The organism is Arthrobacter sp. ZGTC412 (assembly GCF_002929215.1).
Classification (GTDB): domain Bacteria; phylum Actinomycetota; class Actinomycetes; order Actinomycetales; family Micrococcaceae; genus Arthrobacter.
This window is the reverse complement of record NZ_PJII01000001.1, coordinates 114689-230031: the sequence shown is the minus strand read 5'-3', so window position 1 is coordinate 230031 and position 115343 is coordinate 114689. Positions and strand designations below refer to the sequence as shown.

General features: G+C 64.2%; 109 protein-coding genes, 1 tRNA gene, 1 other RNA gene and 1 riboswitch (1 of these 112 cut by a window edge). Of the genes, 78 read left to right on the top strand and 33 right to left on the bottom strand.

From position 1 onward, the window contains the following. The 8 genes from CXQ88_RS01070 to CXQ88_RS01035 form a co-directional block, all read left to right on the top strand. On the top strand, positions 1-645 hold the 3' portion of the coding sequence (locus CXQ88_RS01070; protein WP_219816297.1) for an N-acetylneuraminate synthase family protein. Its footprint begins 408 nt before the window's first position; the window shows 645 of its 1053 coding nt (coding positions 409-1053); its start codon lies off the left edge, out of view; it ends in the stop codon at positions 643-645. A gap of 1 nt (position 646) precedes the next feature. Continuing rightward, a complete protein-coding gene (gene neuC / locus CXQ88_RS01065) occupies positions 647-1807 on the top strand; it encodes a UDP-N-acetylglucosamine 2-epimerase (RefSeq protein WP_104042324.1) in 1161 nt (386 codons plus the stop codon). A 3-nt stretch (positions 1808-1810) separates the two neighbouring features. Then, on the top strand, positions 1811-2869 hold the full coding sequence (locus CXQ88_RS01060; protein ID WP_104042323.1) for a sugar phosphate nucleotidyltransferase: 1059 nt from the start codon (positions 1811-1813) through the stop codon (positions 2867-2869). A 5-nt stretch (positions 2870-2874) separates the two neighbouring features. Further along, positions 2875-3882 carry an SDR family NAD(P)-dependent oxidoreductase gene (locus CXQ88_RS01055; RefSeq protein WP_258061639.1) on the top strand — a complete coding sequence of 336 codons (1008 nt, stop codon included), beginning with the start codon at positions 2875-2877 and terminating at the stop codon, positions 3880-3882. A gap of 22 nt (positions 3883-3904) precedes the next feature. Beyond that, positions 3905-5056, top strand: coding sequence for an aminotransferase class I/II-fold pyridoxal phosphate-dependent enzyme (locus CXQ88_RS01050; protein WP_258061638.1), 1152 nt, complete (start codon positions 3905-3907; stop codon positions 5054-5056). Continuing rightward, complete coding sequence (locus CXQ88_RS01045; RefSeq protein WP_104042321.1) at positions 5049-6506, top strand: lipopolysaccharide biosynthesis protein; 1458 nt, start codon at positions 5049-5051, stop codon at positions 6504-6506. Before CXQ88_RS01050 ends, CXQ88_RS01045 begins: the two co-directional genes overlap by 8 nt. A gap of 141 nt (positions 6507-6647) precedes the next feature. Further along, a complete protein-coding gene (locus CXQ88_RS01040; protein WP_146069157.1) occupies positions 6648-7901 on the top strand; it encodes a hypothetical protein in 1254 nt (417 codons plus the stop codon). Between the two features lie 548 nt (positions 7902-8449). Next, on the top strand, positions 8450-9550 hold the full coding sequence (locus CXQ88_RS01035) for an acyltransferase family protein (RefSeq protein ID WP_104042319.1): 1101 nt from the start codon (positions 8450-8452) through the stop codon (positions 9548-9550). A gap of 1512 nt (positions 9551-11062) precedes the next feature. Here the strand turns inward: CXQ88_RS01035 and CXQ88_RS21690 are convergent. Next, positions 11063-13156, bottom strand: coding sequence for a GH25 family lysozyme (locus CXQ88_RS21690; protein WP_258061637.1), 2094 nt, complete (start codon positions 13154-13156; stop codon positions 11063-11065). Between the two features lie 542 nt (positions 13157-13698). Between CXQ88_RS21690 and CXQ88_RS01020 the strand changes: the two genes are divergently transcribed. The 14 genes from CXQ88_RS01020 (at position 13699) to CXQ88_RS00955 (ending at position 25356) form a co-directional block, all read left to right on the top strand. Further along, positions 13699-14922 carry a CpaF family protein gene (locus CXQ88_RS01020; RefSeq protein WP_104042317.1) on the top strand — a complete coding sequence of 408 codons (1224 nt, stop codon included), beginning with the start codon at positions 13699-13701 and terminating at the stop codon, positions 14920-14922. Beyond that, positions 14919-15776, top strand: coding sequence for a type II secretion system F family protein (locus CXQ88_RS01015; RefSeq protein WP_373637681.1), 858 nt, complete (start codon positions 14919-14921; stop codon positions 15774-15776). The genes CXQ88_RS01020 and CXQ88_RS01015 overlap by 4 nt, the downstream gene beginning before the upstream one ends. Positions 15777-15814: 38 nt before the next feature. Further along, positions 15815-16714, top strand: a complete 900-nt coding sequence (locus CXQ88_RS01010; protein WP_258061636.1) for a type II secretion system F family protein — start codon at positions 15815-15817, stop codon at positions 16712-16714. 74 nt (positions 16715-16788) lie between these two features. Then, positions 16789-17070: a hypothetical protein gene (locus CXQ88_RS01005; RefSeq protein WP_373637680.1), complete on the top strand. Its 282-nt coding sequence runs from the start codon at positions 16789-16791 to the stop codon at positions 17068-17070. A 153-nt stretch (positions 17071-17223) separates the two neighbouring features. Beyond that, positions 17224-17571, top strand: coding sequence for a TadE/TadG family type IV pilus assembly protein (locus tag CXQ88_RS01000; RefSeq protein ID WP_373637679.1), 348 nt, complete (start codon positions 17224-17226; stop codon positions 17569-17571). Positions 17572-17695: 124 nt separating this feature from the next. Beyond that, positions 17696-18085, top strand: a complete 390-nt coding sequence (locus CXQ88_RS00995; RefSeq protein WP_306736096.1) for a hypothetical protein — start codon at positions 17696-17698, stop codon at positions 18083-18085. 29 nt (positions 18086-18114) lie between these two features. Next, on the top strand, positions 18115-18528 hold the full coding sequence (locus CXQ88_RS00990) for a pilus assembly protein TadG-related protein (RefSeq protein WP_104042702.1): 414 nt from the start codon (positions 18115-18117) through the stop codon (positions 18526-18528). A 96-nt stretch (positions 18529-18624) separates the two neighbouring features. Further along, positions 18625-19740, top strand: coding sequence for a peptide chain release factor 2 (gene prfB, locus CXQ88_RS00985; protein ID WP_104042313.1), 1116 nt, complete (start codon positions 18625-18627; stop codon positions 19738-19740). Positions 19741-19926: 186 nt separating this feature from the next. Further along, a complete protein-coding gene (gene ftsE, locus CXQ88_RS00980) occupies positions 19927-20706 on the top strand; it encodes a cell division ATP-binding protein FtsE (RefSeq protein WP_104042312.1) in 780 nt (259 codons plus the stop codon). Continuing rightward, a complete protein-coding gene (gene ftsX, locus CXQ88_RS00975; protein ID WP_104042311.1) occupies positions 20703-21617 on the top strand; it encodes a permease-like cell division protein FtsX in 915 nt (304 codons plus the stop codon). Before ftsE ends, ftsX begins: the two co-directional genes overlap by 4 nt. 25 nt (positions 21618-21642) lie before the next feature. Then, positions 21643-23121 carry a M23 family metallopeptidase gene (locus CXQ88_RS00970; protein ID WP_181037368.1) on the top strand — a complete coding sequence of 493 codons (1479 nt, stop codon included), beginning with the start codon at positions 21643-21645 and terminating at the stop codon, positions 23119-23121. 84 nt (positions 23122-23205) lie between these two features. After that, positions 23206-23679: an SsrA-binding protein SmpB gene (gene smpB / locus CXQ88_RS00965; RefSeq protein WP_050054575.1), complete on the top strand. Its 474-nt coding sequence runs from the start codon at positions 23206-23208 to the stop codon at positions 23677-23679. Between the two features lie 77 nt (positions 23680-23756). Further along, positions 23757-24125, top strand: a transfer-messenger RNA (tmRNA) gene (ssrA, locus tag CXQ88_RS00960). A 247-nt stretch (positions 24126-24372) separates the two neighbouring features. Beyond that, entirely contained in the window at positions 24373-25356 is a 984-nt protein-coding gene (locus tag CXQ88_RS00955; RefSeq protein WP_104042310.1) for a S1C family serine protease, read from the top strand. 1 nt (position 25357) lies between these two features. On the opposite strand, the gene CXQ88_RS22215 is transcribed toward CXQ88_RS00955, so the two are convergent. The 11 genes from CXQ88_RS22215 to CXQ88_RS00905 all read right to left on the bottom strand — a co-directional run bounded on the left by CXQ88_RS22215 (position 25358) and on the right by CXQ88_RS00905 (position 34109). Next, positions 25358-25492, bottom strand: coding sequence for a hypothetical protein (locus CXQ88_RS22215; RefSeq protein ID WP_258061635.1), 135 nt, complete (start codon positions 25490-25492; stop codon positions 25358-25360). A gap of 92 nt (positions 25493-25584) precedes the next feature. Beyond that, complete coding sequence (locus CXQ88_RS00950; protein WP_104042309.1) at positions 25585-25953, bottom strand: hypothetical protein; 369 nt, start codon at positions 25951-25953, stop codon at positions 25585-25587. A gap of 44 nt (positions 25954-25997) precedes the next feature. Further along, a complete protein-coding gene (locus CXQ88_RS00945) occupies positions 25998-26417 on the bottom strand; it encodes a fluoride efflux transporter FluC (protein ID WP_104042308.1) in 420 nt (139 codons plus the stop codon). Then, the gene (locus tag CXQ88_RS00940; RefSeq protein WP_104042307.1) at positions 26414-26848 is read right to left on the bottom strand and encodes a fluoride efflux transporter FluC; all 435 of its coding nucleotides are present in this window, start codon (positions 26846-26848) and stop codon (positions 26414-26416) included. Before CXQ88_RS00940 ends, CXQ88_RS00945 begins: the two co-directional genes overlap by 4 nt. Next, entirely contained in the window at positions 26849-27562 is a 714-nt protein-coding gene (locus CXQ88_RS00935) for a metal-dependent transcriptional regulator (RefSeq protein WP_104042306.1), read from the bottom strand. It abuts the gene before it with no gap. Positions 27563-27592: 30 nt separating this feature from the next. Continuing rightward, on the bottom strand, positions 27593-28351 hold the full coding sequence (locus CXQ88_RS00930; RefSeq protein WP_104042305.1) for a class I SAM-dependent methyltransferase: 759 nt from the start codon (positions 28349-28351) through the stop codon (positions 27593-27595). A gap of 102 nt (positions 28352-28453) precedes the next feature. Further along, positions 28454-29893: an aminotransferase class V-fold PLP-dependent enzyme gene (locus CXQ88_RS00925; RefSeq protein WP_104042304.1), complete on the bottom strand. Its 1440-nt coding sequence runs from the start codon at positions 29891-29893 to the stop codon at positions 28454-28456. 35 nt (positions 29894-29928) lie between these two features. Beyond that, positions 29929-30042: riboswitch (SAM riboswitch) on the bottom strand. Between the two features lie 159 nt (positions 30043-30201). After that, on the bottom strand, positions 30202-31014 hold the full coding sequence (gene hisN, locus CXQ88_RS00920) for a histidinol-phosphatase (protein WP_104042303.1): 813 nt from the start codon (positions 31012-31014) through the stop codon (positions 30202-30204). A gap of 48 nt (positions 31015-31062) precedes the next feature. Then, entirely contained in the window at positions 31063-32178 is a 1116-nt protein-coding gene (gene rsgA, locus CXQ88_RS00915) for a ribosome small subunit-dependent GTPase A (RefSeq protein ID WP_104042700.1), read from the bottom strand. Continuing rightward, positions 32162-33553, bottom strand: a complete 1392-nt coding sequence (gene aroA / locus CXQ88_RS00910; RefSeq protein ID WP_104042302.1) for a 3-phosphoshikimate 1-carboxyvinyltransferase — start codon at positions 33551-33553, stop codon at positions 32162-32164. The genes rsgA and aroA overlap by 17 nt, the downstream gene beginning before the upstream one ends. Before the next feature lie 7 nt (positions 33554-33560). Next, entirely contained in the window at positions 33561-34109 is a 549-nt protein-coding gene (locus tag CXQ88_RS00905) for a DoxX family protein (protein WP_104042301.1), read from the bottom strand. Between the two features lie 280 nt (positions 34110-34389). On the opposite strand from CXQ88_RS00905, the gene CXQ88_RS00900 reads away from it, so the two are divergent. Beyond that, positions 34390-35160 carry a sigma-70 family RNA polymerase sigma factor gene (locus CXQ88_RS00900; RefSeq protein ID WP_181037367.1) on the top strand — a complete coding sequence of 257 codons (771 nt, stop codon included), beginning with the start codon at positions 34390-34392 and terminating at the stop codon, positions 35158-35160. Then, on the top strand, positions 35157-35417 hold the full coding sequence (gene rsrA / locus CXQ88_RS00895) for a mycothiol system anti-sigma-R factor (RefSeq protein WP_104042300.1): 261 nt from the start codon (positions 35157-35159) through the stop codon (positions 35415-35417). The genes CXQ88_RS00900 and rsrA overlap by 4 nt, the downstream gene beginning before the upstream one ends. Positions 35418-35531: 114 nt before the next feature. Here rsrA and CXQ88_RS22655 read toward each other — a convergent pair whose 3' ends face one another. From CXQ88_RS22655 to CXQ88_RS00875, 5 genes are all read right to left on the bottom strand, one after another. Next, on the bottom strand, positions 35532-35606 hold the full coding sequence (locus CXQ88_RS22655; protein ID WP_369299106.1) for a 50S ribosomal protein bL37: 75 nt from the start codon (positions 35604-35606) through the stop codon (positions 35532-35534). 124 nt (positions 35607-35730) lie between these two features. After that, positions 35731-36348, bottom strand: a complete 618-nt coding sequence (locus CXQ88_RS00890; protein WP_104042299.1) for a PadR family transcriptional regulator — start codon at positions 36346-36348, stop codon at positions 35731-35733. Continuing rightward, on the bottom strand, positions 36348-37175 hold the full coding sequence (locus CXQ88_RS00885) for a DUF4097 family beta strand repeat-containing protein (protein ID WP_104042298.1): 828 nt from the start codon (positions 37173-37175) through the stop codon (positions 36348-36350). Before CXQ88_RS00885 ends, CXQ88_RS00890 begins: the two co-directional genes overlap by 1 nt. An 83-nt stretch (positions 37176-37258) precedes the next feature. After that, positions 37259-37858, bottom strand: coding sequence for a GDSL-type esterase/lipase family protein (locus CXQ88_RS00880; protein WP_104042297.1), 600 nt, complete (start codon positions 37856-37858; stop codon positions 37259-37261). 140 nt (positions 37859-37998) lie between these two features. Further along, positions 37999-41814, bottom strand: coding sequence for a multifunctional oxoglutarate decarboxylase/oxoglutarate dehydrogenase thiamine pyrophosphate-binding subunit/dihydrolipoyllysine-residue succinyltransferase subunit (locus tag CXQ88_RS00875; protein WP_104042296.1), 3816 nt, complete (start codon positions 41812-41814; stop codon positions 37999-38001). 536 nt (positions 41815-42350) lie between these two features. On the opposite strand from CXQ88_RS00875, the gene CXQ88_RS00870 reads away from it, so the two are divergent. The 5 genes from CXQ88_RS00870 (at position 42351) to CXQ88_RS00850 (ending at position 47583) form a co-directional block, all read left to right on the top strand. After that, a complete protein-coding gene (locus CXQ88_RS00870) occupies positions 42351-43688 on the top strand; it encodes a hemolysin family protein (RefSeq protein ID WP_104042295.1) in 1338 nt (445 codons plus the stop codon). Next, on the top strand, positions 43685-44755 hold the full coding sequence (locus CXQ88_RS00865) for a hemolysin family protein (RefSeq protein WP_104042294.1): 1071 nt from the start codon (positions 43685-43687) through the stop codon (positions 44753-44755). The genes CXQ88_RS00870 and CXQ88_RS00865 overlap by 4 nt, the downstream gene beginning before the upstream one ends. Positions 44756-44909: 154 nt before the next feature. Further along, the gene (locus CXQ88_RS00860; protein ID WP_104042293.1) at positions 44910-45896 is read left to right on the top strand and encodes a metal ABC transporter solute-binding protein, Zn/Mn family; all 987 of its coding nucleotides are present in this window, start codon (positions 44910-44912) and stop codon (positions 45894-45896) included. Continuing rightward, entirely contained in the window at positions 45893-46708 is an 816-nt protein-coding gene (locus tag CXQ88_RS00855; RefSeq protein WP_104042292.1) for a metal ABC transporter ATP-binding protein, read from the top strand. The genes CXQ88_RS00860 and CXQ88_RS00855 overlap by 4 nt, the downstream gene beginning before the upstream one ends. Next, entirely contained in the window at positions 46708-47583 is an 876-nt protein-coding gene (locus CXQ88_RS00850; protein ID WP_104042291.1) for a metal ABC transporter permease, read from the top strand. Before CXQ88_RS00855 ends, CXQ88_RS00850 begins: the two co-directional genes overlap by 1 nt. 12 nt (positions 47584-47595) lie before the next feature. On the opposite strand, the gene CXQ88_RS00845 is transcribed toward CXQ88_RS00850, so the two are convergent. Continuing rightward, complete coding sequence (locus tag CXQ88_RS00845) at positions 47596-48114, bottom strand: Fur family transcriptional regulator (protein ID WP_181037390.1); 519 nt, start codon at positions 48112-48114, stop codon at positions 47596-47598. A 95-nt stretch (positions 48115-48209) separates the two neighbouring features. Here CXQ88_RS00845 and CXQ88_RS00840 point away from each other — a divergent pair, with 95 nt between their 5' ends. Further along, positions 48210-48866: an MBL fold metallo-hydrolase gene (locus tag CXQ88_RS00840; RefSeq protein WP_104042290.1), complete on the top strand. Its 657-nt coding sequence runs from the start codon at positions 48210-48212 to the stop codon at positions 48864-48866. Here CXQ88_RS00840 and CXQ88_RS00835 read toward each other — a convergent pair. Further along, complete coding sequence (locus tag CXQ88_RS00835; RefSeq protein WP_104042289.1) at positions 48863-49954, bottom strand: PLP-dependent cysteine synthase family protein; 1092 nt, start codon at positions 49952-49954, stop codon at positions 48863-48865. The two genes, CXQ88_RS00840 and CXQ88_RS00835, sit on opposite strands and share 4 nt — an antisense overlap. Before the next feature lie 73 nt (positions 49955-50027). On the opposite strand from CXQ88_RS00835, the gene CXQ88_RS00830 reads away from it, so the two are divergent. Genes CXQ88_RS00830 through CXQ88_RS00820 form a run of 3 tightly spaced genes read left to right on the top strand, consistent with a single transcriptional unit; the run spans position 50028 to position 52579 of the window. Next, on the top strand, positions 50028-50957 hold the full coding sequence (locus tag CXQ88_RS00830; RefSeq protein ID WP_104042288.1) for a sulfurtransferase: 930 nt from the start codon (positions 50028-50030) through the stop codon (positions 50955-50957). A gap of 9 nt (positions 50958-50966) precedes the next feature. After that, positions 50967-52157 (top strand): NAD(P)-dependent alcohol dehydrogenase, encoded by a 1191-nt coding sequence (locus tag CXQ88_RS00825; protein WP_104042287.1) that lies wholly within the window; start codon positions 50967-50969, stop codon positions 52155-52157. Then, the gene (locus CXQ88_RS00820) at positions 52154-52579 is read left to right on the top strand and encodes an HIT family protein (RefSeq protein ID WP_104042286.1); all 426 of its coding nucleotides are present in this window, start codon (positions 52154-52156) and stop codon (positions 52577-52579) included. The genes CXQ88_RS00825 and CXQ88_RS00820 overlap by 4 nt, the downstream gene beginning before the upstream one ends. Before the next feature lie 10 nt (positions 52580-52589). Here the strand turns inward: CXQ88_RS00820 and hrpA are convergent, their stop codons facing one another. Continuing rightward, the gene (hrpA, locus tag CXQ88_RS00815) at positions 52590-56555 is read right to left on the bottom strand and encodes an ATP-dependent RNA helicase HrpA (RefSeq protein ID WP_104042285.1); all 3966 of its coding nucleotides are present in this window, start codon (positions 56553-56555) and stop codon (positions 52590-52592) included. 82 nt (positions 56556-56637) lie between these two features. After that, the gene (locus tag CXQ88_RS21685) at positions 56638-56805 is read right to left on the bottom strand and encodes a hypothetical protein (RefSeq protein WP_181037366.1); all 168 of its coding nucleotides are present in this window, start codon (positions 56803-56805) and stop codon (positions 56638-56640) included. A gap of 81 nt (positions 56806-56886) precedes the next feature. Here CXQ88_RS21685 and CXQ88_RS00810 point away from each other — a divergent pair, with 81 nt between their 5' ends. Next, positions 56887-57855 carry a GlxA family transcriptional regulator gene (locus CXQ88_RS00810; protein ID WP_104042284.1) on the top strand — a complete coding sequence of 323 codons (969 nt, stop codon included), beginning with the start codon at positions 56887-56889 and terminating at the stop codon, positions 57853-57855. A 9-nt stretch (positions 57856-57864) separates the two neighbouring features. Here CXQ88_RS00810 and CXQ88_RS00805 read toward each other — a convergent pair whose 3' ends face one another. Both CXQ88_RS00805 and CXQ88_RS00800 read right to left on the bottom strand, forming a co-directional pair. Further along, on the bottom strand, positions 57865-58185 hold the full coding sequence (locus CXQ88_RS00805) for a protealysin inhibitor emfourin (RefSeq protein ID WP_104042283.1): 321 nt from the start codon (positions 58183-58185) through the stop codon (positions 57865-57867). Positions 58186-58247: 62 nt separating this feature from the next. Then, positions 58248-59291 carry a M4 family metallopeptidase gene (locus CXQ88_RS00800; protein WP_104042282.1) on the bottom strand — a complete coding sequence of 348 codons (1044 nt, stop codon included), beginning with the start codon at positions 59289-59291 and terminating at the stop codon, positions 58248-58250. 295 nt (positions 59292-59586) lie between these two features. On the opposite strand from CXQ88_RS00800, the gene CXQ88_RS00795 reads away from it, so the two are divergent. Continuing rightward, the gene (locus CXQ88_RS00795) at positions 59587-61323 is read left to right on the top strand and encodes an HNH endonuclease signature motif containing protein (RefSeq protein ID WP_104042281.1); all 1737 of its coding nucleotides are present in this window, start codon (positions 59587-59589) and stop codon (positions 61321-61323) included. Between the two features lie 58 nt (positions 61324-61381). Here the strand turns inward: CXQ88_RS00795 and CXQ88_RS00790 are convergent. The 4 genes from CXQ88_RS00790 to CXQ88_RS00775 form a co-directional block, all read right to left on the bottom strand. Continuing rightward, positions 61382-61457, bottom strand: a tRNA-Arg gene (locus CXQ88_RS00790). Between the two features lie 113 nt (positions 61458-61570). Beyond that, entirely contained in the window at positions 61571-63115 is a 1545-nt protein-coding gene (locus tag CXQ88_RS00785) for a ferredoxin--NADP reductase (protein ID WP_104042280.1), read from the bottom strand. After that, complete coding sequence (locus CXQ88_RS00780; RefSeq protein WP_104042279.1) at positions 63112-63984, bottom strand: FAD:protein FMN transferase; 873 nt, start codon at positions 63982-63984, stop codon at positions 63112-63114. The genes CXQ88_RS00785 and CXQ88_RS00780 overlap by 4 nt, the downstream gene beginning before the upstream one ends. Before the next feature lie 3 nt (positions 63985-63987). Further along, a complete protein-coding gene (locus CXQ88_RS00775; protein ID WP_104042278.1) occupies positions 63988-64464 on the bottom strand; it encodes an FMN-binding protein in 477 nt (158 codons plus the stop codon). Between the two features lie 170 nt (positions 64465-64634). Here CXQ88_RS00775 and argS point away from each other — a divergent pair, with 170 nt between their 5' ends. From argS to CXQ88_RS00640, 26 genes are all read left to right on the top strand, one after another. After that, complete coding sequence (gene argS / locus CXQ88_RS00770; protein ID WP_104042277.1) at positions 64635-66299, top strand: arginine--tRNA ligase; 1665 nt, start codon at positions 64635-64637, stop codon at positions 66297-66299. A gap of 5 nt (positions 66300-66304) precedes the next feature. Then, positions 66305-67792 (top strand): diaminopimelate decarboxylase, encoded by a 1488-nt coding sequence (gene lysA, locus CXQ88_RS00765; protein WP_181037365.1) that lies wholly within the window; start codon positions 66305-66307, stop codon positions 67790-67792. Next, the gene (locus CXQ88_RS00760; protein ID WP_104042276.1) at positions 67793-69115 is read left to right on the top strand and encodes a homoserine dehydrogenase; all 1323 of its coding nucleotides are present in this window, start codon (positions 67793-67795) and stop codon (positions 69113-69115) included. After that, positions 69116-70222 (top strand): threonine synthase, encoded by a 1107-nt coding sequence (gene thrC, locus CXQ88_RS00755; RefSeq protein WP_104042275.1) that lies wholly within the window; start codon positions 69116-69118, stop codon positions 70220-70222. It begins immediately after the preceding gene. Between the two features lie 2 nt (positions 70223-70224). Beyond that, positions 70225-71199 carry a homoserine kinase gene (gene thrB, locus CXQ88_RS00750; protein WP_104042274.1) on the top strand — a complete coding sequence of 325 codons (975 nt, stop codon included), beginning with the start codon at positions 70225-70227 and terminating at the stop codon, positions 71197-71199. A gap of 294 nt (positions 71200-71493) precedes the next feature. Beyond that, a complete protein-coding gene (rho, locus tag CXQ88_RS00740) occupies positions 71494-73683 on the top strand; it encodes a transcription termination factor Rho (RefSeq protein ID WP_104042272.1) in 2190 nt (729 codons plus the stop codon). Positions 73684-73929: 246 nt separating this feature from the next. After that, positions 73930-75003, top strand: a complete 1074-nt coding sequence (gene prfA / locus CXQ88_RS00735; RefSeq protein ID WP_104042271.1) for a peptide chain release factor 1 — start codon at positions 73930-73932, stop codon at positions 75001-75003. 12 nt (positions 75004-75015) lie between these two features. Next, positions 75016-75888, top strand: coding sequence for a peptide chain release factor N(5)-glutamine methyltransferase (gene prmC, locus CXQ88_RS00730; protein ID WP_104042270.1), 873 nt, complete (start codon positions 75016-75018; stop codon positions 75886-75888). Between the two features lie 12 nt (positions 75889-75900). After that, complete coding sequence (locus CXQ88_RS00725) at positions 75901-76662, top strand: L-threonylcarbamoyladenylate synthase (RefSeq protein ID WP_104042269.1); 762 nt, start codon at positions 75901-75903, stop codon at positions 76660-76662. Between the two features lies 1 nt (position 76663). Then, complete coding sequence (locus tag CXQ88_RS00720) at positions 76664-77575, top strand: glycosyltransferase (RefSeq protein ID WP_104042268.1); 912 nt, start codon at positions 76664-76666, stop codon at positions 77573-77575. Positions 77576-77581: 6 nt separating this feature from the next. Then, a complete protein-coding gene (locus CXQ88_RS00715) occupies positions 77582-78544 on the top strand; it encodes a glycosyltransferase (RefSeq protein ID WP_104042267.1) in 963 nt (320 codons plus the stop codon). A 99-nt stretch (positions 78545-78643) separates the two neighbouring features. Continuing rightward, positions 78644-80512: a polysaccharide biosynthesis protein gene (locus CXQ88_RS00710; RefSeq protein ID WP_104042266.1), complete on the top strand. Its 1869-nt coding sequence runs from the start codon at positions 78644-78646 to the stop codon at positions 80510-80512. After that, positions 80512-81534: an MraY family glycosyltransferase gene (locus CXQ88_RS00705; RefSeq protein ID WP_258061634.1), complete on the top strand. Its 1023-nt coding sequence runs from the start codon at positions 80512-80514 to the stop codon at positions 81532-81534. The genes CXQ88_RS00710 and CXQ88_RS00705 overlap by 1 nt, the downstream gene beginning before the upstream one ends. A 97-nt stretch (positions 81535-81631) precedes the next feature. Beyond that, complete coding sequence (locus CXQ88_RS00700) at positions 81632-82114, top strand: hypothetical protein (protein WP_104042264.1); 483 nt, start codon at positions 81632-81634, stop codon at positions 82112-82114. Then, entirely contained in the window at positions 82107-82445 is a 339-nt protein-coding gene (locus CXQ88_RS00695) for an AtpZ/AtpI family protein (protein ID WP_104042263.1), read from the top strand. The genes CXQ88_RS00700 and CXQ88_RS00695 overlap by 8 nt, the downstream gene beginning before the upstream one ends. An 81-nt stretch (positions 82446-82526) precedes the next feature. Further along, complete coding sequence (gene atpB, locus CXQ88_RS00690; RefSeq protein ID WP_104042262.1) at positions 82527-83327, top strand: F0F1 ATP synthase subunit A; 801 nt, start codon at positions 82527-82529, stop codon at positions 83325-83327. An 80-nt stretch (positions 83328-83407) separates the two neighbouring features. After that, positions 83408-83626: an ATP synthase F0 subunit C gene (gene atpE, locus CXQ88_RS00685; RefSeq protein WP_011775261.1), complete on the top strand. Its 219-nt coding sequence runs from the start codon at positions 83408-83410 to the stop codon at positions 83624-83626. Between the two features lie 54 nt (positions 83627-83680). Next, complete coding sequence (locus CXQ88_RS00680; RefSeq protein ID WP_104042261.1) at positions 83681-84232, top strand: F0F1 ATP synthase subunit B; 552 nt, start codon at positions 83681-83683, stop codon at positions 84230-84232. After that, on the top strand, positions 84232-85059 hold the full coding sequence (locus CXQ88_RS00675; RefSeq protein WP_104042260.1) for a F0F1 ATP synthase subunit delta: 828 nt from the start codon (positions 84232-84234) through the stop codon (positions 85057-85059). Before CXQ88_RS00680 ends, CXQ88_RS00675 begins: the two co-directional genes overlap by 1 nt. Before the next feature lie 83 nt (positions 85060-85142). After that, positions 85143-86780 carry a F0F1 ATP synthase subunit alpha gene (gene atpA / locus CXQ88_RS00670; protein ID WP_104042696.1) on the top strand — a complete coding sequence of 546 codons (1638 nt, stop codon included), beginning with the start codon at positions 85143-85145 and terminating at the stop codon, positions 86778-86780. Between the two features lie 76 nt (positions 86781-86856). Beyond that, positions 86857-87750: a F0F1 ATP synthase subunit gamma gene (locus CXQ88_RS00665; protein ID WP_104042259.1), complete on the top strand. Its 894-nt coding sequence runs from the start codon at positions 86857-86859 to the stop codon at positions 87748-87750. Between the two features lie 80 nt (positions 87751-87830). Beyond that, complete coding sequence (atpD, locus tag CXQ88_RS00660) at positions 87831-89285, top strand: F0F1 ATP synthase subunit beta (RefSeq protein ID WP_104042258.1); 1455 nt, start codon at positions 87831-87833, stop codon at positions 89283-89285. 1 nt (position 89286) lies between these two features. After that, positions 89287-89571 carry a F0F1 ATP synthase subunit epsilon gene (locus CXQ88_RS00655; protein WP_013601509.1) on the top strand — a complete coding sequence of 95 codons (285 nt, stop codon included), beginning with the start codon at positions 89287-89289 and terminating at the stop codon, positions 89569-89571. A 10-nt stretch (positions 89572-89581) separates the two neighbouring features. After that, positions 89582-90013, top strand: a complete 432-nt coding sequence (locus tag CXQ88_RS00650) for a DUF2550 domain-containing protein (protein WP_104042257.1) — start codon at positions 89582-89584, stop codon at positions 90011-90013. 5 nt (positions 90014-90018) lie between these two features. Then, positions 90019-91329 carry an alpha/beta hydrolase gene (locus tag CXQ88_RS00645; RefSeq protein WP_104042256.1) on the top strand — a complete coding sequence of 437 codons (1311 nt, stop codon included), beginning with the start codon at positions 90019-90021 and terminating at the stop codon, positions 91327-91329. Next, entirely contained in the window at positions 91326-93866 is a 2541-nt protein-coding gene (locus tag CXQ88_RS00640; RefSeq protein ID WP_258061633.1) for a bifunctional lysylphosphatidylglycerol flippase/synthetase MprF, read from the top strand. Before CXQ88_RS00645 ends, CXQ88_RS00640 begins: the two co-directional genes overlap by 4 nt. Positions 93867-94020: 154 nt before the next feature. Here the strand turns inward: CXQ88_RS00640 and CXQ88_RS00635 are convergent, their stop codons facing one another. Then, on the bottom strand, positions 94021-94224 hold the full coding sequence (locus CXQ88_RS00635) for a cold-shock protein (protein WP_011692441.1): 204 nt from the start codon (positions 94222-94224) through the stop codon (positions 94021-94023). Between the two features lie 326 nt (positions 94225-94550). Further along, the gene (gene nucS / locus CXQ88_RS00630) at positions 94551-95246 is read right to left on the bottom strand and encodes an endonuclease NucS (RefSeq protein ID WP_104042255.1); all 696 of its coding nucleotides are present in this window, start codon (positions 95244-95246) and stop codon (positions 94551-94553) included. 112 nt (positions 95247-95358) lie between these two features. Here nucS and CXQ88_RS00625 point away from each other — a divergent pair, with 112 nt between their 5' ends. Both CXQ88_RS00625 and CXQ88_RS00620 read left to right on the top strand, forming a co-directional pair. Then, positions 95359-95715 (top strand): ATP/GTP-binding protein, encoded by a 357-nt coding sequence (locus CXQ88_RS00625; RefSeq protein ID WP_104042254.1) that lies wholly within the window; start codon positions 95359-95361, stop codon positions 95713-95715. Between the two features lie 34 nt (positions 95716-95749). Next, positions 95750-96550 carry an alpha/beta hydrolase gene (locus tag CXQ88_RS00620; protein WP_104042253.1) on the top strand — a complete coding sequence of 267 codons (801 nt, stop codon included), beginning with the start codon at positions 95750-95752 and terminating at the stop codon, positions 96548-96550. A gap of 46 nt (positions 96551-96596) precedes the next feature. Here CXQ88_RS00620 and CXQ88_RS00615 read toward each other — a convergent pair whose 3' ends face one another. Beyond that, positions 96597-97907 (bottom strand): AI-2E family transporter, encoded by a 1311-nt coding sequence (locus tag CXQ88_RS00615; protein ID WP_373637678.1) that lies wholly within the window; start codon positions 97905-97907, stop codon positions 96597-96599. A gap of 190 nt (positions 97908-98097) precedes the next feature. On the opposite strand from CXQ88_RS00615, the gene CXQ88_RS00610 reads away from it, so the two are divergent. From CXQ88_RS00610 to CXQ88_RS00570, 9 genes are all read left to right on the top strand, one after another. Further along, positions 98098-99804, top strand: a complete 1707-nt coding sequence (locus CXQ88_RS00610; protein WP_181037388.1) for a hypothetical protein — start codon at positions 98098-98100, stop codon at positions 99802-99804. Positions 99805-99857: 53 nt separating this feature from the next. After that, positions 99858-100850 (top strand): tetratricopeptide repeat protein, encoded by a 993-nt coding sequence (locus CXQ88_RS00605; protein ID WP_104042692.1) that lies wholly within the window; start codon positions 99858-99860, stop codon positions 100848-100850. After that, the gene (locus tag CXQ88_RS00600) at positions 100850-101947 is read left to right on the top strand and encodes an NADH:flavin oxidoreductase/NADH oxidase (protein WP_104042252.1); all 1098 of its coding nucleotides are present in this window, start codon (positions 100850-100852) and stop codon (positions 101945-101947) included. The genes CXQ88_RS00605 and CXQ88_RS00600 overlap by 1 nt, the downstream gene beginning before the upstream one ends. Then, complete coding sequence (locus CXQ88_RS00595; protein WP_258061632.1) at positions 101902-102249, top strand: DUF3253 domain-containing protein; 348 nt, start codon at positions 101902-101904, stop codon at positions 102247-102249. Before CXQ88_RS00600 ends, CXQ88_RS00595 begins: the two co-directional genes overlap by 46 nt. A gap of 92 nt (positions 102250-102341) precedes the next feature. Beyond that, positions 102342-103136, top strand: a complete 795-nt coding sequence (locus CXQ88_RS00590; RefSeq protein ID WP_104042251.1) for an ABC transporter ATP-binding protein — start codon at positions 102342-102344, stop codon at positions 103134-103136. Beyond that, positions 103118-104689 carry a transporter gene (locus tag CXQ88_RS00585; RefSeq protein WP_104042250.1) on the top strand — a complete coding sequence of 524 codons (1572 nt, stop codon included), beginning with the start codon at positions 103118-103120 and terminating at the stop codon, positions 104687-104689. Before CXQ88_RS00590 ends, CXQ88_RS00585 begins: the two co-directional genes overlap by 19 nt. A 65-nt stretch (positions 104690-104754) precedes the next feature. Next, positions 104755-105537, top strand: coding sequence for a glucosamine-6-phosphate deaminase (nagB, locus tag CXQ88_RS00580; protein WP_104042249.1), 783 nt, complete (start codon positions 104755-104757; stop codon positions 105535-105537). Between the two features lie 120 nt (positions 105538-105657). Next, the gene (locus CXQ88_RS00575; protein ID WP_104042248.1) at positions 105658-105999 is read left to right on the top strand and encodes a DUF3039 domain-containing protein; all 342 of its coding nucleotides are present in this window, start codon (positions 105658-105660) and stop codon (positions 105997-105999) included. Then, a complete protein-coding gene (locus tag CXQ88_RS00570; protein ID WP_104042247.1) occupies positions 105999-107780 on the top strand; it encodes a DEAD/DEAH box helicase in 1782 nt (593 codons plus the stop codon). The genes CXQ88_RS00575 and CXQ88_RS00570 overlap by 1 nt, the downstream gene beginning before the upstream one ends. Positions 107781-107877: 97 nt before the next feature. Here the strand turns inward: CXQ88_RS00570 and CXQ88_RS00565 are convergent, their stop codons facing one another. Both CXQ88_RS00565 and CXQ88_RS00560 read right to left on the bottom strand, forming a co-directional pair. After that, positions 107878-108516 carry an isochorismatase family protein gene (locus CXQ88_RS00565; protein ID WP_104042246.1) on the bottom strand — a complete coding sequence of 213 codons (639 nt, stop codon included), beginning with the start codon at positions 108514-108516 and terminating at the stop codon, positions 107878-107880. After that, on the bottom strand, positions 108516-109844 hold the full coding sequence (locus tag CXQ88_RS00560; RefSeq protein WP_104042690.1) for a nicotinate phosphoribosyltransferase: 1329 nt from the start codon (positions 109842-109844) through the stop codon (positions 108516-108518). Before CXQ88_RS00560 ends, CXQ88_RS00565 begins: the two co-directional genes overlap by 1 nt. Positions 109845-110058: 214 nt before the next feature. On the opposite strand from CXQ88_RS00560, the gene clpS reads away from it, so the two are divergent. The 6 genes from clpS to rdgB all read left to right on the top strand — a co-directional run bounded on the left by clpS (position 110059) and on the right by rdgB (position 114394). Further along, entirely contained in the window at positions 110059-110442 is a 384-nt protein-coding gene (gene clpS / locus CXQ88_RS00555) for an ATP-dependent Clp protease adapter ClpS (RefSeq protein ID WP_104042245.1), read from the top strand. Next, a complete protein-coding gene (locus tag CXQ88_RS00550) occupies positions 110435-111001 on the top strand; it encodes a DUF2017 domain-containing protein (RefSeq protein ID WP_104042244.1) in 567 nt (188 codons plus the stop codon). Before clpS ends, CXQ88_RS00550 begins: the two co-directional genes overlap by 8 nt. A gap of 120 nt (positions 111002-111121) precedes the next feature. Beyond that, entirely contained in the window at positions 111122-112120 is a 999-nt protein-coding gene (gene murI, locus CXQ88_RS00545; RefSeq protein WP_104042243.1) for a glutamate racemase, read from the top strand. After that, a complete protein-coding gene (locus tag CXQ88_RS00540; RefSeq protein ID WP_104042242.1) occupies positions 112117-112914 on the top strand; it encodes an MBL fold metallo-hydrolase in 798 nt (265 codons plus the stop codon). Before murI ends, CXQ88_RS00540 begins: the two co-directional genes overlap by 4 nt. Positions 112915-112988: 74 nt before the next feature. Continuing rightward, positions 112989-113747: a ribonuclease PH gene (gene rph, locus CXQ88_RS00535; RefSeq protein WP_104042241.1), complete on the top strand. Its 759-nt coding sequence runs from the start codon at positions 112989-112991 to the stop codon at positions 113745-113747. After that, complete coding sequence (gene rdgB, locus CXQ88_RS00530; protein WP_104042240.1) at positions 113744-114394, top strand: RdgB/HAM1 family non-canonical purine NTP pyrophosphatase; 651 nt, start codon at positions 113744-113746, stop codon at positions 114392-114394. The genes rph and rdgB overlap by 4 nt, the downstream gene beginning before the upstream one ends. A gap of 101 nt (positions 114395-114495) precedes the next feature. Here the strand turns inward: rdgB and CXQ88_RS00525 are convergent, their stop codons facing one another. Beyond that, positions 114496-115290, bottom strand: a complete 795-nt coding sequence (locus CXQ88_RS00525; RefSeq protein ID WP_104042689.1) for a DedA family protein — start codon at positions 115288-115290, stop codon at positions 114496-114498. Between the last annotated feature and the right edge of the window lie 53 nt (positions 115291-115343).

Genomic DNA, 115343 nt, shown 5'->3' with positions numbered 1-115343 from the left:
GGCTCCGGCGAACTCACAAACACCCCGTATCTCTCCGCCATCGCAGAGTTTGGCATCCCCATGATCGTGTCCACCGGCATGGGCACCCGCCCAGAGATCGCAGCAGCCCTGGAGGCGACAGCCAAAGCTCCCGCCACAGTCCTGCTGCACTGTGTGTCGGCCTACCCTGCGCCATTGGACGAAGCCAACCTTCGGGCGATTCCCGCTCTGCGGGAGGAATTCGGAGTGGAGGTGGGGTGGTCGGATCACACCCCGGGTTCCGTCACGGCCATCGCAGCCACGGCGCTGGGGTCCACCCTGCTGGAGAAGCACATCACCACCGACAAGACCCGGAACGGTCCGGACCACTCCGCTTCCCTGGAACGGGCAGAATTCACGGCGTATGTTGATTCAGTCCGCGCCGCTCATGCGGCTCTGGGAGATGGAAACAAACGGCGGATGCCCAGTGAAGAGGCGAATGCCTCGTTGGTGCGGCGCTCCTATCATGCCGCGCGTGACATTGCCGCTGGCGCCGTCATTACACTTGACGATGTTGCAATCCTCCGCCCAGAGGGCGGACTTCCGCCTTCAGCACGCGTCGTCGGCGCGAAGGCGGTCCGCCCAATCACATCCGGCGCAGCGCTGACGAGTGAAGACCTCGCCTAGCATGAAGGTTCTTGCCTTTGCCGGCACCAGGGCGGACCTGTTTCCCTTGGGCCCTGTCCTGGCGGCTTTGGCGGCCGACCCGAGCATAGAGCTCCACATCGCTACCGCAATAGGTTTCCCCCAAAGCACAGCCCAGGACAGGCTGCTGGAAGCCGGGCTGCGGCAAGGAACCTTCACCCATCACGAGCTTGCGCTCTACCTCGCCGAACCGTCGCCGGTTCTTCAGGCGCAATACGGGGCCCGGCTCAGCGCCGCCGTCGCCGACCTGTTGCCTGACGTGGTGCCGGACGCCGTCGTCGTCCTCGGGGACAGATGGGAACTTCTCTACGTACTGCCCCCAGTTGTCATCAGTGGCATCCGGCTGATCCATCTGCACGGCGGTGAGGTCACCGAGGGTGCGCTCGATGAGCGAGTGCGGCACGCGGTGACCAAACTCGCGGACCAGCACTGTGTCAGCACGGCGCAGGCCGCTCGCCGCGTCGCCCAACTCGGTGAGGCCGTGGAGCGGATTCATCAAACGGGTGCACCGGGACTGGACCGCTTCGCGAATCAGACGCCGTTGACGGACGACGAGTTCCTGGCCGAATTCGGGGTACCCCTGGTTCAGCCTCTCGTGATGGCCACATATCACCCGGCGACGGCGGAGATGGCACAGAACGCAGGGGAGCTGGCACGCCAGGTCTTCGAAGAGGTGATCGGCCAGGCAGGAACAACGATCCTCACATACCCGGGCTTTGACGCCGGCCGGGAACACATCATCGCCGTGCTAAAGGACATTGAGTCGAGCGAAATCCCGGGCGTGGTGGTGCGGGAAAGCCTGGGTCCCCACTACCCGCGGGTGATGGCCACGGTGCGCGCCCTGGTGGGCAATTCGTCGTCGGGCATTTTGGAAGCGGCATCCTTCCATGTGCCGGTGGTAAACATCGGCGAACGGCAGCGGGGCCGGGAGTCAGGGGCCAATGTCCTTCACTGCCGGGATGACCGTAACGAGATTCGCGCTACTATTGAAAAGGCCCTGAGCGCGCAGTTCCGTCTGGTGAGCAGCAGTGTGGTCAATCCGTACGGGAATTCACATTCCGCCGAGCCGATCAAACGTGTAATTTTGGGAAGCCCTGCAGAAGGCCTGACCAAGGCCTTTATTGACTTACCGCTGGAGAGTTGAAGTATGACCATTGACGGAACGCTGGGAAACGTCTGCATTGGACCCGGGGCCACCGTGCGCCAGGCCCTTCAAGCCATCGACCGCGGCGCCTCGGCCATAGCCCTGCTGACCGGGGAGGACGGCCGCCTCCTGGGCGTAGTCACCGACGGCGATATTCGCCGAGGCCTCCTGCGCGGAGCCGATCTTGAATCGCCTGTGCTTGACTTCGCCAATGCCGATCCGCACGTTGTCGGCCCCGCGGCAACCCGCCCGTCAGTTCTGGACCTCATGCGCAGCCTCAGGATCAGCGAAGTTCCGGTGGTCGATGATCACGGAGTGCTCGTGGGCCTGCATACCCTCAACGACATCGTCGGCCGCAAGCCACTGAACAACATCGCCGTGATCATGGCCGGAGGCAGGGGCACGAGACTTGGCGCCCTGACGAAGGACACGCCCAAGCCCCTCATGACGGTAGCGGACCGGACCATCATCGAATGGATCATCCTTGGCCTGGTTGAGTCAGGGATAACGAGGATCTACGTGTCAGTGGCGTATCTCGCCGACAAAATCGAAGCCCACCTGGGGGACGGCTCCAGGCTCGGCTGCAGGATCGCCTACCTGCATGAGGATCCTGCAACCCCGTTGAACACCGCGGGCGCCCTCGGACTCCTCTATCATCAGGTGGAAAACATCACCGAACCGGTAATTGTGACCAACGCGGATCTCATGGTCCGCTACAACGCAGCCGATTTGCTGGCCTTCCACGACGCGAAGCAGGCCGCTGTTACAGTTGCAGCCCGGCCCTACACACACCAGGTGCCGTTCGGCGTGCTCGAGATTGGTGCGGACCGGTCAATCAGCTCGGTAGTCGAGAAACCTACAGTTGAGTTTGAAATCAGCACCGGGATCTATGCCGTGTCGCCCGAGGCGCTGGCGATGGTTCCCTACATGGAGCCTTTCTCAATGCCCGACCTGGTGAAAGCCTGCATCGACAGTTCAAAGAACGTGGCCGCCTGGCCCATCGAATCCGACTGGATTGACGTCGGAACACCCAAAGACCTAGCAACAGCGAAAGGCCAGTGATAGCCGTGAACTACCAGGACATTAAAGGCAAGACAGTGGTCGTTACCGGCGCCGACGGTTTTATCGGCAGCCACGTCACGCAGCGCCTCATTGCAGAGGGCGCGAATGTGAAGGCCTTGTGCGTGTACAACTCCAACGGATCGTACGGCTGGCTCGATGACCTCAGCCCCGACGAGCGCGACGCGGTGGACCTGCAGCTGGGCGACATTCGGGACTCAGAGTTTGTGTCGGACCTGGTAAAGGGCGCCGATGTGGTCCTGCACCTCGCCGCGCTGATTGCGATCCCGTACTCATACCAGGCACCCCGGTCCTATGTGGAGACCAACGTCGTGGGCACGCTCAACGTGCTGGAGGGCGTGCGCCGTCACGGTGTCGGCCGCCTCGTCAACACCTCGACGTCCGAGGTCTACGGAACCCCGAAGACCGTTCCCATCACGATCGAGAACGAACTTCGAGGCCAGTCCCCGTACAGCGCCACAAAGATTGCAGCTGACAAGCTTTGTGAAGCGTGGGCGAGTTCCTTCGAGACGCCGGTGGTGGTCTTGAGGCCGTTCAACACCTACGGCCCCCGCCAGTCTGCACGTGCAGTTATTCCTACCGTCCTCCAGCAGATGGTTGGTGGAGCCGAAAGGATTCACCTCGGCTCCCTCACGCCTCGCCGTGACTTCACCTTTGTCACGGATACAGCGGACGGTTTCTTCCGTGCCGCAACCGCGGATATTCCCCTGGCGGGACAGGTCATTCAGCTGGGTACCGGTTACGACGTCACCATCGGTGAGCTCGTCGAGATGGCCGCCAAGGTGACCGGGTCGACGGCGGAAATCACCACTCAGGACGAGCGCGTCCGGCCGGAAGCCAGCGAAGTCATGCACCTGCTCTCCGATCCTTCGCAGGCTTTGGCAGAGCTGGGCTGGGCTCCCCAGGTCAGCCTGGAAGAAGGACTCCGCCAGACCGCGGAGTGGATCAAGGCCCGCGGCGTGGACGCCACGGCAGCAGCAAAGTACGCCCGCTAGATTTCCGCAAGAAAGGCATTACGTGTCGCGAATTCCCTTAGCAATACCCAACATCGGTGCACGCGAAGCTGAACTGATGAACGAAGCGATCAGCAGCGGTTTCGTTTCGTCCGTTGGGCGCTTTGTCAACGAGTTTGAGACCCGTTTTGCCGAGTATGTCGGGGCCAAGTACGCCGTTGCCTGTTCCTCCGGTACCGCGGCCCTTCACATTGCGATGCGGTTGGCCGGCGTTCAGCCGGGCGATCTGGTTGCAGTCTCAGACTTCACGTTCATGGCCAGTTCCAACGCTGCTTCCTACCAGTTCGCGGAACTGCTCCTTGTGGATTCCCGTGAAGATTCATGGTGCATGGATGTTGACAAGCTCCGGACAGAGCTCGTACGTCGGCGTGGAGCGGGGGAGAAGCTGCCGAAGGCCATCGAAATCGTACATATCCTGGGCCAGCCGGCAGACACGGCAGCCGTTATGGAGCTTGCCGGCGAGTTCGGGATCATTGTCATTGAGGACGCAGCTGAGGCACTCGGTGCCACGTGGACCAGCGGGCCCCTGAAGGGCAGGCACGTCGGAACGGTGGGGCACATGGGTGCCTACTCCTTCAACGGGAACAAGATCATGACTACCGGTGGCGGTGGAATGTTCACCACTGACAATGAGGATCTGGCCATACGCGCGAAGCACCTTTCCACGCAGGCGCGCACCCCGGACAGAGGCTACCTGCACGACGAAATTGGCTTCAACTACCGCCTTACCAATATTGCCGCCGCACTGGGTGTCGCCCAGCTTGAGCGCCTTGACGGCTTCGTCGCGGCCAAGCGGGAAATCGCCATGCGCTACAACGAGGCTTTCGCCGGGACAGCAATCCAGACGCCGCCGACTTTGCCTGGGCAGGAGTCCACGTACTGGCTGTATTCGATTCAGGTGCCCGCCGGCCGAGGCACTGAAGCACGCGACGAGCTTCAGGACTTTCTTGCTGCGGTGGATATTGAGTCCCGGTCACTGTGGCGCCCGCTTCACATGCAGCCGCCATTAAAAGATGAGGCCCTGATCGGCGGCAGCGTCGGAGAGGATCTGTTCCACCGGGGGCTCTCCCTGCCCTGCTCAACGGAGTTGACCGCAGTGGAGCAGAAACGCGTCATCGATCGTGTCCTGGAATGGCTTCAGCTTAACGGTGGCTAGCACGGATCAGAGCGCTGTTCCCGGAACCCCTGCCGCGGTGGCGGCGGGTACCGGACGCAACTCTTTGCTCTACCTGTTGGGCGCTCTGATGCAGGGACTGGGCGTTTTCCTGGTCCAGCCATTTGTGCTGCACCTGTTGAACAGCGATTCCGAGTGGCAGGAGCTGTTCCTGTCCGTATCGATCATCCAAGTCGGTGTGGTGCTGGCGGCGGCAGGACTGCCGCTGGCTATCACGAAGGTCTGGTTCGAGCCTGCCGGTCCTGCCAGGGCACGGGCCGTGAGTGGGTTCATGACGACAGGCGGCGCCGTCCTGGGGGTCTTGGCCGCAGGGGTCGCCTGGTTCTTGTTCCGGAGCGACGGCGGTTCGCCGAGTTTCGCCATCGCGTTTTTTGCCATGGGGCTGCAGTCCAGTGTGCTCGCCGGGCAGGCAATCCTGCGCGCACAGGGCCGTCCCGTCGCCTTCGTGATGCTCAGCCTGGTCTCGTCAATGGCCGCCTATGGCGGCGGTCTCTTTGCGATGCTCCTGTTCGGCGCCAAGGCCGGCACCTTCATGCTCGGATACGGAGTGCTGGTGCTCATCGGTGCCGTCGTCGCCGTGATGATCACGAAACCCTCCTGGCCGCTGGCTCACCGAGGAGCCGTCCGGGAGAGCCTGGCCATCGGCCTGCCTGTCCTGCCCCACACCGGCGCGCTGATGCTGCTCACCCAGGGGGCCGTCTTCCTGCTTGCCGTTACGGCTGCCGACGGTGTCTCCGGAGACTATGGAAAAGTCCAGGTCTTTGTGCTGGGTACTATCACTCTTCTGGGTGCGCTCAACAATGCCTGGGTTCCGGCCCTGCTGGCGGTCAGCGGGGCAGAGCGCGTTGAACGGCTTCGCTCCACGATGCGTACTGCCAGTTTCGCGGCCCTCGGCATAGTCATCGTTGCTTCAGCGGGGGCGAACGTCGTCACGCACGTGATGGCAGGGGGCAAGGAAAGCCTGATACCGGTCGCCCAGATAATGCCCCTCATAGCGATGGGATACGTTCTCTACCTGAACGCCACCACTTTGTTGTTTGCTGAAAATGCAACATGGTGGCTGTCAGTGGTAACGCCGGGCGTGCTGGTTCTGGGCACGTTGGCGGCGCTCGTCCCGGCCTTCGCCGGAGACCTTGTGGGAATGGCTGTTACCTCCGCGCTTACCTTCCTGGTGCTGGGTCTCGCCTATTATCTGATCGTCCGACGGCGGGCGGCCGGGGGATGGGAACTGCGGACCTACCTTGCATGTTGCGCGTCTGCGGTGGTCTACGTGGGAGTGCTGTTGGTTCTTCCGCGGGACGTTTCCACCGGAGTTTTTACGGTGGTGATCGTTGGTGTGTTCCTGATCGCTGCTGCAGCCGTCTGGCGCATTCGTTCGCGTCGTCGCTCGATGGGCGCCACAAATTTAGAGGGTGAGTCGACCAATGGCTGAGGCAAAATCTTTATCGCCGGCGGCGGCAGGTCGGCCGCAAACCAGAAAGTTCATCTACATGCGCCCCGTGGTCTGATAAGGGCCTGATAGCGAAGTGATGTGAAGTGTCTCCGTCGGGGGCGTAAGACTTAGGAGATCATCTTGGCAATTTCTGGAGCAAGAGAAAAACCCAGAATGCGGAACGTCCTGGTTCCGGCGGGCATTGCATGCTTGTTCGTCGCGGTGGCGGCAGCCATCGGTCCTGGTGTGGTATGGGGCGACACCGTGCAATACCTGCGCATTGCCTACATGCTTCAGGGTGTGTCGGAAAATAAAGCGTGGCTGGATGCCTACACGTTGTGGTGCAAGCATCCGTCTTTCGATTACAAAGGCACCTTGGAAAACTGCATCAGTACAACCATGGCCGGCCACGGGCCCTTTATTGGATACATCGACAGAAACGTGCCGTACCAGGAGATCTTCACACCTCGAATCGGCTACCCCATGCTGTCCATACCCCTCATGCATGCATTCGGGGATCGCATTGGGCTTTGGATTGTTGCCGTTGCCGCGACCACCATTGGTGGACTGGTGTTGGTGCGCATCCTCCGAATAGCTGGTCTCGGCGTCGTTTCCTCGACTGTTGCTCAGTTTTCCTTTTATGCCCTGCCTGTGAGTCTCCCCCACGGGGTCGCCATGCTGGCGGAAGCTACCACGCTTACGTCTGCATTAGTCATGGCATTGGGCTTGGCCTACGTCATTAGGGGGTCAAATAAGCGGGGTCTGACATGGGTGACGCTCGGGCTCGGGCTAGTCTTTTTCTTCAAGTACTCCTCCACGCTTCTACTGTGTCTCAGTTTCCTCGTCGTTTGCCTCGGCTTACTGCTGTTGCGCCAATATCGGCGGAACAGACAGATTCGCTTCGCAGCATTCTTGAGTGGAGTCGCACTGATACTCAGCTCCACAGTGAACTCGCTCCTCGGCTTTCCCGGATTGAGCCACAGCCTTCAAGACACCTTCACAGATCATTTCCGGCTTCCTCCGGTGGATGACCCGGTTGTGCGACTCCTGCAGCTGGAATGGCATTTTCTGGGCAGGTTCGTTGCTGGACTGCCAGCGAATGCAACCTATTTGGCAGTCTTCCTTGCCGGCGTCGCCGGGTTCGTCCTCGCACTGCGGTCGCGCCGATTCCGCCCTGAAATTGTTGTGACCGTGGCGTTGTCCCTTTACGGCGTTCTGAGCGTCGTAGGCCACCCCGTCCACAGTCAGGCTCCGAGATTGGGATCAAGCTTATGGGTCGGAATCGCAGTGGGGCTGGGGCTGCTTCTCTTCGAACTCTGGCAACGAAGAAGACCCTCCCCATTCGCTCTTTCGGAGTCTACTGACAATAGCGTACCGCCCTCCAAAGATGGGTGAAGCCTGCGCGAGCTGGCGATCGACCGGTAGTGTTTTCGGGGCGATTGAGCCGCATATCTCGCCTGATCCAATTATTAGGAGCTCGCACGTGACAGCAGAATCCCTGACGGTGGGCCGAGCGGATCCTCCCGCACGATAAACGCTTCACAGCGCGGCTGGTCCGCCGGGAACGTCGTCTTCTATTCACCGCCGCCATGGCGGTTTTCATGGGCACCGAGTGGGACTACTTGGCCAAACGGCAAAGGGCCACTGGGCAGGACGCGGGTACGGGCTGTGTAGCAGCTCGAAGAACTGTGCCCCAGCGTCTACCTGGAAGCCCGAGCCCAAGCCGGGTATGACCAGAGAGAGGCCACAACTTTTGCGTCAGGCGTACGACACTGCCACGCATGAGGAGGTCCATGTCATGGATCCACCCTGGATGTAGCAGTTCCGTAGCCAGCACACCAAAAACGTTGCGTACTTGCCCGAGATCGAGGAGTGGGTGGAGGCGTCCAAGGGCCGGACCCCTATCGAGCCGCTCGCTCTGTTAGAGTTGGCAGGCGAATAGTTTGCTCGCGGCCGAGTCGGTCGCGCATTTTTTTTGGGGGAGTTCCATGGGTCCTGCGCTGTTCACGCTCGGCAAACGTCCGTCGCTTGACGGCCTGCGGGCGTTGTCAGTGCTGCTGGTGCTCGCTGGTCATTCGAACTGGAAGCTAGTACTGGATGATGGTGGCCTCGTTGGGGTTGCCGTGTTCTTCACCATCTCCGGGTTCCTGATCACCACGCTGATCATGGAGGAATGGGCGCAGCGGGGCCGACTCGATTTGCCAGCTTTCTACGCGAGACGGGCCATCCGGCTGTTTCCGGCGCTGCTGGCCGTTGTCGCCGTTTGCGTGGCGCGGGGCTTTTCCCCAGTTGAGGGGGCAATGGTTCTGCTCTACCTCTCGAACTTTATGGTCGCCTCGGAAAACTTCATAGTCCCGCTGACCCATACATGGTCGCTCGCTGTCGAGGAACAGTTCTATCTCCTCGCACCGCTGACCATGGTGCTCGCCCGAGGCCGCTGGCGTAGATGGGCAATGGGGGCCGCCGCTGTCATCGTCGCGATCTGGGCGTGGCGGTTTGCGTATTGGACCAGCGTTGAAGAATCAATCCGTTGGATTTACAACGGACCCACTCGGATCGACGGGATCCTCGTCGGCTGCATCTTGGCCGTATGGTTCCGCTTCCGTGGGGAATGGCGGCCCAAGTGGTGGGTTACGCTCCCGGCCTGGGCTTTCCTTCTTTGGTATGGGTCCAGCTTCTGGAAGTACAGTTGGTCCTACTTCACCGTCGGTATGATCGGGCTGCAGATTGCCTGCGTCATCGTGGTGGCTTGGGCAGTTACATTCACAGGCAGATGGCTCACGTGGCAGCCTCTACTTTACGTCGCGAAAATCAGCTACGGGCTATACCTGTGGCACTACTTGGTGTTCCTTACGCCTCAGATCGATGTGTTGCCGCAGCCCATCCGTTCCTGGGTGGAATGGACTTTGTCGTTCGCCCTCGCAGTCGTTTCCTGGTACTGGCTGGAGCGTCCTATAGCTCGCAAGTTCAGGGGCCGTTTCGTTAGGAAGGGCGACCCGGCGCTGGTACAGACTCCGGCCCCTGCTTCGGTGCCCGGACGATAGCCACGAGAAGCAGGCATGCCACTCCTTGAGGACGCAAAGCTGCGCCCGGAAATGGACGCGCAGCTGGAGGGCTCAGCGTTAGCCGGACAAGCGTTCGCCACGGTGTAGGTGAGGGTCGCAGCGGCATCGACGGCCGCCGCAATCAGCCGTCCTCCTCTCAGGGGTGGGGGACCCTGGTGCCTGGCAGCCACGGCACGCTGTCAAGCTTCAATGCCATGACGCCAGCCCCCATCGTCAAGCCCGCCTCTCGCGATACTCGTCGAGGACGACTTCGCCCCCGCGCGAATGAGAGATTACCCCGGTTTGAGTTGTCGGGGATGATCCGCGGGACCGTGCCGCCGAAGAATGCAAATATCGCCGCATGCGCGCGCAGCCACGACTCCTGCCGCATATTCAGCGTTGCCTCCACCAACGCACACCTGCTGTACGGCAGGACAGGACATCCAGCGTGTGCCAGGCCAGCCAGACAAGAGTACAAACAACGGCAACGATGACCGCCGAGACGCCCGGCCGACGCTGCGGCCGGCTTACGGCCGACCCCAGACAATGCCGCCGGTGACGTTGCCATAATCGCCGTAGAGCCGGTCATAGCTAATCGCCGCTTGGCCGGTCCGACTGCACCGTCGAGATACTCCTGGCGCAGCAGCTCCAATGTCACCCCAACCCTTGCCAGCTCGCGGTTGCACCTGGACCCAGCCCGGCTGCGCGAACACGCTCTGCCGCACCCCGCGAGCGGGAAACAGCGCCAGATACACCTCGCCGTCAGATTTCTCAGCAACGTCGTCCCAACCGAGCCCGAGCTGTTTCGCAGCATAAATCCCCGACTGAACGCTGTGCCTGGACATACCCTGAGCAAGCGAGCTGGCTCTGCCGGACAGGCCTTGGTTGGGCAACTGCAAGAGGAGCCTCGCCTTGATCTTCCGTACCTTTACCGGTACTCCTTCTACTACGTGGCCGTCACGCGGTGGAAGGAGCTTCAGGTGACGCAACGGCGGTAAGGTAACCGTGGAACCCACTGTCAACGGCCAGCTGGATTCCCATAGTGGCAGGCGGTATGACCAAGGACCTCTGACGAATTGATGCCAGTCCCAGGGAGCTTATGGCTCTCTTGCTGGCCGCCGCGGGCACAAACTGTTGGCCATTGAACCAGCATCCCAGGGTTTCCGGTTCGTGGCCGACATCGTTATCGCCGAGACCGGGCGGATATACGTCTTCGCCACCCCCAGCAACTTTCATCCTGGGGCGGGACTGCTCCTAGAGTCAACGTAGTCGCTGGGCGGTTCAAGTTAGCCAAGACACGGTCCGGGAACTGTAGCTCAAACAGGAGCTGGTCACCGCCGCCATGGCGGTTTCCGTGGGCACCGAGTGGGACTACTTGGCCAAACGGGAAATGGCCACTGGCCAGGACCCGGGTACGGGCTGTGCAGCAGCTCGAAGAACTGTGCCCCAGCGTCTACCTGGAAGCCCGAACCCAAGCCGGGGTACGACTAGAGAGAGGCCACAACTTTTGCGTCAGGAGTACGACACTGCCACGCCTGAGGAGGTCCATGTCATGGATCCACCCTGGAACGTAGCGGTTCCGTAGCCAGCAGCTGCAACGGCCGCGGAGGTGGGATACCCTAACTTGCCTGCCTGCCAACCTTGCGCACGCCAGGCGTCCCGGTAGGGCTCGGTGACGGCGTGGGCTCCGGTGGTCGCGGTCCAGTAGATGTTGCCTTTGGTAAATTCCTGGTAGCAGCCGTTGCCGTAGAGGCCGCAGGTAACTGGACCGGTGGGGTAGCCGATGCCGGGTTGGAAGCCGGCTTTCTGCCAGGCGGTCCAGTAGGCTCCGGTGACGGCGTGGGCTCCGGTGGTGGCGGTCCAGTAGATGTTGCCTTTGGCGAAGGGCTGGTAGCAGCCGTTGCCGTAGAGGCCGCAGGTAACTGGACCGGTGGGGTAGCCGATGCCGGGTTGGAAGCCGGCTTTCTGCCAGGCGGTCCAGTAGGCTCCGGTGACGGCGTGGGCTCCGGTGGTGGCGGTCCAGTAGATGTTGCCTTTGGCGAAGGGCTGGTAGCAGCCGTTGCCGTAGAGGCCGCAGGTAACTGGACCGGTGGGGTAGCCGATGCCGGGTTGGAAGCCGGCTTTCTGCCAGGCGGTCCAGTAGGCTCCGGTGACGGCGTGGGCTCCGGTGGTGGCGGTCCAGTAGATGTTGCCTTTGGTAAATTCCTGGTAGCAGCCGTTGCCGTAGAGGCCGCAGGTAACTGGACCGGTGGGGTAGCCGATGCCGGGTTGGAAGCCGGCTTTCTGCCAGGCGGTCCAGTAGGCTCCGGTGACGGCGTGGGCTCCGGTGGTGGCGGTCCAGTAGATGTTGCCTTTGGTAAATTCCTGGTAGCAGCCGCCGCCGTAAAGGCCGCAGGTCTCCATGGACTTTGGGTACCCGATGCCGTTCTGCCAACCGGCGGTCTTCCATGCCGACATGTAGGAATTCTTCACCACAAACGTCCCCACGCCGGGTGTGTTGTAGGCATTTCCGCCCTGGAACGTCTGGTGGCACGTGGAGGTCGTTGTGGGGCAGGTCGCGTCGCTGGTGGGGTAGCCGATGCCTTTTTGCCATCCGGCCTTGTCCCATGCGGTCCAGTAGGGTCCGGTGACCGGGTGCGCGCCCGTTGCGGCAGTCCAGTAGATATTTCCGTTGGCGTAGGCCCGATAGCACCCGTTATTCACGAGGCCGCAGACGTCCGCGGTCGACCTGGCTGCTCCCAGCGGCCCCGTAGCGCCGCCGGTCGCCCGCCATTTGGCGTCAATAGCACCGTTGGAGCCGACGGTTCCCCGCGCGAAAGCCTGCAACTGGGCGAGCGTGCCGTTCCAGACATTCGAGTCCCCGGCGAACGGCCCGGTGCTGCTGTACTGCCATATGCTGTACGTGCTCCAGCTCGCCGTCGGAACCGGGCCTGCATTGTTGGTGGCGGATTTAGGGTACGCGGCAACCCACAGGGGGTAGTCTCCAAACCCGGCAGGATTGCCTAAGCAACTGTTCCACCAGCTTGTGTTGGTGTAGATGACAGGGAGTCTTCCCGTGAGGGACCGCATGGTGTTCCCGAAATCCCGAACCCAGGACTGAAGCTGTGCTGGAGACATGTTGTAGCAGGTGTTGCCAAAGTAAAAACCGTTGATGGTGCGACCCTCATACGGATTGAATTCAAAGTCCAGCACCGGCGGCATGGTGTAACCGTCCGCAGACCAGCCCCCGCCGTTCTGCACGAAGTACCGTGCCTGATCTGCTCCTGAGGACCAGTTGGGAATAGCGAAGTGGTAAGCGCCTCGAAGCATCCCTACACTTCGGGAGCCCTGGTACTGCGAGCTGAAGAGTTCATTGGTGAAGTAGTTTCCTTCAGAAGCTTTTACATAGGCGAACCGTGCCCCCATATTCCACTGCTGCCGCCAGTCCACGCTCGCCTGGTGACCGCTCACGTCCAATCCCTGAAGGCCGAAAGTGGGCATCCAAGTGCCTTCTGTGGACAATGACTCCGTACTAAGCCGCTTGACGGAACTGGAGGGATCCGAGGCGGTGACGCGAGCGGAGCGCTGTCCCATTTCGGCTCCGCCCGCCCCAACGGCTTCAGCCATCGAGCGTGTAGCCTCCTCCGAAGGCAGGGCAGCCCGCGTCTGCGCTGGAACTGCTTCTTCCGTGGGAGCCGCCGGAGCAGGCGCCGCAGTCTGCGAGGTACCACCTGCCGGCGAAGAGACTACCGGTGTCGGAGAGGGTTCGACGGCGGAAGCAACGCCCGCCAGACCCGGGCCGGCTACCAGAGAGGCAGCCAAGAGCGCTATGCCCAAGGACTTGAACGGGGGGCGACGGGACTGAGACAGGTTCCGCTTCATTTTTGCTCCGGAGACAATGTGGCGCTCTGTCGAACGCTCATTTGGTTACTGCTGGGTGATTTCCCCCAGGGAAGGCACCTGACATGTGGTATTTCGACGATGAACGCGCTCACCATAGCACTGGTGTTACCTGCGGAACTAGTGGTTCTGGTGTTGCTGATGTGATTCCGGGCAGTCATGTGTTATCCACACGTGCTTCACGATGACTTGTTGCCAAGCTTCACGCTCCCTAGGCTTTACCCAGTTGCACTGCCTCCGCCGGGGGCGGCAGTTGTATTGGGGAACCTATGGACGCGTTGGGAATTGTCGAGGACGAAGTCCGCGAGCTTATCCGCCGCCGCGGGCTTGATCCGCTTCACCAGGTCGGGGAGGTCCGTCGCTTAGTGGAGGCGGCGGTGTCAGACTACGACGAACGTGCGCTGATGGGTCCGCTGCCTCCGATCGGCCCCTTGGATGCTGCACGCAGGTTTCTTTTTGATGCCGTCGCCGGATTCGGTGTTCTTCAGCCGCTCTTGGACGATCCGACAATCGAAGAGGTCTGGATCAATGCGCCCAATGAAATCTACGTAGCAAGGAACGGTGAGTCGGAGCTAACCTCCCTCAGCCTGACCGATCAACAGGTGCGGGACCTGGTCGAGCGGATGCTCAAGAGCTCCGGCCGCCGGTTGGATATGTCGTCGCCCTTTGTGGATGCAGCCCTGCCGGACGGGTCGAGGTTGCATGTGGTCATCCCGGACGTGACGCGAAGGCACTGGGCCGTCAACATCAGGAAGTTCGTGGTCAAAGCCAGTCGGCTTGAACATCTGGTGGAGCTTGGCACCCTTACCCCGCAGTCGGCGCGCTTCCTCGGCGCTGCAGTTTCCAGTGGGCTGAACATCCTGGTTTCAGGCGCGACTCAGGCAGGCAAGACCACGATGCTGAACTGCCTCGCAGCCAGCATCGGGAGCAGGGAACGCGTCATCACTGTCGAGGAAATTTTCGAGCTGCAGTTTCCCCTTCGGGACGTTGTAGGGTTGCAATGCCGGCAGCCCAACCTTGAAGGTGAGGGTGCGATACCACTGCGACGCCTGGTCAAGGAAGCGCTCCGGATGCGTCCGGACCGGCTGGTGGTGGGCGAAGTCCGGGAAGCCGAGAGCCTCGACATGCTCATCGCCTTGAATTCCGGGCTCCCCGGGATGTGCACTGTCCACGCAAATTCTGCGCATGACGCCGTCACCAAGATCTGCACGCTTCCTTTGCTGGCTGGCGAGAATATCTCCAGCGCTTTCGTTGTGCCCACCGTCGCGTCCTGCATTGACCTAGTGGTGCACTGCACCCGCCGAGCTGACGGTCGCAGGGAAGTGACAGAAATCCTGGCCCTCGGCCGACGGGTTGAAAACGGCATCATCGAATCATCGCCGGTGTTTGCCACAATCGACGGGTTGCTGCAGCCACGGCCCAACTCCATGCCGGCGCAGGAGAAATTTGCCAGGGCAGGATATGACGTTTTCGCGCTGCTGGATCCGCGATGATGTCGGCTCTTCTGGGAGTAACGGCGGGGGCAGGGTTCTTCCTGATCTGGTGGTCTTTCTGGGAGTCACCGAAACCTGAGTTTCCCAAGGAAAGGACCAGCCGCCTCGCGGACCTCCTTGCAGGGGCGGGGATAGAAAAAGTGTCTGCATCAGGGCTGGTGGGTACCTGCCTTGGGCTCGGGCTTTTCGTAGCCCTTGTCTTTTTTGCTGTGACCCGCTCGTGGCCGATCTCCTTCTGCTTCGGGCTGTTTGGAGCGTGGCTTCCGGTAACCGTCGTCCGCTGGAAGGCTAAGAAGAGGAGCGCATTGCTGCGCACCCTCTGGCCCGACGTCGTCGACCACCTACGTTCTGCCATCCGCGCAGGGCTGCCCCTGCCGGAGGCTCTCATCCAGCTCGGTGACAAAGGCCCCGAGGAACTCCGTTACGTCTTCAGGGATTTCGGTGCAGACTATCGGGCCGGCGGCCAGTTCGAAGCCTCGCTCAACCAGCTCAAGCACCGGCTCGCCGATCCTGTTGCGGACCGAATCGTGGAGGCACTGCGCCTGACAAGGGAAGTTGGAGGCTCAGACCTCGGAAAGCTACTCGGAACCCTGGCTGAGTTTCTCCGGGAAAGCGCCCGCACTCGCAGTGAGCTGGAAGCACGGCAGTCCTGGACAATCAACGCGGCACGGCTCGCCGTTGCTGCGCCCTGGATCGTCATGATGCTCCTTGCGACCAGGCCGGAGGCAGTGCAGGCCTACAATTCGCCAATGGGTGCCGCCGTTCTGCTTGGAGGCCTGGTCGTTTCCTTGTTCTGCTACTCGGTGATGCTTCGGATTGGTGCACTTCCGCAGGACGAGCGGGTGCTCAGGTGATGGAGATATCTCCTCTGGCAGTTGTATGCGGAGTGCTGATGGGCGTGGGACTGTGGCTGGTGATTTTTCGGTCTCCTTTCATGCGTGCCGTCACGTTGTCGCAGCGCATCGACCCGCAGCTGAAGTCACAAAATCTCGAGTCAAGGCTCCTGCATGGAGGTGAACACAATCTGACACCGTTTGGGCCGCTCGAACGGATCCTTCGGCCTATTTTGCGCGACGGCCTGGCAGCTCTCGGCCGGTTCAACCCCGTATCGAAAACTACGGCGCGAAGGTTGGCGCAGGCAGGAACCAGCAAGTCGCCTGTCGATTTTCGGGCTGAACAACTCTTATGGGCAGCTGCTGGGTTCGCTATCTCGATCGTCTTCATCGTTCTAGGTGCGGCTGCTGGAAGGTTCAACCCCCTCCTGGCGGTCGTTGCTGTCCTCGGGAGTGCCATCGGCGGGTTCATGTTCCGGGACTACTGGCTCAGCGCGCAGATCCGCCGCCGGGAATCGAGGATGATGGCGGAATTCCCCAGTTTGGCAGAACTGATGGCGTTGGCAGTCAGCGCAGGGGAGAGCGCTACAGGCGCTCTGGACCGGGTCTGCCGTAGCGCCAAGGGTGAGCTCACCAAAGAGTTTTCGAAGGTCCTCGCCGAAACGAGGGCAGGTAAGCCGCTGATCCGGGCACTGCAGGAGTTTTCAGCGCGGACAGATTTGGCACCACTCGTCCGCTTCGTGGACGGTATCGTGGTCGCGGTCGAGCGGGGGACGCCTTTGGCTGATGTCCTGCGGGCCCAAGCCCAGGACGTACGCGACACAGCCAAGCGTGACCTTATGGAAGCTGCCGGCAAAAAAGAGATTGCCATGATGGTTCCGCTGGTATTCGGAGTGCTCCCTCTGACCGTGGTCTTTGCCGTCTTCCCTGGCATCGCCGCAATCAATCTAGGATTTTGAAGCTCTAAGGCAACTACAACAACACAAACCAATGGTGGAAGCAGAATCAGGAAGAGGACGGAATGATGGAGAAAATGGGGATTCGCTGCTTGGTACTGTTCCTGTCACTCGCGGCTACGCTGCTTCCGGGAGTAGGCGGCGGCAACAGCGTGCGGCGGAAGCGTGGCCAAGGCAGGGCATCGTTTGACCGCCGTTCCAGTAACGGACATGTGAACGACAATCCCGAGAGGGGAGACGTCCCGGGCTGGGTCATGATCACCCTCATGTCCGCGGTTCTCGTGGCAGCGTTGCTGGCCCTCGCCGGTCCGGCGCTGGAAGCCATGTTCAACCAGGCAATGGACAAGGTCGGAAGCTAAACCATGACCAGGTCCACCCGCGGTGGGGTCACTAACCGCGCTCTGGACAGCCGTAGGAATCACGTACTTCCCGCTAATGGCGATGCTGTCGGCAGCAGGCGACCCCCTCAACTCGTCCCACAGGAGACCGCACTCCGTGAGCAGGGCTCGGCTGTGGTCGATTTTGTCCTGGTAGGCAGCCTGCTCACGCTGTTCTTCCTTGCGATCATCCAGCTGACATTGATCCTGCACGTGAGGAACACCTTGATTGACGCTGCAGCATCCGGTGCCCGCTATGGGACTCTCGCTGACCGGGGTGCCGCCGACGCGGAGGAACGGACCCGTGGTCTGATTCAGTCGGCCCTGAATGCGGGATTCGCACAGCACGTTAGCACCAGCGAGGTGACGTACCAGGGCCTGCGGACCTTGGAGGTGACCGTACGTGCCCCAATGCCCGTGATCGGTCTTATCGGCCCCCGGGACCTGCTGGAGGTGAAGGGGCATGCGGCAGTGCAACCGTGACCTGGTGCGGGCTCACACCCGCGCCCGGCTGCTCGCAGCGCTCTGCCGGGAGTCAAGAACCGCTGCACCCGACTGCACAAGGAACCCGGGGACAGCCAATCAGCATGAACGGGGGAGCGCGGTGGTGGAATTCACTTTCCTTGCGCTCCTGCTAATGGTTCCGCTCGTGTACTTCATCATCACCATGAGCCAGATACAGGGCGGCTCCTTTGCAGTCGTCGGCGCGGCTGATCAGGCAGCAAAGGTCTACATAGCGCAGCCCGACGCAGCCACAGCCCAGGCAGCAGCCGAACGGGCGGTAGCGATCGCGCTCGCAGACTTCGGACACCAACCCGAACAGGCGCGAGTAGCAACATCCTGCAGTTCCGCTGACTGCCAGGCGGCCGGCAGCACCATCACCGTAACCGTGAGCCTGACCGTGCCACTTCCGTTCCTGCCGTTCGACGGCGATTTTCGCCTCAGCGCCAGCGAGGTGGAAGCGTCGTCCACGCAACTGGTCGGCAGGTTCCGGTGAAGGCAACGCCGAAAGATGAAGGCGGCCAGATGATGGTGATGATCCTGGGCTACGTCGTTTTGGCCCTGCTTGGTACAACGGTGGTCATCGGCATTTCGTCCGTCTACCTCGAACACAAGCGCCTGCTTTCCCTGGCCGACGGCGCCTCCCTTGCTGGCGCCGCCAGTTACACCCTTGGCGAGGTGGAAACGCAGGGCGGCAGCCCGTCAGCGGTCCTGAGCCCTGCACGGGTGAGGAACGTGGCCGCTGACTTTGTCTCCAGGAGCCCGGCATCACAGCGCTTTGATGCTCTCGCCGTCACAGGGGCAACGGGCAGTCCAGACGGTTCCACCGCCGTCGTCGTGCTGACTGCTACTGTTCACCCGCCAGTGGTGAACTTCCTGGTGCCCAACGGTATCCGGATCGAGGCGACCTCAACCGCCCGCTCGCGTCTCACCCGGTGACAGTCCCCTCGTGCCCCGCCTCCCGGGCGGCCCGTAAGCCGGCCGCTAAGACGCAAGGCCGGGGCTTTCTGCGGGATAGCGTAGGCTTAAACAACCATGGCCAATATTGATTTTTCCGCTGAAATCCGCGCCCTTCGCGCTACCTACGAGTCCATTGAGCGCGTCTCTGACGTAGAGGCATTGAAGGAAGACATCGCCGAACTCAGCGAGCGGGCTGGCGAACCGGACCTGTGGGACGACCCCTCGGCGGCACAGAAAATCACTTCACGGCTGTCGCACCGCCAGACGGAGCTGGAGCGCCTCAACAAACTGGTTTCAAGGATCGATGACCTCGAGGTCCTGGTGGAGCTCGGGCAGGACGAGGACGACGCCGACTCCATGGGGGAGGCCGCCGCCGAACTGGAGTCCGTCAAGAAATCCCTGAAGGAACTTGAAGTCGTCACCCTGCTTTCGGGTGAGTATGACGAGCGCGAGGCCGTAGTCTCAATCCGGGCCGGCGCCGGCGGCGTGGATGCTGCTGACTTCGCCGAGATGCTGATGCGGATGTACCTCCGTTGGGCCGAGCGGCACGGGTACCCGACCACCGTTATGGACACGTCCTACGCAGAAGAGGCCGGTCTGAAGTCCGCAACATTCGAAGTGAAGGCACCTTATGCCTTCGGCACGCTCAGCGTAGAGGCTGGAACCCACCGGCTCGTGAGGATCAGCCCGTTCGACAACCAGGGCCGGCGCCAGACTTCCTTCGCCGCCGTCGAAGTCATCCCGCTGATCGAGCAGACGGACTCCATCGAGATCCCGGACAACGAGATCCGCGTCGACGTCTTCCGCTCCTCGGGCCCGGGCGGCCAGTCTGTCAACACCACCGACTCCGCAGTCCGTCTGACCCACATCCCCACCGGGACCGTGGTATCAATGCAGAACGAAAAGTCGCAGCTGCAGAACCGCGCTGCTGCGATGCGCGTGCTGCAGTCCAGGCTCCTGCTCCTCAAAAAGGAGCAGGAGGATGCCGAAAAGAAGGCGTTCGCCGGTGATGTGAAGGCGTCCTGGGGCGACCAGATGCGCTCCTACGTGCTCAACCCCTACCAGATGGTCAAGGACCTCCGGACCGAGCACGAAGTCGGAAACACCTCGGCAGTCTTCGACGGTGAAATCGACGACTTCATCGATGCCGGCATCAGGTGGCGCACCGACAACCGGAACGCCGAAAAATAAGGCGATAAGGGGTGGCCGGGGAAAACAGGATCCGGCGACACGCCCCCTGAAACCCGCGTGATACACGGGAAGTCCTGCGTATAGTCGAGGGGCCGGGGCCCTACTTCCCCCAAACGAAAACCCGCGCACCGGCTGCAGAACTGGGCTGCATCAGAATCAGCCATGCCCTGCAGGGTACTTAGGGCCATGATTCGATTCGAAAATGTCACCAAGGTCTACGACCAGAAAGCCCGGCCTGCGCTGGACTCCGTCAACCTTGAGATCGACCGCGGCGAATTCGCCTTCCTGGTCGGCGCATCCGGCTCCGGCAAGTCCACCTTCCTCCGGCTGGTCCTCAAGGAGGACCGGGCAAGCTCCGGGGCTGTCTACGTCGCCGGCCAGAACGTAGCCAAGATCTCCAGCTGGCGTGTGCCCCGGCTTCGACGCGGGATCGGCGTCGTCTTCCAGGACTTCCGGCTCCTTCCCCAGAAAAACGTCTTCGCCAACGTAGCGTTCGCCATGCAGGTCATCGGCAAGAGCCGCAGCGTCATCCGGGACACCGTCCCCGAGGTCCTCAAGACAGTGGGCCTGGAGGGCAAAGAACACCGTATGCCGCACGAACTCTCCGGCGGTGAGCAGCAGCGCGTGGCCATCGCCCGTGCCGTCGTTAACAGGCCAGGTATCCTCCTCGCCGACGAGCCCACCGGAAACCTGGACCCCACCACGTCGATGGGCATCATGGGCATCCTGGACAAAATCAACCAAAACGGCACCACCGTGGTGATGGCAACCCACGACGACGACATTGTCAACGAGATGCGCAAGCGCGTGGTCGAGCTCAAGAACGGCGTCATCATCCGCGACGAGGCAAAGGCCCTGTACACGTCGATGATCCCGGTTGTTGGCCAGTCGCGCAGGCTCAAGGACGCCAGCGGCAGGGAAAACCCGGAACCGGGACAGCCGCATGAATGCGAGGGACGGCGATGAGGCTTGCGTTCATCCTCAGCGAGATCGGCAGCGGCCTCCGCCGCAACGTCTCCATGGTGGTCTCGGTCATCCTGGTCACCTTCGTCTCGCTCACCTTCGTTGGCGCAGCAGGAATGCTGCAGATGCAGATCAACCAGATGAAGGGCTACTGGTACGACAAAGTCCAAGTAGCCATCTTCCTGTGCAGTGAAGGGTCGACGGCGGCTGGTTGCGCCGGCGGGCCCGTCACCGCCGAACAGCAGGAAAGCCTCAACGGGCTACTGGAATCTCCTGCCGTGGCGCAATACATCAACGACTTCCAGTTCGAGTCCAAGGAGGAGGCGTACACGCACTTCAAGGACCAGTTCTCGAATTCGCCCATCGTGGACTCGGTGACGCCGGACCAGCTGCCGGCATCCTTCCGAATTAACATGAAGGACCCGGAAAAGTACCAGATCATCAGCGAAACCTTCGCCTCCCAGCCCGGCGTGGAGACGGTTATCGACCAGCGCCAGCTGCTTGAGCGCCTCTTCTCGGTGATGAACGGGGCCTCCCTTGTGGCGGTCAGCATCGCCGGTGTCATGATCGTGTGCGCCATCCTGCTGATCGCAACCACCATCAGGCTCTCCGCCTTCAGCCGCCGCCGCGAAACGGGAATCATGCGCCTGGTGGGCGCCTCGAAAACAGTGATCCAGCTTCCCTTTATTCTGGAAGGCGTCATCGCCGCCGTCATCGGCGCTGCGCTGGCCTCTGCAACACTGTGGGCCGTTGCGCACTTCTTCCTCGGCGAGTTCATGTCTCAGCAGTACCCGGACACGGCCTTCATCTCATCCGGCCAGACGTTGATCCTCGCACCCGCGCTGATAATCCTTGGCGGATCCTTGGCGGGTATTTCGTCCCTCTTGACCTTGCGCAGATACCTTCGCGTCTAGGTATGCAAACCGAACAAGGAATGCCATGAACGTAACGGACCAAACTCCGCCCCGGCACCGACTGAACAGTCGGCGCAAAGCACCTCAGCGCACCAGCGTTATCAGCGCCGTGCTGGCCGTTGTCCTCGCCGCAGGGCTGGCTTCGTCCACCCCGGTGGCTTTCGCCGACGAGCTTGAAGACAAGCAGAAGGCACTTGAGGCAGAGGCAACCAGGGTCCAGCAGTCCTTGGAATTCGTTGATTCCCGCATCGCCAAGGCTGCGAGCGACCTGGTCATCTTCCAGGGCCGGCTGCCGGGCGCCCAGCAGGCCCTCCTGGAAGCCCAGGGCCGGGTGGCCGGAGCCGTCAAGGAAGTCGAAGCGCTCTCCGCCCGCGTGGACATGGCCCAGCAGAACAAGGCCAAAATTAGGCAGCAGATGGAAACCGACAAGAAAAAGATCGCAGACACAAAGAAGCTGATCGGTCAGATCGCAACCCAGGCGTACAAATCCGGGGGCGTACCCTCAAACCTGTCCCTGTTCTTTGGCTCCAACAACGGCGGAAGCTTGACCGAGACCATGGACCTGGCAGACCAGGCCATGCGCAGCCAGAACGCGGCCATGGACAAGCTACAGCAGCAGAACGCCACTAACGTGAACTCGGAAGCCCGTCTGCAAGCGGTGGAAGCCGAGATCAAGGACTTGAAAGCCAAAGCCGACGCTGCCCTCGAGCGGGAGAAGATTGCCCGCGACGAAGCGGCGGAGAAGAAGGAACAGGTAGATAAGCTAATCGCGGATACCAGCCGCCTTGACGCTCAACTGCAGGCAGCCAAGCCTAAGATCCAGTCGCAGTTGGCGGGTGTTCAGGCCAGCCAGAACGCCGTTGCCGCCGAAATCAAGGAACGCGACCGAAAGCTGCGGGAGGCCTGGGAAGCCGAGCAGCGGAGGCTGGCGGAAGCCGCCGCGGCCGAGCATCGCAGGCAGGCGGAGGCCGCAGCCGCTGCTGCTGCTGCGGCGGCAGCAGCACGCAACCAGCCGCCACCGCCCGTGCAACCGTACGTGCCGCCCGCACGGCCCGCGCCCTCAGTCGGTTCGCCGTCGGCCTTTGGCCTGCGGCATCCCTTTGACGGAAGCGTGCCGATCACGTCCGGATTCGGGTGGCGCGCCACCCCGCCAGGCACCATCGACTTCTATGGACAGGGCGGCTACATGCACACGGGGCTGGACTTTGGCGCAGCCTGCGGCACGCCTGTCTACGCCGCCGCAGCGGGCGAGGTCTTCAGCTCCGGCTGGAGCTCAGCCGACGGCGGCGGCTGGAGGGTAAAGATCTCCCACGGCCTGTTGCAGGGCAACACGCTGAACACCATTTACTACCACAACGCCAGCATCGTGGTGTCGAACGGCCAGCGAGTTTCGCAGGGACAGCTGATCGCCTACTCCGGCAACACGGGTAACTCCACAGGCTGCCATGCCCACTTCGAAACCTGGCTCAACGACAACCCGGTGGACCCGATGGGGCTGCTCTAAGGCGCATTACCCTGCCGTACACTGGTATGACTCCGCGCCGGCTGGTCAGGAGGACATCCGATTCTTGAACTGAGGAGCTTTCCCGTGCCTAAAGAAAGTGGCCGTAAAGTGGTGGCCACCAACCGCAAGGCCCGGCACGACTACCACGTGCTGGATACCTACGAGGCTGGAATCGCGCTCATGGGGACCGAAGTTAAGTCCCTGCGCGAAGGCCACGCCTCAATGGTGGACGGATTTTGCACCTTCTACAACGACGAGCTCTGGATGGAAGCCATCCACATCCCGGAATACAATCAGGGCAGCTGGACCAACCACGCAGCCCGGCGCCGCCGCAAGCTCCTGCTGCACCGCGAGGAATTGATCAAGATCTCGCACAAGGTCCGCGAATCGGGCTACACCATCGTCCCCCTGCAGCTGTACTTCGTTGACGGCCGTGCCAAGGTCGAAATCGGTGTGGCCCGAGGCAAGCGCGAGTACGACAAGCGCCAGACCCTCCGTGAGCAGCAGGACAACCGCGAAGCGCAGCGCGAAATGCGGGAGCGCAACCGCCGCCGGTAGGCAGGAATGAATTCTCCGGAGGATGCGTTATAGTGGGTAGTCCGGCGGCCTAGCCCGCCGGTTTGGTAAAAGAATATGGGGATGATCGGTTTCGACGATGTTAGTCGCGACAGGTGAAGCGGGCCGAGGATGCAGAATTATCTCGTAAACGCTTTCTGCAAACCAATAAGTGCCGAATCTAAGCGCACTGACTTCGCTCTTGCTGCTTAACCAGTAAGACAGTCCGTCAGCCCGAGGTTGCTATCGCCCCGGATCCTGGCGTCATTTAGATAGCCACTGCTGTCCACCTCCGTCATCGGGGTGAACGGGACTCTTAGATGACTGGGCCCGGATCAGCCAGCTGTTTGCAGCATGGCTGGGGCCGAAAAAATCCGACGCAAACTGCGCCCGGAGAAGCCCTGACAACACGACATCGGACGGGGGTTCAATTCCCCCCATCTCCACATTTTGTGATCAGTCGCGACATCCTTCACGGATGGGGCGACTTATCAGATAACGCCTCGGTCTTTGGACCGGGGCGTTTTTCTTGGCCCCGAAAAGCCTGGCTGCTTAGGCCACTGGCCTCCCTGGCCTGGCGTCTCGTTCACCCACGGCGTAGCACGGCCGGGACTAGCTGCACGCTGTGGATCGTTGTCTCCGGTAGGACCCGGACGTCCTCGCCTCCGGGATTTGGCTACGACCAGGAGGTGCCCCATGAACCAAGGGAGCGAGCCAGCTGCACAGGTGCCCGACGACGACGCCCTGGACTCGTATTCGCAAACTGTCATGCGGGTGGCTGAGACTGTAACGCCGCACGTCGCGGCCATAGAAATGACCAGCACCCGCCGGAACAGCCGGTTCCGTGTGGGAGCAGGTTCTGCAGTCCTCTTTACCGAGGACGGTTATCTCCTTACGAACTCCCACGTGGTGGCCGGCACGAATAAGGGCCATGCCGCATTTGCCGACGGCAGCCGGACTGATCTCGAACTTGTGGGGGCGGATCCATTGTCCGATCTCGCCGTGGTCCGCGGCAAAGCACCGAGAGTGGCTCCTGCCCAGTTCGGCGACGCCGAGACGTTGCGTGTGGGCCAGTTGGTTATCGCAGTCGGGAATCCGCTGGGGCTGGCAGGATCGGTCACGGCCGGAGTCGTGAGCGGCCTGGGCCGTTCCATCCCGGTCTGGGCGGGCGGCAACCGGCGGGTGATCGAAGACGTTATCCAGACCGACGCGGCCCTTAATCCAGGCAGTTCCGGCGGTGCCCTGGCAGACGCGCGCGGCAGGATCGTGGGCATCAACACGGCAGTCGCCGGCGCCGGGCTGGGCCTTGCCGTGCCGATTAACACAACAACAAGGCGAATCATCTTCGCCCTGCTGACCGACGGACGGGTCAGGCGGGCCTACCTCGGTGTGGTCAGCACCCCGATCCGGTTGAACGCCAGCGCGGTGATCAGGACGGGCCAGCGGGACGGGCTCAGGGTGGTGGAGGTGTTGGCCGGATCACCTGCCGGCCGCTCGGGCCTGCAGGCCGGCGACATCATCCTGACCGCCGGAGGCCGCGCCGTCAGCAACGCCGAAAGCCTGCAGAAGCTGCTGTTCTCCGATGCGATCGGGCAGCCGCTGCAGATCAGGGTGCTGAGGGACGGCACAGAAGTGGACCTGGTTGCTGTACCGGAGGAGATGCAAGCAAACGGACAGTAAGCTACCGGCGTTTCTTCAAGTGCGCCACCGGGTCCTGGGCACCTTCAGGGTTCTTCGACTTCTTCTCGGCGCGTTTTTCCTTGATGGTCTTGACAGGCTTCTTTGCCAGCTTCTGGTGGGGTGTTTTGTCCGGCATGGCGTGCTCCTTACAACAGGGGACAGGCTTCGTCCCTCTTCGTAAAATACGCCTTTTCAACCCCGAATGTAATGGCCTGAGGTGGCTCGCGATCAGTCCGGAACAGGTACGTCCGCGATGCCTACAAAACGCGTGCCGACGCCGTCGAACTCACTGCGGACGTATCCCTCGCGCACGCGCGGAACGTCCTCGGGATTGTGGTGGCCGCACACAACGTACGTAAAGTCAGGCCACCACTTCTTGGGGCGCGCTGCTTCCTCGTATCCGCAGACGGCGCACTCGAGATGGACCCAGACGGGCCGCTTGCCGGTGCGGTTGGCGCGGGACTGGACGAGCCAGGGCGGCGGGTTGTCCAGGATCTCACCCAGTTCGGCCTCCGTCATCCATTTAGGAAGGCCGTGGCGCTGGGCCATTTCCATCGGTACATCAAGGGCAATGGCTGCGTCGCGTCTGCTAATCATCACCATCCACGATACGGGAGCCCGCCAAATCGCCCTCAACCGCGCTAGGTAGCCAGGGCAATCCCGGCAGCGGCAGCCCCAAAGCCGAGGATCAGGTTGGCGGCCACGTTCAACACCGCGGAGCCGAACCGCGCTTCACTCAGCAACCGCACTGTCGCCGTGGTCCACGAGCTGAAGGTGGTGAGTCCGCCTGCCAGCCCGGCGGCCAGCGCGGTCTGCCATTCCGGAGCCAGCCCCAGCTGCACAGTGATGGCGTGGGTGATGCCGATAATGAAGCAGCCCGCTACATTCACCAGCAGCGTGGCCCAGGGCCAGTGAAGCCTCGCCTTGGCCCCGGAACCGCCCGGGGAACCAGCAATCGTGCGCGTCGTCCGGACGGACGCGTGATGGGCGAACCAGCTGTCCACGGCGAAGCGAAGAAGCGCGCCGGCAACACCAAACACTCCCACCAGCACAGCGGTCATGACGGCCTGCTACCAGCGCCGACACCCAAACGCCCGGCCACCAGCTTGCCGAACCGCCACCCCAAACCGGCGGCGGCCAGCCCAACAAACACCGACAGCACCAGATAGGCCACCCACACGAGATGCTCGCCCGCCCGGGCCAACTGGTCCACCGAAAACACCACGGCAGAGAACGTCGTGAAGGACCCCAACAGCCCCGGCCCCAGCCCGGCCCGCAGCCAGAACGCGGTCTGTGGCCGGGCCATCCAGATAGTTGTCAACGCCGCCAGGACGAAGCTGCCGCCGACGTTGATCCACAGCGTGCCCCACGGCATAGAGCCCGGGACATCCGGGAACGCGAGCCCCAGTCCGTACCGCAGTTCCGTGCCGACAAGGCCTCCGGCGGCAACAGCAAGCCAGGCGCAGCCCGCCGGCAAGCTGGCCGGCTTCATTCAGCTGTCCCCAAGCAGGCAGCCCGGATGGGGAAGGTCGCTGTGCACCCACAGGGCCGAGGTGATCTCGTCGGCGAGGTCGTAGTCCCTCGTCCTGCCCGAATTCCTGATCCGCACCACCAGCGCGCCGCCGAACGGCTTTCGGCCCACCACCTCCACTTCGGCGTCGAGGTCAATCTCCTCGGCGGAAAGGTATCGGAGCAGATCCGGGTTCTCGTCGCTGATCCGGGTAATCCTGCCCGTGTGCCCCTGGTCCAGCTCACCCATCAGGTGGGCGCGGGGCATCAGCACTTTCCCGTCAGCGGTGGGGATCGGGTCGCCGTGCGGATCACGCTGCGGGTTTCCGAGTTTCGCCGCGACACGCTCAATAAACGTATCCGAGACGGCGTGCTCCAGCAGTTCGGCTTCGTCGTGGACCTCGTCCCAGCTGTAACCGAGCTGCTGGACAAGGTAGGTCTCAATCAGGCGGTGGCGCCGCACCATGGAAAGCGCCAGCCGGACTCCGGCGTCGGTCAGCGTGATGGCGCTGTAGGGCTTGTGGTCAACCAGGCCCTGGTCCTTAAGCTTGCGGACCATCTCGGACACCGAGGAATTGGCGACACCGAGGCGCTGTGCCAGCTGGGAGGACGTGATGGGCTTGTCCTGCCATTCCGTGAACGAGTAGATGACCTTGACGTAATCCTCAATGGAGGAGGAGGGCGCGCTGGTCTTCACAGCTTCCAGCCTACCCGTGCCCGTTCTCCGTCATGCTTTGAAGGCCCGCCACGTGAGTGTCAGGTAGGGCAGTTCGAGCTCTTCATCCATGCTGTGGCCCAGGTGGTCGTGGAGGTACCAGTCCAAGTTGGCCAACACCTTGGCGCGGGTGGTTTCGCCGGCGCGCAGGTAATAGCTCCGGGACTTGGTGAGTTCCACCAGGTCGGTGGTGGTGACGCGGTCCTGCCAATGGGTGACGTGACCCTGAAGCTCCCTGAACTCCGGTCCCACGAGCGGCCGGAAGTCCGGCTTGTACACGTCCCCGGCGTGCATGATCCGGGACAGCCGGTGGACCCAGGGAACCGATGTGTCCAGCTGGTTCCAGATCAGTCCCAGCGTTCCGTTCGGACGCAGGACGCGTGCCAGCTCTGTGCTTGCTGCCAGGGCGTCGCACCAGTGCCAAGCCTGGGCAACGGTCACGACGTCGAAGGCCGCCGCGGGCAGGCCGGTCGCCTCTGCGGTGGCTTGGACTGCCGTGGCAGCGGGGTAATGCGCCCGTAACTGCTCGAGCATGTCCGCAGAGGGGTCCACCGCTGTGACTGACAATCCGATGCCGAGCAGGAGTTCGGTGAACTTGCCGGTACCGGCACCGGCGTCGAGGGCGTCGCAGGCTCCCGCCGGCACCAGCCACAGGGCAGATTCTTCCGGGTAGCCGGGACGGACCTGCTGGTAGTGCCGGCCGCCGTCCTGGAAGCTCTGCCCGAGCTCCCGGCGCCGTCCGTGATCAAGTTTGGGGCCACCCCGTACCACGTGTGGCCTCCTTCGCCTGATGCCCTTGGGTATCCTTCGAATTTACCGCACCCGCCGTATAGGCGGGATCAGCAGGACAGCGTCAGCAGGCTTTAGCATCCGTCAATCGTCGATGCAGGGGGCAGCCCCGGCGGTTCCCGGAGTGTTGGGTGCCCAATGCGGGTAGGTCCGCGTGTCGTTGGCGGGAACCCAGCGTCCTGCGTCCACCACGTAGTCCCACCCCAGGCCGTTGCGGCGCAGTGACTCGATGCCGGCAAGGAGCCGTTCTGCATCCTCGAGGCGCGAACCGACTCCGAAGCTGGCACGGAGGGAACCGGAAGGGAGCCCGAGCCGTTTCAGCAGCGGGTGCGCGCAAAAGCGGCCGTCCCGCAGGCCAACGCCGTGCTCGGCCGACAGGTAGGCGGCCACCAGTCCGGCGTCGTAGCCTTCAACGGAGAAGTTGACCACGCCGATGGTGTCCGTGTCCGGGTTGGTGTCCTTGAAGATCTGGTGGACGGTCACGCCGGCGATCTTCTGCAGGCCCTCCACCAGGAAGGAACGGATGGCCGACTCGTGGGCGTGCCACTGGTCCTGGTCCAGCCCGGCGATCACTTGCGTGGCGCGTGCCAGGGTGGCTGCGCCAAGGACGTTGGGGGAGCCGCCCTCGTGGCGGGCCGGGCCGGTGGCCCAGCTGACGCCGTCGAGCCGAGCCTCCCTGACGGCGCCGCCGCCGGCAAGGTGGGGTGTTCCGGCGTCGAGCCAGTCCGGGCGGCCCACCAGCACGCCGGCGCCAAACGGTGCGTAGAGCTTGTGGCCGGAGAAGGCGAGGTAGTCCACGCCGTCCCCGGCGATATTGACCCGGCGGTGCGGTGCCAGCTGGGCTGCGTCCACCACAATCCGTGCGCCGTGTTCGTGGGCGAGGGTAGCCAGGGCCCGGATGGGAAGGATCTCACCGGTGACGTTGGAGGCGCCGGTGACGGCCAGCAGGCTCACGCCTCCCTGTTCCAGCTCGGCGCGGACAGACTCGATGGTGCCGGCGATGGTGTCAGCGGCAACGATGCTGCGGTGGGGGACGCCCTGCCACGGCAACAGGTTGGCGTGGTGTTCGATGTCCAGGTACAGGACGTCGCCGTCCGGCCGTCCGTCTGTTGCAGGCAGGCAGCCAGCCAGCAGGTTGAGGGAATCGGTGGTGTTCCGGGTGAAGATCACAGAATCGTCCGGGCGGCCGCCTACGAACTCCCGGACAATGTTGCGGGCGTTCTCGTAGACAGACGTGCTGATCTGGGACGCGTAGCCGGCCCCGCGGTGGACGCTCGCATAGAACGGCAGGATCTCGTTGAGGTAAGCGGAGACCACCGAGAGGGCGGGGGCGGAGGCGCCATAGTCGAGGTTGGCGTACCGGACGTGGCCGCCCGAGATCAGCGGCGCCTGGATCTCAGCGCCGGTGACAGCGGAAAGCGGCCGTCCAGCGACGGCCCGGCGGGCATCAAAGCGGGCAGTGGCGTCAGCCTGGACTGTTTCAGGCTGGGCGGCGGCGTTGGGGGAGACGGTGGCAGTAGTCACAGAGACCTCACTTCGAAAGGACCCCCTGTGCCGGGAATCCGCGCTTGCCGCATCCGTTCCGGACCGGCCTGGTCGTCACCCGGGGCACCCCACCGCGGTTGGAGGGTTGCCGGCCAGCAAACCGGGGTTTCGCGCTGGCACTCGTGACCTGGTTAAGAGCGTAGGACATGGGGCAGGAAGGTTTGAAGCCGGCACGAATGTTAAGCGCTTTGTTACGCGTCAGCTGAAAAGTGCTGCTGTAGCCGAAGAAAACGACGGCGGGCGCCTCCTTTTGGAGGCGCCCGCCGCTGATTGTTCGGTCTGGATGCTTAGAGAAGATCGTCGAGTTCAGGGTTCAGCCTGCGGAGAACCTCTGAGTGCAGGATGGAATTGGTGGCCAGCGCGTTCCCGCCGAAGGGCCCGTCCTCCCCTTCCAGGGAGGTGAAGCGGCCGCCCGCTTCAACCACGATTGGCACCAGTGCAGCCATGTCGTAGAGGTTCAGCTCGGGTTCGCAGGCGATGTCCACGGAGCCTTCCGCCACCATGCAGTAGGACCAGAAATCGCCGTATGCACGGGTCCGCCACACGTCCTCGGTGAGGCCCAGGAAGTTGTCCAGTTTCCCGTGTTCCTTCCAGCCGCCGAGGCTGGAGTAGGACAGCGAAGCGTCGGACAAGTTGGCGACGTTGGAGACGCGGAGCCGGGTGGCAGCAGCCAGCGACCGTCCCATGTAGGCGCCCATGCCCTTGGCCGCCCACCAGCGCTTGCCGAGGGCCGGTGCGCTCACCACTCCAACTACGGGCTCGCCCTCATCCACCAGGGCGATCAAGGTGGCCCAGACGGGGACGCCGCGGACGAAGTTCTTGGTGCCGTCAATGGGGTCGATGATCCAGCGGCGGGACCCGTGGCCTGTGCTGCCGAACTCTTCCCCTAGTACGGCGTCACGCGGACGGGAGCGGGACAGCTGTCCGCGGATGGCTTCTTCTGCGGCCTTGTCCGCGTCCGTAACCGGCGTGAGGTCAGGCTTGGTCTCCACCTTGAGATCCTGGGCCTTGAAGCGGCTCATGGTCTGGTCATCAACAGAGTCTGCCAGCACGTGGGCCAGGCGCAGGTCATCGTTGTAGCTTGAAGCGGGTTGGATCATGGTTCCAAACTACCGTCTGCGCGCGGTTCTGCTGGGAGATCGGCACCGTCAGTTGACGCTGCCGAGTTCCTTCGTCTCCTGCGCCTCCAAGCGGGGGTCGGTGCCCAGCAGGCGCCGTAGGGAAGCCAGCCGGGCTTCTCCGGTAGCGCCGGCATGGCCGCCGCCTACCCAGGCGTCCAGCCCGCAGTTCACGGCTATGGCGGTGTGTTTGCAGCCGCGTTCGCAGTCATCGATGCCCGGGGAGAGGTCCGGGAAGGAGCGCAGGATCCGGTCCGGATCCACGTGAGCCAGGCCGAAGGAGCGGATACCTGGGGTATCGATAATCCAGCTGCCCACAGGAGCGTCCGCCAGCCTCAACGCCAGGGCCGACGACGACGTGTGGCGCCCCCGCCCTGTTACCGCATTGACCCCGCCGGTGGCGCGTTCAGCCCCGGTCAGCGCATTCACCATCGTTGACTTACCCACCCCTGAGTGCCCCAGCATCACCGTGACTTTTTCATCAAGGTAACCCCGCAGCTCCGCGACGGCTTGGCTGTCCAGCCGTGCGGAGAGGCCGTCGTCAGAGCGGGCATCGATGCCGGAAGCGCTGGAATCAGCTGTCCGGCTGATGATCACGGGGAAGTCGAGGTGTGTGTAGTTGGAGAGCAGGCCCGCCGGATCCTTGACGTCCGCCTTGGTGACCAGCAGGATCGGTTCGATCCCGGCGTCGTACGCTGCCACCAGGGCGCGGTCGATGAAGCCCGTGCGCGGCTCGGGGTTGGCGGCGGCCACCACAATCACCAGCTGGTCCGCGTTGGCAACCACGGCCCTCTCCACCGGATCCGTGTCATCAGCGCTGCGCCGCAGCAGGGTCCGGCGGTCCTGGATCTTGACCAGCCGGGCGAGGGTGTCCGGTTCGCCTGAGACATCGCCTACCAGGGAGACGAAATCTCCGGCCACTACTGGGTTGCGGCGCAGTTCGCGTGCCCTCGCGGCGATGACCACGCGTTCCTTGCCGGAGTCCTCACCCACCACTGCCGTGTACCTGCCGCGGTCAACGGTGATGATACGTCCGGTCACGGCGTCGTCATGGCTGGGCCGGTCCTTGGTGCGCGGGCGGGAGCCCTTTTTGCTGGGCCGGATGCGGACATCCGATTCGTCCCAGGAATCAGTGCTGCGCGCCACCGGTGGAACCTTCCGCGCCGGCATTCGCGGGACCTGCCTGGGCCAGCATGTCTTCCCACAGCCGGGGGAAGTCCGGCATGGTTTTCGCGGTAGTGGCGATGTCCTCCACCTGCACCCCGTCCACGGCCAGGCCAAGGATGGCTCCGGCCGTCGCCATGCGGTGGTCGGCGTAACTGCGCACGACGCCGGCGTGCAGCTTGGCGGGCCGGATCACCAGGCCGTCGCTGGTCTCCTCGGCATCCCCGCCGAGGCGGTTGATCTCGGTGACCAGTGCAGCCAGCCTGTCCGTCTCGTGGCCGCGCAGGTGTGCGATGCCGCTGAGCCGGGAGGGTCCGCTGGCCAGGGCACAGAGCGCGGCGACGGTGGGGGCCAGTTCGCTTGTGTCGGCGAACTCGGCGCCCTTGATTTCCGGTCCGCCCGTCACGGTGAGGACGCCGTCGCGAAGAGTGACCTCCGCGCCCATCTCGGCAAGGATGGTCCGCCAGAGGTCCCCCACCTGCTGCGTCTGTTCGGGCCAGCCCGGAATCCGGACCGTTCCGCCGGACGCCAGGGCGGCGGCAAGGAACGGCCCGGCGTTGGACAGGTCCTGCTCGATCCGCTGGTCGAAGGCGCGGATGGGTCCAGGGGCAACAACCCAGTGGTTGGGAACCGAATCGTCAACAACAACACCGGCTCCGCGCAGGACGGCCACAGTCATGTTGATGTGGTCAAGGCTCGGCACCGGATTCCCGACGTGCTCAAGATGAAGGCCTTCGGTGAACCTCGCTCCCACGAGGAGCAGCGCCGAAACAAACTGGGAGGAGGCGCTGGCATCGATGACCAGATGGCCGCCGCGCACCTCTCCGGTGCCGTCAACCACAAACGGCAACGACGACGGCGCGCTGCCGTCTTCGGCGGCAACCGCCACTCCCAGAGCCCTCAGCGCTTCGATGATCGTTCCCATGGGCCGCTTACGGGCGTGGGGGTCGCCGTCGAACACGCTGGCGCCGTTGCGCAGCGCCGCCAGCGGCGGAACGAACCGCATCACCGTGCCGGCAAGGCCGCAGTCGATCCTGGTGGAGGACACCGCCGCGTCCGCCGCGAGCGGGACCACCTCCAGGTCCGGACCGAACGCGCCGTCCCCCGGGACCTCCGTGATGGTGGCGCCGAGCTGGCGGAGCGCATCAACCATCAGCGCGGAATCCCTGGAATGCAGCGGCGCCCGCAGGCGCGATGGGCCATCTGCCAGCGCTGCGAGCACCAGGTACCGGTTGGTCAGCGACTTTGAACCGGGCACCGTAACGGTGGCATCGACGGGGCGGGATGCGAAGGGCGCGGGCCAGTGGGGGAGGGACGCTCCGGGGTTGTCCTGGGTGGCGGCGGCTGCTGCGGTCATGTCCTGCTTATGCCCCCGTGGCCTGTTCGACGGCGCGGCGTACGGCCTTATCGGCCTTGTACAGCTTCTTGTTGGTGGTCTTCCTGGCGTCCGCGGCAAGGTGCGCGGCGCCCTTCCGGGCGTCTGCGGCCAGGTGCTCAGCGCGCCAGGCCAGTCCGGGCTTGCCTTCGGTGTCAACGGAAGCGAGCAGCGCCCCGCCGCTCAGGGAAAGGTTCTTCAGCAGCTGGTTGCGGCGGTTCCCGCGGCCTTCCTTGCTGCTGATGTCCGCACTGCGCCACTCAACGAAGGTGTTGAGAAGGGAAATGACGGTCAGCACTGTGGCTGAAAGCCGGGAAAACTTTCCGAGCCCAAAAAGGACGCCCGCGCCCACCTGAGTACCGCCAATAACCCGTGCCAGCGTCTTCTCGTCAGTACGGAACGGCAGCGCCGCCGTGGCCTTGCTCAGCAGCGGTGACAGCTGTTGCGCGGTGTCATCGGCGTTCTTGAGCTTATCCATTCCGGCAAGAACAAAACTGGAAGCCAGCATGGGCCGTGCGAGTGTGCGGACAAAGGACATGGATTTCCTCCTGGATGGACGAACCGCGTCGGGTGCGGCGAAGTCCGTTCTAGTCTTGCACTTTTGGGGAATATTTGCCCAAGGGCTGAGGTTATGGATGCTGGGTCTGCGAGAGCCGGGCCCCAAGACAAAGCACCGGACAACAGAGCGGAGTTGGCCCTTGAGGCGGGTGTTGGACGGAATTGACGCAGCAGGCCCAGTGGCAATTGACTCGTTGGAGGCCGAACCCCCGGAGTACGGATCACCGCGTGCGCGGAGCCTGACAGTAGACTTGAAGGCAATGAGCACCTTGGATCCGGCCGTTTCGGCCATGTATGAGGCTTCCCAAAGCGAAGCCAAAAGCAGCGCTGATGCACGGCCCGAGCCTGCAGGTCAAACGGCAGAATCACGGCAGCCTGACGCGGAAACCACCGAAGAGGTGGTCAATGTTTCCACGGAATCCCCGGAGGATCGCCGCGCCCGGTTCGAGCGTGACGCAATGCAGTATGTCGATCAGCTTTATTCTGCCGCCATGCGCATGGCCCGGAACCCTGCCGACGCCGAGGACCTCGTCCAGGAGGCCTATACCAAGGCCTTTTCCGCGTTTCACCAGTACAAGCCGGGAACCAACCTCAAGGCCTGGCTGTACCGCATTCTGACGAACACCTATATCAATCTGTACCGCAAACGGCAGCGCGAGCCGCTTCAGTCCAACTCGGACACCATCGAGGACTGGCAACTGGCGCGGGCCGAATCACACACCTCCAGCGGGCTTCGTTCCGCCGAGGCAGAGGCGCTGGATCACCTGCCCGATTCGGACGTCAAGCGCGCGCTCCAGGCCATTCCCGAAGAATTCCGCCTTGCGGTGTACTTCGCGGACGTCGAAGGCTTCGCGTACAAGGAAATTTCAGACATCATGAACACGCCTATCGGCACAGTGATGTCCCGGCTCCACCGCGGCCGGAGAATGTTGCGGGACATGCTCGGGGAGTACGCCGCCGAGCGGGGATTCAAAACGGCCGCACCTCCACAGGACGCGGCGGAAAGCACACAACAGGAGAACAGGAAATGAGCGACTGCCAGGGATTGGGCGACTGCGACGACACCCGGATGCAACGCATCTATGAGTATCTGGACGGCGCCTTAACCCGTGAGGACATCACGGAAATCAAGAACCACCTTGATGACTGCCCGGAATGCACCGAGCAGTACGACCTTGAGTGCGTAATCCGCAACATGGTAAAGCGCTCCTGCACCGAGGCTGCTCCCGATAACCTGAAGAACGCCATCCTGGACCGGATCCACTCGATCCGGCCGGTGGATGCCTAGGTCAGCCATCCAGCAGCCAGGCCAGGGCCGCGATTCCCTGACTAAGACAAAAGACCCCGGAAGCCGAGTGGCTTCCGGGGTCCTTTGCTTTGAACCGTAGTACCTGGCATTTGCCTAGGTGTTGGGGCGCTTCCCGTGGTTCGCGCCGCCACGCTTACGGTCACGACGCTTGCGTGCACGCTTGCTCATAGCTGGCCTCCTTACTGTTGGTACTCAAAAGAGCTGCCCTCAAGTCTCCCACATGATGTGGCGGCCCGCGAACCGGGAACCGCCGCGTGACCTGCGGTTCAATTCGCGCCTTCGAGCGGGGAAGCTATTTTTCGAGGAGGGAGTTGCGGACCGCGATGCGGGCCTGTTCCAGCACCGTTCGAAGGGTTTCCAGGGCCACTGGACTCAACGGCTGCTTGCCCGCCTGCAGCCGCAACTCGGCTCGAAGGTCGTCACGGAACGCCTGGAGCATCGTCTCGGCTTCTTTCAGCGAACGCTTGCCCTCGGGCGCCGCCCTGCCGCCGGCAGCGGTGAAATCCACGGAACCGGCGGCGGCCCGTGCCGCCTCGGCCGTTGCCGCAAGGTCAGCCCGTAGCCCGCGCATGTTGCTGCGGATGTCCTCACGGAGGTTGTCCGCCAGCCGCCGAACAGAGGCGGAGATCTCGTTCTCCACTGCGGCAAGTTCTTCGCGGCGCAGGTTCAGCTCGGCCAGCCCGGCAGGCGTGATGCGGTAGTTGGTGCGGCGCCCGGCCGATTCCGTGGCCACCAGCCCCTCCTCCTCGAGTTTTCCGAGCCGGGGGTAAATGGTGCCGGCGCTGGGGGAATAAGTGCCGCCAAAGCGTTCCTTGAGCGCCTTGATGAGTTCGTAGCCATGCTTTGGGCCCGACTCCAGCAGGGACAGCAGGTAGAGCCGCAGGGCGCCGTGGGCGAAGACGGCGGGCATCAGGGCTGTTCTTCCACGTTCCCGGACGCTCCGCTGTGGATGATGGACGTGGTGCCGGACACTGAATTGGTCCTGACCAGCATTAGTTTGGCGTCCGGACCGGCAATGGTTTCCACCCTGCCGCCGGGCACATGGTACCGCTGGTGGTCAATGACCACGGTTCCGCTGGCAGATTTGGCAACGATGTCCACGCCGACATCGTGCGGTATCCGGATGGTGAGGTCTCCGGACACCGAGTTGGCTCCGAAATCCTGGGTGTAGCCCAGAAGGTCGAAACTCATGCCGCCGCTCACCGTGTTGGCGCGGATGTGGCTGAAGTTTCCGGATGCTGTGACCTCGCCGGAAACAGTCTTGGCTGTGAGGACGCCGCTGTGGTCGCGGGCGCTTACCTCTCCGCTGACGGTGTTGACGTGCAGTTCGCCGTCCGTGCCGTCGGACATCACGGAACCGGAAACAGTGTTCAGGCGCGTCCGGCCGGCCATCCCTGAAACAAGGCCGTCACCGCTGACGGTGCCTGCCTCGACTTCAACCGTGGCTGGAACCGCAATGCTGATGACAGCGTAGTTTTCGCTCTTGTGGTTGACGGTTCCCATAAGGTTCTTGAACCAGCCCTGCGGCCCGTGCAGCTGGTGACGGACCTCAAGGCGGCCGCCTTCCAGCGAAACGGCCACGGGGTCGCCCTTGACCTCGGAAATCTCTATCCGGGTGCCCGGCTCGTGATGCGCCACCACGTCGAAGCGGCCACGCACCATGCCCAGCTTCAGGGACGTCACCGAATCGACGTCGATAGTCTGCGCGCTCGTGACATCCCAGTTCTGATCAGCCATTGGTCCTCCAAGACGATATATCGCGTGATGCATCAAACGTACCGCCGGGGCACGCCGAGGTCAAGATATATCGCGAACTGCGCCTACTCCGGAACGGCCATCCCCAGCCATTGGAACCAGCCGCGGTGCAGTACCAGCCAGGCCATCAGCCCGTATCCGGCCTGCCCTGGCGTGCCGCCATTTGCTGCCAAGTCCTGCCGCCACTGTTCGTGGTTCAGCAGGGGGGAGAAAGTATCCACATAAAGGTGCTTGCGGCGGGTGGTAACGTCAGCAAAGGCGGTGTTCAGCTCATCAAGCCGACGGTTCTGTGCAGGGTCCAGGGTGGGCGGCGGGCCCACCACGAACACCCCAAGGCGGTTCTGCGAGGCCGAGTCCAGGATGTTGGCCAGGTTGAGCCGGCTGCGGGCGGTGGAAAGCCCGAACTCAATGTCGCGGCCGGACAGGCCTATGACCAGGCGGTTCTCGGCCTGGTTGCTGAACCGGCGGCTGGCCTCGTCCATCCACCGGGCAGCCAGGCCTTCCGTTCCTTCCTGTGGACAGGGGAGGGCGTAGCTCTCCAAGAGCACGCCGTCCTGGGGAGTGCGGGCCAAAACGCGGCCCAGCCAGCCGAGTGCCCGGGGATCACCGAGTCCGGCCAGCAGTTCATCGCCTACAGCTGCGATACGCAGCTTCCTGTCTTCCACACGTTCCTCTTAACTTCGTTGCTGACTGCCCGTCGCCACCCGGAGCATTTGGACGGATCGGGCCGGCGCTGTTCATCCCATTAAACAGAACTGCCCGGCCGGAGTCGGTATTTCGACGTCCGGCCGGGCAGCCTTACTGATTACTTCCGCGCAAATGCCTGCTTCAGCAGGGCATCCTGTTCCGCGGCGTGGCGCTTCATGGAGCCGGCAGCCGTGGAGGCCGAGGCCGGTCGCGACACCAGGCGGACGCGCCGGTCAAGGGCGTCCGGCAGGTTCAGGCCGATAAACGGCCACGGTCCCTGGTTGGCAGGCTCGTCCTGCGCCCAGACAACCTCGGCGTTCGGGTACTTGGCCAGCTCCGCCTCGATCTCGGCGGAGGGCAGCGGGTAAAGCTGCTCCACCCGGACGATCGCCGTCGTCTTGTCATCGGTCTTCTGCCGGGTGGACAGGAGATCGTAGTAGAGACGGCCGGAGACCAGCAGGACGCGTTCGACGGCGTCTGCGGCCAGCTGCTCATGGTCACTGATGACAGGCCGGAACGTTCCGTTGGTGAAGTCCTCCACGGAAGACGCGGCACCCTTGAGGCGCAGCAGCTGCTTGGGCGTGAAGATGATCAACGGCTTCCGCGGGCGGCTGTAGGCCTGGCGGCGCAGCAGGTGGAAGTGCGAGGCCGCCGTAGTGGGGTTGGCCACAATCATGTTTTCCTCGGCGCACATCTGCAGGAAGCGCTCGATCCTTGCCGAGGAGTGGTCAGGGCCCTGGCCCTCGTAGCCGTGCGGAAGCATCAGTACCAGCGAGGACCGCTGGCCCCACTTCTGCTCGGCGGAGGAGATGAACTCATCAATGATTGTCTGGGCACCGTTGACGAAGTCGCCGAACTGGGCTTCCCAGAGGACGAGCGCATCGGGGCGTTCCACGGAATAGCCGTATTCGAAGCCCATGGCTGCGTATTCGGACAGCAGCGAATCGTAAATCCACAGTTTGGCCTGGTCATCGGAGAGGTTGCCCAGCGGCAGCCATTCCTTGCCGGTGGCGCGGTCGTGGAAAACAGCGTGGCGCTGCACGAACGTGCCGCGCCGTGAGTCCTGGCCGGCCAGGCGTACAGGGACGCCTTCCATGATGAGCGAGCCGAAGGCCGCGATCTCGCCGAAGCCCCAGTCGATGCCGCCTTCGCGGGACATCTGTTCGCGCTTCTCCAGCAGCTGCTTGAGCTTCGCGTGGACGGTGAAGCCCTCCGGAATCTCCAGGTGCGCCTTGCCAATCCGGGCCAGCGTGTCCGCGGAGATGGCGGTGGGCGCGGGGGAGTTCGTGCTGGAGTCGGACTGCTGGGCGATGGGCCGCTCAATGTCGGACACAGCTGCCGAGTCCGCGGTGATGATCGGAATCGGAGACGTCTGCGCTGCATGGGTTTCAGCGAAGACCCGCTCCAGCCGCTCCTGGTAGTCGCGGAGCAGCTGCTCGGCTTCTTCCTCGGTGATGTCACCGCGGCCGATGAGCGACTCGGTGTAGAGCTTGCGGACTGAACGCTTGGCTTCGATCAGGTTGTACATCAGCGGCTGGGTCATCGAGGGGTCATCGCCCTCGTTGTGCCCGCGGCGGCGGTAGCAAACCATGTCGATCACAACGTCCTTGTGGAACCGCTGGCGGAACTCGTAGGCTAGCTGGCCGATGCGGACTACAGCCTCGGGATCGTCGCCGTTCACGTGGAACACCGGTGCCTGGATCATCTTGGCAACGTCGGTGGAGTACGTGGAGGACCGGGACGATGACGGGGCGGTGGTGAAGCCCACCTGGTTGTTGACCACGATGTGGATGGTTCCGCCGGTGCGGTAGCCGCGGAGCTGGGACAGGTTGAGTGTTTCTGCAACCACGCCCTGGCCGGCGAAAGCGGCGTCGCCGTGGACGACGATGGGCAGGACCGGGAACGACTGGCCCTGGTCCAGGCGGTCCTGCTTGGCGCGCACGATGCCCTCGACTACCGGGTCAACCGCTTCAAGGTGGGACGGGTTGGCGGCCAGGTAGACCTTGGTCTCCTTGCCGTTGTCGGAGGTGAAGGTTCCCTCCGTGCCCAGGTGGTACTTTACGTCCCCGGATCCCTGGACCGAACGCGGATCCTGCGTTCCCTCGAATTCGCGGAACACCTGGGCGTAGGTCTTGCCGGCGATGTTGGTGAGTACGTTCAGGCGGCCGCGGTGCGCCATGCCAATGGCAACCTCATCCAGGCCGTCATCGGCGGCGTCGGACATGATGGCGTCCAGCAGCGGAATCAGGGATTCTCCACCTTCAAGGGAGAAGCGCTTCTGGCCAACGAACTTCGTCTGCAGGAAGGTCTCAAACGCCTCGGCCGCGTTCAGCTTGGAGACGATGCGGAGCTGCTCTTCACGGCTCGGCTTCGAGTATGCGTGCTCCAGCTGGTCCTGGAACCACTTGCGCTCTTCCGGTTCCTGGATGTGCATGTACTCGATGCCGGTGGTGCGGCAGTAGGCATCGCGGAGGACGCCGAGGATGTCGCGGAACTTGAGCATCGGCTTGCCGCCGAAACCACCGGTGGGCCACTCGCGGTCCAGGTCCCACAGCGTCAGGCCGTAGGTGAGTACGTCAAGGTCCGGGTGCTTGCGCTGGACGTATTCGAGGGGATCGGTGTCCGCCATCAGGTGTCCGCGGACGCGGTAGGAGTGGATCAGCTGCTGGATCCGGGCGACCTTGTTGATTTCGTCGGCCGGGTCCACCTGCTTGTCCGCGCTCCACCGTACGGGTTCGTACGGGATGCGCAGGGACTCAAAGATTTCGTCGTAAAAGTTTTGCGCACCCAGCAGCAGCTGGTGGACCAGCTTCAGGAACTCGCCGGAGCCGGCGCCCTGGATCACACGATGATCGTAGGTGGAGGTCAGGGTAAGGACCTTGCTGATGGCATTCTGGGCGATGATTTTCTCGCTGGCGCCCTGGAACTCGGCGGGGTAGTCGAGCGCACCGACGCCAATGATGGCCGCCTGGCCCTTGGAAAGGCGCGGCACGGAGTGCACGGTACCGATGCCGCCCGGGTTGGTCAGCGACACGGTGGTGCCCTGGTGGTCATCAGCGGTCAGCTTGCCGCTGCGGGCGCGCTTGATGAGGTCCTCGTACGTGTGCCAGAACTCGGAGAAGTTGAGGGTCTCGGCCTTCTTGATGTTCGGCACCATCAGCAGGCGGGTTCCATCAGGCTTCGGCATGTCAATGGCGATGCCGAAGTTGACGTGTGCCGGCTGGACGGCAACAGGCTTGCCGTCCACTTCGTCGTAGTAGACGTTCATGGAAGGGAACTGGGAAAGCGCGCGGATGACCGCGTAGCCGATGAGGTGCGTAAAGGAGACCTTGCCGCCACGGGCGCGGGCGAGGTTGGAGTTGATGACAACGCGGTTGTCGATCAGCAGCTTGGCGGGAATGGCCCGGACGCTGGTGGCGGTGGGCACCTCGAGGCTGGTGACCATGTTGGTGGCAATAGCCTTCGCCGGACCGCGGAGGATCGAAACAACGTCCTCTTCCGGAGCCGTGGGGGCTTTGACGTTCCTGGGCAGCTGCGCCGGGATGGGCTGCGAGCCGGTGCCCGGCCCAGTCTTCTTGGAACCGTCGCGCGCCACAGTGGCAGGAGCCTTCTTGGCGGGGGCCTGTGCGGGGGCAGCGGGTGCCGCAGAGGCGGGCGGTGCCGATGGCGCGGGAGGCGCTGCAGCCGGCGACGCTGCCGGTGCCGCGGGGGCCGCATTCACAATCGGCATCTCCCTCGTTGCAGGGTGGGCAGCGGCATGCCCCGAGTTTCCGTTGGAAGAAGAACTGCCGGCTGCGCCGAAGGATTCAAACAGCGGCCACCATTTGGCGTCCACGGCGTTCTTGTCCTTTTGGTACTGCTCGTACAGTTCGTCAACGAGCCACTCGTTTCCGCCAAATTCCTCTGGTAGACGGTGGCTAGGCTGCTCTGGCACTTGAAATACGCCTCTTCCATGAGTTTGATTTCTCTCCGGCCCACGATGCTTCAGCACTACGATTCAACCGGTCTCTGCGTCCTCTGAACCCAGACCAATGCCAGTCTAGTAAGCATCGTGTGGTAACTGCCAGTAAGGGTGACCCAAATCATGAAGTGACGCGGAAAGGCCGGAATATGGCGGCATGGAACGCAGGAAGACTAGGGTTTTCGGAGCACGGGGGCCGCCCTGAGGGCTATTGCGGGAGTCACGGTGGGGAGCCCGGCTCCCTGTAGACTGAAGCTCTTATGGACAGTAAATCTAGGTGCCGGCCTGGGTGCTGCCAGCGGAGCGTACAGAGCGCCGCGCAGTCCACCCGCAGAGCCGGCAAACCCCGAACACGCGCCCATCACCATTCGCCGGCACAGCCGGCAGGAGCTGCCAAGGAAACTGCGTCGGCATCGGCCGACCATCCTCCGCCGGACCGACATTCCTGGCGCCGCTTACCATCTCCAACGCCCTCCCACGCAGCCACGGCTGTCCGGGCGGGATGCTGAATGGAATGGCTTCTCCTCGCAGCAGGTTTGCTGCTGATCGCCGGCACGGGCTTTTTTGTCGCCGTCGAATTTTCCCTCATTGCCCTTGACCAGGCCACCGTCCAAAGGGCCATCGACGACGGCGACGCCGGCGCCGTCCCCTTGCTGAAGTGCCTGAAGTCCCTTTCAACGCAGCTCTCCAGCTGCCAGCTGGGCATCACGCTGACCACCCTGCTGACCGGTTATGTGATGGAGCCATCGGTGGGCCGGCTTCTGGAAGCCCCGCTGGCCGCCGTCGGACTTCCTGACGTGGCGGTGGCCTCCATCTCACTGGTCCTGGCGATGGCAATCGCCACCCTGCTGTCGATGCTCCTGGGCGAACTGGTGCCCAAGAACATGGCCATCGCCCTGTCCTTCCCGGTTGGTCGTGCGCTGGCCCGGCCGCAGCTGATGTTCACCGCTGTGTTCAAACCCGCCATCGTTGTGCTCAACGGCTTTTCCAACAAAGTGCTGAACGTTTTCGGGCTCGAGGCGAAGGAAGAGATATCCGGTGCCAGGACCCCTGCCGAACTGTCGTCGTTGGTGCGGCGGTCGGCGGAAATGGGAACGCTTGATGCCGGTACGGCCAACTTCGTGGCGCGGACGCTGAACTTTTCTACCCGGACCGCGGCGGATGTGATGACCCCGCGCATCCGGGTGGAGACGATCGAAGCGGACCAGCCTGTCTCTGACATCCTCGCTGCCGCACGCCGGACCGGGTACTCACGCTTCCCGATCATTGGCGAATCCGCGGACGACATCCGGGGGTTGGTCCACGTCAAGAAGGCGGTGGCTGTTCCCTGGGAGCGCCGGCAAAACCTGGAAGCAGGTGCCATCATGACCGAAGTGCTGCGGGTCCCGGAGACCATCCACCTTGATGCCCTGCTCGCGGAACTCCGTGAGGGCAACCTGCAGCTGGCGGTTGTCCTGGATGAATATGGCGGGACCGCGGGCATCGCCACCCTCGAGGACCTGGTCGAGGAAATCGTGGGCGAGGTGTCCGACGAGCATGACAAGGTCCGTCCCGGCTTACTGCAGAGCGCATCCGGCGACTGGTATTTCCCTGGGTTGCTCCGCCCGGACGAACTGTCCGAACAAATTTCAGGCCTGACCGTTCCCGATGAGGCAGCCTACGAAACAGTAGGCGGCTATGTTATGAGCGAGCTTGGCCGGATCGCCATGGTGGGCGACACCGTCCCCGTTGGCGGCGGAACGCTGAGTGTCACCAGGATGGATGGCAGGCGGATCGACCGGATCTGTTTCCGGCCGGCCGAGCCCGAACCCGACTCCGGCAACAACCACGACGGGGCTGAACGATGAGCGACTGGGCCGGAATACTATGGCTGGTTGTCCTCCTGCTCGGCAACGCGTTTTTTGTTGGCGCCGAGTTCGCGGTGATGTCTGCCCGGCGCAGCCAGATCGAGCCGCTGGCTGAAGCCGGAAACAAGCGGGCGCAAACCACGCTCCGTGCCATGGAGAACGTTTCGCTGATGCTGGCGTGCGCGCAGCTAGGCATCACGGTCTGCTCCCTCCTGATCCTGCTGGTGGCAGAGCCTGCCATCCACCACCTGCTGGCCGTGCCGCTGGAGACTTTGGGCCTGCCGACTGAAGTTGCCGATGTGGCTGCCTTCGCAATCGCCCTGATGGTGGTGACATTCCTTCACGTGACCTTCGGCGAGATGGTGCCGAAGAACATCTCGGTAAGCGTCGCTGACAAGGCAGCCCTCCTGCTCGCCCCGCCGCTGATGTTCGTTGCCCGGCTGGTCCACCCCGTCATCTCCGTCCTTAACTGGTCGGCGAACCACATCCTCAAGATGCTCCGTATCGAGCCCAAGGACGAGGTGAACTCCTCCTTCACCCTTGAGGAGGTGCAGTCCATCGTGCAGGAGTCCACCCGCCACGGCCTGGTGGATGACGATGCGGGGCTGATCACCGGCGCGCTCGAATTCTCCGAGTACAATGCGGCGGACATTATGGTGCCGCTGGAAAAGCTGGTCATGCTGAAGGCGGCTACTACGCCGGTGGAGTTTGAGAAGGCCGTAAGCCGCACCGGGTTCTCACGCTTCCCGATGCTCGACGACGATGACATGCTCTACGGCTACCTCCACGTGAAGGACGTCCTGTCCATCCCCGAGGCAGCCTACGGGCACGCCATTGCTGAGAGCCGGATCAGGTCCCTCGCCAACCTGGCCCTGGATGACGAAATCGAAAAAGCAATGTCGGTAATGCAGCGCACCGGTTCGCACCTGGCGCGGGTCATCGGCCCCGATGGCAATACAAAGGGCGTCCTCTTCCTGGAAGACGTGATCGAGCAGCTTGTGGGTGAAATCCGTGACGCCACGCAGGCCACCGGCGTCCGCAGGCTGGGCCAGCCAAACGGCGGCTGAGGTTCCGGGAGCCCCGTGCGCGGGTGCCGGGCTCCAGGGATCCGCCCCTTGCTGGCCCAGGGCTCGCACTTGCATTCCACCTAAATAGGAATCATTCCCATTTAGGTATAAGCTGAAGTGGTACTTTTCCGATCCCGTTTGAACCGAGGTTCCCGTGCGCCGTCTTTCCGCTGCCCGATCATCCCTGGCAGCACTTGCCGGGCTTGGCCTGCTGCTCACCGGGTGCAGCCCCCAGCCGGAAGCTTCAACCGAGGCGGCCGAAGGGATCAACGTGGTGGCCTCCACCAACGTCTACGGTGACATCGCAGAGACAATCGGCGGGGACAAAGTCAGTGTTACTGCCGTCATCACCAAGACCAGCCAGGATCCGCACTCCTACGAAGCCACTGCGCAGGACCGGCTGGCCGTGTCCAAGGCAGATCTGGTCATCGAGAATGGCGGCGGGTACGACGATTTTCTCCATACCCTGGCGGAAGACAGCAGCATCCACGCCGGCAAGGTGCTGAACGCCGTCGAGCTCTCCGGCATGGCCCACCCGGAGGAGGAAGCCCCGGGCGTGGCAACACCTGCGGAGCCAGCGGCAGAAGATGACCACGCACACGACCACGGGGAGCTCAACGAGCACGTCTGGTACAGCCTGGCTGCCATGGGACGGCTGGCGGATGACCTGGCAGCCAAGCTCGGTGAGCTGGAGCCGGCCTCGGCAGCTGCCTTCGATTCGAACGCTGCTGGCTTTAAGGCCGAGCTGGAAGAACTGACCGGGAAACTCGGAGGGCTGAAGGCCGGAGCGGCCGGCGCGCCCGTTGCTGTGACGGAGCCGGTACCGGTGTACCTGCTTGAAGATGCGGGCCTGGAGAACGCTACGCCGAAGGACTACACCGCTGCGGTTGAGGAAGGCTCCGACGTTCCGCCGGCTGTCCTCAAGGCCGCAACGGACCTGGTGGCCTCCAAGTCGGTGAGGTTCCTCGCCTACAACGGGCAGACCGAGGGTCCGCAGACCGAGGCGCTGAAGAAGGCTGCCGAAACGGCGGGCGTCCCGGTGGTTGATTTCAGTGAAACGCTGCCCGAGGGCAAGACCTATGTGCAGTGGATGACGGACAATGTGAACAACGTCAGCAAAGTTCTGGAGACAAATAGTTGAAACCCGTGGTCAGCCTCACCGGGGCGTCCCTCGCATTCGGTAAGCGGACGCTCTGGGAGGATCTGGACCTGGAAATCAGGCCCGGTGAGTTCTTTGCCGTGCTCGGGCCCAACGGCAGCGGCAAAACCAGCTTCCTGAAGGTCCTGCTGGGTCTGCAGGACCTGCACAGCGGAAAGGCAACGCTCGGCGGGCACCCGGTTGAGCGCGGCAGCAGCCTGATCGGCTACATCCCGCAGCAAAAATCCTTCGCGCGGGATACGCCTATGCGCGCCCGCGACCTGGTGGGCTTGGGGGTGGACGGCCACCGCTGGGGACTCCGCATGTCGTCGGGCAAAGCGAACCGCAGGATTGACGAGCTCCTTGAACTGGTGGGGGCAACCGATTATGCCAAGGTTCCGGTGGGCCAGCTCTCCGGCGGCGAACAGCAGCGGCTCCGTGTGGCGCAGGCCCTTGCCACCGACCCCAAGGTCCTGCTGTGCGATGAACCGCTGCTCTCCCTTGACCTGCACCACCAGCAGGCAGTCAGCGCGCTGATCAACAAGCAATGCCATGAGCAGAACAGCGCGGTGGTGTTTGTTACCCACGAGATCAACCCCGTGATCGATTACGTGGACCGGGTGCTTTACCTGGCGGGCGGCCGCTTCAAGGTTGGCACGCCGCAGGAAGTGATGACCACGGAGGTCCTCTCGGATCTCTATGGCAGTCACGTCGAGGTTATCCACGCCAACGGCCGCATCGTGGTGGTGGGCCTGCCGGACGCCACGACGCATCACCACACGGAGGCCCACGCCCTTGCCGGAGAGGTGGCGTGATGGACGCCGACAGCATCATCGGGGCGATCTTCAGCTTCGAGAACTACGGCGAGTTGCTGGTCCTGGTCCAGAACTCGATCTGGGCTGGAGCAGTCCTGGGGCTGCTCGGCGGGCTCGTGGGGACGTTTGTGATGAAGCGGGACCTGGCGTTCGCGGTCCACGGAATATCGGAACTGTCCTTCGCCGGTGCCGCCTTTGCCCTGCTCATCGGGGCTGACATCGTTTTTGGTTCGCTCATCGGCTCTGTGGCGGCTGCACTGCTTCTTGGCCTGATGGGGGTGCGGGCCCGGGACAAGAACTCGATCATCGGCGTGATTATGCCCTTCGGCCTGGGCCTCGGAATCCTGTTCCTGTCCTTGTACGAGGGACGCGCTGCGAACAAGTTCGGCCTGCTGACCGGGCAGATCGTCTCAGTGGATACAGTGCAGCTTCAGGCGCTGGCCGGAACCGCAGTGGTGGTGATGGTGGCCCTGGCGGCCATCTGGCGGCCACTGAATTTTGCCAGTGTGGATCCGGAATTGGCCGAGGCGCGCGGTGTTCCCGTCCGGACGCTCGCCATCGTCTTTATGGTCCTGCTGGGAATCAGTGTGGCTCTTTCCATCCAGGTGGTGGGAGCCCTCCTGGTGCTCGCACTGCTGATCACACCAGCTGCTGCAGCCCTCCGGGTGACTTCCTCCCCGGCGGCAGTGGTGGTGCTGAGTGTTGTCTTCGCCGTGACGGCGACCGTCGGCGGAATCCTGCTGGCCCTTGGCGGCCGCATCCCCATCAGCCCGTACGTCACCACGTTGTCGTTCCTGATCTATGTGGTGTGCCGCGTCATCGGGTCCGTCCGGTCGTCCCGCGGCATCAACGGGCGGGTCCTGCAGGCCCACTAGGACCGGGCCTGCTTAGAGCTCGCTTGCTGCCTTGCGCGCCGTGCAGTCAGGGCACAGCCCGAAGATCTCAACGGTATGCGCCACTTCTGTGAAGCCGTGTTCGCTGGCGGTGCGGGCTGCCCACGTTTCCACAGCCGGCGCTTCCACCTCGACGGCTTTGCCGCAGTTCCGGCACAGGAGGTGGTGATGATGGCCGGTGACGGCACAGCGGCGGTAAACCGCTTCGCCGTCGCCGTTGCGCAGCACGTCCACCAGCCCCTCGTCGGCAAGGGACTGGAGGATCCGGTAGGCGGTGGCCAGGGACACCGATACGCCTTGGTTCTGCAGGATGCGGTAGAGCTCCTGCGTGCTCACAAAATCGTGCAGCTCATCCAGTGCGGCGCTGACTGCCAGCCTCTGCTTGGTAACGCGCTGTTCCTTGCCGGCAACGGGAGCGGAGGTACCGGCAGGCCCCGAACCGGTCCGCGCGGCGCCCCCCAGGGCGTCGGCCGAAGCGGGCTTGGTGGAATCAGCCTTGGCGCCGAACGGCATGGATGGACTCGCTTCCCTCAGGATGGTGGCAAAGATCAAGATTACCAGCCGAAGCTTCGTGGACAGGGGTTCGGGCCGGACCCTAGGCTGGCGGTATGAAGCTGACCAAATACACCCACGCCTGCGTCCGACTCGAGAAAGACAGCCGGGTTCTGGTGCTGGACCCGGGGACCTTTTCGGAATCGGCGGAGGCACTGGCCGGTGCCGAATCAGTCCTGGTCACCCATGAACACGGCGACCACATCGACGTTCCCGCAGTGGTGGCTGCTTTGAAGGACAACCGGAACCTGGCGGTTTTTGCCCCGGCGGGCGTCGCGGACAACCTGCGCAAGGAAGCCTCTGAAGCAGCGGACCGGATCCACACCGTAGACCCCGGGTCATCCTTCGAAACGGCAGGCTTCGAGGTTCGCAGCTTTGGCGGGCAGCACGCCTTGATCCACCCACAAATCCCCGTGGTGGCCAACGTCGGCTACCTTCTGGACGGGAACGTTTACCACCCCGGTGATGCATTCGTCATTCCGGACGGCATCAGCGTGCAGACGCTGCTGGTGCCGATCCATGCGCCATGGAGCAAGGCAGCTGAAGTGGTTGACTTCGTGATCGGCGTCCGGGCACCACGGGCATTCCAGATCCACGACGGCCTGCTCAACGAGAATGGCCTGAAAATTGTGGAAGGCCATGTCAAGCGCCTCGGGGCCAAGTACGGCACCGGGTATCAGCACCTGGCTGCGGGGGAGTCGGTGGAAGTCTAAACCTCGTCGCCGTCCCAGCTGCCGGTATCAAAGAACCGCGTGATGACCGCTTCATATGGCTCGGGTTCCAGTCCATGGGAAGCCAGCCAACCGGTGGAGTAATAGTTGCCCGCGTAGCGCTCGCCGCCGTCGCACATCAGCGAGACAATGCTGCCCTGGCGGCCTTCGGCGATCATCCCCGCGATGAGCTGCCAGACGCCCCAAAGGTTGGTTCCGGTGGAGGGGCCGGCATGGAGCCCGGCGAGCGTGCGCAGGTGACGCATGGCGGCGATCGATGCAGCGTCAGGTACCTGGATCATGTGGTCAATCACGGACGGCACAAAGCTGGGCTCCATCCTGGGCCGGCCAATGCCCTCGATCCGGGAGGGCAATCCGGTAGCGGGGCCGGAGGAGTTGCCGCGCCAGCCGGGATAAAAGGCTGAGTTCTCCGGATCCACCACCAGGAGCCGGGTGGGGTGGCTGTTGTAACGGAGGTACCTGCCGATGGTCGCGCTGGTGCCGCCCGTCCCTGCTCCCACCACAATCCAGTCCGGCACGGCGTGTTCCTCCAGTGCGAGCTGGCCGAAAATGGACTCCGCAATGTTGTTGTTACCGCGCCAGTCCGTGGCCCGCTCGGCGTAGGTGAACTGGTCCATGTAGTGGCCGCCGCTGGTGGCGGCGACCTCTTCCGCCGTTGCATAGACCTCCGAGGCGTGGTCCACCAGGAGGCACGAGCCGCCGAACTGCTCGATCAGCGCAATCTTTTCGGGGCTGGTGGTGCGCGCCATAACGGCAATGAACGGCAGTCCCAGGAGCTGTGCGAAATAGGCTTCGGACACCGCGGTGCTGCCGCTGGAGGCCTCAACGATGGTGGTGTCCTCCCGGATCCAGCCGTTGACCAGGCCGAAGAGGAACAGGGACCGCGCCAGCCGGTGCTTGAGGCTGCCTGTGCGGTGGGTCGACTCGTCCTTGAGATAGAGCTGGACGCCCCAGTGCTCGGGAAGGGGTACCGAGTAGAGGTGGGTATCGGCCGAGCGGTTGTTTTCTGCCGTGATTTTCCGGAGGGCGTGGTCCGCCCAGTCCCGGCCTGCAGTGCGCTCGATCTTCACCGCACCAGCCTACCTGCGCCCGCCGGAGCTGCCGTTAGAGTGGGACCGTGGGCTGCCCATGCGAAGGAGCACAATGAATCCGCTGATGGATGTTTCCGAACTGGAGAGGCGCCGTGCCGGCGGCCTGCGCACAGTGTTGTTGGACGTGCGATGGGCGCTGGGCGACCCGCACGGCCACGACCACTACCTGAAGGGGCACCTGCCGGACGCCGTATTCGTTGACCTGGCCACCGAACTTGCGGACCCTGCTGCCCCGGAGCGGGGAAGGCATCCGCTGCCATCACCCCGAAGGTTCCTGGAGGCGGCCAGGCGCTGGGGCATCAACAACGGCGACGTTGTGGTGGCGTACGATGACAGCGCCAACATGGCGGCCGCGCGCATGTGGTGGATGCTGCGGAACGCCGGCCTTCCCGAGGTTTACCTGCTCGACGGCGGCCTGGCGGCTTGGCGTGCAGCAGGCCTTCCGCTCGAACAGGGCGAGGTCCAGCCCGTTCCCGGCGACGTCACGCTCGCAGACGGGCAGATGCCGGTCCTGGAGGCAGCCGACGTGACCGCCTGGATGGAGGACGGACCCGTTGCGGAGAGTGCCCGTCCGGACAGGCGCCTCGCCAGGATCCTTCTGGACGCGCGGGCTGGCGAGCGGTACCGCGGCGAGATTGAGCCTGTTGATCCCCGGGCGGGCCACATTCCAGGCGCAGTCAGCGCGCCGACGTCCGAAAACGTGGACAGCGCCGGCTGCTTCCTGCCTCCCGCCGAGTTGCGCCGACGCTTTGAGTCGCTGGGCATTGCAGACGACGTCCGGGTGGGCGTGTACTGCGGGTCCGGCGTCACGGCAGCCCACCAGATGGCCGCCCTTGAGCTCGCCGGTTTCCGCGCCGCCCTCTATCCAGGGTCCTTTTCCGAGTGGTCCAGCAATCCCCATCTGCCGGTGGTGACGGGGCCAAGGTCCCGCGCCGACGTCGGCGGCCCGCCTGAGTGGAAACTTGACGGCGCTCAGGGGTAGCGTCGCACTATGACTCCTGGACGTCCCGTGCCGCCGCCCCTTGCAAAACCTGTTAACCCTGAGCCTGCTACCCATGAACCTGTCGCCCCGGAGCTGATTTCCTCCGGATCCGCTGCTTCCCACGGCGGGTTGGCTGCCGCGTATGGCGCCACGTCCCCGGACAGCGGGCTGGTCCCGCTGACCCTTGTCCGGCGCGCTCCCCAGGCCGACGACGTCGAGATTGCCATCGAGTTTTGCGGGCTGTGCCATTCAGATGTCCACGCGGTGCGGGGTGAGTGGGGTGGTACAACGTGGCCGCTGGTGCCCGGCCACGAGATCGTTGGCACTGTCAGTGCCGTGGGATCAGCCGTTACCGACTTCGCGCCGGGGGACCGGGTGGGCGTTGGCTGCATCGTGGACTCCTGCCGCGAGTGCGAAAGCTGCCTGGACGGCCTGGAACAGTACTGCGAAAACGGCATGACCGGCACGTACGGTGGCGTAGACCGGCGCAACGGTGACTCGATCACACAGGGCGGCTATTCCTCCTCTGTGGTGGTGGACCGCCGCTACGTCCTTCGCGTACCGGACTCCCTGGACCCGGCTGCCGTCGCTCCGCTGCTGTGCGCAGGCGTTACGACGTTCTCGCCCCTGCGCCACTTCGACGTCGAAGAGGGCGACGTTGTGGGGGTGGTGGGGCTGGGCGGACTGGGCCACATGGCCGTCAAGCTCGCCAAGGCGATGGGAGCGAAGGTGGTGGTGTTCACCACGTCCGAGTCCAAAGTGCCGGCCGCCCTGGAACTGGGGGCCGACGAAGTGGTCCTTTCCACGGATAAGACGGCGATGGATGCGGCCAACCGCAGCGTCGACCTGATCATCGACACCGTGGCAGCTCCGCACGACCTGAACCCGCTGTTCCGAACCCTGCGCGTTGACGGTGCGCTTTTCCAGCTCGGACTCCCGTCCGAGGCGATGCCGCCCGTGAACCCCCGGGCACTGATCAGGCGGCGGATCGCGTACGCTGGCTCGTTGATCGGAGGCATTGCCGAAACCCAGGAAATGCTGGACTTCTGCGCGGAGCACGGCGTGGTGGCGGACATCGAAGTGGTCGGCGCTGATCAGCTGAAGGATGCCTACGACCGGATGGTCGCCGGTGATGTGAAATACCGGTTTGTGCTGGACACCAGTACTTTGCAGGCACCCGACAAGGAGGTAGACGCATGAGCACGATCTTCACCCGGATCCTGAACGGCGAAATTCCCGGCCGGTTCGTTTGGCGGGAGAACGACGTATCCGCGTTCCTCACCACCGGTCCGCTGGCCGACGGCCACACCCTGGTGGTTCCCACCGAGGAAGTGGACCGATGGACCGACGCCTCTCCGGAGACCCTGGCGAGAGTCATGGAGGTGGCCCGGCGGATCGGAGCCGTCCAAGTGGACGTCTTTGGTGCTGCGCGCGCCGGGCTGATCGTGGCCGGTTACGAAATTAACCACCTCCATGTGCACGTCTGGCCCTCCAGGAGCATGGCCGAGTTCAACTTCGCGACCGCGGCCCAGAACCCTGATCCGGAAGTCCTGGACGCCAACGCAGAAAAACTGCGCGAGGGACTTCGGACGGCCGGGTACGGGGAGTTCGTTCCGGCCTAGATCGGTTGTCCTAGGCCGGGGCCAGCGCTTTGTTGAGCACGGCGCGGATCCGCTTTTCGGACACGGAATAGGCCGTTCCAAGTTCGACGGCGAAGAGGCTCACCCGGAGCTCTTCGAGCATCCACCGCACCTGGGCGAGTTCGCTGCCTGCCCGCCGCCCGGGAAGCAGGGCTGACACGGCGTCGTCGTAGTCATCCTCGAGTCGCTGGACCACCGCCATGCTGAGGGCGTCGCGCTGGACGTTGCCCGGGAGGCGTTCCAGCCGCTTTTCGATGGCGGCGAGGTATCTCGGGAGCTGGCTAAGCTGGGCGTAGCCGGTGCGGGCCACAAAGCCCGGGTACACCAGTTGCTCAAGCTGGCTTTTGATGTCATTAAGCGCGCTGATGAGCGCTAGGCTGGTGGTGCCTTTCAACTGCTTTTCGATACGCCGGGTACTGGCGAGGATGCGCTCCACCACGGCCGTTACGCTGAACACCGTGTCGATCAGTTCAGCCCGAACCGTCTCGTAGAGAGCGTCGAAAGACTCCCTGTCCCAGGGAAGCCCGGCAGGAGTCAGCTTGTCGATCGCCGCCAGGGCGCAGTCAGCAATGAGGGCCGCGACCGAGCCGTGCGGATTCTGGCTGAATGTCAGCTTCTCCGTGTTGCTCAGGTGCTCCAGCACGTAGCGGTCAGGAGCAGGAACGCGCAGGGCCAGCAGCCTGATCACGCCGCCGCGCATGGCGTCCTGTTGTTCGTCCGATGTTTGGAAGACCCGGAGGGCTACAGACTTGCCCTGGTCCTGCAGGGCCGGATAGCCCGTAACGGTGTGGCCCTTGACCATGTTGCTGACCTCGCGCTGGAGGGCGCCGAAGCTCCATTCCGTGAGGCCGTCCTGCTCCCGGAACCCGGCCGGGCCGGAGCCGCGCGGCACCTGGGCGGGTGCCTGCACGGGTGGAGCCCCGCCGTCGTTGGCAATTCCTGCAGCCCGCCCAGCCTTGCTGCTGGGGGCGGTAGAGGCGGGTGTGGCACCCAATGACTCGGCAATGGCCCGCCGGGTGGCAGGCGCAAGCTTCTCCTGAAGGGCTGCGAGGTCCTTGCCCTCATCCAGGACCTTGCCCTTGCTGTCCACTACCTTGAACGTCACGCGCAGGTGCGGGGGCACAGCGTCCCAGCTCCACGAACCGGGCGGAATGACGTGCCCGCGGACGCGGCGGAGCGCAAGTTCGAGGGACGGTTCAAGCTCATCGGAGGCCGGGTCGAAATCGGACTCCAGGACAGCTACTGCCTGCCGGGCCACGTCCGGGGCAGGGACGAAGTTCTTGCGTACCTGCTTGGGCAGGGACTTGATCAGGGCAGTTACCAGTTCCACGCGCTGGCCGGGGATCAGCCAGCGGAATGCCTTGTCGTCCAGCTGGTTGAGGAACAGGACCGGCACTTCGGCGGTGACGCCGTCGCTGGGGTTGGGCGGCGAGCCGGGAGCCACGGGGTGGAACTCATAGGTCAGCGGCAGCTCAAAGCCCTTGTGCAGCCAGGTTTTGGGGTACGCGGAAACATCAAGGTTGTCGGCGTCGTCGCTGAGGAGGAGCGACTTGTCGTAGTCCAGGAGGTCGGGGTTCTCCTGCCGGGCGTCCTTCCACCACCTGTCAAAATGCCGTTCGGACACAACGTCCGGCCCGATCCGCGCGTCGTAGAACTCAAACAGCGTTTCGTCGTCCACCAGGAGGTCCCGGCGCCGCATCCTTGCTTCGAGTTCCTCGACCTCCCGCAGGAGGGCACGGTTGCGGTGAAAGAACTTGTGGTGGGTCTTCCAGTCACCCTCCACCAGGGCATGCCTGATGAAGAGTTCCCTGGCGACGACGGGATCCACCCTGCCGTAGTTGATCCTGCGCTGGGCGATGATGGGTACGCCGTAGAGGGTGACCTTTTCGTAGGCCATCACTGCGCCCTGGCGGGTGGACCAGTGCGGTTCGCTGTAGCTGCGTTTGACCAGGTCCGGGGCCACCTGTTCCGCCCAGGCGGGGTCGAACCTGGCGGCAACCCTGGCCCAGAGGCGGCTGGTTTCCACCAGTTCCGCCGCCATCACGAACGTCGGGGACTTCTTGAACAGCGCAGAGCCGGGGAAGATTGCGAAGCGGCTGCCCCGGGCGCCGGCGTACTCGCGCTTGCGCTCGTCCAAGATGCCGATGTGGCTCAGGAGCCCGGAAAGGAGGCTGATGTGGATGCCGTCGTGGTTGCCAACGGGATCGGCAAGGCGTTTGTTGTCCAGGCTGATGCCCAGGGGGCGGGCCAGTTGGCGCAGCTGGGCAAACAGATCCTGCCACTCGCGCACGCGGAGGTAGTTGATGAATTCGGCCCGGCACAGGCGCCGGAAGGCAGAGGACGACAACTCCTGCTGCTTCTCCTGGATGTAGTTCCATAGGTTCAGGAAACCGGTGAAGTCCGAGTTTTCGTCCTTAAACCGGTTGTGCTTTTCCGCCGCAAGCTGCTGCTTGTCCGTAGGGCGCTCGCGCGGGTCCTGGATGGTGAGGGCCGCCGCGAGGATCATAACTTCGCGGACGCAGCCGCGTTTTCCCGCTTCCACGATCATCCGGCCCAGCCGGGGATCCACGGGCAGCTGGGCGAGTTTCTGCCCGACGGCGGTGAGTCCGCCGCCGCCCTTCGTTCCGTCGGAGCCGTGTTGGGGCCGGGCGGCAGCCAGGGCGCCGAGTTCGCGCAGCAGCGTGACGCCGTCGTTGATTGCCCGCGTTTCGGGGGGCTCCACGAAGGGGAAGTTCTCGACGTCCTTCGGCCCCCGGGCCACTCCCATGGCTGTCATTTGCAGGATGACAGCGGCGAGGTTGGTGCGCAGGATTTCGGGATCAGTGAAGCGGGGCCGGGACTCGAAATCCTCCTCCGAGTAGAGACGGATGGCGATGCCGTCCGAAACGCGCCCGCACCGCCCGGAACGCTGGTTGGCCGATGCCTGCGAGACGCGTTCGATGGGCAGCCGCTGGACTTTGGTGCGGTGCGAGTACCGGGAAATGCGGGCAGTGCCGGTGTCGATCACGTATTTAATGCCCGGCACGGTCAGCGACGTCTCGGCAACGTTGGTGGCGAGGACGATTCGGCGCTTGTTGCCGGGGTGGAACACCTTGTGCTGTTCCTGCAGGCTCAGGCGGGCAAACAGGGGGAGTATTTCGGTTCCGGCCAGCCTTCGGTTGGACTGGATGCGGGCCTGGAGCACCTCAGCAGCATCCCGGATCTCGCGCTCGCCGGAAAAGAATACGAGGATGTCGCCGGGGGCTTCGGCAGCGAGTTCGTCCACGGCGTCACAGACGGCGTCGAGGGGATCGCGGTCTTCCTCGAGTTCGTCGTCGGAAGCGTTCTCCTCATCCGTTCCGGCGGGGGGTTGCGACAGCGGGCGGTACCGGATTTCCACCGGATACGTCCGCCCCGATACCTCGATGATGGGCGCGGGGCTTTCGGGCGTGCCGAAATGGTTGGCAAAGCGCTCGGGATCGATGGTGGCGGAGGTGATGATCACCTTCAGGTCCGGTCGCTGCGGCAGGACCCGCTTGAGGTAGCCGAGGATGAAGTCGATGTTGAGGCTGCGCTCATGGGCTTCGTCGATGATGATGGCGTTGTACTTGCGCAGCAGCTTGTCGCGCTGGATTTCCGCCAGCAGGATGCCGTCGGTCATCAGCTTGACCTTGGTGCTCCGGCTGACCTCGCCGGTGAAGCGGACCTGGAAGCCGACCTCCTGGCCGATGTCCACGCCCAGTTCCTCGGCGATGCGCTCCGCGACCGTGCGGGCTGCAAGCCGGCGCGGCTGGGTGTGCCCGATCAGGCCGTTGTCGCCCAGGCCAAGTTCGAGGCACATTTTGGGAATCTGGGTGGTCTTACCGGAGCCGGTCTCGCCGGCGATGATGGTGACCTGGTTCGCTGCAATGGCGGCCATCAGGTCTTCGCGGCGCTCGGAGACCGGCAGCTCGGCAGGATAGGAGATGTGAAGTGTCATGGCTGCTGCCAGTCTACTGCGGGAGCCCGGGCTTCCCGTTTCGACTGGATGCAGCTGATCCCGGCGCTTTGCTGGCCAGGGGTTAGAAGATGCGGAGCGTGTAGTTGGTGCTGGGAAGGTCCAGCGCGGACCATGCTTCATGCGATTCGACGGGAGGCGTGTGCCCCCGGCCGTCTTGCAGGAGGGCCGACACAGTGGCGGCAAATACGAGGAGCAGCAGGACGATGAGGACGGTTGAGAGGATTTCCATGCCTCCATGCTTCTCCTTCAGAAGACCCAAAAAAAGTGGCAGAAATGCCCAAAAAGCTATAATTCCTGCCATAATGGAAGCATGCTGAAATCAGTAGCCGTCATCGTGGTTCCCGACTTCTCGATGTTCGAATTTGGCACTGCCTGCGAAGTGTTCGGGATCGACAGGTCCGGGCGGGGGAGCGGCGTCCCGGCCTTTGACTTCCGCGTGTGCACGCCGTCCCCCGGCAACGTCCGGGTCAAATCCGGGTTGTCCATGAACGTCAGCCTTGGGCTTGAAGCCACCGCCGACGCCGACCTGGTGATCATGGCTCCCTACGGCCGGGATGAGGACTTGCCGGAGTCCGTTCTCGAAGCCCTTCGGGCGGCGGATGCAAGGGGAGCATGGGTTATGTCCATCTGCTCCGGAGCCTTCGCCCTTGCCCGGGCAGGGCTGCTGGATGGCCGGCGCTGCACTACGCACTGGCACTATTCAGGCCAGTTGGCCGCGGAATACCCACGCGTGCAGGTGGACGAAAACGTCCTTTACGTGCAGGACCGAAACATCATCACCTCGGCCGGCACGGCTGCCGGCATAGATGCCTGCCTGCACCTGGTGCGGGTGGAACTGGGCGCGCACGTGGCCGCCGCGATTGCCCGCGACATGGTGGTCCCGCCGCACCGCGATGGTGGCCAGGCACAGTTTATTGACCGGCCCATGCCCACCTGCGGCTCCGCGCCGATGGAGGAACTCCTTCGCTGGATGGTAGAGCACCTGGACCGCGAGCACACGGTGAATGAGCTCGCGGCGCGGGTGCACATGTCCGCAAGGACGTTCGCCCGGAAGTTCCGGTCAGAAACGGGGGCAACACCGGCGGCCTGGCTCAACTCCCAGCGGGTGCTTCGGGCGCAGGAACTCCTTGAGGCCACGGACATGAACATTGAGGAGGTTGCGCGGGAGTCCGGATTTGGGCATCCGGTCCTGCTGCGGCACCACTTCGGGAAAGTCCTGGACACCAGCCCGCAGTCCTACCGCAGGGCCTTCCGCGGTCAGTTGGCGGAGGTGGGTTAGCTCCTGGCTTTACGCCTCCCGGCGTTCTGCCGCGCGTGATTCTTCAGCGGCCGCCCGGGTGCTGTCCACCAGCACCCGCCATGGTCCGGTGACCGCGCGCTCGGGCAGGGCAGCGCGATGCTGGCCCGCCCGAATGGAGTAGATGAACCGGTCAGGTTGGGCTCCGGAGTATTCCGCTGCGGCGGCCCGCGGCGTTCGAGGTACGGCGTCCCAAGGGCATGCTTCCACGATGGGCTGCCACTGGTTCCTGGCTGTCTCGGACACAGCGTTAACAGTCCAAACCCGAGTCATCGCCGCGATGCCGCCGGTGCGCTCCACACTGATCTTCATGGCCTGGTTCCTGGGTGGTACATCGAGCCTGGTGGCCCGAAGTACGGCAACCAAGCGTCCCGTTAAAGTTTGACCTTCACAGTTTCCCACGCGTTCCGCACGGCGTCATGCTCTTTTGAATCAGAACCGAAAAGCTCCCCAGCCGTAGCAGCCGTGGCGCGGGCGAATACGGTGAAGGTTGCGCCGGTGGGCAAGTCGCCGCCGGTGAGCGTCTCGTACCAGATGCGCCCGGGGGAGTCCCAGGCGTTTCCGCCCAGCTGTTCCGCCACGAGGTAAAACGCCCGGTTGGGGATGCCTGAGTTGATGTGGACGCCGCCGTTGTCCGCGCTCGTTCTTACGTAGGAGTCCATGGAGTCCGGCTGGGGATCCTTGCCGAGCACGTCATCGTCATACGCGGTTCCAGGGGCTTTTATGGAACGCAGGGCGCGCCCTTCCACCTCGGGCGTGAAGAGCCCCTCCCCGATGAGCCAGCTGGCCTCTATGACCGGCTGGTTCTTCACGTACTGCTCTACAAGGGCACCAAAAACATCCGACATCGACTCGTTGATAGCCCCGGCCTGGTTCCGGTACACCAGCGCAGCGGAGTGCTGGGTTACTCCGTGGGCAAGCTCGTGGCCGATGACGCTGAGGGACTTTGTGAAACGCTCGAAGACCTCCCCGTCGCCGTCACCGAAGACCATCTGTGTCCCGTCCCAAAAAGCGTTGTCGTAGAGCTTGCCGAAGTGCACGGTGGCGTTTAAGGGCAAGCCCCGCCCGTCGATGGAGTTCCTTCCGAAGACGTCGGCATACAGCCGGTGCGTGTGGCCCAGCCCGTCATATGCTTCGTCAGTTGCAGGATCCCCCGTGGCGGGCTCCCCCTCCTTGCGGACGAGTTTGCCCGGGAGGTTTTCAGAGCCGGCGGCGTCGAAAACCGAGCGGTTTGACGGTCCTGGTTTGGCCTGGCGCACTCCTGCAGGGACGCCGGGGGCGGCCTGGGTGCGGGCTGCCTGGACAGAGCGGACGTGCCCCAAGGCTTCTTTGGCGGCTCGTGCGGCCGCGGAAAACTCGGGAGCGTCCTGCCTGGCCAGCCGCCTCAACAGGTATGGCGGAATGATGGAACAGAACATGTGAGACCCCTTTGCTTCTGCTGGTGTGAACAGCCTACGAGGGGGGCCAGACAAAGCGTGGGAGCACAGGGCCACGCCGCCCACGGACTACACGCTTGCTCGGTCCGTTGCATTCGGGGGCGGCGTGAAAACTTGAAAGTTGCTTTCAGGCGACCCTCCTTTGGGGCTGAAGAATGTCAGACCCCCTCCCGATGATGGAGGTATGGAAACAAGCCCGGCAGTAACGCAGGCGGAAGACGACGCTGTTGATGGGGCGGCGCCTCAGAATGTCGTAGCCTCCGAAGATGCTTTAGGTATGGAAACAAGCCCGGCAATAGCGCAGGCTGAGGCAGCGGTTGATGCTTCTGTTGCCGCCTTCATGGCTGCGCTGACTGGCAGGGGCCCCGCTGGTTCCATTGCCGTTTCCGGTGGCGCTGGCGGGCGTGATGCTGCGGTTGGTATCGATGATGATCCGTTGCAGCGGGTTGTTGATGCGGCGTTGGATGTCCTGGCGGGTGTGGCCCGGTCGGAGGCGAAGTTTGCGGCCGTCAAGGTGCTGGCTGTGGGGGTGCTGGCCGGGGCCACGAAGGCGCTGAACGCGCCGCCCGCGTCCCCGCATGAGGCCACGGCGCAGGATCGGAGCCTGGTGGCTGAGATGGGGTGTGTGTTGGCGATTGGTGACCGGGCCGCCGGTGCGTTGCTGGCCGAGTCCCATGCCCTGACGACCTCTCTGCCCCGGTCGTTGGCTGCGCTGCAGTCCGGGACGATCTCCTGGGCGCACGCCCGGACCATGGTGGACCAGACCGTAAGCCTTGACCGCACAGCAGCAGCCGCTTTGGAGGCGCACTTTTTGGACCCGGTCGCGGCGGATCCGGTACGGGGGTGCCCGGTCGGGGAAATGCCGGCGTACCGGTTCAAAACCAAAGCCCGGGGGTGGCGGGAACGCCACCACCCGGAGAGCCTGGAGAAACGCCACACCAGGTCCGTCGCGGACCGGCGGGTCGAGTGCTGGCCGGACAATGACAGGATGGCCTGGGTCGCCGCTTTCCTGCCCGCGGACCAGGCGTCGGCGATCTGCAACCGGCTCACGGCTATTGCCAGGGGGCGGCAGGGACCGGACGAGCCCCGGAGCCTGCCGGAGTTGCGGGCCGACACCTTCGCCGAAGCGCTCCTGAACGGCGGAAACACAGCCGCCGGTACCGGCACTGAAAGTGCCGCCCCCGGCAAAACCAGTTCTCTCAATGGAGACGTGGCCAATTCTCGCGGCAGCGATCCAGGCGGCGACAACAGCACTGGCAACAGCGAGGTGAACAATTCTCGCGGTAGTGAGGCAACCAGTTCCGGCCCATCGTCGTCGGTCCGGGCGCAGGTGCTGGTCACCGTTCCGGTGTTCTCGCTGATGGGCCTCGCCGATGAGCCCGCGATGCTCGACGGGTACGGGCCGATCCCGGCGTCGATGGCCAGGGACCTGGTTGCCAACGGTGCCGGTTCGTTCTACCGGGTCCTGGTGGACCCGCGGGACGGGGCGCCGTTGGAGATCGGCCGGACTAACTATCGGGTGAGCAAGGCAATGCGGAACTGGCTCAGCCTGCGGGACGGCAAATGTCCCTTCCCCGGCTGCAACAACAACTCCCTGGACAACGAAGCAGACCACATCCGCGCCTGGCACCAAGGCGGCACCACCGGAATATCAAACCTGGGACAGCCCTGCCCGAAACACCACAAACTCCGGCACACCAGCGGCTGGAAACCCACCCCGGCGACCAAGACCGAACCACCCGGCTGGACCTCACCCACCGGCCGGCACTACGAAAGCGAACACCAGGACTGGGAACCACCCCACTGGCCGGACTCTGCGGTTCCGGTGAACCTCAGCGTGCCGGACGACCTTTCACAAGTCTGGCCTCCACCCGACGACCTACACGTCGAGAACCTGTTTGGGCACGAAGAGTTGCCGGAAGACACGTACGATGACTGGTTGCTGCCCGGGTACAGGTTGCCCAAGGACCCTCTACCAGAGGAAATATGGTGGCGGATGGCCTGCGAGGTCTAGGGGCCGGGGGTAACGAACAAAAAGAAGCACCCCGGTCGGTGGACCGGGGTGCTTCAGTTGGTGCCCTCGATAGGATTCGAACCTACGACCTTCTGCTCCGGAGGCAGACGCTCTATCCCCTGAGCTACGAGGGCAATCCGGGGTTTCCTGCCGTTGCTGGCGGGACGTCCTAGAGCTTAGCAGGAAGGTGGCCTGCAAGGGAAAATCGGCACTAAGGAGCCGGACCCCGGGTTAGCCGGAGCAGGGATCAGTAGCCGGAGAACGAGTCCACGTGCACCCGCTTGGCCCCGGCCTGCCGTGCCGCACGGCGCAGCGAAGCCACGCTCGCTGGTGAGCCTGAAACATAAACCTCGCGGTCAGCCACGTCGGGAACGAGTGCTTTGAGGGCTTCACCGTCCACCCTGGCTCCATCTGCCGGGAACGAAGTGATGTGCGACGGCGGCTCGGAACCATCGGCAATACGGGCCACCACACGGACACCTGCGGCCTTTAGTTCGTCCGCGTACGCGATTTCGTCGGCGCTCCTGGCCAGCAGGAGCAGCACGGCGTCGCGGTCCCGTAAACCACCGGAGGAGATGTGGGAAAGGAAAGGCGTGATGCCGATGCCGGCAGCCATCATCAGGACGGGCTTGCGGGGTTCGCGGGGGAGGACAAAGTCGCCTCCAACGGAAGTGGCAGTGACCTCGTCGCCAGGCTGCAGCGAAAGAAGGACCTTCTTTGCAGCGGACAGGGGCTCGGCAGTCCGCACGCCGAACTTCACCACGCGCTCACCGGGGGAACCCGTCAAACTGAACACCCGGCGTCGTCCTTTCCCATCGGACTTGGCGTGCGGAAGATCCAGCTCCATGTACTGCCCCGGGACAAAGCGCACGGGCCGGGAGGGCTCGAATGAAAACTCCGTGGTGCTGGCCGTCAGCTGCCTGGTCCCGTTGAACCTCAGCCTCACGCCGCCCCGCTGGCCCACCATAAAAGCGAGTAAATTGCCCAGCAGCAGCGCGGCCTCAGGAGAATTGGCGAGGAAGCCGAAGTTGTAGGGGACGGCAAAAACCACGCCCACCAAGGCCGCAAGTGCCAGTTGCTGCCACCTGCGCGGCGGCAGTGTCAGCGGCTCGGTGAGCATAAAACCCACAAAGAACAGCAGCGGCCGCTGGGCCAATGACTGCCACAATGCCATCCCTACGGACATGCCGGCCTGCAGCAGTTCTGCGCCGATGATGGCGCAGGCCACCACGAGGAAGACCGAGGCCATCAGGAACTTGCGCGTGCGGTACAGGACCAGGAGGACCCCAGGCACCAGCAGCAGCAGCATGGCAGGAGTAGCTGCCCACCAGGTGGCGATATTGAGCCCGGTGAGCCCAACGACGAAGGCCCCCGCAGCGGCCGGGTTGAAGATGTGGCGCCCCCGCCACGCGAGTGCGTACTTTGACGCAGAAGCCAGGACGCAGGCCAATGCCACTCCAGCCACATCCGTCGGCGCGAAGGAGGGCCAGAACAGGAAGTACAGCAGCAGTCCTGTAATGAGCGAGGATTCAGAGTGGGGCCGCACCCGAAACAGGGCTGCCAGGGCCCTGTTGGAGGCGTAGGTCAGGCCGAGGCACAGCACAAGGTGCGCCAGCATTTCCGGGATGTCGAAGGTCAGCCAGCCAAGAACATCGAGCAAGAGGCTGTACACGGCAAGCGCTGCAAGGACCAGCAGGATCAGCCGGTACATGGTGAACCGGCCAAGCACGGTATCCAGCCGGGCGGCCACCGAGGTGACCGGCCCGGCTTTCGGCGTTTCCACAGGGCTCATGTGAACAGTGTCCCTTCAAACTCGGCGGAGTGGGCTGCGCTCCCGTCAGAAAATACGGTCAACCAGGAGAAATCGAACGCTTGCTCCAAGCGTGCGCCCGGGACAAAGAAGAGCGCAGTGGCCAGGGCGTCGGCCAGCATCGCCGTGTCCGCAAGTGCCCAGGTGGCGACGGCGGTCCTGACCGGTTGCCCGGTTGTTCCGTCCAGGACGTGGTGCCAACCGTCGCCCCATGCCCGGCGGTTGGACGCTGAGGCGCAGAGCGCACGCCCGGCGAGGGGCACGATGCCGATGGCCTGCCCGGGGTTGTAGGGGTGCTCCAAAGCGACCTGGGTGGATTGGGGTCCCCTTGCCAGGAGGTCCCCGCTGCCGTCGATGACAAAGGAATCTATTCCTTCAGCCTCCAGTTCGTCGGCGAGCAAATCCACCAGCAGGCCCTTGCCTGCCGCCCCGATGTCAAGGACCACGGGCAAAGTGGTGGTGATGATGGTGCCATCCCACTTGAGGACCTCGTCCCAGGGAGGTGCCGGCAGCGGCGACCCTGAGGGCTTAAGGGAGTAGCCGGCGTCGTACCCCAGCCGCTCAAGCGAGGCGCCGATCAGCGGGGTCATGGCCCCGTCCGTCAGCCCGTAAAGCGTCCTGTACAGCGGCCCCAGCCGGCCCGCCTCGTCCGGAAATCCAAACCTCCCGGGCTCCCGCGCCATAATGCTGACGCGGGAATCCGCCCGGAAACGGGACCAGGCGGCGTCGAACTCCTCCACCCGGTTGAGGAGGCGCGCCCGGACGGACTGAGCAAGCGGAAAAGGCGTGGAAATCTCCCACTGCGTACCGATTCCCTCAAACCCAAAGTCCTCCCAGTCCTCGCCCGGCACCGTCTACTGCGCCTCCGACTTGATCTGTTCCACAGCCTGGTTGAAACCGCCGCTCGTCAGGGAGGAGCCGGCAACCTTGGAAACGTTGAGCTCGTCAATGTTTTTCCCCACTATCTGCGACGCAATACCGCCGGCGAACTCCCCCTGGAACTTGCGGGTGTTCGGGTTGGAGGGGTGCTGGGTGATGTCGACGGCCGTGACTGTGCCTCCGGCCAGGGTCAGCTGGACGCCAACTGTCTCGGTGCCGTTCGGCGAAACGTAGTTTCCGTCAGCGCTGTACGTGCCGTCCTTGTACGTGGCGCCGCTGCCGGCCAGCGACGACGATCCTGCAGACGGCGTTGCCGCGGAGGTTGCTGCGGCGCTGCCGGCGGGGGCTGCCGGCGTACTTTCAGTGGCGGACGGCGCACAACCCGCCACCGTTCCGGCGAGGGAAAGGCCGGCGATTCCGGCGAAAACACTTTTGCGGACTGACGGTCTCATAAAGGCTCTCATTTCGTTTAAGTGTTGGGACGGTGCCTACGCTGGTGTCAACGATGAACCCAGCGTATTGGTTCAACTTGTAGGTGGCTTGTGGATTTCCTGTGGAATGCCTATGGCGGCGGAACAGTCCCAATTCTTTTGCTGTCACTGGCCCCCGGTAGGCTAGAGGGGTGACTCCCGAAGAACTCTCCCTCGCCATATCCGCCTGCCTGAAAGACGCCGTCGACGCCGGCGAGATCGCCCTTTCAGCATCAGCAGTGCCAGACGAGGTACGCGTGGAGCGACCCAAGAACCGGGACCACGGCGACTGGGCCACCAACATCGCCCTGCAGCTTGCCAAGCAGGCCGGCACGAACCCCCGCGAATTCGCCACCGTGCTGAGCGCGCGGCTCAAGTCGATCGACGGCGTCTCCGCTGTGGACATCGCAGGGCCCGGGTTCCTGAACATCACCGTGGACGCTGCGACGGCCGGCGCCCTCGCGAAGGTTATCGTCGAAGCCGGGCAGCAGTACGGAACCAACACCGCGCTCGCCGGCCACACCGTAAACATGGAGTTTGTTTCCGCCAACCCCACCGGGCCGCTGCACATCGGGCACACCCGCTGGGCTGCCCTCGGCGATGCCATCGCGCGCGTGCTGCGCGCTTCCGGCGCCGACGTGACGGCCGAGTACTACATCAACGACGCCGGTTCACAGATGAACGTCTTCGCCAACTCGGTGTACTCGCGCCTGCACGGCCGGCCCGTACCCGACGGCGGCTACCCGGGACAGTACATCGCGGACCTGGGCCACGAGATCATCACCGAACACCCCGACATCCGCGAACTGACTGAAGTCGCCGCGCTTCCGGTCATCCGCGCCGCCGCCTATAAGGCACAGATGAAGGACATCAAGGCCACCCTCGCCGACTTCGGCGTGGAGTTTGACGTGTTCTTCTCCGAGCAGGAACTGCACGACGCCGGCGCCATCGAAAGTGCCGTTGCCCGCCTTCGCGAGCAGGGCCACGTGTTCGACGATGGCGGTGCTGTCTGGCTGCGGACCACGGACTTTGGCGACGACAAGGACCGGGTGATGATCCGCGCCAACGGCGAACCCACGTATTTCGCTGCTGACGCCGCCTATTACCTGTCGAAAAAGGACCGCGGCTTCACCGAAAAGATCTACCTGCTCGGCGCCGACCACCACGGCTACATTAACCGGCTCAAGGCTATCGCCGCCTGCGCCGGAGACGACCCCGAGGTGAACATCGAGGTGCTGATTGGACAGCTGGTTTCCGTGAACGGCGCCAAGCTGTCCAAGCGCGCGGGCAACATTATCGAGCTGAAGGACCTGATTGACTGGCTCGGCAAGGATGCAGTCCGCTACTCACTGGCGCGGTTCCCGGCAGATTCCCCGCTGACGCTGGACCCGGAGCTGCTGAAGAAGCACAGCAACGAAAACCCGGTGTTCTATGTGCAGTACGCCCACGCCCGGTCCCGCGGGGCAGCCCGCAACGCTGTCGACGCCGGTGTGGAACGCCGTGTGGACGGCAAAGACAGCTTCGATGCCTCCCTCCTGGACCACGCCACGGAGAACGAACTGCTCTCGTACCTGGGCAGTTACCCGTCGATCGTGGCAAAGGCCGCGGAACTGCGCGAACCGCACCGCGTGGCACGGCACCTCGAAACCATCGCCGGCGCCTACCACCGCTGGTACGACGCCTGCCGCATCGCGCCCATGGGCGATGAAGCGGTGACCGACGTCAACCGCACCCGCCTGTGGCTTAATGACGCCACCAGCCAGGTGCTGGCCAACGGCCTTGACCTGCTTGGCGTATCCGCGCCGGAACGGATGTGATCGGCGTGAAAGAAGACAACAACAACGGGTCATCCCACAACGGGTCACCGCTCGCCCCCGAATGGCTCGCGGTTCCCCGGGACCTGAACGCCCTGCACCCTGGGATGTGGGCCAAGGACGTTTCCCGCACCGCCCCCGGTGAACTGGCCATCGACGGCATCCCCGTGGCGAAGCTGAAGGAACAGTTTGGCACGCCCCTGTTCGTCATGAGCGAGGCGGACTTCCGTTCGCGTGCCCGGGGTTTCAAGGACGCGTTCGACGACGCCTTCGCAGACATCTGCGGGGGAGTGGACGTGTACTACGCCGGCAAGTCCTTCCTCTGCACCGCAGTGGCAACGTGGGTGGCTGAAGAGGGCCTCCGGCTGGACACCTGCTCCGGCGGCGAACTGGCAGTAGCGGCACGGGCAGGAATCCAAGGCGCCAACCTGGGCCTGCACGGCAACAACAAGTCGGACGGCGAGATCCGGCGTGCCCTCGACATGCAGGTGGGCCGCATCGTGGTGGACAGCCTTGATGAGCTGGAGCGGGTAGCAAAGATCGCCTCCGGGCGGGGCGAAACCGCAAAGGTCATGCTGCGGCTGACCCCGGGCGTCCACGCGCACACCCACGAGTTCATCGCCACCGCGCACGAGGACCAAAAGTTCGGCCTGTCCATGGCGGGGGACACCACGGATGAAGCGGGGCTGTCGGCTGCGGAAGAGGCCGTTGCAGCCGCCACGGCCTACCACAGCATCGAACTGCTCGGGCTGCACTGCCACATCGGCTCACAGATCTTCGAACCGGACGGCTTTGCCCTGGCCGCGGAGAAGCTGCTGACTTTTCTTGACGCCATGCAGCGCAAGTACTCCATCGTCCTCCCCGAACTTGACCTTGGCGGCGGCTACGGCATTGCCTACACCCCCGTGGACACCCCGCGCCCACCGGCCGAGATCGCCCTGGCGATGGCCGCCGTCGTCCGTTCCACCTGCGCAAACCTCGGCATCGAGTCGCCGCGGATCTCGATCGAGCCGGGACGCGCGATTGTGGGCAGCACCACGTTCACCCTGTACGAGGTGGGGACGCTCAAGACCGTCCGCGTCGATGCCCCCGGCTCCGGCCAGGCCGATGATGCGGGCGAAAACGTTACGTATCCCCGCCGCTATGTGTCGGTGGACGGCGGCATGAGCGACAACGCCCGCCCGGTGCTCTACGACGCGGATTACTCGGCTATCGTGGCCTCCCGCGCGTCAGCAGCCGCACCGCAGCTGTCCCGCGTGGTGGGCAAACATTGCGAGAGCGGCGACATAGTTGTTAGAGATGTATATCTGCCCGAGGACGTGGCAGCCGGTGATCTGCTTGCTGTACCGGGGACCGGCGCCTACTGCTGGGCCCTGTCAAGCAACTACAACTATCTGGCCCGGCCGGGCGTTGTCGCGGTGCGCGACGGATCTGTCCGGCTCATTGTCCGCGGGGAAACCGAAGAAGATCTGCTGAACCGCGACATGGGAGCCTGAGTGACTGAAATGCGAACCCTGAAAGTAGCCCTGCTGGGCGGTGGCAACGTTGGGGCCCAGGTTGCGCGGATTCTCATTGAGGACGGCGACGCCCTTGCCGCCCGCACCGGTGCGCGACTCCAGCTGATCGGCATAGCGGTCCGCAACGTCAACGCCGGCCGGGACGTGGAGCTGCCCCAGGAACTGTTCACCACCGACGCCGAGACCCTGGTCAAGGACGCGGACCTGGTGATTGAGCTGATGGGCGGCATCGAGCCCGCCCGCACCTTGATCCTCTCCGCGCTGCGCAACGGTGCCTGCGTTGTCACCGGCAACAAGGCACTGCTCGCGCAGGACGGCCCCACCCTCTACGAGGAAGCGGACAGGGCCGGCGTGCAGCTGTCCTACGAAGCGGCCGTGGCCGGCGCCATCCCCATCCTGCGTCTAATCCGCGACAGCCTCGCCGGCGATCGCATCACCCGCGTGCTGGGCATCGTCAACGGCACCACCAACTTCATCCTTGACCAGATGGACTCCACCGGCGCGCAGTTCGCTGACGCCCTCGCCGAAGCGCAGCGCCTCGGTTATGCGGAAGCGGATCCCACGGCCGACGTCGAGGGCCATGACGCCGCCGCGAAGGCTGCCATCCTTGCGTCCCTCTCCTTCCACACCCGGTTCGCGCTGGAGAACGTCCACTGCGAAGGCATCAGCTCCGTCAGCGCCGCGGACATCGCCGCCGCGAAGGACGCCGGCTTTGTCATCAAGCTGCTGGCTATCGCGGAAAAGCTTTCCGACGCCGATTCCGACGGCGGCGCGGGAGTTTCCGTGCGCGTGCACCCCACGCTCCTGCCGCGGGAGCACCCGCTGGCTGCCGTCCGAGGCGCCTTCAACGCCGTGTTTATCGAGGCTGAAAACGCCGGTGAACTGATGTTCTACGGCCAGGGCGCCGGCGGAACCCCCACCGCATCCGCCGTTCTGGGCGATCTCGTATCGGCGGCCCGGCGCCTGGTCCTCGGCGGCCCGGGACGCACCGAGACCACCACCGGCCACGTCCCGGCGCTGCCCATCGACGCCGCCATCACCAGCTATTACATCGGCCTTGATGTGGCCGACCAGCCCGGCGTCCTGGCCAGGATCGCCCAGTTGTTCGCCGAGCACGGCGTGTCCATCGAGATCATGCGGCAGACCATCCACCGGGACGCCGAGTCCAACGTGGAGTCGGCCGAACTGCGGATTGTCACGCACCGCGCATCAGAGGCTGCCCTTGCGGCCACCGTCGAAGCCGTAAAGGGCCTGGACGTCATCAATTCAGTTACATCCGTTCTGCGGGTAGAAGGAGTCTAAGTGGCTCACCAATGGCGCGGCGTTATCCGCGAATACGCTGACCGTCTGCCCGTAACGGAATCCACCCGGGTCATCACCCTGGGTGAGGGCGGCACCCCGCTGGTGCGCGCGCAGAAACTCTCCGAGCTCACCGGCTCCGAGGTGTACCTGAAGGTGGAAGGTATGAACCCCACCGGATCCTTCAAGGACCGCGGCATGACCATGGCCATGACCGCCGCCGTCGCATCCGGCGCCCAGGCCGTGGTTTGCGCCTCCACCGGAAACACCTCCGCCTCTGCCGCCGCCTACGCAACGGCCGCGGGCCTGAAGTGCGCAGTCCTGGTACCCGAGGGCAAGATCTCCATGGGCAAGCTCAGCCAGGCGATCGCCCACGGGGCCACCCTGCTCCAGGTGGACGGCAACTTCGATAACTGCCTGGACATCGCCCGGAAGCTGGGGGAGTCCTACCCGGTCTTCCTGGTCAACTCGGTAAACCCTGCCCGCATCCAAGGACAGAAGACCGGTGCCTTCGAGATCGTCGACGCGCTCGGCGACGCACCGGACATCCACGTCCTGCCTGTCGGCAACGCCGGAAACATCACTGCCTACTGGAAGGGCTACAAGGAGTATTCGGCTCCGTTCGAGTCCGAAACCGCCGGCACGCTTCCCGCCGTCTCCACCAAGACACCTGCCATGTGGGGCTTCCAGGCAGCAGGGGCGGCACCCTTCGTTGCCGGCCACCCGATCACCGAACCGGATACCATCGCCACAGCCATCCGGATCGGCAATCCTGCGTCCTGGGACGGTGCCATTGGTGCCCGCGACGAATCAGGCGGACTTATCGACGCCGTAACGGATGAGGAAATCCTCAATGCGCACCGTTGGCTGTCCTCCCGCGAAGGCGTATTTGTTGAGCCCGGTTCCGCAGCCGGCGTGGCTGGCCTCCTCAAGAAGCACGGCGCCGGCGGGGTTCCCGCCGGCAAGACCATCGTTATCACTGTCACGGGCCACGGCCTGAAGGATCCCCAGTGGGCCCTGCGCACCGAAGACGGCAGCGATGTCCAGCCGGTTAAGGTTTCCAATGACGTTGTCACCGTTGCTGCCGAACTGGGACTGGAAGAAAAGTAGCCTTGGACACCACCTCGCAGACCGCCGTCGGACTGCAGCTTATTGAACCCGGACAGCGGGTCACGGTCCGGGTTCCGGGCACCACGGCCAACCTTGGCCCGGGCTACGACAGCCTGGGCCTGGCCCTGGCACTGCATGACACCCTGACAGTGGAGAGCCTTGAGTCCGAGGAACTCCTGTTTGATCTCCGAGGTGAGGGCGCAGACACCCTGCCGAGGGACGCCAGCCACCTGGTGGTCCGGGCCATGGAAGCGGCCTTCGAACGGCTGGGGTTCCGGCACGGCGGGCTGAAGGTCACGGCTGACAACGTCAATCCCCACGGCCGGGGCCTGGGTTCGTCCGCATCGGCAGTAGTGGCAGCCGTTTCCGCGGCAAACGCCCTAGTGCCCGAGGCCAGCCGCCGCGGGAAGGACTGGATCCTTCAGCTCACCAGCGAGCTGGAAGGGCACCCGGACAACGTGGCACCAGCCATTTTCGGCGGGCTGGCGCTATCGTGGCAGGACAGTGACCAGTACAGCAGCACCAGCGCGGCGGTGTCCGAAGCGGTGGTTCCCGTCGTGGCGGTTCCTGATTTCGAGCTGTCAACGGAAGCCGCCCGTGCGCTGCTTCCGGCCTCTGTGGGACACCACGCGGCTGCAATGAATGCCGGACGTGCGGCACTGTTGATCCATGCCTTGACCAGCAAGCCCCAGTTCCTGCTTGCCGGCACCGAGGACTACCTTCACCAGAGTTACCGTGCGGAGGCCATGCGCCCAAGCGCTGCGCTGATTTCGGCGCTTCGCGCAGCCGGGCACGCGGCAGTGGTTTCAGGTGCCGGGCCCACCGTGCTGGTACTGGCGGCCGGACAGGCCGAAGCGGCCGCCGTCGTTGCTTTCATCGAGGAGTTTACCGCCGCGAACACGCCGGACATCGGGTGGCGTGTTCTGAAGCTGGCAGTGGACGTTGAAGGTGCTAAGGTGGAGTTGCACCGGCGGTAATTCCGCCTATCTGATCTGCTATTGCACTTAGTTGCCGCTTGGTCTCTTACTGCGCAATGTATTCCGGTGCCGCCTGCTTGGTCTGTCGCAGGAACCTGCAGCACTTAAACTGCCCCTGAAGCGTCAGTCCTACGTTCCGCCATGGGTGGAGTGCAAGGTGAATTAGTATCCGGCCCTGCTGGCCGATATCCAACCGGCAAGGCCGAACAATGAGGCTGCAGATCTGAACTGCAGCCCGATCAATCATCGCGTCCAGCTCCCAGTCTGGACGCCGTCGAGGGGGAAGGATCCTTCGTGACCGAAACCACTGAGCTGTCGCCAGCTGTGGAACTATCTTCTGCTGCCGAATCACCGGCAGCACCCGCAAAGAGCAGCGGCCTTGCCGGCCTAAAGCTCGCGCAGCTGCAGGCACTTGCCAGCCAGCTCGGGATTTCCGGCGGTTCCCGGATGCGCAAGGGGGACCTGGTTTCGGCCATCTCCGCCCATCGCGCCGGCACCCCCATGACCAAGGCTCCGGCCAAGGCAGCGGAAAAGGCCGTCGAGAACGTGTCTGCGCCGGCAATTGTTCCGGCAGTGTCCGCCCCCGCGGCTGCTGAAACAACCGAAGCCCCCGCCGAAGGAACGCGGGCACGTGGCCGTGGCCGCAGCCGCCGCGCCGTCAGTGATGGAGTGGTAGCACCCGCAGCCGCCGAACCGGCTGCTGCTGAAACCAGCACGGCCGCTCCCGTTGAGGCTCCGGCCGCCGCCGAAGCTCCCGAAGCCGCCGAAGGGACCGCCGAGCGTCGCCAGCCGCGCACCCGCAACCGCCGCCGCGGCGAAGCAGCCGCAGCAGCGCCGCAGGGTGCCGAAGCTGTGGAGGCACCGGCAGAGCAGTCCGACGCAGAACAGCGCGCCGGAGCGCAGGCCGGCGCAGAACCCCGCACGGCAGAACGCACCGCCGAGCGGACCGAATCCGAAGCCGGCGAAGCCGGGCAGCGCAGCGACCGCCGCGAAGGCGGACGCACCCGCGGCCGTGACAACGCTGCACGCGAGAACGCACCACGCGAGAACGCTGACGGCCGGGACAACGCGGGCAGCCGAGAGGCTGGCCAGCGTGAAGGCGCCCGCCGTGACGACAACCGCGACAGCGATGACGCCGACGGCGGCAGCCGCCGCAACCGCCGCAACCGCCGCGACCGGAATGACCGGAACGACCGGAATGACCGCTCCGGCGGCCAGGACCGTGACAACTCCCGCAACGACCGTTTCCGCGACCGCAACGACCGCCGTCGTGGACGCGCCCAGGGGCCGGACGTCGACGACGTCGAAGTCACCGAGGACGACGTCCTGTTGCCCGTTGCCGGCATCCTTGACGTTCTCGAGAACTACGCGTTCATCCGCACCTCCGGCTACCTCCCGGGCCCGAACGACGTTTACGTCTCCCTCGCCCAGGTCAAGAAGTACAACCTGCGCAAGGGCGACGCCGTGGTTGGCGCCATCCGCGCTCCGCGTGACGGCGAAGACCGCAGCCAGCAGTCGGCCCGCCAGAAGTTCAACGCCCTGGTCCGCGTGACATCAGTCAACGGCAAAACCTCGGAAGAACTGAAGGACCGAGTCGAGTTCGCCAAACTGGTTCCGCTGTACCCCTCAGAGCGCCTGCGCCTCGAGACCGACCCCAAGAAGATCGGCCCCCGCGTCATCGACCTGGTTGCCCCGATCGGCAAGGGCCAGCGCGGCCTGATCGTTTCCCCGCCAAAGGCCGGCAAGACGCTCATCCTGCAGTCCATCGCCAACGCGATCACCACCAACAATCCTGAGGTCCACCTCATGATGGTGCTGGTTGACGAACGTCCTGAAGAAGTTACGGACATGCAGCGCACGGTCAAGGGCGAGGTCATTGCCTCCACCTTCGACCGTCCCGCCGACGACCACACCACAGTGGCCGAGCTCTCCATCGAGCGCGCCAAGCGCCTCGTGGAAATGGGCATGGACGTGGTGGTCCTCCTGGACTCCATGACCCGCCTTGGCCGTGCCTACAACCTGGCAGCACCGGCCTCCGGCCGCATCCTGTCCGGTGGTGTGGATTCCGCCGCACTGTACCCGCCCAAGCGCTTCTTCGGTGCGGCCCGCAACATCGAAAACGGCGGCTCGCTCACCATCCTGGCAACGGCACTCGTGGAGACCGGTTCCAAGATGGACGAGGTCATCTTCGAAGAGTTCAAGGGCACCGGCAACATGGAGCTCCGCCTGTCCCGCCAGCTGGCTGACAAGCGCATCTTCCCGGCCGTGGACGTCAACGCATCCGGCACCCGCCGCGAGGAGAACCTGCTTTCCCCCGAGGAAGTCAAGATCATGTGGAAGTTGCGCCGCGTCCTCTCCGGACTCGAGACCCAGCAGAGCCTTGAACTCCTGACCAACAAGATCCGGGAGACCCAGAGCAACGTTGAGTTCCTGATGCAGGTTCAGAAGACGACGCTTGGTGCGAAGTCGGATAACGACAAGTAGCTGAGCTGGGGGTGGGGCCGTCGCATATTTTGCCGGCCCCGCCCCTTCGTCGTTCGGGGCCGCCGGGTATTTTGCCGGCCCCGCCCCTTCGCGTTGCGGCTGACGTACTGCGTACGTCGGCCGCAACGCTCCGACAGGCCCGATGCCAATCCCTGGCCGGCAAAAATACCCGACGGCGATTGCCCCCGTCACCTACCGCTGTGAGCATCACTAAACTTAGACCCACGGCGTTGAAAGGTTTTGAAAATGTTTGAGTCCGTACAGGGCCTGCTTGATGAGCATGATGCTATCCAGGCGCAGCTGGGGGATCCTGCTGTTTATGCTGATCAGCGGCTTGCCCGGAAGCTTGGGCGGCGTTCGGCTCAGCTCAATGGCATTGTTGACGCCTATCACAAGTGGGAAGCCATCCAGGATGACCTTGCTGCCGCCAAGGAGATGGCTGACGAGGATCCCGAGTTCGCTGCTGAGGTGCCTGAGCTCGAGGAGTCGCTGGAAGTCGCCGCCGCCAAGCTTCGGCGCCTGCTCATTCCCCGCGACCCCGACGACGCCCGTAACGTGATCCTCGAGGTCAAGGGCGGTGAAGGCGGCGACGAGGCTGCCCTGTTCGCTGCCGACCTCCTGCGGATGTACACCCGGTACGCGGAGTCGCGCGGCTGGAAAACCGAAATAATCTCCGCCACGGAGTCTGATCTTGGCGGCTACAAGGACGTGCAGGTTGCCGTGAAGGGCAGCTCCAACGATCCTGCCGAAGGTGTTTTTGCGCGGCTCAAGTTCGAAGGCGGCGTGCACCGCGTGCAGCGCGTTCCCGTGACAGAGTCGCAGGGACGCATCCACACTTCTGCCGCCGGCGTTCTGGTTCTCCCTGAAGTGGATGAGCCGGAAGAGCTCGAGATCAGCCAGAACGACCTGAAAATCGACGTCTACCGGTCCTCCGGTCCCGGCGGCCAGTCCGTGAACACCACCGACTCGGCAGTGCGCATCACGCACCTTCCCACCGGGATCGTGGTGGCCATGCAGAACGAAAAGTCCCAGCTGCAGAACCGTGAAGCCGGCATGCGCGTGCTGCGGGCACGCATCCTGGCGCACCAGCAGGAGCAGATCGACGCCGAAAATTCGGCCCAGCGGAAGTCGCAGATCCGCACCATGGACCGCTCGGAGCGCATCCGCACCTACAACTACCCGGAAAACCGGATTGCGGACCACCGCACCGGCTACAAGGCGTACAACCTGGACCAGGTGATGAACGGTGACCTGGAACCGGTCATCCAGTCCGCAATCGAGATGGACGAACAGGCCCGCCTGGACGCCATCGGCGACTAGTCGTTTCGACTTATGACATTTGGGCCAGGGCAGTCGCTCGCGGACGCTGTCAGCCAGGCAACTGACATTCTGCGTGACGCCGGCGTCCCCAGTCCGCGGGTGGACGCCGAGCTGCTCGCCGACCATCTGCTGAACGTCGGGCTGGGCCGGTTGCGCGCCATGATGCTGGGGGATACCCCTGCCCCTGAGGGCTATGAGGCATTAGTGGCAGAGCGTGCCAGCCGGATCCCGCTGCAGCACATCACTGGAGTAGCGCATTTCCGTTATCTCGAGCTCTCTGTGGGTCCAGGCGTTTTTGTTCCCCGTCCCGAGACCGAATCCGTAGTGCAGTTGGTCGTTGACCACGTCAAGGGCATGCGGCATCCGCGGATCGTGGACCTCGGGACCGGATCCGGCGCTATCGCGGGCTCCATCGCCCACGAAGTGCCCGGCGCGGAAGTGCACGCGGTGGAGTTCAGCCCCTTCGCACATGCCTGGGCAGCGAAGAATCTGGCCCCCTTGGGCGTCCATCTAGTCCTCGGGGACCTGCGGGACGCGTTGCCGGAACTTAACGGGACCTTCGACGTCGTAATTTCCAATCCGCCGTACATCCCCGCCGAAGCCATCCCCAACGAGCCCGAAGTTGCCCTGCACGATCCCCCGGAAGCGCTGTACGGCGGGGGAGCGGACGGCATGGAACTTCCGACGGCGGCAGCCGCCTCGGCTGCCCGGCTGCTGGTACCCGGGGGTTACTTCGTGATGGAACACGCGGAAGTCCAGTCGGGCTGGATCTCGGCCATGTTGGCCAGGACAGGGAACTGGACCACTATCAGGACGCATCTGGACCTCAACGGCAAGGAGCGCGCCACCAGCGCCCTGCTCGCGGATCCGGACCACAAGGAATGAAAGAATAGGCGCGTGACCACAACCTATAACTGCACCAGCGACGACGAGCGCGCCCAAGGGCTTGAGCACGCCCAGCGGGCCATCAGCGAAAAGAAGTGCGTGGTTTTTCCCACGGATACGGTTTATGGGATTGCTGCCGACGCCTTCTCGCCGCAGGCCGTCACCATGCTCCTGGTGTCAAAGGGACGCAGCCGCACCATGCCGCCTCCCGTCCTGATTCCGCGCATCAACGCCCTTGACGGACTGGCCACGGACGTGTCGGCGGACGCCCGCAAGCTCGCCGAAGCCTTCTGGCCAGGCGGCCTGACCCTTATCCTGCACGCCCAGCCGTCCCTTGACTGGGATCTCGGGGAGACCCAGGGCACGGTCGCACTGCGCATGCCCGACGATGAAATCGCCCAGGAACTGCTGACCCTCACCGGGCCGCTGGCCGTTTCTTCCGCCAACCGCACCGGCCATGCTCCGGGCCAGACAGCCGCCGCAGCGCGCGAGCAGCTGGCGGACTCCGTTGAGGTTTACCTCGAAGGCGGCTTCCGCCCGCTCGAAGGCGAGGCAGCAGTACCTTCCACCATTGTTGACGCCACCGGCCCGCGCCTGCGGGTGGTCCGCAACGGCGCCGTAACCCTGGACCAGCTCCGTGAGCATGTGCCGGATGTCCTCGGGTTGGGCGAGATTCCGATGGCAGCGGAAGAACCAGAGGAGCCGGAGGGTGAAGCCCACAGCCCGGCCGGCAGCAGTGCCGTCGCAACCACCGACAACCACCCGGGGAACTGACATGCAGCCAAAAGTGGCCGTCGCGGCCGTAACCTTCGACCGCCACGAGGAGCTTGCCCTGCTCCTGAAGGGCCTGGCCGCGCAGACCGCGCCAATTCACTCGATAGCCCTGGTGGACTCCGGTACTGCCCCCGCCATCGACGTCGTCACTGCCGGGGGAGCGCTGAACATCAATTACCTGCGCTCCGAAGCCAACCTCGGCGGTGCGGGCGGATTTGCCTACGCCATCCTGGCGGCCATGGCCAGCGGAGCCGAGTGGATCTGGATGATGGACGACGACGGCCACCCCGAAGACGCCAGCTGCCTGGCCGAACTGCTCCGCACGGCAGAGGAGCACCAGCTCGACATCGTCAGCCCGCTGGTAGCCGCTACGGCCGACCCCAACCGGCTGTCCTTCAATTTCCGTATCAACGGGCTGCTGACCAACGAGCGGTCACGGCTGGAGCCGATGGGCTACCTTCCGGACATGGTGCACTTCTTCAACGGTGCGCTCATCCGGACCGAGGTTTTTTACAGGATCGGCATTCCGGATGTGAAGTTCTTCATCCGGGGCGACGAAGTCGACTTCCTGTCGCGCGTCAAAAAGGCCGGGCTGAAGTACGGCACCCTCGCCACTGTCGCGGTGCAGCACCCCGCCACCTGGACCGAGATGAAACCCGTTTTCGGCGGGTTCATCACCCCCGTCATCCCCGAGGGTGAGTTCAAGCGCTACTGCTACTTCCGCAACCGGGGCTACCTGACCCGCAAGTACCGGAACCTGCGGTGGTTCAGCGCGGACATCGTCGGCTTCCCCTACTACTTCCTGAAGACCCGGGACCTCAAGGGCCTGGCGCACTGGTTCAGGGCCTATTCAACCGGCTTCCGCGGCAAGGGCTTCGGTTCGCCCGCGGAACTGATGTCCACGAACAGCTAGGCCGCCGTGGAAAACCTTTTCGCCGTCGTCGTGACTTACAACCGCGCCGACTTCCTGCGCAACCTGCTCGATTCCTTCGCCCGGCTGGATACCGCACCGGCGCGGATCCTCGTCGTGGACAACGCCAGCAGCGATCACACACCGGAGGTCGTCGCCCAAGCCATCGCTGCCGGCGGGCCGCCCATCGAGTACGAACGGCTGGACCGGAATGTCGGCGGGGCCGGCGGGTTCTCCCGAGGCGTGGAACTGGCGCTGGAGTCCGGCGCCGAATGGCTGTGGCTGATGGACGACGACGTCGAGGTGCTTCCCGGCGCGGTGGAGGCTCTGGCGAAGTTCACGCCCGAATACTCCTGCCTGATCGGCCGCCGGTACGACGCCAACGGCAAACCATTCTTCTGGCAGCACCACTTTGTCGAGGCGCTGGGCATCTTCCTGCCGGTCTCCCGCGATGTTTTCCGGCATTCGGAGGTGTTCCGCACGAACGTGGGCAACTTTGAAGGCATGCTCATCAACGCCTCCGTGGCCCGGAGCATCGGCCTGCCGGATCCGCGCTTCTTCATCACCTGGGACGACCTGATCTACGGCTGGCTGGCCGCGCAGCAAACACCGGTGGTGTACGTCAACGCCTTCGTCATTAAGAAGGTCCGCGCCCAGCGGCAAGTGGACCTGGGGCTGCGCCACCTTAATGATTCATCCGACCTGAGCCGCCGCTATGTCATGCGCAACCGCGGGCACGTAGCGCATTACCTGCGCGCCCACGGCAAATTCAACCGGGCGGGTTTCGCAGCCGGCACAGCCCTGACCTTCCTGAAGGAACTTGCCCGGCTGGTCCTCGTCGAACGCACCCTCAAAGGGGCCGGTGCGCTGTGGCGGGGATGGCGCGAATCACGCAATATCCTCGCCGACGCGGGCTGGAAACCCATGCCTTCGCTGCCGGCATATCCGGGCAGCGGAACCCGAAGCGATTAGTATCGAATTAGGCCCCGAAGCGGTCCGACAGTTTTTGCGGCGGGGTATTTTGAAACAGGCGCCTGGCCGCCGTGGTAGTGGAAGTCGGTTGCATCTCTGTTGAGTACGAAATCTGAAACGCGCGCACCTGCCGCAGTACGGGACGAGAAGCCCGCCCTCTGGATCTGGATCCAGCTCTTCCTCGACTCGATGTCGTGGGTCGTGGCGATCGGCCTGGCGCTGCTGCTGCGCTACGAGATGGGCATCCGGGTCGAACAGTTCGCCGGAGCGTTCGTGATCGCCGCCATCGCGGTGGTGGCCCAGATCCTCGCCGGTTACTCCCTCGCCCTGTACCGCGGCCGGTATCCATTCGGCAGCTTCCAGGAGGCCAGGGCACTGGTATTCGTCACCGTCATAGTTGCTGCCTCCATCACTGCCAGCCTGCTGGTGCTCTATGAGGCCATCAAAGTCGGCCGCAGTGTGGGCCTGATTGCCTTTCCCTTCGCCTGCCTCTTTATGTGCGCCGCACGCTACGCCAAACGGCTTTACGTCGAGGGCAGGGCCCGGCCCGGGGACGGGGCACAAAACACATTGGTTTACGGCGCCGGATTTCTCGGCAACTCCCTGGTGACCCGCATGCTGCAGGACACAGATTCACCATACTTTCCGGTTGGGCTGATCGATGATGACCCGGCCAAGAAGCACCTGCGCCTCTCCGGCGTCCAGGTCCAGGGCCGCGGGGAAGACTTGCCGGCGATTATCCGCCGCACCCGCGCAACAGTCCTGGTCCTGGCCTTCGCCAACGTGGAGGCCACCGTGGTCCGCCGCATTTCGGACGCTGTTGCCGGCCTGAATGTGCGGGTGCTGGTACTTCCCCCGCTGCGCGACATGCTGGGCACCGGTGCACCCGCTGGTTTCTCCGACTTCCGCGAGGTAGCGGTCGAGGACCTGATCGGTCGGCGCCCCGTGGACATCAAGGTTGACGAAATCGCCGGCTACATCAAGGGCAAACGGGTGCTGGTGACCGGTGCCGGCGGTTCCATCGGATCCGAGCTCTGCCGGCAGATCGTCCAGTTCGACCCTGCGGAACTGATCATGCTGGACCACGACGAGACGGGCCTGCAGCAGACCCAGATCTCCATCACCGGCCGCGGCCTGCTGGCAGGCCGGGATACCGTGTTGGCCAACATCCGCGACGCCGAAGCCCTGCAGAACATCTTCCAGGACCGGCGCCCGGAAGTGGTGTTCCACGCTGCCGCTCTGAAACACGCACCGCTGCTGCAGCAGTATCCGGTGGAAGCCTGGAAAACCAATGTTTGCGGCACCCTGAACGTCCTGCGCGCCGCCCAGCGCGCCGGTGTTTCGCACTTCGTGAACATTTCCACCGACAAGGCGGCCAACCCCACCACCGCACTTGGCCACTCCAAACGGGTTGCCGAAAAACTGACTGCCTGGATGGCCGGCCAGACCGGCAGCAAATTCGTCTCCGTCCGCTTCGGCAACGTGATGGGCAGCCGCGGTTCGATGCTGCCACTTTTTACCGAGCAGATCCGCGTAGGCGGGCCCGTTACCGTCACTGACCCCGACGTCACCCGCTTCTTTATGACGATCCCCGAGGCCTGCCAGTTGGTGATCCAAGCTGGCGCGATCGGTACCGGGGGCGATGTGCTGATCCTGGACATGGGCGAACCGGTCCGGATCCTGGATGTGGCGCAGCGGATGATTGCGATGTCGGGAAAGAACGTCGAGATCATTTACACCGGGCTGCGGCCGGGGGAGAAGCTACACGAGGTACTGGTCGGCACCGGCGAACTCGATAAGCGCCCCCTGCATCCGAAAATTTCACATACCAGGGCGACGGAGCAGGACCCGGGCGCGCTTGACCTCAACGTCTGGCTGGCCCGCTGCGAGGCAGAACAAGGTGCCGGCATCGCCGACATCCCCGATGATGAGGCCACTGACGCCGGTGAGATCCGGGTGGCGTCGTGATGCCGCTCGCCCTGGTTGCCGGAATTACGCTGTTGTCCAGCCTGCTTCTTCCCTTTGCCGTGAAGCCCTGGCTGGTCCGGATGGGCGTCGTTGATGTTCCCTCTGCCCGTTCATCGCACGTGAGAGTGACCATCCGTGGAATGGGTATGGCCGTGGCCCTGGCCACAGCCCTGGGCTACGCTGCAGCTTTGCTGCTGGGGGTCGTCACAGTGGACCGCTCCGTATCCGCCACCGTGCTTGGCGTCATTGCCGCCTGCGCAGCTGTGGGCTGGGTCGAGGACCTGCGCGGCATGTCCATCCGCGGACGCGCCGCCGCCCAGCTCGGCATCGGGGTGGCCGGCTCCGCGGTGCTCATCGTACTCACGGGACAGTCGTTCTGGTGGCTGCCGCTCGCTGCCGTGGCGATCGCAGCCTATGTCAACATCGCCAACTTCATGGACGGAGTCAATGGCATTTCGGGCCTGCACGGGGTTACGGCCGGGGGTGCCTACGCAGTGGCCGGCCTGCTGTCCGAACAGCCTTGGCTGACCGCCGGCGGCACCGTTCTGGCAATGTCCTTCCTCGGTTTTCTCCCATGGAACCTGGGGCGGGGTTCAGTCTTCCTGGGCGACGTCGGCAGCTACTTGCTGGGAGCGTCGATAGCAGCCCTCGCGGTGGCAGGCTTCCTCGGGGGAGTCTATGTCGAATACCTTCTCTCACCCATCCTGGTTTACGCCGCGGACGCCGGCTACACCCTGCTCCGTCGGATCAAGGCAGGGGAGCGCTGGTACGCGTCGCACCGGGAACACGTTTATCAGCGGCTCACGGACGTAGGTTTCTCGCACCTGCAGTCAGCCGCCACCGTCACGTTATGCACCGCAGCGGTCATTACCCTCGGCTTCGTCGCCGCCACTGCTGCGCTTCCTGTCGTCGCCCTGTGCGTGGCCGCAGGCGTGCTGGTTCTCGCTTTGTACCTGGCCAGCCCGGACCTCATCCGCCGGTACCGGCGCCCGTCGAAGGTCACACGCCTCCCCGTGAGCTAGCGGTGTTCTATCTCGTGTAGAATTTGAGGGCAGCCAAAGCTGCCCTCAAAACCTGCCTCGTGGCCACGTGCCTGTTGGTGCCGATGATTGGGATCGAATGACCTCCAACACGGAGTCCGGACCTGAGTCCAGCAGCGGAAACGTTGGCGCATCCGGCCCCGCACCGTCTTTGTGGCTGAACCTCCTGAAGCGGAGTTCCGTCGCTGCGGCGGCCGGGCTCGCCCTGTGCGCAATCCCCGCAGCAATCCTCGATGGCGGAAGCGGTGCCCTGTCCAGTACTTCGGGCGGAATGCTGGTGATGCTGTTCTTCGGCATCAGCCTGCTGGTGGGTCATTTCGTGGGGCGTAACAATCCTTCCGGAGCAATTGGCATGTTCGTCGCCACCTACTTCGTGAAGGTGGTTGGATTCGCCGCGGTCCTGTTCCTCGTCGGCGCTCCCGACTGGCTGAATAGCCGCTGGTTCATCGGCGGTGCGGTTACCGCCGTCGTACTTTGGCAGGCTGCCGAAATTCACGGTTTCAGCAAAGCCCGCCTGCAGATCTACAACGATCCAGAAACCAAGGAAGACCGCGATGCGTGATCCAAAGAGCCCTGGCGAAGGCACCAACGGCAAGGGCGTTTCGAATGGCTCTGCCCCCGGTGTATCAAGCGACGGAACCAGCGGTGGATACAACGCAGGTATGGCCGTATTCAGCTACATCGTTGGCGGAATCATCGTCTGGAGTTTGATAGGGTGGGGACTGGATTACGTGTGGGGAACGCGCTGGATTGTGCTCGCAGGCGCTCTGCTTGGAGCCGTCGGAGGTTTTTACCTTTCCCATATGCATGGCCTTACCAGTTCTCGAAAAATTGCTGGGGAGCGCCATGCTGCCAGCGGGCCGTCCCAGGACGGCGACACTAATGCCAAATAATTTCACAGGGGGAACAGCAGGCCGTCAGGCTGCCGGACCCCGCCCAACGCCCAATGATGGACACTGCAGAGAGGAAACGCGTTGATCGCGCTTGCGCTCCCGGCCCAAAATACAGGAGATTTCACTCCTCCTGGTATTAACGAAATGCATTTGCCGGCAATCCTGCCGTGGGGTGCCGCAGAAGGATTCTCCAAGCAGATGCTGCTGGTCCTCCTCTCTGTCGTCTTTATCGCCGTCTTCTTCGTGCTCGCCGCACGCAAGCAGCAGCTGGTACCCGGCAAGCTCCAGTTCGCCGGCGAGGCCGCTTACGGCTTCGTCCGCAACGGCATTGCCAAGGACATCATCGGTGGCAGGGACTTCATCAAGTACGTCCCGCTGTTGTTCAGCCTGTTCTTCTTCATCCTGGTGAACAACATCTACGGCGCCATCCCGTTCTTCCAGCTCCCCACGTTCTCGCACGTGGGCGGAGCTTACGTGCTGGCCGGGATCGTCTACTTCACCTGGATCGCCATCGGCGTCAAGAAGAACGGCCTCCGCTACTTCAAGCTGGCCACAGTGCCCTCCGGTGTTCCCTGGTACATCCTGCCGATCGTCATCCCGATCGAGATCATCTCCAACTTCATCGTCCGGCCGGTCACGCACAGCCTCCGTCTGTTCGCCACCATGCTCGCAGGACACCTCATCGTGATGATCGCCGGTTACGGTATCGAGTTCCTCATCATGCAGGAGAACATCCTGCTCAAGGGAACCTCCCTCCTGGTCCTAGCAGGCGCTATCGCCATGTACATGCTTGAAGCCCTGATCATGGTCCTGCAGGCCTACGTCTTTACCCTGCTGACAGCGATCTACATCGAAGGCGCACTCCACGCCGACAGCCACTAGGCACCCTTAAGCTTCCCCTCGCGGGGATGATAGCAACCCAAACAACCTGCCACATGGGTGGCATCTTGAAAGGAAGAAAAATGGAAGGCACCATCAACGGCTCCCTCAACCTCATCGGCTATGGCCTCTCGGCCATCGGCGGTGGTATCGGTGTGGGTCTCGTGTTCGCTGCTTACATCAACGGCGTCGCCCGCCAGCCGGAAGCACAGCGCGTGCTGCAGCCGATCGCATTCCTCGGCCTTGCGCTGACCGAAGCCCTCGCAATCCTGGGTCTCGTCTTCGCCTTCGTTCTTAGCTAGTCCTTTCGGAACTAAGCGAACATTCAGAACCGAGTAGAAAAGGACGGGTGAAATATGAATCAGCTGATCATCTCAGCCGCCACTGAGGGCGAAGTCAACCCCCTGGTTCCCAACCTCTGGGAAATGGGCGTTGTCCTCGTGGGCTTTGCCATCCTCATGTTCATCGTGGTCAAGTTCGTTGTCCCGATGTTCGAAAAGACCTTCGCCGAGCGTGCCGAGGCTATTGAAGGCGGCATTGCGAAGGCTGAAAAGGCCCAGGCTGAGGCGTCTGCTGCACTCGAAGAGTACAAGCAGCAGCTGACCGACGCCCGCGCCGAAGCCAACCGTATCCGTGAGGAAGCCCGCGCCGAAGGTGCCCAGATCCTCGCGGATCTCAAGGAAAAGGCAGCTGCAGAGTCTGCCCGCATCACGGCCCAGGCCCATGCCCAGATCGAATCCGAGCGCCAGGCGGCCGTTGTGTCCCTGCGTTCGGAGGTCGGCACCCTGGCCACCACCCTCGCCGGCCGCATCGTTGGCGAATCGCTGAACGACGACGAGCGTTCAGCACGGGTAGTGGACCGCTTCCTGGCAGATCTGGAGACCCAGAACGCAGGTGCAGCTAAGTAATGGCAGGCGTATCGAGCGTTTCGCTGGCAGCAGGGCTGGCCGGTTTGGAATCAAAGCTTCCGACGGCGTCACTGCAGCTGGCAAAGGAACTCTTCGGAATTCTGGGAATGGTGGACAGCTCGGCTGGCTTGCGCCGCGCCCTGACTGACCCGTCCCGCAAAGGTGACGAAAAGTCGGCGCTGGTCAGGCAGCTGGTTGGCGGAAAAGTCTCCGCTGATGCTGCAGAGATCGCGGGCGGGCTGGCCGGCTCGCGCTGGGCAACCGCCCGGGATGTCGGCGATGCACTCGAGACTCTTGCCGCAACGGTTGTCATTTCCGTTGCAGAGAACAGGTCGGCCGTTTCTGCCTCCGGAATCTCTGGCCTGGAAGAGCTGGAGAACGATCTGTTCTCCTTCAACCAGGCAGTTGCCTCCAGCCACGAGGTACAACGTGCTCTGTCCGAACCACAGGCCAGCGCTTCGGCCAAAGCTGCCCTCGCAGCGAAGCTGGTGCCCGGCGTGAGCGAGGAAGCAAAGGTCCTCATCACGCAGGCCGTCACTCAGCCTCGGGGCATCAAGCCCACGCGGCTGGTGGAACGGTTCGCCGAACTGGCGGCCAAGCGGCAGCAGCGCTGGATTGCAACGGTCAGCGTGACGCGCTCCTTGACACAGACGCAGCTTGCACGCCTCCAGGCGGGCTTGAATGCAATGTACGGACGGGAACTGAAGGTCAACGTTAACGTTGACCCGGCACTCATTGGCGGCATCCGCGTGCAGGTCGGTGACGAAGTGCTCGACGCTTCGGTAATCACCCGGCTTGGCGAGCTGCAGCGCCAGCTGGCCGGCTAGCCGGACAAGCACAACCAAACTGATAGAAACCCCGGTCATCGTGAGCAACGATGATCACGAAAACAGGAGAGCAGGGACTGCAGATGGCCGAATTGACCATCAACGCCGACGACGTCCGTAATGCGTTGAACGAGTTCGCGGCGTCCTACGAACCCGGAAACGCAGAGCGCGTAGAGGTCGGCCGTGTAACAACCGCAGGTGACGGCATCGCCCGTGTTGAGGGCCTTCCCTCGGTCATGGCGAACGAACTGCTGCGCTTCGAGGACGGCACGCTGGGCCTCGCCCAGAACCTTGACGTCCGCGAGATCGGCGTCATCATCCTCGGTGACTTCACCGGCATCGAAGAAGGCCAGGAAGTCCACCGCACCGGGCAGGTTCTGTCCGTTCCGGTGGGCGACGCCTTCCTCGGCCGCGTGGTTGACCCGCTGGGTATGCCCATTGATGACCTCGGTGAGATCAAGGCCGAGACCACCCGAGCTCTGGAACTCCAGGCGCCCGGCGTGACCCAGCGTAAGTCGGTTCACGAGCCGATGCAGACCGGTCTGAAGGCTATCGACGCCATGATTCCGATCGGCCGCGGCCAGCGTCAGCTGATCATTGGCGACCGCCAGACCGGCAAATCCGCCATTGCGATTGACACCATCATTAACCAGAAGGCCAACTGGGCTTCGGGCGATGTGACCAAGCAGGTCCGCTGCATCTACGTGGCGATTGGCCAGAAGGCGTCAACCATTGCCGCCATCCGCCAGACCCTCGAGGACAACGGCGCACTGGAGTACACCACCATTGTGGCGTCTCCTGCTTCCGACCCCGCAGGCTTCAAGTACCTGGCACCGTACGCCGGCTCGGCCATCGGCCAGCACTGGATGTACGGCGGCAAGCACGTCCTCATCGTGTTTGATGACCTGTCCAAGCAGGCTGAGGCTTACCGTGCAGTGTCGCTGCTGCTCCGCCGTCCGCCGGGACGCGAAGCCTACCCGGGCGACGTCTTTTACTTGCACTCCCGTCTGCTCGAGCGTTGTGCCAAGCTTTCTGATGAGCTCGGCGCGGGTTCGATGACCGGCCTGCCGCTCATCGAGACCAAGGCAAACGATGTTTCCGCCTACATCCCGACCAACGTGATCTCCATTACCGATGGCCAGATCTTCCTGCAGTCGGACCTCTTCAACGCCAACCAGCGTCCCGCTGTTGACGTTGGTGTGTCCGTCTCCCGCGTTGGTGGCGCCGCACAGGTCAAGTCCATGAAAAAGGTCTCCGGAACCTTGAAGCTGGAACTGGCCCAGTACCGCGATATGCAGGCTTTCGCCATGTTCGCGTCGGACCTCGACGCCGCATCGCGCCAGCAGCTGACCCGTGGTGCCCGCCTGATGGAACTGCTTAAGCAGGGCCAGTACTCACCGTTCCCGGTCGAGAACCAGGTTGTGTCCATCTGGGCAGGTACCAACGGCCACCTCGACGAGGTTCCGGTTGAGGACATCAACCGGTTCGAGACCGAGTTCCTGGAGCACCTCAAGCACAAGTCCTCCATCCTGACAACGCTGGCCCAGACCAACGTCATGGACGATGACACCGCGGCAGCACTGAAGAACGCAATCGTGGACTTCAAGAAGGGCTTCTTCGGCGAGGGAGACAGCTACCTGGTAGGTGCGGGGCACGAGGAGCACGCCCCCATCGACGAGGCGCAGGTCGACCAGGAAAAAATCGTCAAGCAGAAGCGCTAGTTTCGCTGGCCGGGACCGCCGGACCCCTCAAGGGTTCCGGCGGTCCCGGCCACCGGGATCTTAGGAAAGGATAAGTATGGGAGCCCAGATTCGGGTCTACCGCCAGAAGATCAGCTCGACAACGTCGATGCGCAAGATCTTCAAGGCGATGGAACTGATCGCTACCTCGCGCATCGGCAAGGCCCGCGCACGCGTAGCGGCTTCACTGCCTTACGCGAACGCCATTACGCGCGCCGTTTCTGCTGTCGCAAGCCAGAGCGAAATCGATCACCCGCTCGTCACCGAGCCGGAGCAGATTCGCCGTGCCGCCGTCCTGGTCATCACCTCGGACCGCGGCTTGGCCGGATCGTACTCGGCATCCGTGCTCAAGCAGGCGGAAGGTCTCATGGAGCTGCTCCATGAGGAGGGCAAGGAAGTCAAGACCTATGTCATGGGCCGCAAGGCGCAGGCATACTTCGACTTCCGGAACCGCCCTTACGAACGCGCTTGGACGGGCAACACCGATGCACCGGTGTTCGATACAGCCCGGGAAGTCGGCAGCGTACTGCTGGAAGACTTCGCAACCGCGTACGAAGAAGGCGGTGTCGACGAGATCCACGTCGTCTACACCCGCTTCAAGTCCATGGTCACCCAGGAGCCCACGGTCATCCGCCTGCTTCCGCTGGAAGTAGTGGAAGAGCAGGCCGCGTCCGAAGCAGACCTCCTGCCGCTCTACGAATTCGAGCCGGAAACCGAGCGTGTTCTTGACGCTCTGCTGCCGCGCTACATCGAATCTCGAATCTTCGCCGCAATGTTGCAGGCAGCAGCTTCCGAGCTCGCCGCCCGCCAGCGGGCCATGAAGTCCGCTGGTGACAACGCCACGGACCTCATCAAGAAGTACACGCGTCTGCGCAACACTGCCCGTCAGGCTGAAATTACGCAGGAGCTTTCCGAAATTGTTGCTGGTGCGGACGCCTTGAGCGCCTCCTAACCAGCACGTGCCGGATTCAGCTGTACCTGCACCAAAGAACAACATAACCCCCACGCCATCTACTGAGTGAAGTGAGAGAGATGACTGCCACTGCTACCGATCACGTAGCCGCAACGTCCGGTGCTACCGGCCGTATTGCACGTGTCATTGGCCCGGTTGTCGACGTCGAATTCCCGGCTGACGCAATCCCCTCGATTTACAATGCACTGACTACCGAGGTCACCCTCAACGGTGTCACCAAGACCATCACGTTCGAGGTCGCGCTGCACCTGGGCGACAACCTCATCCGTGCCATCTCCCTGCAGGCAACCGACGGACTCGTCCGCGGTACCAACGTGGTTGACAGCGGCGGTCCCATCACCGTCCCCGTCGGCGACGGCGTCAAGGGCCACATCTTCAACGTCCTGGGCCAGCCCCTGGACGTTACCGAGTCGGAACTGCAGATCAGCGAACGCTGGCCCATTCACCGCAAGGCTCCGAGCTTCGCTTCGCTCGAAGGCTCCACCGAGATGCTGGAAACCGGCATCAAGGTCATCGACCTTCTCACCCCGTACATCAAGGGTGGAAAGATCGGCCTGTTCGGCGGCGCCGGCGTGGGCAAGACCGTCCTGATCCAGGAAATGATCACCCGTGTTGCCCGTAACTTCGGCGGTACTTCGGTATTTGCCGGCGTTGGCGAGCGTACGCGTGAGGGCAACGACCTCTGGGTTGAAATGGAAGAGGCCGGCGTCCTCAAGGACACCGCCCTTGTGTTCGGCCAGATGGACGAGCCGCCGGGAACGCGCCTGCGCGTGGCCCTGTCCGCGCTGACCATGGCGGAGTACTTCCGCGATGTGCAGAACCAGGACGTGCTGCTCTTCATCGACAACATCTTCCGCTTCACGCAGGCAGGTTCCGAGGTTTCCACCCTCCTCGGCCGCATGCCTTCGGCTGTGGGCTACCAGCCCAACCTGGCAGACGAGATGGGCCTCCTCCAGGAGCGCATTACCTCCACCAAGGGCCACTCCATCACTTCGATGCAGGCCATCTACGTTCCCGCAGATGACTACACCGACCCGGCTCCGGCCACGACCTTCGCACACCTCGACGCGACCACGGAACTTTCCCGTGAAATCGCTTCTCGTGGTCTGTACCCGGCCGTTGACCCGCTGACGTCGACGTCGCGCATCCTGGACCCGCAGTACATCGGAAACGACCACTACAACACGGCCGTCCGGGTGAAGCAGATCCTGCAGAAGAACAAGGAACTCCAGGACATCATCGCCATTCTGGGCGTTGACGAACTCTCGGAAGAGGACAAGATCGTCGTGTCGAGAGCACGCCGCATCCAGCAGTTCCTCTCGCAGAACACCTACACCGCCAAGCAGTTCACCGGTGTCGAGGGCTCTACGGTTTCCATCAAGGACACCGTGGAAGGCTTCACCGCCATCTGCGACGGCGAGCTGGACCACATCGCGGAGCAGGCGTTCTTCAACGTCGGCGGCCTTGATGACGTTGAGCGCCAGTGGGCCAAGATCCAGGAACAGACCAAGTAATATGGCTGAGCTTGAGGTTGAGATTGTCGCAGCGGACCACTTCGTGTGGTCCGGAGCGGCCAAGATGGTCAAGGCCCGCACCAGCGATGGTGAAATCGGAATCCTGCCCGGCCACTCGCCCCTGCTGGCGATCCTGGCCGAGGGTGAACTGGCCATCCAGCCGGTGTCCGGTGACCGTATTGCCGTAGATGTTGACGGTGGATTCTTCTCCGTCGACAACAACCGCGTGGTTATTGTTGCTGACAACGCCCACCTGGGCGGCTCGGCTACCGCTGGGATCCGCTAGCACCACCTTGATGGACGCACCGAGTCTTCCGTTCATCGCCATGGCAATCACTTTTGGATTGCTGATCTTTGCACTGTGCCTTTCGGGGGTGCGCCGGTTCAATCTGCGGCGTGCCCTCGGCACGGTGGACGCCTCCATTTGCACGGCTGGAAACAGCTGGCAGATGGGGGTTTGTCGTTATCAGGACAACGACCTTGAGTGGTTTCGGCTGCTCTCGCTAAGTGTCAGGCCCAAGCACAAGTTCAAGCGGCACTCGCTCGAACTGTTGGGCCGCCGCAAACCCACCGAAGCCGAGGCCGTAAAGGTCCAGCCCGACGTCGTAATTGTTGAATTGCGCTACGAGGGGCAGGACCTTCGCCTTGCCATGAAGTTTGACGCCTATGCCGGTCTTTCGTCCTGGCTTGAGGCCGGGCCGGTCATCGGCGTGGGCACCTGGCGCTAGTTCGCGTGGACTGGTTCTTCGACCTCCGGCTCACCGAGGGCCCGGTGTACTGGGTGTCCCTCGTCCTGGGCCTTGCGGGCGCCGTGTATCTCCTGGTGCCGCCCTCCCGCATTCGTGCGCGGCGCTGGGCCTTTCGCGCCATGGCCGCTGCCGCCGTTGCCTTCGCGCTGGTGGCCACCGTCCACTGGACCCTCATCAACGTCTTCTCAGTTTTCCCGGATAACATTCCGGATCCGGTGCTGCTGTGGGTGGTGACCGGTGTCGCCGCCGTGATCCTCTTCCTGCTTCGGCTGCCCAGGCGCAGTTGGCGCCGACGCGCCACCGGCCTGGCGGCAGTGCTCCTGGTCGTGGCCCTTGCATCAGTGCAGATAAATGCCTACTTCGGGCTCAACCGCACGATGAGTGACTTGTTCGGTACGACGCTGGCCCGGATCCCCACCCTCGAGCCGAACCTGATGCGCCAGTCAGGGGAGGACGACGGCGTTCCCCTCCTGGGGTGGGCACCGCAGGGTGAGCTGCCGGACGGCGGAGTGCTCCGCAAGTCTGCCATCCCCGGCACCATGTCTGGAATGAACACGCGAGAAGCCTATATCTACCTGCCACCCGCCTACTTCTCGGAAAACCGCCCCGCCCTCCCCGTGCTGGTCCTGGTAGCGGGCCAGCCGGGCGGTCCCGCTGACTGGGTCACTGGCGGCACCTTGCAGGATCACATGGATTCCTTCGCCCGGTCCCGCGGCGGCGTCGCTCCTGTGGTAGTGGTGCCGGACCCGAACGGCTCACAGTCCGCCAACACGATGTGCATGGACAGCCGCATCGCAAAGGCCGATACGTACCTTTCCCGGGATGTGCCCGAGTGGATCAGCTCCACCCTTTCGGTGGACACCAACCACAACCAGTGGGCCATCGGTGGATTTTCGTTCGGCGGCACCTGCGCCCTGCAGATGGGAACCCGGCACCCCGGGCTGTACCCGGCTGTTCTCTCCTTCTCCGGAGAAGCGGAGCCGGCCATCGCCAAGGAGCGGCAAAAGACCATCGACGCGGCCTTCCCGGGGGACCCGGATGCGTTTGAGCGCCAGACGCCCCTTGCCATCATGAAAGAACGCCGCTTCGAGTCCAGCGGGGTGTACTTGACAGCGGGAGAGGACGACCACGAGTTTGTGGCGTACCTCCACACCCTGGCCGCTGCCGCCCGGGAGGCCGGCTTCACCGTGCGGGCGCACGAGGTGGAACACACCGGACACTCGTGGAATTCGTCCTCCAAGCGGATTGCCGATGCACTCCAGTTCCTGGCGGACAGGTGGGGACTCCAGCAGTGAGCTCCGGAAAGCAGGTCCGCACAGCATCCCTGGCGTGGACAACAGTGGGACGCCCGGCCCGGAACCGGATCATCGCCGCTCTGAAATCGATGCCGTTCTCCGTGGCCGTGCTTGCGGTGTTCCTCGCCGCCGGGGCCACCACCGGCAGCTACCTGGCCGGGCCCCCGGAGCAGTTGCTGGATGTGGCGGGAGTGAGTGGACCGGGGCTGCGCGCGGGCAACTGGTGGTCCGTGTTCACCAGCCTCTTTTTCGCCACCAACCCGGTGGCCTACGTTGCTGCGTCCCTGATGATCCTGCTGTTGCTGGGCCCTGCCGAACGAAGGATGGGAACACCGGCAGCAGCCGGGTTCTTCTTTGGGGGCCAGTTCGCTGCTGTCACGCTGTTCCTGCTGCTCACCCAGCTGGCGGGCTACGTGGGCGACGGATGGCTTGACCAGATGGCCGATGACATCCTGATTGGACCCTATCCGGCTGTCCTGACGGCGGCACTCGCGGCCAGCGGAAGGCTGCCGGTCCTGTGGCAGCGCCGGCTGCGCACAGGCGTGTTGTCCATCTCGCTCCTGCTGGTGCTCTACGTTGGGCATGCAGAGACGGTCATCGGGCTGCTTGGTGCAGTCCTGGGACTCCTGGCCGGGTGGTGGATCCAGGGCGATCATGGCCACCTGCACCGGCACAGGTCCACTGGCCGGGAGACCCGAAACCTGCTCGCGCTTACCGTCGCCGTCTTCGCTGTGGGGCCGATCCTTACGGGAATAGCGCGGGCACCTACGGGTCCGCTGGCGCTGCTGCGCGACGTGGTGTTGAATCCCATGCCCACGCTCGGCCAGCTGGCAATCAACTGCGGTGCCACTGTGGAAGCATCCTGCCTCGAGGCCGGCAGGGCAGGGTTTGCGGGACCCTTCGGCCTCGCGCTTGCGGTAATTCCGGTGGTCCTGCTGTTGATTTGCGCGGACGGCATGCGCCGCGGCCGGCGGCTTGCCCTGAATATTGCACTCGCTATCCAGCTCGCCGTGACGGGGCTCGCGGCCGTTTACCTGGCGCTGTTCGCCCTGGTTCCGTCCCGGCTGCAAGGACCATCTGCCCCGCCAATGGGATCTGCCTTTGCCCACGTGCTTCCGCTGGTTGTTGTGCCCCTGCTGCTGGCGGTGCTCCTGTGGTTCAACCGACGGCAGTTCCGCGTACAGACGCTCCCGACCGCCCGGCGGACGCTGGCGCTGGTGGTGGGAGGAACGTGGCTTCTCCTTGCAAGCACTTACGCGGGCGCCTGGTTCTGGGCAGGCGGACTTACGCGCGCCGGCGGCCTGCTGGGACTGTTCGCGGAGCTGGCCCGGCAGTACGTCCCGGTTCCCATCCCGCAGCACTACCACCGCGTTTTCGCTGACCGGAACAGCGTGGAGGCTGTCCTTTTTGCCTACTCCGGACCGGTGTTTTGGGTAATTGCGCTGGCGGCTGTGTGGTGGGCGCTGCTGGGCGGACACCATGGAAACGATTCCGGGCGGCAGGACCGGATCGTGGCACGGAACCTCCTCCACCAGGGCGGGGGACCGCTTTCCTGGATGGCACTCTGGGAACCCAATGAGTACTGGTTCAGTCCTGACGGCAACGGCGCGGTGGCTTTCCAGCGGCACGGCAGCGTGGCACTCACACTGGGCGGAGCCTTCGGTCCGGCGCAGTGCCAGAAGGACGTCGCGGCGGCGTTTATGGCCCACTGCGGCCGGCAGGCCCTGATCCCTGCGCTCTACTCCTGCGATGACACGCTTTGGCCTATGCTCCAGGAGCGCGGGTTTTCGCGGGTTGCCGTAGCGCAGGAGACACGGCTGGCAATCCGCGAACTCGAGTTCAGGGGCAAGGAATGGCAGAACGTCCGGACTGCGCTGAACCGTGCGGCAAAGCTGGGGGTCAGAGCTGTTTGGGGCTCCTACGCGTCGCTGCCCGCAGCGCTGCGCTCACGCCTGAGCGAAGTTTCCGAGGAATGGGCGGCGGGAAAGACAGTCCCTGAGATGGGCTTCACCCTGGGCGGCATTGATGAGCTTGATGACCCCGAGGTGCTGTGCTGCCTCGCCGTTGACGAAGACGGCACCGTCCATGGAGTGACCAGCTGGCTGCCGGTTTACGACGGCGGGACGCTGGTCAGCCGAACGCTTGACGTCATGCGCCGGGGAGCTGAGGGATTCCCGGGGGTGATGGAATTCCTCATCGCCTCTGCGGTGCTCGAGCTGCGCAGTTCAGTGGAGGTCATATCCCTCTCGGGTTCGCCGCTGGCAAGCGTCCCCGGAGCCGGTAATTCCGGCGGGGATGGTGAGGCGGATAACCTGGTCCGGATCCTCGACCTGGTGGGACATGCGCTTGAACCGGTTTATGGATTCCGGTCCCTGGCGGCATTCAAGTCGCGGTTCAAGCCGGAGTACCGCGCCCTTTACCTGTATTACCAGGACCCGCTGCACCTGCCCGCTATTGGCCGCGCATTAACACGCGCCTACTTGCCGGGGCTTTCCCTTCCGCAGGGTGCCCGCCTGGTACGCAAATTGGTGAAGTGAACCCTTCGAATTAGCACCAACAATGCACGCTCCGGCCGGGAACACCCATTGCTGCCATGGTATGAAACCCGCAATTCAACAAAATGATCCCCGGCACAATTGCCGGGGATCATTGTTTCGCTGCCGGCTGCATTTACGCGCCGGGCGGCGGAGACTAGACCAGCGTTACGCCGGTTGCCTGGGGGCCCTTGGCGCCCTGACCGATTTCGAACTGAACACGCTGGTTCTCGTCGAGGGTCTTGAAGCCACCGGTCTGGATCTCCGAGTAGTGCACGAAGACATCACCATCGGAGTCATCCGGGGTAATGAAGCCGAAGCCCTTTTCAGCGTTGAACCACTTGACGGTTCCCTGTGCCATTTATTTCTCCTCATTGTGGAACTTGTTTAAGATCGGCACACCTCGTGCCGGCCTTGGTCACTCCGTGAGAAGAATCCTGGATTGCCGTCCGCTAAAGGGACCGGCGCTGCAGGAGCTTCGCACTCGCAACATGTCTTGCGAGCATGAAAAACACCTACACAAAGACTGAGATAAGAATTTCACGCTGCTCAGCGGAGGTCAACGGTTTGGGCGGAGAAACGCACAAATTTTGGGTAAAAAGACGGTTACATGACCTCGTGAGTGCCGAATAGGGCCCAAAAGGAAGGCTCGCCGGCATGGGCAGGGAGCGCATGGGAAAGGGAAAATCAGAAGAGCCGGGACTCGCTGTCGTCCACGCCGCGCATGGCATCGTAGTCGAGGGTGACGCAATCGATCCCGCGGTCGTTCGCGAGCACCTTGGCCTGCGGCTTGATTTGCTGCGCAGCGAAGATACCACGCACCGGGGCGAGCAGCGGATCGCGGTTCAGCAACTCAAGGTACCGGGTGAGCTGCTCGACGCCGTCGATGTCGCCGCGGCGCTTAAGCTCGATGGCCACGGTGCCGCCACCCGAGTCGCGGGCCAGAATGTCCACCGGCCCGATGGCCGTGAAGTACTCGCGGCGGATCAGCGAATAACCCTCACCAAGCGTTTCAATCTGTTCCGCCAGCAGCCGCTGCAGGTCCGCCTCCACACCGTCCTTGATCAGGCCGGGATCCACGCCGAGGTCATGGGAGGAATCACTGAGTTTCTCGTGGATGTTGATGATCAACCGGTCGTCCGTTTTGGCCGACTGCACGGTCCATTGCTCGATGACTCCCAATTCCAGGTCAACTTCCTCGGGGGAAGAGACCCGGAGCGTTGCCGGCGGGCTCATCCAGTTGAGCGGCTTGTAGGAGCCGCCGTCCGAGTGGACCAGGACAGAGCCATCAGCCTTGACCAGCAGCAGCCTGGTGGCAAGGGGGAGATGGGCTTTGAGCCGGCCAACGTAATCAACAGAGCATCGGGCTATGACAAGTCGCACGCCGTACAGACTACCGTCTGGTGCCGCCGGCCTCCGCCCCGGGCAAAGCCCTGAGGGGAGTAGTGCCGGACCGGCAGGGCCCGGCCGGCCGGCACTGGGGCAGAATGGATGCATGCCGCGTTCCAACCGACCCCGACGTCCCGTGTCCGGAAAAGCCGGTGCCGCTTCGGGCCGGGCAGCTGGAAGGAAGGGAAGCAGCGAGGTCCCTGAGCTTGACCTGGAACGTGCGAGGGCAGGCATCGCCCGGCGGGAAAGCGCTCCCGACGGCGAGTGGATGGTCCGCACCATGACGGCCAGGAACGCTGAAAAGACGTATATCTGCCCCGAATGTTCCACTGCGGTGCTGCCGGGGGTTGCCCACTTGGTGGTCTGGAAGGATGACCACCTCTTCGGCGCTGCTGCGGGGCTGGCGGAACGTCGCCACTGGCACACCAACTGCTGGATGACCCGCAGTTACCGCTACCGGTAAGGGGCCGGGTGCACCTGTCGCTAAGCTGGCAGGCATGACTTTTGATCCGGCGTCGTATGAATTCAGCCAGTCCACCGGCCCCACGCCCATCCGTGCCTCCACTGTTCTGCCGGCCCGGCGTGAAAACGTGGAGCTGCAGACGGAGGACGGCCATACCCTGGTGGGCGAGCTGGCGCTGCCGGAATCCGGGCCGGTCAGTGCCACGCTGATTACCCTGCACCCGCTGCCCACCCACGGCGGGTTCATGGATTCCCACGTCTACCGCAAGGCCTCCTACAGGTTGCCCGCACTGGCCGGCATCGCGGTGCTGCGGTTCAACACGCGCGGCACCGAGTCCCCGCGGGGCATCAGCACCGGTGCTTTCGAGGAAGGTGTGGGAGAGCAGCATGACGTGGAGGCGGCTGTCCGCTTCGCCGTCGAACGCGGTCTGCCAAACCGGTGGCTTGTAGGCTGGTCCTTCGGCACCGAACTCGCCCTGATGTACGGGGCCACGGAGCCGGTCGCTTCGCTGATCGAGGGAGCAGTTCTCCTGTCCCCGCCGCTGCATCGGGCCAAGGATGCGCACCTGCTGGAGTGGGCGCAGTCCGGTAAACCGCTCAAGGTGCTGGTGCCGGAGCACGATGACTATCTGCAGCCGGATGCCGCAACCGGGCGCTTCAGCCTGGTGCCCCAGGCCCGCGTTGTGGGTGTCAAAGGCGCCAAGCATCTGTGGGTGGGGGAGAAGTACGCCGGGCGGGTGCTGAACGAGATAGTGGATGAGGTCACCGAAGCAGAGCCCGGCGGCACCAGCCTGCCGCAGGAATGGGACGGGCCGGTGGCCAACGCCCCGGCCTAGGTGTACTGCCCAGGCAGGTTACCGGCCGGCAGTTGTGCCCCAAAAGTCAGTGCTGGTCCTGCCGCACGATGTAGATTTCGCGGATCAGCAGCAGGACGGCGGCCGCGGTCGGAATGGCGATCAGGGCGCCCAGGACGCCCAGCAGGCTGCCGCCGGCGATGACGGAAATGACGGCCACTGCACCCGGCACCGCGACTGCCTTCTGCATGATGCGCGGCGAGATGAAGTAGGCCTCGAACTGCAGGTAGGCAAAGTAGCAAATGGCGTAGACGGTGGCAGTCTGCCAGCCTTCGGTGAGCGCGATGAGGACTACCAGCACACCTGCAATCAGCCCGCCCACCAGGGGGATAAAGGCAAGCAGGGCCACCACGAACGCCAGCAAAAGGGCGAAGGGAATCCCCGCGATGGACATCACGATGAAGGCAAAGGTGGCATTAAGCAGGGCTACGCAAGCCTGCCCGATCACGTAGTTGCCCACCGAACGGGTGATCTCCTCGGACAAAGCCTCAACCCGGGCCCGTCGGGAACGGGGCGCAAGCCGGTAGCCCCATTTTTTCATTGCCGGCAGGGCGGCCAGGAAGTACAGGCTCAGCACCAGCACAATCAGGGTGCCGAACAGGCCGTTGGCCACGGTTGACCCGAAGCTCACCACGCCGCCGAAGATTCCGCCCACTGCAGCGGGGTCGTTGACGAACTTATCCAGTTCCTCCGTAATCCGCTCCCGAACGCCGAATTGGTCATCGAGGCTACGGAAAAAGTCTGAATCAATGAAGTCCCGAACCCAAACCGGTGCCTGCTGGACAACCTGCGTCACCTGTTCCACGATCGTGGGGATCAGGGTGGCAAAAAATCCGACGACGGCGCTCACCAGCACTGTAACGGACACCAGGATTCCAGCCGGGCGGGGAATCTTGCGGCTCTCAAGCCAGCTGACCACCGGCTCCAGTCCGAGCGCGATAAACAGCGCGGCCACAATCCACAGCAGCAGTTGTGTGGTGTTGGATCCGATCCAGTAGACAAGCAGGGCCAGGCCTACGCCCACGGCGCCCATAAAACCCATATACAGGGGATGCTGGGGCGACATCCGCGGGCCGGGATCACCGAACTGAGGCTCGACCCCGCCTGACTCTTCGCCAACCTGTTGCTCTTGGTGAGAGTACTCCGGCGGCATTTCGAAGCGGAGCCTTGGCTGGGCCCCAGGCAGCGGTTGGCGAAGGCGGTGCACCACCAGTCCGAGGGCCGCGGCGGCGGCCCCCCTCCAGCGCACCGGTGCAGGGACCTGCGGAGCGCCTGCCGAAGGCTCAGCACCCGTCGGTTTCTCGTGTGCCGCGGAGGACTCGTCCGTCTTGTCAGTCACTGGAATTTGGGGCCTGTTCAGTGCGTGGCGCCGCTGGCGCGGGCGGGTGTGATGATCATCGCAAACACTATCAGCAGCCTTGTCAACACCCGCGAAGGGCCGTCACGCGCGCAGCGGAAAGTGGCTTTCAGGCGCCGCAAACCAGGGCCCTGGTAACGAAACCGTTACCATGGAAGGTAAACCCCCGCTGATGATAGGTGTTCCCTTGCGTTTAAAGACTGCAGTCGCACTCGTGCTGCTCGGCCTCCTGACACTGCTGGCCGGCATCGGCCAGAGAACTATCTGGGCCCCGTCCGAGACTTTCACGGCCTCTGCGCCGGCTGATGCCGGGGCCGCGCCGCTGACGGTCATTGACCAGAACCTGCGCACCCTTCATGGCGGCACCGTCAAAATCAACATCGAGGGTGATGGCAACTTCCTGCTGGCAGCAGGGCGTCCCGATGACGTCGACGCCTGGGTGGGCCAGACGGCGCACAACACCGTCACGGGGGTTTCCGAGGACGGGAAGTCGCTCCAGGTGGAACACGCAGACGGCGAACCCACCGCGCCCAACCCCGCAGGCTCGGACCTCTGGGTTTCCACCGAGAATGCAAGCGGTGAGCTGGAGTACTCCTGGACGCCGCCGGCCGACGGCGACTGGACCCTCCTGCTGGCCTCTGACGGAACCCAGCCTGCTCCTGCCTCCGTCTCCATGACGTTCCCGAACGATACTTCCACCCCGTGGGCCATCCCGCTCATGGTGCTTGGCTCCCTCCTGATCCTCGGCGGGATCGCCCTGGCGCTGCTCTCCATGCGCAAGCGCAACGGCGAAGGCGACGGCAAGGGCAAGGGCAGCGGTTTTGCCCAGCGTGCCCGCGCCAGGACCGAGCCACGTTCGTCCTCGCGCGTGACTATGGCCGCCGCCGGCGTGGTTGCTGCTGCTGTTGTGGCCGGAACCGGTGTGGCGGCAAGTGCTACCTCGCCCGCGCCTGGGCCTTCCCCGGATTCTTCGGCTGCCGCACAGGATCAGTCCGGCTCGCCGGTGCTGCTGGACGCCCAGTTCCGCCGCATCCTGGAGCAGGTTTCCAGCGCAGCGGACGCCGGCGACGCAGCAAAGGATGCGGCAAAGCTTGCCGACCGCGTTGGCGGGACTGAGCTTGAAGTCCGCACCCAGAACTACAAGATCCGCTCCCGGGTGGGATCCTACGAGGCACGCATGCCCGTGCGCTCCACCAAGCTCCTCACCACGGTGGTCACCAGCAACCGCGACTGGCCCCGGTCCGTCCTTGCTGTGACGCAGGGCGACGGCAACGTGGTCCCGCAGCTGCTGACGCTCGTCCAGTCATCTCCGCGCGAGAACTACAAGCTTGTGGAAACGAACCCGCTCCAGCCCGGCACCACCTTCCCCACCATCAACCGTGACGGCACCGAGACGTTGGCAGCGACTGACAAGACCGGGCTGCTGTACAGCGGTGAAGAAGCCATGTCCGGCCTCGCCGACCGACTCACCAGCGCCGAGTCCCCTTTCAAGGCCAAGCTGGTGGAGGGTAAGTCCTCGCCGTACATCGCGGACACGCTGTCCTACCAGGCAGAGGTGGTCAAGGCGGGAGAGAACGGCAACTTCTCCTTCACGCACAAGGTGGTTCCCGAGAGCACCATCGTGTTCCGCACCGCCGACGGAGGCGCCCTGGTTCTGGGCCGGATCAACTTTGGCTTCGAGGGAACACCGAAGGCTGCCGGTGACAAGCTCAGCATCGGTGACGACGCCGCGGCGCTCGCCGGCGGCAAGGAAACCACCACGGGCATGGTCCTGAGCTTCGCCGAGTCCATGGCCGTGTACGTTCCGCCGGCGGGCTCCACCGATCCCATGAAGCTTGTGGCTGCCACCCGCGGCCTGGTGGGGGCCAGCTTCAAGTAGGCGCCGTACCTGCATTACCCCCCGCAGCGGCCGGAGTGGCTAGAGTGGAAAGCATGAGTTCGCCAGCTTCCCGCCCAGTCCCTCCTGCCGCTGCCAGCCCGCTTAACCTGCGCGGCGCCGTCGACCTTTCCTCGCTGAAGCAGCGCCCCGCCGCCCCGGCCCCCTCCGCGCCGCCGTCCGGACCGGAAGCGCCCGGGGGAGCGCAGCCCGGGGCCGCTCCCGGTACTCCTGAACTGGTGGTCAACGTGACCGAGGGCAACTTCCAGCAACTGGTGGAGTTGTCCACGCAGGTGCCGGTGGTTTTCGCCCTGTGGGCTTCCTACTCACCCGAATCGGCAACCATGCTGGAGGTCCTGGAACGCCTGGTGGAGAGTTATGGCGGCAGGCTGGTCCTCGGAGCCGCCGACATCGAAGCGTTCCCTCAGTTGGCGCAGGCGTTCCAAGTGCAGGCCGTGCCTACCGCCGTAGCGGTGCTCAAGGGCCAGCCGGTGCCGCTTTTCCAGGGCGGTGCCGACGAAGAGCAGGTCCGCGGCCTTTTCGATGAACTGCTGAAGGTGGCCGCGGCAAACGGCGTGACCGGCAGCCTCGGCGGCGGTGCCGCGCAGGAAGGCGAGCCTGCCCCGCTGCCGCCGCTTCACCAGGCCGCCTTCGACGCCATCGAAGCCGGCGACTACGCGGCGGCGGCAGACGCCTACCGGCAGGCCCTGAACGAGATGCCCGCCGACCACGAGGCGAAGGCCGGGCTGGCCCAGGTGGAGCTGATGGAGCGCCTCCAGCCGCTCTCAGCCCAGGACAGCGATGCGCTCCGCGCCCAGGCGGCCAATGAGCCGGACAACCTGCAGGCACAGTTTGCCGTCGCTGACCTTGATGTGGCGGGCGGGCACGTGGAGGACGCGTTGAACCGCCTGGTCAGCTTTATTGGCAGGAACTTCGGACCGGAGCGCGAGACTGCCCGCGTCCGCCTGCTTGAGCTGTTCGACGTGGTGGGCGCGGCAGATGACCGCGTGGCCAAGGCGCGCCAGGCACTCGCACGGGTTCTTTTTTAATGTCCGCCCTGTTCGAGCCGCTGAAGCTTCGCTCGCTTGAGTTGCAGCACCGCGGCTGGGTATCGCCGATGTGCCAGTACAGCTGCGATGCCGAGGCTGCGCCCGGAGTTCCGCACGATTGGCACCTGATGCACCTGGGCTCCTTCGCCGCCGGCGGCGCGGCGCTGATCCTCACCGAGGCTGCCGCCGTCAACCACGAGGGCATGATCAGCCCCCGCGACGCCGGCCTCTACAACGATGCCCAGGCCGAAGCCTGGCAGCGGATCACATCCTTTGTGCACCGTCACGGTGCGGCGGACGCAAAAATTGGCGTCCAGCTGGCCCATGCCGGCCGGAAGGCCTCCACGTACTGGCCCTTTTCCGGCAAGCACGGCAGTGTCCCGGAGTCCGACGGCGGGTGGACCACAGCAGGGCCCTCAGCGTCAGCTTTCGACGGCTATGCCGAACCCGCCGTGATGAGCGAGGAACAGATCACGGGAGTGATCAGCGACTTTGCGGCCGCCGCCGTTCGCGCCGTTGAGGCGGGCTTCGACACCGTGGAAATCCACGGGGCGCACGGCTATCTCCTGCACCAGTTCCAGAGCCCGCTGATCAACACGCGGACCGATGCCTGGGGCGGGGATGAAGCAGGGCGCAACCGCCTGATGCTTGCGGTGGTTGATGCGGTGCGGGCTGTTATTCCTGACTCGATGCCCCTGCTCCTGAGGATCTCGGCCAGTGACTGGGCCGATGGCGGGGTTGACCTCGCGGCTTCCGTGCGGCTGGCACAGGAGGCGGCGCAGCATGGTGTGGACCTCGTTGACGTTTCCAGCGGGGGAGCGGTTGCCCATCAACAGATCAAGGCCGGCCCCGGCTACCAAACGGGGTTCTCTGCCGCCATCCGCAGGGACGCGGGAGTGCCCACCGGAACCGTTGGCCTCCTGACCTCCGCCGGCCAGGCCGAACACGCCATTGCGACCGGACAGGCCGACGGCGTCTTTATTGCCCGGGCTGCGCTTCGGGACCCGCACTGGTGGCTGCGCGCGGCCTTCGAACTGGGCCATGACATTAAATGGGCACCACAGTACGAGCGCGCCGTCCCGCGGCGCACCTTCTGAACGCCGTCGGCCTGATGGCGCACGCGCGGCACGACATGGGGCAAACCCCGGGCGACGGAATCGACCTGCAACTGGAAGCGACCATCCTGGAACTTCTGGCTGCCAGGGCTGCAACGTCCACCATCTGCCCATCGGATGCTGCCCGTGCCGTGGGCGACGAGAATTGGCGCGACCTTATGGAGCCAGCCCGCAGGGCTGCCCGGAGGCTGGTTGATGCCGGCGAGGTGGAGATCACCCAGGGTGGTTCGGTGGTTGATCCCTCCACCGCTAAAGGACCCATCCGGATCCGCAAGGTGCGCTAGCAACGGATCATCCGGTGTGCGTGGTTCTACGCCTTATTCGCTACTCCTCCAGGAGGACCCCGCTGCCGCAACCTGGGGACTAGTCTGGCTTCATGACTGCTCAGCAACCAGACCCGGCGCGGCCAGCCGGTCCCGTCGCCGCACTGTCCATCCGGGGACTTGCCAAACGCTTCGGGCAAAAGATCGCGGTGGACGGCATCAGCCTGGACGTCCCCGCAGGTTCCTTCTTCGGGATTGTCGGCCCCAACGGCGCAGGCAAGACCACCACACTGTCGATGGCCACCGGGCTGCTGCGCCCGGACTTCGGCACTGCGGTTGTCCACGGCGTTGATGTCTGGGCCCGCCCGTTGGAGGCAAAGCGGCTAATGGGCATCCTGCCGGACGGGGTACGGCTGTTTGACCGGTTGACCGGCGAACAGCTCATCACCTACGCCGGCCTTCTGCGGGGGATGGACAAGGACGTAGTGGCCAGCCGCGTGGGTGAACTGCTGGCGGCCCTGGACCTGGCGCAGGACGCCGGCACACTGGTGGTTGACTACTCGGCGGGCATGACCAAAAAGATCGCCCTGGCGTCCGCCCTCATTCACGCGCCCAGGCTGCTGGTGCTGGACGAGCCTTTCGAAGCCGTTGACCCTGTGTCTGCATCCAACATCCGCTCCATCCTTGACAGCTACGTGGCGTCCGGCGGCACGGTGATCGTCTCCAGCCACGTGATGGACCTGGTGCAGCGCATGTGCGACCACGTTGCAGTGGTGGCCGGCGGCAGGCTGCTGGCTACGGGAACGGTGGACGAGGTGCGCGGGGGAGTCTCCCTGGAAGACCGGTTCGTCCAGCTGGTGGGTGGCCGCAGCCGCACGGAAGGGCTGGAATGGTTGCGCACCTTCTAAGGCTCAAACTCACCCTGCTGCGCAACGGACTTCGCCGCAGCCCCTGGCAGCTGGTGGGCATGGCCTTCGGAGGGCTCTATGCTTTGAGCGTCGTGGCCACGCTGGTAGTGGTGCTGGTCCTGCTTCGCCAAGCGGACCACGAACTGGTGTACACCGCCGTGGTGCTTGGCGGCTCGGCGGCCGTCCTGGGCTGGGGAATCATTCCGGTGGTGGCCTCGGCTACGGACCTGACGCTGGATCCTGCCCGCTTCACCACGTTTGCCGTCCCGATGAAGCAGATGCTGGCCGGGCTGGCGCTGGGCGGACTGATCGGCATTCCGGGCCTGGCAACAGCCCTGGTGGCACTGTCCACGGTGGTGACGTGGTCCCGCGGCGTACTGCCGGCGCTCGCAGCCCTGGTGGGCGCGGCGCTGGGAGTCCTGACCTGCATCGTGTTGTCCAAGGTGGTGACCACGGCAACGGCAAGCCTCGCGTCGTCCCGCCGCTTTAAGGACGTGAGCGCAGTTGCGTTTATGGTTCCCCTGGTCCTCCTGGGCCCTATTGTGGCGGGAGTAGGGCGCGGAATCACCGCCTCCACCGGTTTCCTGCCGGACTTCGCCCGAACGTTGTCGTGGACTCCGCTTGGTGCCCCGTGGGCCCTGGCCGGCGACATCGAGGCCGGCCGGCTCGGCGCGGCGGCCTTCAAGCTGCTCATTTCAGTCGCGGTGCTTGCCGGCCTCGCCTGGTTCTGGAAGCTGCTGCTGGAACGTGCCCTGGTCACGCCGCCCTACTCGGGCAGCGGCAAGCGCAAGGGCGGCAAGCTGGGGCTGCTCGGGTTCCTGCCCGCTGCTCCTGCGGGCGCCGTAATGTCAAGGGCCCTCACATACTGGGTCCGGGACCCCCGCTACTCCGGCTCCCTCATTGTGATCCCGCTCTTGCCGGTGGTGCTGGTATTCCAGGGCAGCCAAACCGGCGATTTCAGTACCCTGGCACTCCTGGCGCCGCTGTCGGCGTTCATCCTGGCCTGGTCCATCTCCGCTGATGTGTCCTATGACAACACCGCCTTCGCGCTGCACCTGGCCAGCGGGGTCCGGGGCGTGGACGACAGGCTGGGCCGTGCCCTGGCGTGCCTGGCCTTCGCGCTGCCGGTGGTCCTGGTCTTCGCCGTTGGCTACTCTGCCTTCACGGCCGACTTGGAGGCGTTGCCCGGCCAGTTGGGGTTGAGTCTGGGGATCCTCTTTACGGGACTGGGACTGTCCTCCGTGGTCTCGGCCCGGTACACGGTGGCGGTACCCCTGCCCGGCGACAGCCCCTTCAAGAAACCCCCGGGAAACGTGGGTCAGACCCTTGCGGTCCAGTTCGCCGGGCTGGGAGTCCTGATGGTCCTGGTGCTGCCGGAGGCCGCCCTCCTTGTTGCTCAATTGGTCACCGGCAACAGCCTGTTCGGCTGGTTGAACCTCGCCGTTGGACTCGTGCTGGGAATGGGCTTGTTTGTGATCGGTGTCAGGCTGGGCGGAAAATGGCTGGACGCCCGTGGTCCTGAGCTGCTGGCCCAGGTCACAGTGAACCGTTGAGCAGTGGATACAGAGCAGCCAACCGCCAACCAAGCGAACAGCTGACACGCCCCGGAAGGAACAGCATGGAAGTAGTTATCCTCAGCGGCAGCAAACAGATCGGGAAGCTCGCCGCTGACGCCATCGAGGAGCTTCTCCGGCGCAAGCCGAACGCGGTCCTGGGGCTTGCCACCGGATCGTCACCGCTGCCGATCTACGATGAACTCGTTGCCCGGTACGAGCGGGTGGGCCTGGACTTCAGCCGTGCCTCCGGTTTTGCCCTCGACGAGTACGTGGGCCTGCCGGCGGGCCACCCTGAGTCCTACCGCGAGGTCATCCGGCGGGAGTTCACCGACCGCGTCAACATCCCCCCGGAAAATGTCCACGGGCCGGACGGGACGGCTACGGACATCCCGGAGGCCTGCCGCGCCTACGAGGAGGCCATCGCCGCGGTGGGCGGCACAGACCTGCAACTCCTCGGTGTGGGCACTGACGGCCACATCGGCTTCAACGAGCCAGGGTCCTCCTTTGCATCCCGCACCAGGATCAAGAGCCTTATTGAACAGACACGCCGGGACAACGCACGTTTCTTCAGCGGCCTTGCCGACGTTCCGCACCACGTCCTGACCCAGGGCCTGGGGACAATCATGGATGCCCGGCACGTGATCCTGGTGGCAACCGGCGCACAAAAGGCGCAGGCCGTCCGCGAGTTCGTCGAAGGGCCGGTGTCCGCCATCTGCCCCGCGTCCGTGCTGCAGTTCCATCCCCATGCCACCGTCCTGCTGGACGAGGCTGCCGCCTCAGCGCTCAAACTGGCCGATTTTTACCGCCACACTTATGACAACAAGCCTGCTTGGCAAGGCATCTGACCTCACGGTCAGCGGCCCTGGCCAGTAAGGAAAAGTACGACGGCGGCAGGCAGCGGGCGGCTGTTTCCTCCTGCGGGAGGACGCGCCGCCGTCGAACGCCCCACCGCCGGAAAGGCTAAGATGGTTGGCATGACTAGCATGACGGACCCTCTCGAAAACGACCCGATGCGTGAGCTTTCCGGGGCTGGAACGTCCACGGCCACCATTGAGCGCGAGGAACTGCGCCAAGAGGTGGAGCCCGGAGACCGGGAGCGCTTTTCGCACTACGTGCGCAAGGAAAAGATCATGGAGTCCGCGCTGACCGGCGATCCCGTCATCGCCCTGTGCGGCAAAGTCTGGACGCCCGGCCGGGATCCGCAGAAGTTCCCGGTGTGCCCGATGTGCAAAGAGGTTTATGACGGCCTCCGCCCGGGCAACGACGGCGGCAAGGGTCCCGGAGGGGACTCAGGCAACAACAAGTAGTGACGGAGACGCTTTTTGGCGGCCCCACCCTGCCTCCGGCTTATCCGGAACGTGCAGCCTGGGGGACCGCCCCGAAACTCCGTGCCTGGCAGCAGGAAGCACTGGACCTCTACCTGAGGACAAGTCCCCGGGACTTCCTGGCCGTGGCAACGCCCGGCGCCGGCAAAACCACCTTCGCCCTCCGGGTCGCGTCCACTCTCATTGAGACCGGCGCGGTCAACCGCGTGACCATCGTCGCACCCACAGACCACCTCAAGCGCCAGTGGGCGGATGCGGCGGCCAAGGTGGGCATTGCCATCGACCCCAACTTCAAGAACTCCGACGGCCAGCACGGCCGCGGCTTCATTGGAGTCGCCGTTACATACGCCCAGGTGGCCAGCAAACCCATGCTGCACCGGGCCAAAACCGAGGCCGCGCGGACCCTGGTGATCCTGGATGAGATCCACCACGGCGGCGAGGCGCTGTCCTGGGGCGACGGCCTGCGCGAGGCGTTCGACCCTGCAGCGCGCCGGCTGTCCCTGACTGGTACCCCGTTCCGCTCGGACACCTCTCCCATTCCGTTTGTGGAGTACGCGGAGGACAGGGATGGGATCCGCCGGTCCAAGGCGGACTACACCTATGGCTACGGCAACGCCCTGCGGGACCACGTGGTCCGGCCGGTGATGTTCATGGCGTACTCGGGGCAGATGCGCTGGCGCACCAGCGCCGGCGAGGAGATGGCGGCATCCCTTGGTGAGGCCGCGGTGACCAAGGACATCACCTCGCACGCCTGGCGAACGGCATTGAACCCGGCCGGCGAATGGATCCCGGCTGTCCTGGCAGGGGCGGACAGACGCCTCAGCGAGGTGCGCCGTACTGTTCCGGACGCCGGCGGGCTGGTCATCGCCACCGACCACGAGGACGCCAGGGCATACGCCGGGCAGCTGAAGCGGATCACCGGCGAGTCGCCCACGGTCATCCTTTCCGACGACGCTAAAGCCTCAAGTAAGATCGAGGAATTCACCGCCAGTGAGAAGCGGTGGATGGTTGCGGTCCGGATGGTGTCCGAAGGCGTTGACGTTCCACGGCTGTCCGTGGGTGTGTACGCGACTTCCACTTCCACTCCGCTGTTCTTCGCCCAGGCCGTTGGCCGCTTTGTGCGTGCCCGCAAACGAGGGGAAACGGCGTCGGTCTTCCTGCCGTCCGTGCCCCAACTGATGGCGCTTGCCAACTCGATGGAGGCCGAGCGCGACCATGCCCTGGACCGCCCCGAGAAGGAGGACGGCGACGGCCTGTTCAATCCCGAGGACTCGCTGCTGGCGGAAGCCAACCGCGAGGACAAGGCCTCCGACAGCCTCACAAAGGGCAAGTTTGAGGCCCTGGACTCGCAGGCCTCCTTTGACCGGGTCCTGTTCGACGGCGGCGAGTTCGGCACCGGCGGCGAAGTAGGCTCCGACGACGAAATGGACTTCCTGGGCATTCCCGGGCTGCTGGACGCCGAACAGGTGGGCACCCTGCTTCGCCAGCGCCAGCATGAGCAGCTCAACCGGAAGAACCGGCGCGCCCCGGCCGCCGCAGAAACCGCGGCTCCGGCTGTCCCGGACCACCGGCTGCTGATGGACCTTCGGAACGAACTGGCCAAGAACGTGGCTGCCTGGTCTGCCCGGACCGGGACGCCGCACGGCGTTGTCCACACCAAGCTGCGGACTGTTTGCGGCGGTCCGCCGGTGGCCCAGGCCAACGAGGAACAGCTGCAGTCCCGCCTACGGAAGCTCCAGGACTGGTTCGTCGGCCGCAATTAAAGGCGGTTTGTCAGCGGGAGTGGTTTGGTAACAACTGTGGCCCGGTGCTGAGCACCGGGCCACTCGTGTTACCGCCGCGTGCTGACCTTGCCGGAAATCAGGCGACGTCGACGCCGCCAAGCTCCATCTCGGTGATCGCTTCCTCGAGGTCCTCCGCGATTCCTGCCGTCAGGGAGCGGATGACCGTCACGGAGTAGCCGGCCTGTACTGCGTCAAGCGACGTTGCCTTGACGCAGAAGTCGGTGGCGATGCCCACCACCACCACGTCCTCGACGTCGTTGCTCTGCAGCCAATCGTCCAGGCCGATCGCGTCCTCAGCCGCGGCATAGCTGGCAGCGTCGCCGGCCCCGGGCAGTGCGCCGGGTTGCCGTTCCCCGGTGGGCACGGCGTCTTCGGGTGCCTGCAGTCCCTCGAAGCCGGAGTAGGCGGCAGCGAACTGCCCCTTCTGGAAATAGGCATCAATGTACTCGGTGTCCAGGTCCGGGTGGAGCTCCGCACCGCGGGTTCCCGCCACGCAGTGCGGCGGCCAACTGTCGATGAAATCCGGGGTTTCGGAAAAGTGGTCCCCGGGATTGATGTGCCAGTCCTGGGTGGCCACCACGTGGTCGAACTCGCTGTGGTGGGCATCCACGTATTCGCTGATCGCGCCGGCCACTGCTGCGCCGCCGGACACGGCGAGCGAGCCGCCCTCGCAGAAATCGTTCTGGACATCAACGATAATCAGGGCGCGGGACATCAGTTCTCCTCATAGATGGTGGGGATGGCTGCTTCACCGCGCTGGAGGCGGTTGACCACGGCGGGAAGTTCAGCCATGGATTCGGCGTGGCGACGGCGCGCGCGGTGCACTCCTTCGTTGCCGGTCCAGCCCGGCATCAGTTCGCCGTTTTTCATAAACTGCTGCAGCAGAGGGCGGTCATTGCCGTCGTCCTCTGGCCGGTGGCCCACCCCCACCACCTCGGCAGTGGCAATGCCGCGCTCGTTCAGTTTCCGCAGCGCGTACTTGCGCCCGCCCACACTCGCCTTGTTCTTGGCCGCTTTGGCTACGGAGACGAAGTTCCCGTCGTCGTCCGTCCGGCTCACCAGTTTGTAGACCATGCTGGCGGTCGGCGCGCCGGACCCGGTAACCAGCGAGGTGCCCACGCCGTAGGAATCCACGGGGGCTGACTGCAGGGCGGCGATGGCGAACTCGTCCAGGTCGGAAGTGACCACGATTTTGGTGTTTTCGTTGCCCAGGCTATCCAGGAGCTGGCGGACCCACTGGGCCTGCGCCACGAGGTCGCCGGAATCCAGCCGGACCGCCCCAAGGCGCGGACCCGCAAGGTCCACTGCCGTGCGCACGGCCGCTTCGACGTCGTACGTGTCCACCAGCAGGGACGTGCCATCGCCGAGGGACGCAATCTGGGCCTCGAAGGCATCCCGCTCGGTGTCGTGCAGGAGGGTAAAGGAGTGCGCAGCGGTGCCCACCGTCTTTATTCCGTAGCGGATGCCCGCCTCCAGGTTGGACGTGCTGTCAAAGCCGGCAATGATGGCTGCCCGGGCGGAGGCGGTAGCGGCTTCCTCATGGGTGCGCCGGGAGCCCATCTCGATGCAGGGGCGGCCGCCGGCGGCACTGATCATCCGGGACGCGGCGGAGGCGATGGCGCTGTCGTGGTTGAGCACGGACAGCAGGTACGTCTCGAGCATGCACGCTTCGGCGAAGGAGGCCTCGACGATCAGGATGGGGGAGTTCGGAAAGTACGCTTCCCCTTCCGGATAGCCCCAGATGTCACCCGAGAAACGATAGGACGCCAGGTACTCCAGGGTCTCCTCGTTGACCACCTTGGTGCGGGCCAGGAAGTCCAGTTCGGCCTCCCCGAAGCGGAAATTCGCGATGCCCTCCAGCAGCCGGCCGGTACCCGCCACAATGCCGTAGCGCCGGCCGTCCGGGAGCCGCCGGGCGAAGGCCTCGAAGACGGACCGGCGGTGCGCGGCGCCCGAATGAAGCGACGCCTGCAGCATGGTCAGCTCGTAGTGGTCGGTGTAAAAGGACGTGCGGGGATGGTCCCAGCCGGCAGAGGTGCTCACGAAATTCACTCTAGTCCCCACCGGCTCCCACGTCTCGCTTCGCTTCGCCGCGGGCCCCTCGCCGGCGTGGGCCCACCCACCGGCTCCCACGTCTCGCTTCGCTTCGCCGCGGGCCCCTCGCCGGCGTGGGCCCACCCACCGGCTCCCACGTCTCGCTTCGCTTCGCCGCGGGCCCCTCGCCGGCGTGGGCCCATCCTCCCCATAGAATGGACAGATGACCTTAAGCGTTGCGCTCGGCCCTGATACGCAAGAGGGCACCCGGACCGGCACAGCGGAGTCAACAGACTTCCTTGCCGCGCCGGACATCCCCTGGAACCTGGTGATCTGGAATGACCCCGTTAATCTGATGAGCTACGTCAGCTACGTGTTCCAAAGCTACTTCGGCTACCCCGAAAGCAAGGCGAACAAGCTCATGATGGAGGTCCACAAAAAGGGCCGCTCCATTGTTGCCTCCGGCAGCAAGGAGCAGGTGGAGCGCCACGCCGTGGCAATGCACGGCTTCGGGCTGTGGGCCACGGTGGAGAAGGCCAGCGGCGGGTCAGGCGGCAATGCAGGCAAGTCCGGCGGGCCGGGCCAGGGTAAGGGGAAACGTGGCTAAGGCGTTCAAGTACGGACTTAAAGGCATCACCGGCTTTTTGGAGCCGGCCGAACGGGAACTGCTGCGCAGCCTCATCAACGACGTCATTTCCATGCTCGAGCCGGAGGAGCGTGAGGGTCAGGACCCGCTCGCGGCCCTGATCGGCCTCGACATGGAGGTGGCCGTGCCCACGGACCGGGCGGTGAAGCGGCTCCTGCCCAACGTGATGAAAAACGACGACGGCGCGTCCCTGGAGTTCCGCCAGCTCACCGAGCGCTCGCTGCGGGAAACAAAGATCGGCGCCCTCCGGGCGGCAGCACTTGACCTGGATAAGGACGAGATCGTGCTGACCGCTGACGGTGCCCGGCACTGGTCGATGGCCCTGAACGACGTCCGGCTGGTGCTGGCCGAGCGGCTGGACATTCAGGACGAGGAGGACGCCGAGCACGTCCATCTGATGCAGGACTGGTCCCAGGCCGAGGACGTGGAAAGCTACCTGGCCCTGGTCTACAACTTCGCCACCTGGCTGCAGGAGTCGCTGGTCCAGGCGATGCTGCAGTCCCTGGATACCAGCCGTTGACCGGCCGGGCGTTCCCGTCCCTGGCCTGTGACACATTAGACATGAGTCACAGGCCACAAGATGCTGCCTGACGCTGCAGGGAAGACCTATCCTCGAATAATCATGACAACAGCCTCGAGCATGGACCCGCCAATTGAAGCCGTAGCGGTGTCCGAAGCCGGCGACCTCCCTGCCGCGGCCGTCGAATCACGGCCCATCGGTGTCTTCGACTCCGGTGTAGGCGGCCTGACCGTGGCCCGCTCCATCATTGACCAGCTTCCCAACGAGTCCATCCTTTACGTGGGGGACACGGCGCATGGACCGTACGGCCCCCTGCCCATCGCGGAAGTCCGGGCCAATGCCCTGGGCGTGATGGACGAACTGGTGGACTCCGGCGTCAAGCTGCTCACCATAGCCTGCAACTCGGCGTCGGCCGCTGTGCTGCGCGACGCCCGGGAGCGGTACACGGCCAAGTACGGCATTCCGGTCATCGAGGTCATCCAGCCGGCCGTGCGCCGCGCCGTCGCCGCAACCCGGAGCGGCAAAGTGGGCGTGATCGGCACGTCCGCCACCGTGGGTTCCCGGGCCTACGAGGACACCTTCGCCGCCGCTCCGGACCTGGAGATCACCTCGGTGGCCTGCCCGGAGTTCGTCAGCTACGTGGAAGCCGGAATCACCACCGGCCCGGCCCTGCTGGCCGTCGCAGAGGAATACCTCGCCCCGCTCAAGGCCGCCGGCGTGGACACCGTAGTGCTGGGCTGTACCCACTACCCGCTGCTCACCGGCGTTATCTCCTACGTCATGGGAGCGGACGTGACCCTGGTGTCCAGTGCCGAGGAAACCGCCAAGGACGTCTACCGCGCGCTGGCAACCCACAACCTGCAGCGCACGGGGGAAACCCCTCCGGAACACCACTTTGTGGCAACCGGCGATGCCCACCAGTTCGAGGCACTGGCCCGCAGGTTCCTGGGGCCCGAAGTGCTCTCGGTCCGGCATGTTGACCACGTGGCCGCCCAGTACCCCACCGGCAGCCTGGCCCGCATTACACCCGAGATGATCGCCGCGGCCCAAAGCGGCAGGAGCGGCCCGCGGATCTCCAACTTCGTGGGCAGTTCAGTGATCGGGGGTTCCGGCCAGTGAAGCTCACCATCGTAGGCTGCACGGGGTCCTTCCCCGGCCCGGGTTCCCCGGCGTCGTGCTACCTCCTGACGGCGAACGACGGCGAGCGGACCTGGAAAGTGGTCATGGACCTGGGCAGCGGCGCACTTGGAGCTATCCAGCGGTACACCGACCTCGAGGACATCGACGCGATTTTCCTCACCCACCTGCACCCGGACCACTGCATGGACCTCTGCGGCCTCCACGTGGCCGTACGGTGGAAGCCGGGCGGCTGGGGCCGGGGCCGGATTCCGGTATGGGGACCGGCCGCCACGGCAGACCGCATGGCCACCGCGTACGGCCTGGAGCTGGACCCCGGGATGCACGAGGAATTTGACTTCACCAACTGGGCAGAACGCGAAGCCGTGACTGTGGGTCCTTTCACCGTGACACCCTTCGCCGTGAACCACCCGGTGGAGGAGGCGTACGCCCTGCGGGTGGAAGTTGTGGAGCCGGACAAGGAAGGCAACAACGTCTCCCGGACCCTGACCTACTCCGGTGACACAGACTCCTGCGCCGGGCTGGAGGAGGCGGCCAAGGACTCCGACCTGTTCCTCTGCGAGGCGGCCTTCGAGGAAGGCCGGGACGACGGCATCAAGGATGTCCACCTGACCGGCAAGCGCGCAGGGGAAGCCGCTGCCGCTGCCGGGGCGCGCCGGCTCCTGCTGACCCACATTCCGGTATGGACGTCGCCGACCACCGTCATGGCGGAAGCCCGTCCGGTCTTCGGCGGCGACGTCGCCGTGGCGGTCGCCGGAGTGCACTACACCATCTGAGCGGCCTCAGTCCGGGCTGGTGCTCGTCCGGTACCCGGACTCTCGCTGCGTCCGGCAGTGGATAAGCTAAAGGCATGACTTCTGAAGCAACTGCAGTGCCCATTGTGCGTGCCGATGGCCGCGCCCCGGACCAGCTCCGGCCCATCAGCATCACCCGCGGATGGTCCAACCAGGCCGAAGGATCGGCCCTTATCGAGTTCGGAAACACCCGGGTCCTGTGCACGGCGTCCCTGACGGCCGGAGTGCCGCGCTGGCTCAAGGGGGAGGGCCGCGGCTGGGTCACGGCCGAGTACGCCATGCTCCCGCGGGCCACCAACACCCGGTCCGACCGTGAATCCGTCAAGGGCAAAATCGGCGGCCGCACCCACGAGATCTCCCGGCTCATCGGCCGCTCCCTGCGCTCCATCATCGACACCAAAGCCCTGGGCGAGAACACCATCGTGCTGGATTGCGATGTCCTCCAGGCGGACGGCGGAACCCGGACCGCAGCCATCACCGGCGCCTACGTTGCCCTCGCGGATGCCATCCGGTTCGCGCGCGACAACAAGCTCATCGCCAGGAACGCGCAGCCCCTCATTGACACCATCGCGGCGGTGTCCGTGGGAATCATCGACGGGGTTCCCATGCTGGACCTGCCCTACGTTGAGGATGTCCGGGCGGAGACCGACATGAACGTGGTGGTTACGGGCTCCGGCAAGTTCGTGGAAGTGCAGGGTACCGCCGAAGGGGCGCCCTTTGACCGGGCGGAACTCGACCAGCTCCTGGATCTTGCCCTGCTGGGCACCACCCAGCTCGCAGCCATCCAGCGCGAAACCCTGGCAGACAGCCTGTGAGCGCGGCGCCCGCCGCGCCGCGCCTGGTGCTTGCCACCCACAACAAAGGCAAACTCCGGGAGCTTCGCGAACTGCTGCGAGGGCAGGTGCCGGGGCTCGACGTCGACACGCAGGTGGTGGACGCCGCGGCGGCAGGTGCCCCCGACGTCGTCGAAACCGGTGTTACGTTCGCCGAGAATTCGCTGCTGAAGGCACGCGCTGTCGCTGAAACGACGGGTTTGGTGGCCATTGCCGACGACTCGGGCCTTGCGGTGGACGTGATGGGCGGGGCGCCTGGAATCTTCTCGGCGCGGTGGGCCGGCAGCCACGGGGACGACGAAGCGAACCTGCGGCTGCTGCTCAACCAGCTCTCCGATGTGCCGGACGCCCACCGGGGCGCGGCTTTCGTCTGCGCCGCAGCCTTGGCGGTACCCGGGACGGACACAGCCCCGGGCCGCGAGGTGGTGGAGTACGGGCAGCTCGAGGGTGTCCTCCTGCGCGAACCCCGCGGCGAGGGCGGTTTCGGCTACGACCCCGTGCTGCAGCCGGCAGGGGAGAACCGCAGCTGCGCGGAGCTGTCCGCCGCTGAGAAGAACGCGATCAGCCACCGTGGCAAGGCCTTCCGGGCGCTCCTGCCTGCCGTCGTGGAGGCCCTGCAAAACCGCTAGGGCATACCTCGTTAAAACAGCTGTGCTCCCCGCCGAAACGGGGAGCACAGCTGTTTAAGGTTCCAAAGTCAGGCAGGCGGCACGGACGGCGCCTCGGTGACCTACTCTGAGCGGGTGCCCTGGATGTTGCGGGGGGTCTTGTGCTCGTTCTCGGGAGCATGTTCTTCGATGAACTCGTCCACCGGGTCGGTGCCGTAGGCCTTCGCCTGGCGCTTGGCGGACAGGCCGCGGAGGACCTCGATGCCGATAGGCAGGACCGAGACCAGGACGATGGCGATGAAAATGATGTCAAGGTTGTCGCGGACCCAGGGAATACGGTCGCCCAGCAGGTAACCCAGGAGCGTCACGCCGCCGCCCCAGAGGACGGCGCCAATAACGTTGAAGAGGAAGAACTTTTTTTTGTTCATCTGGGCGACGCCGACGATGACGGGGACGAATGTCCTGATAATCGGAACGAAGCGGGCAAGGATCAGCGCTTTGCCGCCGTGCTTTTCGAAGAAGGCGTGCGCGTTCTCAACATTTTCGCGCTTGAAGAGGCGTGAATTGGGCTTGTTGAAAATGGCCGGGCCGGCTTTGGAACCAATCAGGTATCCGGTCTGGTTGCCGATAATGGCCGCCACAATAATGAGCAGCGCAAAGAGCCAGACATTGAATTTGATGGTGTCGGTGGCCACCAGCAGGCCTGCGGTGAAAAGCATGGAGTCGCCCGGCAGGAAGAAGCCCACCAGCAGCCCGGTTTCCGCGAAAACGATGCCGCATACAAGCAGGACCACCCAGGGTGCCAGGGCAGGATCGGCCAGGAAGACCTGGGGGTTCAGCCAGTCGGGGAGGAAAGATGCCAGCTGTGGCTGCACCGGTCCCGCACCACCCAGCATGGACACGGCGAAGTCGTTCATCACAGGAAAGTTCACCCCTCAAGGGTACTTGACGTACCTCCCGCCCCTGCCGT

Bases quoted from the DNA above. Each gene is read 5' to 3' on its own strand.
- neuC (WP_104042324.1), top strand. From the start codon at position 647: ATGAAGGTTCTTGCCTTTGCCGGCACCAGGGCGGACCTGTTTCCCTTG.
- CXQ88_RS01060 (WP_104042323.1), top strand. From the start codon at position 1,811: ATGACCATTGACGGAACGCTGGGAAACGTCTGCATTGGACCCGGGGCC.
- CXQ88_RS21690 (WP_258061637.1), bottom strand. From the start codon at position 13,156: ATGGCTGAAGCCGTTGGGGCGGGCGGAGCCGAAATGGGACAGCGCTCC.
- CXQ88_RS01020 (WP_104042317.1), top strand. From the start codon at position 13,699: ATGGACGCGTTGGGAATTGTCGAGGACGAAGTCCGCGAGCTTATCCGC.
- CXQ88_RS01015 (WP_373637681.1), top strand. From the start codon at position 14,919: ATGATGTCGGCTCTTCTGGGAGTAACGGCGGGGGCAGGGTTCTTCCTG.
- CXQ88_RS01010 (WP_258061636.1), top strand. From the start codon at position 15,815: ATGGGCGTGGGACTGTGGCTGGTGATTTTTCGGTCTCCTTTCATGCGT.
- CXQ88_RS01005 (WP_373637680.1), top strand. From the start codon at position 16,789: ATGGGGATTCGCTGCTTGGTACTGTTCCTGTCACTCGCGGCTACGCTG.
- CXQ88_RS00990 (WP_104042702.1), top strand. From the start codon at position 18,115: ATGATGGTGATGATCCTGGGCTACGTCGTTTTGGCCCTGCTTGGTACA.
- prfB (WP_104042313.1), top strand. From the start codon at position 18,625: ATGGCCAATATTGATTTTTCCGCTGAAATCCGCGCCCTTCGCGCTACC.
- ftsE (WP_104042312.1), top strand. From the start codon at position 19,927: ATGATTCGATTCGAAAATGTCACCAAGGTCTACGACCAGAAAGCCCGG.
- ftsX (WP_104042311.1), top strand. From the start codon at position 20,703: ATGAGGCTTGCGTTCATCCTCAGCGAGATCGGCAGCGGCCTCCGCCGC.
- CXQ88_RS00970 (WP_181037368.1), top strand. From the start codon at position 21,643: ATGAACGTAACGGACCAAACTCCGCCCCGGCACCGACTGAACAGTCGG.
- CXQ88_RS00955 (WP_104042310.1), top strand. From the start codon at position 24,373: ATGAACCAAGGGAGCGAGCCAGCTGCACAGGTGCCCGACGACGACGCC.
- CXQ88_RS22215 (WP_258061635.1), bottom strand. From the start codon at position 25,492: ATGCCGGACAAAACACCCCACCAGAAGCTGGCAAAGAAGCCTGTCAAG.
- CXQ88_RS00950 (WP_104042309.1), bottom strand. From the start codon at position 25,953: ATGATTAGCAGACGCGACGCAGCCATTGCCCTTGATGTACCGATGGAA.
- CXQ88_RS00945 (WP_104042308.1), bottom strand. From the start codon at position 26,417: ATGACCGCTGTGCTGGTGGGAGTGTTTGGTGTTGCCGGCGCGCTTCTT.
- CXQ88_RS00940 (WP_104042307.1), bottom strand. From the start codon at position 26,848: ATGAAGCCGGCCAGCTTGCCGGCGGGCTGCGCCTGGCTTGCTGTTGCC.
- hisN (WP_104042303.1), bottom strand. From the start codon at position 31,014: ATGATCCAACCCGCTTCAAGCTACAACGATGACCTGCGCCTGGCCCAC.
- aroA (WP_104042302.1), bottom strand. From the start codon at position 33,553: ATGACCGCAGCAGCCGCCGCCACCCAGGACAACCCCGGAGCGTCCCTC.
- CXQ88_RS00905 (WP_104042301.1), bottom strand. From the start codon at position 34,109: ATGTCCTTTGTCCGCACACTCGCACGGCCCATGCTGGCTTCCAGTTTT.
- CXQ88_RS00900 (WP_181037367.1), top strand. From the start codon at position 34,390: ATGAGCACCTTGGATCCGGCCGTTTCGGCCATGTATGAGGCTTCCCAA.
- rsrA (WP_104042300.1), top strand. From the start codon at position 35,157: ATGAGCGACTGCCAGGGATTGGGCGACTGCGACGACACCCGGATGCAA.
- CXQ88_RS00890 (WP_104042299.1), bottom strand. From the start codon at position 36,348: ATGCCCGCCGTCTTCGCCCACGGCGCCCTGCGGCTCTACCTGCTGTCC.
- CXQ88_RS00885 (WP_104042298.1), bottom strand. From the start codon at position 37,175: ATGGCTGATCAGAACTGGGATGTCACGAGCGCGCAGACTATCGACGTC.
- CXQ88_RS00870 (WP_104042295.1), top strand. From the start codon at position 42,351: ATGGAATGGCTTCTCCTCGCAGCAGGTTTGCTGCTGATCGCCGGCACG.
- CXQ88_RS00865 (WP_104042294.1), top strand. From the start codon at position 43,685: ATGAGCGACTGGGCCGGAATACTATGGCTGGTTGTCCTCCTGCTCGGC.
- CXQ88_RS00850 (WP_104042291.1), top strand. From the start codon at position 46,708: ATGGACGCCGACAGCATCATCGGGGCGATCTTCAGCTTCGAGAACTAC.
- CXQ88_RS00845 (WP_181037390.1), bottom strand. From the start codon at position 48,114: ATGCCGTTCGGCGCCAAGGCTGATTCCACCAAGCCCGCTTCGGCCGAC.
- CXQ88_RS00840 (WP_104042290.1), top strand. From the start codon at position 48,210: ATGAAGCTGACCAAATACACCCACGCCTGCGTCCGACTCGAGAAAGAC.
- CXQ88_RS00830 (WP_104042288.1), top strand. From the start codon at position 50,028: ATGAATCCGCTGATGGATGTTTCCGAACTGGAGAGGCGCCGTGCCGGC.
- CXQ88_RS00825 (WP_104042287.1), top strand. From the start codon at position 50,967: ATGACTCCTGGACGTCCCGTGCCGCCGCCCCTTGCAAAACCTGTTAAC.
- CXQ88_RS00820 (WP_104042286.1), top strand. From the start codon at position 52,154: ATGAGCACGATCTTCACCCGGATCCTGAACGGCGAAATTCCCGGCCGG.
- hrpA (WP_104042285.1), bottom strand. From the start codon at position 56,555: ATGACACTTCACATCTCCTATCCTGCCGAGCTGCCGGTCTCCGAGCGC.
- CXQ88_RS21685 (WP_181037366.1), bottom strand. From the start codon at position 56,805: ATGGAAATCCTCTCAACCGTCCTCATCGTCCTGCTGCTCCTCGTATTT.
- CXQ88_RS00810 (WP_104042284.1), top strand. From the start codon at position 56,887: ATGCTGAAATCAGTAGCCGTCATCGTGGTTCCCGACTTCTCGATGTTC.
- CXQ88_RS00805 (WP_104042283.1), bottom strand. From the start codon at position 58,185: ATGAAGATCAGTGTGGAGCGCACCGGCGGCATCGCGGCGATGACTCGG.
- CXQ88_RS00800 (WP_104042282.1), bottom strand. From the start codon at position 59,291: ATGTTCTGTTCCATCATTCCGCCATACCTGTTGAGGCGGCTGGCCAGG.
- CXQ88_RS00795 (WP_104042281.1), top strand. From the start codon at position 59,587: ATGGAAACAAGCCCGGCAATAGCGCAGGCTGAGGCAGCGGTTGATGCT.
- CXQ88_RS00785 (WP_104042280.1), bottom strand. From the start codon at position 63,115: ATGAGCCCTGTGGAAACGCCGAAAGCCGGGCCGGTCACCTCGGTGGCC.
- CXQ88_RS00775 (WP_104042278.1), bottom strand. From the start codon at position 64,464: ATGAGACCGTCAGTCCGCAAAAGTGTTTTCGCCGGAATCGCCGGCCTT.
- prfA (WP_104042271.1), top strand. From the start codon at position 73,930: ATGTTTGAGTCCGTACAGGGCCTGCTTGATGAGCATGATGCTATCCAG.
- prmC (WP_104042270.1), top strand. From the start codon at position 75,016: ATGACATTTGGGCCAGGGCAGTCGCTCGCGGACGCTGTCAGCCAGGCA.
- CXQ88_RS00720 (WP_104042268.1), top strand. From the start codon at position 76,664: ATGCAGCCAAAAGTGGCCGTCGCGGCCGTAACCTTCGACCGCCACGAG.
- CXQ88_RS00705 (WP_258061634.1), top strand. From the start codon at position 80,512: ATGCCGCTCGCCCTGGTTGCCGGAATTACGCTGTTGTCCAGCCTGCTT.
- CXQ88_RS00700 (WP_104042264.1), top strand. From the start codon at position 81,632: ATGACCTCCAACACGGAGTCCGGACCTGAGTCCAGCAGCGGAAACGTT.
- CXQ88_RS00695 (WP_104042263.1), top strand. From the start codon at position 82,107: ATGCGTGATCCAAAGAGCCCTGGCGAAGGCACCAACGGCAAGGGCGTT.
- atpE (WP_011775261.1), top strand. From the start codon at position 83,408: ATGGAAGGCACCATCAACGGCTCCCTCAACCTCATCGGCTATGGCCTC.
- CXQ88_RS00680 (WP_104042261.1), top strand. From the start codon at position 83,681: ATGAATCAGCTGATCATCTCAGCCGCCACTGAGGGCGAAGTCAACCCC.
- CXQ88_RS00675 (WP_104042260.1), top strand. From the start codon at position 84,232: ATGGCAGGCGTATCGAGCGTTTCGCTGGCAGCAGGGCTGGCCGGTTTG.
- atpA (WP_104042696.1), top strand. From the start codon at position 85,143: ATGGCCGAATTGACCATCAACGCCGACGACGTCCGTAATGCGTTGAAC.
- CXQ88_RS00665 (WP_104042259.1), top strand. From the start codon at position 86,857: ATGGGAGCCCAGATTCGGGTCTACCGCCAGAAGATCAGCTCGACAACG.
- atpD (WP_104042258.1), top strand. From the start codon at position 87,831: ATGACTGCCACTGCTACCGATCACGTAGCCGCAACGTCCGGTGCTACC.
- CXQ88_RS00655 (WP_013601509.1), top strand. From the start codon at position 89,287: ATGGCTGAGCTTGAGGTTGAGATTGTCGCAGCGGACCACTTCGTGTGG.
- CXQ88_RS00650 (WP_104042257.1), top strand. From the start codon at position 89,582: ATGGACGCACCGAGTCTTCCGTTCATCGCCATGGCAATCACTTTTGGA.
- CXQ88_RS00635 (WP_011692441.1), bottom strand. From the start codon at position 94,224: ATGGCACAGGGAACCGTCAAGTGGTTCAACGCTGAAAAGGGCTTCGGC.
- CXQ88_RS00625 (WP_104042254.1), top strand. From the start codon at position 95,359: ATGCCGCGTTCCAACCGACCCCGACGTCCCGTGTCCGGAAAAGCCGGT.
- CXQ88_RS00620 (WP_104042253.1), top strand. From the start codon at position 95,750: ATGACTTTTGATCCGGCGTCGTATGAATTCAGCCAGTCCACCGGCCCC.
- CXQ88_RS00610 (WP_181037388.1), top strand. From the start codon at position 98,098: ATGATAGGTGTTCCCTTGCGTTTAAAGACTGCAGTCGCACTCGTGCTG.
- CXQ88_RS00605 (WP_104042692.1), top strand. From the start codon at position 99,858: ATGAGTTCGCCAGCTTCCCGCCCAGTCCCTCCTGCCGCTGCCAGCCCG.
- CXQ88_RS00600 (WP_104042252.1), top strand. From the start codon at position 100,850: ATGTCCGCCCTGTTCGAGCCGCTGAAGCTTCGCTCGCTTGAGTTGCAG.
- CXQ88_RS00595 (WP_258061632.1), top strand. From the start codon at position 101,902: ATGGGCACCACAGTACGAGCGCGCCGTCCCGCGGCGCACCTTCTGAAC.
- CXQ88_RS00590 (WP_104042251.1), top strand. From the start codon at position 102,342: ATGACTGCTCAGCAACCAGACCCGGCGCGGCCAGCCGGTCCCGTCGCC.
- CXQ88_RS00585 (WP_104042250.1), top strand. From the start codon at position 103,118: ATGGTTGCGCACCTTCTAAGGCTCAAACTCACCCTGCTGCGCAACGGA.
- nagB (WP_104042249.1), top strand. From the start codon at position 104,755: ATGGAAGTAGTTATCCTCAGCGGCAGCAAACAGATCGGGAAGCTCGCC.
- CXQ88_RS00575 (WP_104042248.1), top strand. From the start codon at position 105,658: ATGGTTGGCATGACTAGCATGACGGACCCTCTCGAAAACGACCCGATG.
- CXQ88_RS00565 (WP_104042246.1), bottom strand. From the start codon at position 108,516: ATGTCCCGCGCCCTGATTATCGTTGATGTCCAGAACGATTTCTGCGAG.
- clpS (WP_104042245.1), top strand. From the start codon at position 110,059: ATGACCTTAAGCGTTGCGCTCGGCCCTGATACGCAAGAGGGCACCCGG.
- murI (WP_104042243.1), top strand. From the start codon at position 111,122: ATGGACCCGCCAATTGAAGCCGTAGCGGTGTCCGAAGCCGGCGACCTC.
- rph (WP_104042241.1), top strand. From the start codon at position 112,989: ATGACTTCTGAAGCAACTGCAGTGCCCATTGTGCGTGCCGATGGCCGC.
- CXQ88_RS00525 (WP_104042689.1), bottom strand. From the start codon at position 115,290: ATGAACGACTTCGCCGTGTCCATGCTGGGTGGTGCGGGACCGGTGCAG.